Source organism: Bacillus sp. FJAT-49736, assembly GCF_018343615.1.
GTDB lineage: Bacteria > Bacillota > Bacilli > Bacillales > Bacillaceae_C > Margalitia.
In genome coordinates, this window is the sequence record NZ_JAGYPI010000003.1 from 230,687 (window position 1) to 346,029 (window position 115,343).

Sequence of the window (115,343 nt, forward strand, 5' to 3'; positions counted from 1 at the left end):
TTAGGGATGTTAAGATGGGAGCTCCAAATGTAACTCCAAGCGCATATAGTGAAACCGTTAATCCTGCAGTGGTCACGGATATCTTTAAATCGTGCGCTATCAACGGCAATAAACCAACACTGATAAACTCGGTGGTTCCAATTGCAAATGCACTTACTGCTAATGCTAGTAATGCGAATGTACTTCGTCTTTTATTTACGGACATTTTCCTCCTCCTCGAGAATGTATTTTTAGAATGGTGTAAATGGATAAGAATAAAAGTAAACTTTTTCGCCGGCAAATGCTATTATGGGATATATAAAACAGTATGAGAAGTACGTACTTTAAAGTTATATAGATACCTGTAGGTTATATAGGAACTAAAAAGTTCCTATAACAAAAGGAGGAGAAAATATGTCAAAAAAGAAGTACAACATCGGGGTTGAAGCGACCTTAGAAGTTATAGGCGGAAAATGGAAATGTGTTATTCTATGTCACTTAACACATGGAAAAAAACGAACGAGTGAATTAAAACGATTGATGCCGCATATTACTCAAAAAATGCTCACACAACAATTAAGAGAGCTAGAAGCAGATGGTGTCATTAATCGAATCATATATAATCAAATTCCTCCAAAAGTAGAATATGAATTAAGTGAGTATGGCTGGAGCTTGAAAAGCATCTTGGATTCGCTGTGTGCGTGGGGAGAAAATCATATTACAAAAGTATACGGTGATAAATTTGAAGTATTAGAAGAAAGTATTTTAAATGAAAATAAGGTGTCCCACCAATAAGTGGAACACCTTTATATTTAGTACTTTTTATACATTCCGACAGACGATGGAGCTGTATAATCAAATCCAAATTGCTTATATAAATTATCTGCCGGCGAATCTGCAATTAAACTAACGTAGGACTGAGCAGGTGCATGCTTATCCAAAAATTTTGTAATCTCCATCATAATTACTTTGCCCAGACCATTCCCCTGATAAGCAGGGTGGACTGCAATATCCACTATCTGATAGAAGCATCCTCCATCACCAATGATTCTTCCCATTCCGATTAAATTTTCATCTAATAGCAGCGTAACAACAAAAACGGAATTTTGTAAACCTGTTCTAGAAGCATCAATGTCTTTAGAACTTAGCCCAGCATTGATTCTCAGTACATTATATTCCTCTGGTGTAGGTGCTTCATACATTATTTTGTAATTTAACATTGGTGTAACCCCTTTTTGATTTTCATTTTAACCCATAAAAAAAATTCCGGCTATAAAAGCCGGAACAAGGATTAGGGTATTTAAATAAGGGGGTTACTTGATAATGGAGGGGACCATATCAAGTAGGAAAATTACTAGCTTGTCCTATTAACAATTACATCTTAACCCCCAATCCCTAAAAAAACATGAAAATTAAATGAGAATATCATGAGACACAAAATCGTCACATTTATATCATTTAAAAAGGCACTAAAAAGGTGCAGAGGTTAAAATATACCGGACCAGGGAGGCGGGGGTGGTTGAGTAACTCAGTAATCATAAGGATTTTTCTGTAAATCTTTATTTGCTTGCCTAGTTGTATTAGATGAAACCCTAAAGAAAATAAGGGGAAAGATAATGACAATCGCAAGAACTATATAAATCCACATATTGTTCCCACCTTAAGGTTATTACTATTAGTTAATGCAATTTCAAATACAGATGAAAGAAAAATCCATATACTTAAGAAAATTAAAGCCTAGGTACTTCACCTACTGTGTTAGTAACTACTATACTTACCCCGTTTTCCTCACTTTTTTTTAGTTGATCAATATGTGACATCCAATACAATGCAGTAAATAAGCCGCCTAAAATAAACAGAATGGAAATAAGAAAAAATATAATTTGCTTTTTATTTTTCTTCATTTGGAATCTCCTTTATAACGAATGCAATCTTTTATTAATATATGACATAATAGATGTTGGAATCAATAACCTCGCTAAAGGAGATTACAATCATGTACAATATCAAACAATATGTGAATGAAGGTTTAAAAGTGTATGAATTAAGTGATGAGGACTCCAAATCTTATATTAAAGTAGTTCCCGAACGAGGTGCAATAATCACGGAATTAGTAATAGACGGTAAAGACATCCTTTATCTCAATAAGGAAACATTAATTAATAGAGAGGCAAATATAAGAGGTGGAATCCCAATTTTATTCCCAATCAGCGGCCAACTGGAAAATGGTGAATATGAATTGAATAGCAGAAGATATCAAATGAAAAATCATGGATTTGCCAGAAATCTCCCATGGGAGGTAGTGGAAACAAATAAGGATAAGGAGCTTTCCATGAAACTATGCTTAAGGAGTAATGAGGAAACAAAAAAAGTTTATCCTTTTGAATTTGAAGTTATTTATAAATATATTCTAAAAAAGAATACATTAATTATCGAACAAGAATATAAAAATCTTTCGGATGAAGAAATGCCATTTTACTCTGGTTTTCATCCATATTTTAAGACATCTCAGAAAGCATTAACGATTGATTCGGATGCAAAAGCCTACTTAGACTATAACGATCTAGAAGAAAAACCATTTAGGGGAATAATCGATTTAACAGACAAAAAAGAATCCCTGATGCTTTTGGACACTAAAAAAACCGAAATAGCATTCAATCTTCAAGAGGCAGGCAAAAGGATTTCATTGGAATATGGCGATGAATTTAAGTATGTGGTTTGCTGGACAGAAGAAGGAAAGGAATTTGTTTGCGTCGAACCGTGGATGGCTAGATCAGGGGAATTGAACCGACAAGAGGAATTAGTATATTTAAAACCAGCTGAATCATTAACTACTTTTTTTCAAATTATGGCAGAATAAAAGACAAGGGAAACCCTTGTCTTTTATTCTTGAGGCTGTTTTCGTATATTTTTATAAATCCTAATATAGACTTAGACAGTTATTCATTCATAACCAAAGAAGGGTGGCTTTTTAAGATTTTCGTTTAAAAAAGCAGTAAAGCTTAAGAAAAGAGCCATTCTTAAAAAGGAAAAAAGTAAACCGGATAATGTTCCAATTTTTCAAAACCAAGTTTTTCTGCAATTGCAATGGAATCCCTGCGGAACGACTCTGTTGTCCAATGGGGATTTCCACCTATTGCTATACAGTCTTGAATAAAGGATGCAGCCATTAAAGTTGCAAGACCCTTCCCGCGATGTTCCGTTTGATAAGTATTAATACCGATTTCGTATTCATTTTCACTGACAAATACAGAAATGCAAGTTCCTATTACTTCATTATTGTTAAGAACACAATAACCAATCCCATTATCCAAAAAAGATTGTAGTGAATCCCAAAACTTTAGAATCTCATTTTTTATGATATTAGATAAGTCTTTTTGTATGACGGACAAATCAATTTTCCTCAAAGAATATCCAGATGGTGCTGTCTTTCTTAAAGAAAGTTTATGGAATTGGTCCTTATGAAAGGTAAATGGAACGCGTTCTCCCTGCTGCAAATTTGTTTTTTTGAAAATAGATGGTAATACAGGTGCCCACTCATTATGTGGGTAAAGCTCCAAATTGAAATAATCCTCTCCTAATTGAATGGCAGCAGGTATAATGATATCGATAATATACTTTTCTAATGAATGTTGAAAAATAATATCTTGACTATCTCCTGCTAAGTAAAACATTTCATTAATAGCCCAAACTAATACAGCTGTTGGATTTTCTATGTTATTTACAAAAATTCTTCCTCGGTTCATTCCATTTATCACACCATTAATAACAGGGTGATACTGTTCGTTTTGAAATATTCTCTTAACCTTATTAAAATCTTCGTACGATAATTCATATATCATATATTTTCCCTCTTTTCTGTATTTTGTTTGTTAGTGAGAACAATTAATACAGAAATGCTGATAAACAACGTAACAATATACAAGCTCCTTCATCGGTAAATAACAAAATTATAACAAATAGTAATGTAAATTAATAGTTTAAAAAATTCTGTTCATTTGTCGAAATATACGGGTTATTGGCGAAAAATATTGATATGAGTTATATAAAAATGATATGTTTATGAAAGGATTGATAGTTATGGAAGGGTTCGCAAAAAATGATATTAGACAGAAAATCAGAAAAATATAGTTATAATCAAATTAAAGAAAAATTAAAATCATATATATTTCCGGCAAATAGTTTAAACTTTATAGTAGACCGAAAGCTGCAAGTGAAGATGTCTGGAAATCAAATTGTAGAATACATTCTTGCCAATTTACAGAGAAGACAAATTCTTGAACTCATAGAAATGCTAGAAATTATAAAAAATCGCAATTCCAATATTATTAATTATCTTGAATATATTTTAAATGGAATCAACCAACATAAAGAAAGAAATTAAAATGTAATGGTTAACCTAAAAATTTGCGACTAGGAGGATCCATTAATAAATGAGTATGTCAAAAGGTTTTATTGAGTCGGAAATAAGTAAAGCAATTACTCAATGGGAAAAGGACTACCTTGGCCGCGGATCCATATCCGTTAAAACAGATATATTACGGGATATGATCATAATAAATTTACAAGGAATTTTAACACCAGCTGAATATTCCGTTTGTGAAACTAAAGATGGGATGTTGACTATTAAGAAAACACGCTCTGAGCTAGTGGAATCAGGGATAGAGGATCTTAAGGCAATTATTTTAAAGATTACTGGTGAGAAAGTAAAAGGATTCCATACGGATATAAGCTCCCGCACCGGAGAACGACTAATGGTATTTAAATTATTTAATGATTTTGAAAAAACGTTGTATATAAAACAGCAATAAAACCAAATTAAGTCTTAATTGTTGACAAATGTATATGATATGGAATACGCTTATAAGTAAGTAAATATTTCGCGGTATTTTTTTGAAATAGACTTTAGCATTCTCTTAATATATAATATTGATGGAATGAAAAAGTTTCTAATCTTAGAATAACATAAACTGGTAATTTTCCTAATATAAGTAATTAGATTAGGGATTATACCATTTTTTTCTTTAAATACAATAATTAATTCTTGTTCATAAAAGGTAGCTCTTCAAAAAACGTCTTGTTAGTTGAATGGAAACCGACAATTTGCAAAATACCAATGATTCTAATTATCATTGCTGTTTTGAAATTGTCGGTTTTTTTATTTAATAAGTATTATTTTATATATTAATGAACGTATTTAAAAGGGATTATATATGTAAAGGTTATTTTCACGGAGGAGTTTTTGATGTTTGTATCCTTAAGTATGTCATCATTTTTTATTATATATTTTAGTGTGCTAGCTATTTCTTGTTTAAGCGGATTAGTATTTCTGCTTTCTCGAGTGCCTTTAAATTTTGTTCGCATTCATATTGGAATTATTTCTTTACCTCCATTAGTTTCCTTATTTGCGCTAATTAACAATAAGTTTAATGGAGTTATTGGTCCATGGTACTTGGATTCTATATCTTGGTTAATGGCCTTTTTTGTTCTTTTTCTCGGTTTAATTATCCAACGTTTCTCTGTTCGTTATTTAATGGGAGATCAATCTTACCGAAAATATTTTATACTTTTTACATTCACTACTGGATCTGCTTCACTTGCTTGGCTAAGTGGTGATTTACGCCTAATGACGATATGTTGGGGACTTACTCTTATAGGATTAATTTTACTTATTAGGTTAAATCGAGGATGGAAAGTGGCTTGCCAAGCAGCTACATTATCTGTTCGATTATTTGCAATAAGTTGGGTTGCGATTGTATTAGCGATTATTTGGCTATTTTATGCAACTGGACAATGGCAGTTATCATCAGCCTTAACAAACGAAAGTTTAGCACATCTCGAATATTGGGAAAAAATAGGAATTAATTTATTGCTCGTTTTAGGTGTGATGATTCCGGCAGCACAATGGCCATTCGGACGATGGTTATTAGAGTCAGTTGTTGCTCCGACTCCCGTTTCTGCGATAATGCACGCTGGTTTAGTAAATGCGGGTGGAATTATACTAACTCGATTTTCACCTCTTTTTCATGACAATCCAGCTCAAATAGTATTACTTTTCCTTTCAAGTATATCCGTAGTAATTGGGACTGGAATTAGTTTAGTACAGGTAGACTATAAACGGCAGTTAGTTGGATCTACTATTGCGCAGATGGGGTTTATGCTTATTCAGTGCGCATTAGGTGCTTATTCAGCAGCTATTTTCCACCTTATTTTTCATGGGCTGTTTAAAGCGACATTGTTTTTGCAGGCGGGTTCATTAGGCACTCGTATTGAAAAGTCATCACATGTTATTAAAACGTCATCCTATTTATGGACTATGCTAGGACCTATTTTGGGTATTATTGTTGGAGTTTCTTTTTGGCTTAAGGGCATGGAAAATGGATATCAATTCATAAGTGCGCTAATCATTGGATGGACATTGTCCGTTTCTTGGAAACAACTTGTAGCTTTTGGTGAGGGAAGTATTGGTCGAATAGCGGGATTATTATTTTTGGTGGGATTTACAATTATTTATTTCATCATTCATAACTACTTCTATCATTGGTTGCCAACTCCTACTTATCAAAGTAATCAAATTCCAATGTGGATTCTAATTATTGTAGTATGTCTCCTGTTATTTGGTAGTACAGTGATGAGGATGGGTATGCGCAAACACTCTTCTGTTTTCTTCTCTATTCTGTATCTTTGGTTTGTACGATTAGGTGAAGCAAAACCAAAAGCAGTAGAAAGTCATCCGAACTACCTTAAATTTTTATCTCACGGAGGTAATAAATGATGAGTGGAACATCTGTAGATGAAAATGAAATAAAAAAGAAAAATGCTTATATAGATTTTCAGGAAAGTGGGATAAATGCTTTAGTTGAATCTGCAAGCCGAGTTATTGCACCACTTTGGCCTATTTCTACTTTTGCAGCACGCAGTCCGTGGATGGGACTCGAAAAACTATCTTTTGAACAAGTTGCAGGTTGGTTAAAGAATGCACGCGGTATCGATATATTTCCAAGTGCATCTATGATCCAATCTGCAAGAAGAAAAGGGGAGATTGACGAGGCTTTTGTAGAAAAGGCACTACAGCGTTGGTTAGATGCGCAATCCTTTCATATACCACGGAAGGTTATAGAACGTTATTGTCGTGCTGCTTTAGAATTAGATGAAATACCTTCTAATTTTCTATCATCACATGAGATAAAGAAGTTGAGTAAGAATATTGAGGAATGGAATAATGAGAGCTTGGAAAAGGTTTTTGTGCAGCCCTTAAGTATGATAATAGAACCACAGGGTGGGGAGAAACTGGGGGATATTCTTGATTATCACATCATCAAATGGTGTAAGTTATACCTGGATGAATCTCAGGCAACTTGGACTATGCCATTTCGTGAAAAGGGATTCTATCAGACGTGGAAACAGCTTATTTCATATGACCCTGCAATCAGTAAAGGTCAGCGCAAGAGTTTGAAGGAATGGCCAAAGGACGCGGGAGCGGCTTTAGAAGTAGCGCTATCGCTACTTGAAATTCCAAAATCAGACATTCAAAATTATCTTGAAGGGCATTTGCTTTCATTACCTGGATGGGCGGGAATGATATTATGGCGTTCACAGCAATCCAGTCATGAAAAGGAACTCTTAACAGAATATTTAGCTATTCGAATTTCAATGGAATGGGCTCTCATAAAACCATATTTACCTTTGTCTAATCAACGAATGAAAAAAAAGGTTTCCTCTGTTCACATGTTGGCATCCTGGATTCATTGGGGAAAACTTTCTATAGAAGAATGGAAAGGAATGTCTTCCGTTAATCAGGTTGAATATCTAAAATTCGCCCATCAATTTAATGAAATGACTAGCAGGAAAATATGGCTTGAAGCATGGGAACAGACCTACATGGATCAATTAAGCGAGAAGATCTTTTCTAACCGTCATCGCATGAATGTTAAAGAAGCTCCATTAGCTCAGTTAGCATTCTGTATTGATGGGCGATCAGAGCATTTTCGTCGTCACCTTGAAAAAGAAGGTCCATTGCAAACAATTGGAATTGCTGGATTCTTCGGGTTGCCAATTTCCACTAGTGAACTTGGCAGCAAACATAGCCATCCCTCGTTGCCGGTTATCCTTAAGCCAGAACATAAAATAAAAGAGATTGCAGCTGAAAAGGAACTTAAACCATACCAACAGCGTAAACTTGCGGCAAATTCGTTAAGTCATACATTTAAAAAGATGAAGCATAATTTACTTGCGAACTTAATCTTACCAGAAGTAAGCGGACCTTTGCTTAGTCTACAAATGTTAACACGCAGTTTTGTTCCTCGAACAACAGATCAGTTTATTCGTAATCTCCGTGAAAATTGGTTGCGTAAACCGGAAACAAAACTCACACTTAATCATGTTAATGAAAAAGAAGAGGGGTTGCCTGTTGGTTTTACGAATGGAGAGAAAGTTAAATATGCACGTCAAGCTCTAAAAATGATGGGATTAACAAAAAACTTCTCTCCACTAGTCGTTTTTTGTGGACATGGTAGCAGGAGCATTAATAATCCTTATGCTTCCTCGCTTGACTGTGGTGCTTGTGGCGGGGCATCAAGTGGTACTAATGCAAAGGTTTTAGCAATGTTATGCAACCTTCAGGAGGTCCGGGAAGTACTTTTTACAGAAGGAATTGAAATTCCAAAAGATACGGTTTTCGCTGCCGCTGAGCATATAACTTCTATGGATGAATTACAATGGATTTATGTTCCTGAACTTTCAACATCTGCTCAGGTTGCATTTGATCGAATCCAAGCTATTTTGCCGAAAGTAAGCTATAATGCAAATGCGGAGCGTTTATCCCAATTACCAAATTTTCAATCAAAACTTAAAAATCCAAAGTTTGAAGCAAAGCGATTTGCACATGATTGGAGTGAGGTACGTCCGGAATGGGGCTTAGCTCGTAATGCCGCTTTTATCATTGGACAACGTGAACTTACTTATCATTGTGATTTAGAAGGCAGGGCTTTCCTTCATAATTATGATTGGAAGCAAGATGAAAATGGTGAGATCTTAGGTAATATTATTGCTGGTGCTGGTACGGTTGCTCAATGGATTAATCTGCAATATTACGCTTCAACCGTAGCACCTCATTATTACGGTAGCGGAAATAAAACAACTCAAACTATCACTTCAGGTCTAGGTGTAATGCAAGGGAATGCAAGTGATTTATTAGCTGGATTGCCATGGCAATCCGTCATGCAATCAGATGATGATTATTTTCATTCTCCTCTTCGTTTATTAATTGTTATTCAAGCACCTAATGAATATGTAAAACGACTATTAGAGAATAACTCAGTCTTTAAAGAAAAAGTTCAAAATGGATGGGTTCGCCTCGCGAGTATTGATACAAAAGGTCTTTGGGAAGACTGGTAATGGTTGTTCAATTAATACTAAATGTAATACAAAAACACTCTAGAACACTAGAGTGTTTTTGTACTATCTCGTGTCAATTATTCATTATTGCACTTTTATAAAAACCATGCTAAAGTTAATCCTGAGTTAATTTATAGGAAATGAGGGAATTAAGATGGGTAGGGAATTCAATGAGCTTTTTGATGAATGGTCCCATTCTTATGATCAAACTGTTACCGGACATGACCCTGAATATGAAGAAGTTTTTATAGATTATGATAAAATCCTTAAGACCGTTGCTGAAAAATCCACCGGTACCGTGCTGGAGTTTGGAGTAGGTACAGGAAATTTAACAGCTATGTTAAATGAAAGAGGACTGAATGTTTTTGGCATCGAGCCATCAGAAGGTATGAGAACCATTGCCAAACAAAAATTGAAAAATATCACACTTTTGGATGGAGATTTTCTGGACTTTCCAAAAATAGATGCTGAGATTGATACGATTGTAAGCACCTATGCATTCCATCATTTAACAGATGCTGAAAAGGAAACGGCCATTCAAAAATATAGCGAATTATTGAAAAAAGATGGACGAATAGTTTTTGCAGATACAGTATTTTCAACAGAGGAAGCAAAACAGGAAAAAATTCGGGAATCCTTGAAAAGGAATTTTCATAGACTTGCAGAAGATTTACAGCGGGAATACTATACAACCATTCCTGTATTACAACATATATTTGAGAAATATGGTTTTGAAGTTTCTTTTATAAAATTAAATCCATTTGTTTGGTTGATGGATGCCCAGAAAAAGGGAGGAGAATGAATCATGACAACTCAAAAGAAAATGAATGTAGAAAGCTTTAATTTAGACCATACAAAGGTAAAAGCACCATTTGTACGCTTAGCAGGAGTGAAAGAAGGAGTAAATGGAGATGTCATTCATAAATATGATATTCGTTTCTGCCAGCCAAATAAGGAACATATGGAGATGCCGGCATTACATTCATTGGAGCATATGATGGCAGAGTTTAGCCGTAACCATACAGATAGGATTGTTGATATCAGCCCAATGGGATGCCAAACAGGCTTTTATTTATCATTAATTAATCATGATGATTATGAGGAAGTATTAAATATTTTGGAGAATACATTAAATGATGTTCTTTCCGCAACAGAAGTACCGGCATGCAATGAAGTGCAATGTGGATGGGCAGCCAGCCATAGCTTAGAAGGAGCACAAGGGATTGCACGTAAAATGCTATCTAAGAGAAATGAATGGACAGAAATCTTTGCATAAAAAGAGGTATTAATAATGAAATACGCGCGAAGAGTGCATGAATTAATAGGTAATACACCATTGGTAGAAATTACTAGTTTCCCATTACCAGAGGGTGTCCGTCTTTTTTCTAAGCTTGAATATTTTAACCCGGGTGGAAGTGTGAAGGACCGTTTAGGACAGTATTTGCTAAAGAGAGCATTTGCCGAAGGGAAGCTAAAAAAGGGCGGAACCATTATTGAGCCAACTGCGGGAAACACTGGGATAGGTCTTGCCCTTGCAGCGATTCAATTTGAGGTTCAGGCAATTTTTGTCGTTCCGAAAAAATTCAGCCTGGAAAAGCAAACCTTAATGAAAGCTTTGGGTGCCAAAGTGGTGAATACACCGACAGAATTAGGTATGGAAGGTGCGATTGCTAAGGCGAAGGAATTATTGGAAACAACACCAGATTCTTTTTACCCAGGCCAGTTTCAAAATTTTGCGAATCCAGATACGTATTACGAGAGCCTTGGTCCTGAAATATATGAGGCACTCGAAGGAAGCATTGATATTTTCGTTGCTGGTGCAGGTTCGGGTGGAACCTTCATGGGCACCTCCCGTTATTTGAAGGAAAGGCTTCCGAATGTGAAGACAGTCATTGTGGAGCCTGAAGGATCTATTATAAATGGTGGGAAGTCAGGTCCTCATCGAACGGAAGGAATCGGTATGGAATTCTTGCCACCATTTATGGATCGCAACTATTTCGATGCCATTCATACAATACCGGATGATATTGCGTTCACTCGCTTGGCAGAGCTGGCTAAGCAAGAAGGTCTATTAGTAGGAAGCTCTTCCGGTGCAGCAATGGAAGCAGCCTTGCGTGAAGCAGCACAAGCACAACCAGGAACCAATATCGTAACCATTTTTCCAGATAGCAGTGAGCGGTATATTAGCAGTAAAATCTATAAAGGCTGATTTTGTATAGATTGTTGTTTTTCGCAAATGTTATAAAAGTTTTTATTTACAAAACAGCATAGTTTAAGAAAAGAGCCTATATGAAAGTGGGAATGAACATGAGGAAAAAAACGAAATTTATTCATGGTGGAATTAGCCGTGATCCTTATACTGGAGCTGTTTCCACACCAATCTATCAAGTGAGTACTTACAAGCAAGATGGTGTAGGGAATTTTAAGTACGAATATTCCAGAACAGGAAATCCAACTCGTGAAGCGTTAGAGAAGCTTATTGCAGATATTGAAGAAGGTAGTCGTGGGTTTGCCTTCGGTTCAGGAATGGCAGCAATTACAGCTGTTATCCAGTTGTTTTCAGCAGGCGATCATATTATTGCAACGGATGATGTATACGGCGGGACATTCCGCGTGATGACAAAAGTATTAAATCGTTTTAATCTGGAAGTTACTTTTGTCGATACAAGCAATTTGGATGCAGTGAAAGAAGCAATTAAGCCAAATACGAAAGCGATTTATGTGGAAACTCCAACAAATCCGCTTCTAAAAATTACTGATATTAAAGCAGTAAGCGAAATTGCAAAAGAAAATAATCTAAAGCTTATTGTTGATAATACTTTTAGCACTCCGTACTGGCAAAATCCGCTTTCGCTTGGAGCAGATATCGTCCTTCACAGTGCGACGAAATACCTTGGTGGACACAGTGATGTCGTTGCAGGGCTAGTAGTAGTGAAGGATGACAAATTAGGGGAAGATGTTCATTTTATCCAAAACTCAACAGGCGGTATATTAGGACCTCAGGATAGCTGGCTATTGATTCGCGGGATTAAAACACTTGGAATTCGCATGGAAGAGATTGAAGAAAACACGAAAAAAGTTGTTCAATTTTTGCTGGAACATAAAAATGTTCAAAAAGTATATTTTCCTGGTTTAGTGGATCATCCTGGCCACGATATCCACACCAAACAAGCGGAAGGCTTCGGAGGTATGATTTCATTTACGGTAGATTCTGAGGCAAAAGCTTTGGATGTACTGAAAAAAGTAAATTACTTTACTTTGGCTGAAAGCCTTGGAGCAGTAGAAAGCTTGATATCTATTCCGTCTTTAATGACGCATGCATCTATTCCAAGAGAACGCCGACATGAATTAGGTATTGAAGATGGACTAATCCGTATTTCAGTTGGGATAGAGGATATAGAGGATCTTCTGGAAGATTTAGAGAACGCTCTTGCGTAATTTTCCAGTTGAAAAACTGTAAGAGATTTTTTGTCGAATAAATACTGGTACTTATTGAAAAAAAGCCATGTCCATAACGGACGCGGCTTTTTTTTATCTAAATTATATATAGAAAGATGCGCTTTTGTCTTTTCAGGACAAGGAATCCGTTATTTGCAATAAATGATTATGAGTTATTCCTTTGGAGGACACTGTAGACCATGTCTAGAAAAATGGAAATCACGACTTTTTGATAAAATAGCGAATCGAGCGTCAGGAATAAGCTCATTTAGTGACAGATAAAGGAGTGGGTCTTCACGGGCAAGCTCATAAGGGGAAATCCGTTTTTGTACCGATTATGGCCATGTAAATATTAGCGAATATTTCTCTTCCTCTGCGAATAATCATGTATTGATACATTTATACAAGATGGGGAGGGACCTCCTATGCAATACTATCAAGGCTACCCATATTATCCGTATCCTCCAGTCATGAGGCAGCAGCAACCTGCAGGGGATGAGGCGCTAAAATATAAACAACCAGGAATATATCCTCAAAGACAAATTCTTTCTTTTAATCCTCCGATAGAGGAGAATCCAAATGCAGAGTATCCAAAGGTTAGTGTAAATGCAGTGGTGGGACCGAATTCGTATATATTTGGTGATGTGCAAATCGAAGAAGATGTTATTGTTGGCTGGAATAACCTTATTCGTGCCGATTCTGCAGGACCATTTTTTATTGGAAAAAAGTCCAATATTCAAGATTATGTCGTTATCCATTGTCATCCGAACCAGCATGTTGATGTCAAAGGGAAAAAATATGGAGTATACATTGGAGAGGAAGTAAGTATTCTCCATCATGCCCAACCGCACGGTCCATTGTATATAGGCCGCAATACCTTCATTGGAGAGGGAGTTTCAATATATGGAGCCACAATAGGTAGGAACTGTGTGATTATGCATGGAGCAACGATTACTAACGATGTGAAAATATCCGACGGACGTTTTGTAGAGCCTGGTAAAGCTGTATGGAAACAGGAGCAGGCAGATGCTCTTCCGCCAGTACCAGAAAAATTTAAGGGGCTAAATCAGGAAATTGTGGATCATTATTATCGATTGGGAAAATCCTATCGGAAAAATACCCAGCTATTTATATAGTCTCCCTGCCTAACTAATAGGCAGAATTTTTTTTGAATTAATATGAAACTAAAGTTCTAGTAGTTCCGTAAGTATTAGTAAGAAAATATAGAAAGGAGAAATTTAATAAATAGGGAGTTATTGATGATTAAGTTTTTCTGAAGGAATGATGAGAATGACGATATTTGGAACACCAATTGAAACTATTTATTTAATCTTATTAATTGTATCAGGTGTCTTAACCATTCTTTACATTTTTTTTGGTGATGCCCTGCATGGTGTTGGGGAAGCAGTAAGTTATTTACATCCGACATTAGTACTATCCTTCATTACGTTTTTCTCAGCAAGTGGGTATATATTCGAGCTTGCTACTTCTATTTCAAGCGGCCTTATTATTGCAATTTCGGCCATCATTGCTCTCATCTTAGATTCACTGTTAAATATGTTTGTCCTCATTCCACTTTCCTCAGCTGAAGAGTCGCTTGCCTACACGGAAGAATCACTAAAAGGCAGAATTGGTAAGGTTATTATTTCAATCCCTGAGGATGGGTTTGGTGAAGTGGTGATTGAAAGCAACAGCGGAACCATAGCCAAACCGGCAACAGGCGTAAACAATAATCCAATAGAGGAAGGTAAGCAGGTGCTTGTCATTGAGGTGAAAAGTGGAGTACTTTATGTAGTTTCCTATGAAAATAATCATTTACATTATGAAGAATAAGAGATTGGGGGAAAAAAGATGTTTGAATCAGGTATGATCGGAATTTGGGTAGTCATAGCAATTGTCGTCTTTTTATTAATTGCATTAATCGGATTGTTTATTTCTAAGTACCGCACTGCAAGCCCAGATGAGGCATTAATCGTTACAGGAAGCTATCTTGGTGGAAAAAATGTTCATGTAGATGAAGCAGGAAATAAAATAAAAATTATTCGTGGTGGCGGTACATTCGTACTACCAGTCTTTCAACAATCACAGCCACTTAGCTTATTATCTAGCAAGCTTGAAGTAACGACACCAGAGGTATATACAGAACAAGGTGTTCCGGTCATGGCTGATGGAACAGCAATTATTAAGATTGGCGGGTCCATTGGTGAAATTGCCACTGCCGCTGAGCAATTTCTAGGAAAAACAAAGCAAGATCGTGAGAATGAGGCGAAAGAGGTTTTGGAAGGACATTTACGTTCGATTCTTGGGTCGATGACGGTAGAAGAAATCTATAAAAATCGTGATAAATTCTCCCAAGAAGTGCAGCGTGTTGCTTCGCAGGATTTAGCGAAAATGGGATTAGTAATCGTTTCGTTCACTATTAAGGAAGTAAGAGATAAGAATGGCTATTTAGAATCACTAGGTAAGCCACGAATTGCACAGGTTAAAAGAGATGCCGATATCGCAACGGCAGAGGCAGAGAAGGAAACGAGAATTAAGCGGGCTGAAGCTTCTAAGGAAGCGCAAAAGGCAGAATTGGAGAGAGCAACGGAAATTGCTGAAGCAGAAAAAGTTAATCAGCTAAAAATCGCAGAATTCCGTCGTGAACAGGATATTGCAAGAGCACGTGCAGACCAAGCCTATGACTTGGAAACAGCAAGAGCGAAGCAGGATGTAACGGAACAAGAGATGCAAATTAAAATTATTGAACGTCAAAAACAAATTGAACTAGAGGAAAAAGAAATCTTACGTCGTGAGCGTCAGTACGACTCTGAAGTGAAGAAGAAGGCAGATGCCGACCGTTATGCAGTGGAGCAAGCTGCGGTAGCTGATAAAGCGAAGCAAATAGCGGAAGCGGATGCTAATAAATATCGTATTGAATCGATGGCGAAGGCCGAAGCAGAAAAAGTTCGCATAGATGGTTTGGCGAAAGCAGAAGCGCAAAGGGCACAAGGGGAATCCGAAGCAGATATTATTCGCCTAAAAGGGCTTGCGGAAGCAGAAGCGAAGCGCAAAATTGCAGAAGCGTTCGAGCAATTCGGTCAGGCAGCAGTTATGGACATGATTTTAAAAATGCTTCCTGAATATGCAAAACAAGTGGCAAGTCCACTTAGCAATATTGATAAGATCACGGTTGTGGATACTGGCGGCTCTGGTGGTGAAGGCGGAGCAAATAAAGTTACAGGCTACGCTACAAGCTTAATGTCCAGTCTACAGGAATCGCTTAAGGCATCTTCCGGTATAGATGTAAAAGAGCTGTTAGAAAACTTATCTGGAAAATACAATGTTCGTGGTAGTATTGAGCATTTGGCGGATACTATTTCAGAATCGAATAAAGGAAAAACAGAACAACAATAAGGAAAAGGGAGCAGAGTATGCTCCCTTTTTTCATGAATATTATCCATATATTTTTTGAAACATCCAAAATAAATAGCGAAATTCATCAAATAATAATCGGTCATAATCTTGAAAATCAAAGGTATCAAAAAATTTTTCCAATGTATACTGATCAACATGATCTAAAAGACCGGATATTTCGATTGCTGTTTTGATGTTTTGATAATATTGATGGTATCCATAGACATCAAAAGTATTCTCAATTTCATGACTTAGCATGATTATCACCCAATATTATTATGTTCAATCGCTATTCATTTCAATCGTGCTAGTGTATTTTTGCTTGTAAAACATGTGAATTTAGCAATGGATAGCTAAACCTCACGAAACATGCGCGTAGTCTTGTGAAAAAGGATCTGTATCTCGCGAGGTGCATGGGTAATCTTTGATAAAATTAATCTTATTCTCATGAAATAAAGGGGTTTTCTAGCAAAAACTTAAGATTACCCCTCACAAAACCAATCATAATCTTGTAAATACCAGCCTTTTCTCGCGAAATAGACTGCTATTCTCGCGAAAATTGACTATATTCTCGTGAAATAGACTGCTATTCTCGCGAAAATCTAACTTATTCTCGCGAATCGGGCCTTATGAACTAGGAACGTAAAAATCTTATTTTGCCATAGGCTGCAATCGATTGATAAATTTCAATGATTTGCCGGTTCCTACCACAACAGATTCTAATGGGTTTGGTGCTAAATGGACTGGAACGATGATACTTTTAGATAACCAATCCTGCATACCGTTTAAGAGTGCACCTCCACCTGTTAAAATAACTCCGCGATCCACAATATCTCCACTAAGCTCTGCCGGGCAGTTTTCTAAAGTGGAACGGATTGTTTCTAGTATTTTTAAAAGAGATTCCCGAATCGAGTTTTGAATTTCTGAAGAGTAAAGTGTAATAGTTTTTGGTAAACCGGACACTAGATCTCGGCCACGTACCTCCATAGATATTTCATCATGATCCACTAACGCATATCCAATTTCCATTTTTATTTGCTCGGCAGTACGTTCACCAATTAATAGATTGTAAGTTTTTCGGACATGTTGAATAATATCCTCGTCCATTTTATCTCCGCCGACTTTTATCGTTTTACTAGTAACTACGCCGCCGTAGGATATAATCGCAACCTCAGTAGTTCCTCCACCTATATCTACAATTACATTGGCAACAGGCTCATCTACTGGCAAGTCAGCTCCAATAGCCGCAGCAACGGGTTCCTCAATTAAATGAACATTTTTGGCTCCGCTGTTTTTTACAGCATCTTGAATTGCTCTTCGCTCCACTGAGGTAGCCCCAGAAGGCGTACAAACAATGACATTTGGCTTTCTTACTGCCATGCCAAGCTGTTTGCTGATCCTTTTCATGATAATTCTTAGCATCTCTGTAGTAATGTCGAAATCAGCAATTACCCCATCCTTTAATGGGCGAATGGCTACTACCTTTTCAGGAGTTTTTCCGATCATGCTTTTGGCTTCCGTGCCTACAGCCATTATCTTTTTTGTATCTGTATTAATTGCCACTACGGATGGTTCGTTTAATATAATTCCTTTTGATTTACTATATACAAGTGTATTTGCGGTACCTAGATCAATTCCAATATCAACATTTGAAAACATTCCTTATTCACCTTTCCCTTATTAAATAAATGCTTTCTTTTCAATAAAGCATTGAGAGCAAACATTGACGAAAAACTACATAATTTGTCATTCATATAAATCTTCCATTAAGTATAGACGATTTATGAGGGTAAGAAAGTATACAATTTATACCAAGGTGTAATTATTACAAATGTAAAGAAAAGAAATAATTCCTGCTAAGACTGTTGCAAGAAGAATCAAGATAAAACATTAGCTTTCAGTAGCTATCACACTGTCATTCAATCTTAAACGTTTTGTAAAAATGTAATAGGGTATACATGATAGCTGTATACCCTATACTAAAATATATTAAGTTCTGCTAGAATTTAATCCTATTTTTTCGTTCAGTTTCATGTGAGATTGACACTTTTAAATTCACAAACGCCTACCGAAAAATATTCATTCCTAACAAAAAGGTCGTTGCTAACAGTTTTATCTGAAAAAGTAATAAATTTTATGGAAAGAGCATTTAATAATTTCGATACACATATTGATCCTTCGGTGCAGCTATTGATTCTACTTTATCTACCTTTAGGACAGGAATCGTTTTCTTAAATGGCTGGTAGTATTCCGAAGTCAAGGTACCTTTGACCTGGAGCCATTCATCATTATGATAATGAACATTCTTCGGAAATTCCACTAGCATGCCGAATACACCAGAATCTGCTACACAGTGAATAATACCAAATCGGAAAATAAACACTTGGTTTGCTGCCAAATTATCTTCGTTATATGCAAAGCCTCTGAACTGAATAGTTTTGCCCATGAAGTCCCCTGGGAATCGATAGATGGTTTCCATTCCTTGCAGCCAATCCTCATCACTAAGAATGAGCTCATTCCCTTGCTTGCTGAATTTTTTCTTGGACTTATCCATTAATTCATCATAGCCGTCCGTACCATAATATACACTGGAATCGGGCTGCAAAAATTCATGAATAGCTGATGTATCTTTGTCATTGTATACATTGAAATTAAATCCCTTTGCTTTTACAATGCTGGAATCGAGCGTAGCCACCGGCAGACATAAAACAGAAAAAATCGGAAAGATAAGTACCGGGAGCATAATATATTCTTTCCATGTTTTTGGATGGTGATGATGTTCACAACCGTGCTCACAAGGCTCTTCCGCTTCCTTATCTCCTTTTATATAAAAGAAGAGCTGGACAATGGTTAAGAAAAAGAGCACAAAAATAGTGATAAAGGAAATGTAAGAGTATTTCATATTAATGTATTTGCTAATGGATCCAGTCGCATGTAAATGTAAAAAGAGAAAAGAGAAACCAAGTAAAATAAAAAATCGTAGCATGCTTCACATTTTCCTTTCTAAAAGAAAAAACAAGTTTTTTATTTAAAAATAATATACGAGTTTAATCTCTGTCTGACTACAGCGCCTATCGGCTGGCGGATTTCTACTTCTCCTTCCTACGATAAGTCAACATCGACTCGTTCCTCGTCGTGTTTTCTTTATCTCAGTCGAAGACTCCAAAATCCGTACGCCAAAGCTGTGGCGCCTGCGCTTTTCTTATGAAAATTGTCCAATGACTAACGATCCTAAAAATACGAATAACGCAACATATATAAATAAGAACAAAATAAATTTAGGTTTAAACGCCTGTAGCATCATTAGGGTGTTTTTTATATCAAACATTGCACCAAATACTAAAAAAGCAACAATAGAGCTAAGACCAAATGTACTTTGGAACGAGGATGCTACAAATGCATCTGCTTCTGAACAGATTGATAGCACGTACCCAAGTCCCATCATTACAAGATGGGAAGAAATTGGACCATGGCCGATGGAAGTTAAAGTAGAAGTCTTCACATATGTTTGCATTGCTGCCGCTATTAAAGCTCCTATTATTAGAAATTTCCCTACAGAGAAAAATTCATCAATTGTATGTTGAATAGTACCTTTTAGTTTTCCTTTAAAGCCATGTCCGTGATGGTGGTGATCATGAACCATTGTTTCCCTTAGTTGAGAGGTTTTAAATTGATAAGAAATAATAAATCCAACAATTACAGAAACAACAAAGGAAAGACCTCCACGATACAAGACCATTCTCCAGCTATTTCCAAAGGCGATATAGGTAGAGAACAAAACAATTGGATTAATAATCGGCCCTGTCAACATAAAGCTGATCGCAGCATGTAGCGGAACACCTTTTGACATCAATCTTCTCGAAATTGGAACAATTCCACATTCACAGGCTGGAAATAGTGCACCCATAACTGTTGCAACAAGGACCGCCAAAAAACGATTCTTTGGCAGGATTTTAGAAATCATTTCTTCGGTTACAAACATTTGAATGATACCGGAGACAAGTACTCCAAGGAGTACAAATGGCAATGATTCTATGAGTATACTAATGAAGATAGTATTCATTTGTAAAAAGGATTGACTCGACATGAATTCGTCTCCTTTTAATCTATTAGGCTCTTTTCTTTGACCTTACTGCATTTGTAGGTAAAAATCTCATCCAAAGTTTTTAAGAAAAGTTGGCCGAAATAATAGCTTATTTATCTAATATATAGTAATAATCTAAGCGAAACAGCACTTATGAAAATGATATCCTGTATTATAGCTCACATTTAATCCTTTGCCAAACGAAATACCTAAAAAAGGGAAGAGGAAGATACTTGAAAAGTAACGATGAAATTTTAAAATTATTAGTATTTATTATCAAAATTTGCAAACAATAAAACCTCACTTCGAGGGTGAGGTTTTGAAATAGAATCTTTAATGTCCCTTTTGGAAAAATCGCGCTAAATCCTCGCTTTCCTTTTTTCTTTCCTTCCGATGCTCTGCTCTTTTAATGGCTGTTTCATTTAACCATTTTTCCTCTTCCGTTTCAGGGATAACAGATGGAATTTGTGTTGGTTTTCCATGCTCATCTAAGGCAACAAATGTTAAAAAGGACAGAGCTGCGACGGATCTCTCTTTTTTTAGAAGATTTTCTGAAGTGATTTTCAAAAAAATCTCCATGGAGCTTCTGCCCGTCCAAGAAACCATCGCCTCTATTGTAACCACATCGCCGACACGAATAGGCTTGATAAAATCGACTGAATCTGTTGAAGCTGTTACAACTGGACCTCTTGCTAATTTAGTTGCAGCAATAGCGGCAGTTTCGTCGATATAAGCCATTAATTTTCCACCAAATAAAGTTCCGTGGTGATTAGTATCGGGAGGGAAAACTTGTCTCATTTGAACCGTTAATGTTTCCCGCATGAAAATTGAATGTTTATCATTCATCAAAGTCACTCCAATAGTTTATTTAACGTTATTATATACAAATGCAGATACATTATAAATATTTGCACGTCTGCTTTCTTATACTAACACAGTAATATAATAACTTGTTAAAATATGGAACATTTTTAATTGACAAAATACTTTCCGCGAACGTATTCTGTAATTAGAAATGGTTTTTTTATAAAAAGGCATAATAGTGAGTTTATGAAAAAAGGTGAGTACCTATGAGAAGACACTTCCATGTAAAAATAGGTGTAATAAAGGCTTGATCACATGATACCAGTGGTCGAGCCTTTTTCTTTAGTGTGCTACTGTGTCAAAAGAAAAGGGGATGTAAACATGGAGCTTACAGGAAATACATTAACACTTAAATCAGTAAATGAAGTTTTATTTAACAAAGAATTTGTCGTTGCTTCTCCTGAAAGCATGGAGCGAGTGCAGAAAAGTCATGAAGCAGTGACGAAAATTGTTGAAGAAAAGAAAGTAGTTTATGGTATTACGACAGGGTTTGGAAAATTCAGCGATGTCTTTATCGATTCAGAGAATGTAGAGGAGCTTCAACTCAATCTTATTCATTCACATGCCTGTGGCGTAGGGGATCCATTCCCTGAGGTTGTTTCGCGAGCAATGTTATTATTGCGTGCCAATGCATTGCTTAAGGGATTTTCTGGAGTACGTCCAGTTGTAATCCATCGCCTACTAGATTTATTAAATGCTCATATCCATCCAGTGATCCCGCAACAAGGTTCATTGGGAGCAAGCGGCGATTTAGCTCCGTTATCCCATTTAGCTCTTGCATTAATGGGAGAAGGGGAAGTTTTCTATAAGGGTGAGCGTACAGGTGCATGGACAGCGTTAGAAAAAGAAGGTATTCCTCCTATTACACTTCAAGCAAAAGAAGGCCTTGCCTTAATAAATGGGACTCAAGCAATGACTGCAATGGGTATCGTAGCGTTCCTGGAGGCCGAGAAATTAGCAAAACAAAGTGAACTAATTGCCTCCATTACCATGGAAGCGCTACAGGGAATTATTGATGCGTTTGATGAGGATGTTCATCTTGCACGCGGTTATTACCAACAAGTAGAGGTAGCTAGAAGAATTCGTGAATATTTGACTGATAGCAAGCTTATAACCAGACAAGGGGAGTTACGAGTACAGGATGCCTACTCATTAAGATGTATTCCGCAAGTGCATGGAGCATCATGGCAAGCATTAGATTATGTAAGGGAAAAGCTCGAAATCGAAATGAATGCCGCAACGGATAATCCGCTTATCTTTAATGATGGTGAGAAAGTAATATCCGGAGGAAACTTCCACGGCCAACCAATTGCTCTTGCAATGGATTTTATGAAAATTGCAGTGGCGGAATTAGCTAATATTTCGGAAAGACGAATTGAAAGATTAGTCAATCCACAATTAAATGATTTACCTGGATTTTTAAGTCCTGAACCTGGTTTGCAATCCGGTGCAATGATCATGCAATATGCAGCGGCATCGTTAGTATCGGAAAATAAAACGCTTGCGCATCCAGCAAGTGTGGACTCCATTCCTTCATCGGCAAATCAAGAAGATCATGTAAGCATGGGAACGATTGCGGCGAGGCACGCCTATCAGATTTTGCAAAATACAAGAAGGGTACTGGCTATTGAAATGATCTGCGCAATGCAGGGCGCAGAGTATCGCGGAGTGGAAAAAATGGCAGGTGCAACAAAAAGCTATTATGAAAAAGGGCGCCAAATTGTACCTAGTATCATAAAGGATCGCATTTTCTCTACTGATATGGAAGCAATGGCAGCATGGCTAAAGGATTCGGATGAATCCATTGCATTGGATACAAAGCAAAGTTCGAAAGTTCAATAATAGAAAAACGCCATATAAGGTATAACCCTTATATGGCGTTATTTTATTCATCCTCATCCTCCACATACGGATCATGCTCGTATCTTGGTAAATCTCCAAAAGTCGTCATGATATTTTCCTCTTCCAGCACATCATTGTATTTTTTATATTGTTCATTTCGGAAAATATAATGATTTTTCCCTTCCATATCTGTTCCTACGAAATTTTCAAAATCCTCTACATAACCAACATTTTCATCAGAGTCAATATACATTTCATTATAGTGATCGGGAGGATTTACGAAATCAGAAGGGGATTCCGATGTACCCCATTTCGCAACATCCTGCCAAGAATCCTCCGCATCATAAGCTTCGGACTCATCTAGTTTGTTATCAAAGTTGAATTTTCCCCAAGGAGGCATTAATACACCTTCCTCGATTGGACGATTTGTTGAAACGGTCCGATCGGGGGTATGGTCAATGCAATAAAGTGTCTGTGGAATAGCTTCGAGCCTCTCAAGTGGAATTTCCTTTCCACATTCCTTACATTTGCCGTAGGCGCCATTTTCAATTGCATCTAGGGCACGTTCAATATTTTTTAATTCATACTCACTATGCTCATTTAGGGCAATATCCTTTTCCCGTTCGTACAATTCTGTTCCCTCGTCACCGGGATGATTGTCATAACTGGATAGTTCTCCAACAGCATCATGGGGATGTCCATCCTCTAAACCATAATTATCGTTTAACTGAAATTGATGCTCTAGCTCATCTTTAGCTTTTTGCAGCACAGATTGGAAGTGAGATAATTGCTGTGAAGTAAGAATAACAATCACTTCTTTCCTATAAATTCTTCATCTGTCTGTATTATTTAACAAAAACAATGAAAAAATGACTGTAAAAAAAAGCAAGCAAACCCTTTAAGCTTGCTTACTTCTTTGAATATCAAATTGTCGAAATACAAGACCATATAATCCGGCACTTATAATAGATATGAATGCCAATACGATAAACGTATTATAATACCCTAACATGGAGGCTAACGGTATGGAGATAGGAGCAATTGTTCTGCCAATCGTATATCGTAAGCTTGCTGCTGCAAAATATTGGCCGCGCATTTCTTCAGGGGCAAGCTTAGAAATAAAGCTTTGTTGTATTCCTGTTACCATTAACTCGGCAAAGGAGAAAATAGCCATCGAGATGATAAAGCCCCACACAAATGGGAATTGCCCGAAGAAGTAAATAGATAGCGCATATGTAATGGAAGATAGCATAAACACATATTTTTCCTTATATTTTGCCATCCAGCGCGTAACAATAACCGTAAATAATGCTACAAGAAAACCATTTTCGGAAAGTATAATTCCAAACAATTGCTCACCTGTAACGGAAATATGCTTAGTACCAAAGTCAAAAAGGGTTGCTTTTGTTACTGTTTCTTTTGTAAAAACTGGGAAGAGAAGATCCAGCTGCATGAAGGTTTGCGAAACTAAAATACCTGCTATGATAAATAGCAAGAAAATCCGGTCCTTTAAAATAATACTGTATGATTTAAACTGAGAAATAATAATCTCCAACCAATTATTCTCCGTATATGTATTTTTACCATTTAATAAAGCAGGTGAGGTTTCTCTTGTATATTTTAGTAAGAGCATTCCTAAACATATACAAACTGCTCCCGCAATTACTAATAGTTCAAAACGGTAATTAGTAAAAAAGATTCCTCCTAATATCGGGCCGATGACAACGGTGATATTTGTAGAGGTGTAAAAAATGGCAAATACGTCACTTCGATCTTTTTCCTTTACAACATCCGCAACCATTGCTTGACTAGCCGGATAATAAAGGGATCCGAACATACTTGCAATAGAAAAGCAAAAAAAGCTGATTAAATGTGATTCAAACCAAGGGGAGTTTGAAAAACCAAAAATTAAAAAACAAGTTCCTTGACCTATAGCTGCGATCACCATCATTTTCTTCCTGCCAAACCGGTCTGCGTAATATCCGCCCAGCAAATTGGCGATCACTGAAAAAACTTGTGAAACAATTAAAAGGACTCCCGCTGTATTTTTTCCGAATGCTTCTGTAAAATAAATCGTTAAAAACGGAAAGAACATCCAAAAGGTTAAATTCATCATCGATTCGCCAATTAAACGAATTTTTAAGTTTTGATCCCAATCGCGTATTCTCATAGTTGTTACCTCGAATTTATCTGTTAAGCCATTTTTGTATTATTTGGAGAAAACAGCCATTACAATATCATATACGAAAAATTTTCCGAAAACAATATAATGGAATAAAAATTACCTATTGTCAAAATAGGCGGAAAATTAAGTAAAAAAACCTCCTACTGTTATAAGTAAGAGGTTTCTTAATCCATAGTCTATGGAAAAAAGGAACTAAATTAAAATGCCCAATCTCCGTTACGGAAAATCGGTTCTGTTGTCCCATCTTCCTTGATGCCATCGATGTTCATTTCAGCAGAACCCACCATGAAGTCCACATGGGTAATACTTTGATTTAAGCCATGCTTTTCAAGCTCTTCTTTAGACATTTTCTTGCCGCCTTCAATACAGAAAGCATATGCGCTTCCAATTGCAAAATGATTGGATGCATTTTCATCAAATAATGTATTGAAGAAAAGAATATTGGATTGTGAAATAGGTGAATTATGTGGTACTAGGGCTACTTCACCTAAATAATGAGATCCTTCATCTGTTTCTACCAACTGCTTTAAAATCTCTTCGCCTTCTTTTGCTTTTACATCTACAATGCGTCCATTTTTAAATGTAATGGTAAATTCATCGATAATATTACCGCCATAGCTTAATGGCTTTGTACTGGAAACGTATCCATCCACTGCATCTTTCTGTGGAACAGTAAATACTTCTTCCGTAGGCATGTTAGCCATAAATTCATGACCTTGTTCGTTAATGCTGCCTGCTCCTACCCAAAGATGTCCTTCAGGAAGTCCAACCGTTAAATCTGTTCCTGGTGCTGTATAATGTAGTTTTTTGTATCCTTTTTCATTTAAATATTCTACTTTTTTATGTAATGTTACATCATGATCTTTCCATGCTTGAACTGGGTCTTTAACGTCTGAGCGAGTTGCTTTAAAAATAGCATCCCAAAGCTTTTCAACGCTTTCTTCCGCAGTAGTAGCCTGAGGAAATACTTTCTCTGCCCAAGCCTTTGATGGTGCTGCAACAACTGTCCAACTCACTTTATCGGATTGAATGAACTGACGATATTGTTCCAATGCTTGGCCGGCAGCTTTTTGGAAGTTAGCAATTCGTTCTGGCTTAACACCCTTTAAGAGATCAGGACTTGCAGAAACAACAGACATAAATGCAGCTCCGTTTTCCGCTAATTCAATTGTTTCTTGTGCACGCCATTTAGGATATACCTTGAATGTTTCATCAGGTGCCAGGTCGTATTTAAAACGGGAAACAGCATCATCGTTCCAGTTAACTACAACATCCTTTGCGCCAACTTCATATGCATTTTTTACAACAAGTCGTACAAACTCTGCTGCTTCAATGGATGCGTTCACTACTAAAGTCTGTCCCTGTTGGACATTAACACCGACTTTAACAGCTAATTCAGCATATTTCTCAAGATTTTCCTGGAATGTAGTCATATATGTAGTCTCCTCTTTTTTCAGAATGTTCTATTCTATTTTAACAATCCCTCAAGAGATTGCAAGCAAGTTGGGTTTATAGAAATATTGGGTTTCTGTATATTATATGTATGAGGATAGGAGGTCTATAAAATGTTTCATGTGAAAAGAATATATGAAGAACCGAGCCGTGATGATGGAATTAGAATTCTGGTGGACCGATTATGGCCAAGAGGTCTTTCAAAGGAAAAAGCCAAGCTAGATCATTGGTTTAAAAATGTAGCTCCTAGTGAAATTGGCACTTCAAATTTCACCAAGTAATGAGCTACGGAAATGGTTTCATCATGAATCTCAAAAATTTGATGACTTTATCATCAAATACAAGAACGAGCTGAAAGAAAATAATCCTGAAGAATTAGAAGAGCTTATTAGATTAGGCAAGGAGCAAACTGTCACATTATTATACTCTGCCAAGGATAATGAACATAATCAAGCACATGTATTAATCGAGTATTTAAAAGAAACTGCTTTCGAATAATTGATACTTTTCGTAAATAGTTGAAAATCCTTAAGCGGTGTAAGTATTGGGGTAGCTTCTAAAATTAATTAGTATTGGATAACTATTATATGGTATACGTCTATAAACTCAAAAAAGCTTAAGAATAGAGCCTTTAGAGACAAGTAATCTTAAGGGTTAAGATTTTTAAAGCAACACTACTGAAAAGAAAAAGAAGGCTCTATTTAGTGCCTTCTTCAAATAATTGTCGATAAAAGGTTGGGTTATGAACAATATCTGCTAATGTGTAGCCGTCAAGAACTTCAAAATAGGCAGAAAGGGCTTTGTGAAGCATATGCTTCAAACCACATATAGGGGTTAAAATGCATGCACCATTATCAAAACATTCCACTACCTTAAAATCATCCTCTGTTTTACGAATAATGGACCCAACATTAATTTCCTCAGGTGGAAGAGCTAGTTTGATTCCACCATTTCTCCCTCTAATCGTTTCAATAACACCCATTTTCCCAAGATCGTGGGTAACCTTCATTAAATGATTTTTAGATATTCCGTATATATCTGCAATTTCCTTAATATTAGAGAGCTTAGAAGATTCCTGAGCTGCCAAATATATTAAAACACGTAAAGAATAGTCTGTGTAATTGGTTAACCTCATATACATCACCTGTTGGCTTTATTGTAAGGCTCTTTTCTTATACTTCGTTATGTTGCAGATGCAAAATGTTTAACATCCATTGATTCTGGTTAGAAATGAATAAACTTTTTAAGAAAAGATTCCTCAAACCAAGGTCTACTATATGGTTTATAACCAGCTATGAAAAGCAACAATCTTTAGAAAACAGCCCGCTGTAAATATTATAACTTCATGTTCAATTACTGTCCAAAATTGTGACAACTTATTTAAAGATGTATTTAAAATATTGCTTTTGAATTCAGAACGAGTTACTTTATATACGTGAATTAAATATGTATTTTAAATATATCTTTTAAGGAGAGATAACCATGTTATCACAAAAAACAATTGATATTGTAAAATCCACTGTACCTGCATTAGAAGCACATGGAACTACTGTAACCTCTACTTTCTATAAAATGATGTTTGCAGCACATCCTGAGTTATTAAACATTTTTAATCATGTTAATCAAGCACAAGGTCGTCAACAAACTGCACTAGCAAATACTGTATTAGCTGCAGCTAAATATATAGATAAATTAGAAACTATCGTCCCAGTCGTAAATCAAATTGCACACAAACATCGTGGCTTAGGAATTAAGCCGGAGCACTATCCTATTGTTGGAGAGTTTTTATTAAAGGCAATTAAAGAAGTAATGGGCGATGCTGCAACGGACGAAGTTATTAATGCTTGGGGAGAAGCTTACGGTACGATTGCGCAAGTGTTTATCGACATTGAACATGGTATGTACGAAGAAGCAGATAAACAAGATAATGGTTGGATCGATTTCAAACAATTTGAAGTTGTGAAAAAGGTGAAGGAAAGCAACGTTATCACATCTTTCTATTTAAGACCAAGAGATGGTAAGGGTGTTCCCAGCTTTATACCGGGACAATACATCACAGTAAAAGTAAAAATTCCAGAAGAAACATATATATTAAATCGTCAATATAGCTTGTCTTGTGCTCCTGGTCATGATTACTACCGTATTTCTGTCAAAAAAGAAGCAGACTTCGATCCTAACGGCAAGGTGTCTAACTACCTACATGATTACATTAAAGAAGGAGACACACTTGAAATTAGTGCTCCAGCAGGTGTATTTACACTAGAGGAAAACGAAGACGCACCAATTGCCTTAATCAGTGGAGGTGTCGGTTTAACACCAATGATGAGTATGCTGGAAACTCTCGCTATTAAAGGATCTAGACGGGAAGTATCTTATATTCATGCAGCCCGTAATGAGGAATTCCATGCATTTAAAGATGCCGTTGTAGAGAATATTAATAAATTAGAAAATGGCCATGTATTCTTTGGCTATGAAAAACCGCTTAATAAAGATGGAAATCATCACTTTGAAGGATATATTACAAAAGCATTCCTGCAAAATATTGTAGATGCAAACACTGTATGCTATATTTGCGGACCTGTTCCATTCTTGACAAATATCGTAAAAATGCTGCAGGAAATAGGTGTAAAAGAAGAAAACATTCGTTATGAATTCTTCGGTCCTGCCATGGATCTTAGTGCACAACCAGCTGCTGCAAAATAGAAAATCGAAAAAAGCTTGAGCATCTGAAATATGGATGTTCAAGCTTTTTTATCTTTATAAAAATTGAGATTCTGTATAAGTTATTGGAAAAATTGTCTACGTCCTGCCACATCGCCTTCGGCTAGAGTATTTGTTCTTATTCTTCTTCTACACGATTTTTAAAAGCTTCTTGCGTTACAATAAATTCCTCGTCTTCAATTCTTTCTTTTTGATGCTTTTCAGCTATGCTGTTTTGCGGAAAATCACCGGGATGGCTTTTTTTCTTATGATGAAAGGCATTGCCGCGAGCCATACTTCTCCTCCTTTGAAAATTCATTCATGTTTAGATTTCCCCTATTAAGGTCAAATATCCAAACGAAATAGATGGTGGAAGTGTTGGAATATTGTCAATTATTTTTTAATACGAAGTGATTCATAGCTTTTTTTTTCGATATAATAATGATATACCTGTCGGAAGGGGGAAACCTTATGGACTTTTTTAGAATAACGGAGCATCGAATTAAAGAAGGCTACAAAAATGGTGATTTCGATAATCTTCCTGGAATGGGGAAGCCTTTGCCTGAAGATGAATTTGCAAATCTACCGGAAGATTTGAGAATGGCATATCGAATTATGAAAAATGCTGGGTTTACACAAGAAGAGACTTCATTGAAAAAAGAAATGATGTCCATTCAAGATTTAATCCGACAATGTGGGGATAATGAGCAACAAGAGGAACTAACGAAAGAGCTAAATGAAAAGCTTTTGAAATATAATAGTGTGCTATCTAAACGAGGCGTAAAAACAAATTCGTCCATTTTTAAAAACTATGAAAGAAAAATTGAAAATAAATTATTATAGAGGACCACAGGTTGGGTCCTTTTTTTATTGTTATTAATCCTAATATAGTATAGCTCGGGGCATCTTTTCTTAGGAGGGATATGGTTCTATTAGGAAAAGTAAGGTCGCTACAAGGATATTTGTCTAAAAAAGCAACGAAAACTTCTATGTATTACAATGCGAAGAATTTATATAGAAAGAAAAATCACTTTTTGTCGAACTTTCCATATAAAGTCCCTTAACAAATTGCATAGTTAGCCGATATAAAAAGAGAAGTGATATAAACAAGGGTGAATACTATGGATAAAACATCGATTATAGGAATTATACTAGGCTTTATTGCAATTGGAGTCGGAATGGTATTAAAAGGAGTTAACCCTTCCGTACTAATGAACCCGGCAGCGATCTTAGTCATTATTGCAGGAACAATTGCATCTGTTACCATTGCTTTTCCAATGAGTGAAATTAAGAAGGTACCGAAATTAATTAAAATTATTTTTACAGAGCAGAAATTATTGGAGGCTAAATCCATTATTACTTTATTCTCCGATTTGGCTCAATTAGCACGAAAAGAAGGATTGTTGGCACTGGAAGGAAGACTGTTAGAATTGGAAGATCCATTTCTGAAAAATGGTCTAAGTCTAGCTGTTGATGGGCAAAGTGCTGAATATATTCGTGATGTACTGAGTGAAGAAATCGATGCAATGGAGGAGCGCCATCAATCAGGAGCCGCGATATTTTCTCAAGCTGGAACATACGCTCCTACACTAGGAGTATTAGGTGCGGTACTAGGATTGATTGCTGCTTTAACACATATGGATGATACCGCTGAATTGGGACATGCCATATCCGCAGCCTTTGTTGCAACATTGTTGGGTATTTTTACTGGATATGTACTGTGGAATCCTTTTGCTAACAAGTTGAAACAAAAATCGAAAAAAGAAGTAAAGATTAAAGAAATGATGCTGGAAGGTATTCTATCCATTCTCGAAGGAGAAGCACCAAGGGTAATTGAACAAAAGCTTGCTTCTTATTTACCAGCCGAAGAACGTAAAAAGATTCTTTCAGAAGGCAGTGAAGTAGTAAATGAGTAGAAGAAAAAAGAAGCACGATGATTCCCATATTGATGAAGCATGGCTGCTGCCATATGCAGATATTTTAACCTTATTATTGGCGCTATTCATTGTTCTTTTTTCCATTAGTTCTGTTGATGCACAAAAGCTTCAAGAGTTATCCAAGGTATTTAATGGAATCTTTGCTAGTGGTAATGGTGTATTAAATTATACGAAGCCTGCTCCACAGGACAGTACCAAAACAAATGAGGGAATGAAAGATCAGGTAACTGCCCCAGATACAAAGGTTAATAATGAGGAATTAAAAAAATTGCAGGATCAAGATAAAGAGGAGTTAAAGGAGCTTCAAGCAAGGGTTAATGCTTATATCAAGGAAAAAAAGCTTGAAGGTAAATTTGCTACTTCCTTAACAGATGAAGGTTTACTATTAACTATTAGGGATAACGTTCTCTTTGGATCGGGTCGAGCAGATATTCGACATAAAGATGTGAATACTGCAAAAGAACTGTCCAACTTACTTGTAATGGATCCCCCTCGAAATATAATGATTAGCGGACATACGGATAATGTACCAATTCATAACGCCAATTTTCAATCTAACTGGGAGCTAAGCGTGATGAGGGCCATGAACTTTATGAAGCTTATTTTAGAAAATAAAAGCTTAGATCCGAAATTCTTTAGCATCAAAGGTTATGGAGAATTTAAGCCGATAGCTAGCAACGGTACTGCTGAAGGAAGAGCAAAAAACAGACGTGTTGAAGTGTTAATTATGCCAAGGGTAAATTTGTCCAAGCAATAATAGAGGCTTTTTGTACAATGGTACAGAAAGCTTTTTTCTTTTTGCCTTGCAAACCTACTTTTTTTTCATTCAGTCCTTATAGAATCGACATAAAACTTTAATTCGCGGAATTATCTAACATTTTTTTGATTTCTCGGGAAATAAATAGATTTTTGTCATTTTAGATGAATTTTTTTGTCATTGAGTAGTAATAGGGTTATGATAATTAGAGGGAGTTCACAACAAGGTAAGAAGCACATACATATAGGTATATAATCAGCTATATGCTGATACACCTGGATAAGGTAAACAGAGGTATTAATCAATTTACTAAGAAGTACCCTGAGACTGTAAGGTATAAGTGCTAATGAAATAGACTGTGAAATTACGGACCAGGGAATAGTGTGAAAGGAAGATTGAGATGATTACTTTAAAATCACAACGTGAAATAGATATGATGAAAAAAGCAGGAGAATTATTAGCAAGAACTCATAAAGAAATTTCAAAGATGATTAAGCCTGGTGTAACAACTTGGGAAATCGATGAGTTTGTAGATCAATTTTTAGTAGAAAATGGAGCCACAGCGGAGCAAAAGGGATACAAGGGATACGAATACGCGACATGTGCCAGCATAAATGATGAAATATGTCATGGATTTCCGAGAAAGGAACCGCTCAAGGAAGGCGATATCGTGACCATTGATATGGTAGTCAACCTTAATGGAGCATTGGCAGATTCCGCATGGAGTTATCCGGTAGGTAATATAAGCCCGATAGCCAAAAAACTGCTGGAAGTTACGAAAGAGTCTTTATATAAGGGAATGGAACAAGTACAAGTAGGGAATCGTATTGGTGATATCGGTCACGCTATTCAAACATATGTCGAGGCGCAAGGATTTTCCGTTGTCCGTAATTTTATCGGCCATGGAATTGGACCAACTATTCATGAAAAGCCAGAGGTTCCTCATTTTGGACTTCCAGGTAAAGGACCTCGCATTAAAGAAGGAATGGTTTTTACAATAGAACCGATGGTTAACATTGGTGGATACGAAACGAAAATGGATAACAATGGCTGGACTGCACGCACAAGAGATGGTTCTCTTTCCGCGCAATATGAGCATACCATTGCAGTAACAAATAATGGGCTTATTATTATTACTGATCAAGAGGATTAAAAGAAAACGGCATCTTTCTGTAGATGCCGTTTTTCTATTTCCGTTGATTATTTTCTTAAGCTTCCTAATTCTTCTACAATCGCTTGCATTTCATTCGGACTGAAAGTATTTTTTTTCATCACCATTTGATAAATGTCATGTAGGTCATCATACATTTCCTCATTATAATTTGTCGCTTTAATGGCATCAGCATTCACCATTCTTAATTTAGTCGTAATTTGCGTAATCATATACTCAATATTTTCAAATGTTTTTTCGGTAAGGTTCATGAAAAACATCCTCTCTTTGTTAGATTATATTAGTGCTTTTCTCCGTGCCTATATTTTTTATGTAATGTATTTTTAACCGTAATTACAATAGGCGCTGGTTACGTTCTTTTATGGCTATTTCTATATTTTCACGAAACGATAAAGGTGTCAAATGGAAATTACTAAGATTATTTATCTATATGATGTTTTTTATAGCTCTAACAAGGGAAAATAAAAATAAGCTTGGTCCAAAATGTTGAGGTGAAAAAATGGGAAAGGCTGTTTTTACCTTTAAAAATGGAATACAGTTCATAAAAATGCTATGGAAAAGAATCGACGAAAATGACTTAAGCGGAATGGCAGCCCAGTTAGCGTATTTTTTTCTGCTATCTTTGTTTCCGCTTTTACTATTTATGGTATCACTGCTTTCATACCTCCCATTAACGACAGATGATTTATTAAATGTTATTCGCGATTTCGCTCCGAAACAAACACTAGCTATGATTAGAGAAAATATCCAAGAAATATTAAGTAATCGAAATGGGGGATTATTATCCTTTGGGATTATTGCAACTATTTGGTCTGCATCGCTAGGAATGAATGCGATAATCGGAGCGATGAATAGAGCATATGAAGTAAAAGAAACGAGATCCTTTTTCATTACAAGAGGATTGTCTATTCTGCTTACCATCGCAATGATTTTTGTCTTGTTAATAGCATTAATTGTACCGATATTTGGAGAGGTTTTTGGTATCTATATCTTTTCCTATTTAGGTATTTCTGATCAATTTGCACATTTTTGGAACGGACTTAGGTGGCTCATTAGCATGGTCATTTTATTCGTCGTATTTATGTGCCTTTACTATATGACGCCTAATAAGAAAATAAGATGCTTAACGGTCATTCCCGGAGCTGTGATTGCAACAGTAGGTTGGGCTTTTGTTTCCTTTGCTTTTTCCTTTTATGTCGGAAACTTTGGGCATTATTCTACCACATATGGCAGCCTTGGAGGTATTATTGTATTGATTTTATGGTTTTATCTGACAGGTTTTATATTAATGATTGGCGGAGAAGTAAATGCGATTTTAACCAATAACAAAAAAAGTTGTTAAACAATCCTCCGTTGTCCAAAAGATACCATGAAAGCTTTTCAAACAGATGATGAAACTATAAAATGCAAGTCCAAAATAATTGAAAAGAGGGGATACGAATGGGTAAAACAAAGCAGAACAAAAATCAAAAGCCGAAGGGTAAAACATCCGGTTCAGCAAATGGGCAAAACGGATATCATTAAATAGAACAAAGGGTGGCGATTGGCCACCCTTTTCATTTTTCACGTACAGCAACTAGAGATTTCTGCCCAAAAGTGAATATGATAACAAACACAATAAATAATAATGAACTAATTATATGGAAGAAGCTGACTCCATGGAAAAATTGGATAAATAGTCCCCCAATAAATGGTCCGCCAAGGCTTCCTATGCTATAAAAAATCCCACACATTAAATTACCGGTAGGTAGTAGATTTTTTGGCATCAAATCAGCCATATAAGATATTCCTAACGAGAAGGTGGAGCCTACCAGCATACCTGCTATAAAAATACAGAACAGAAGTCCTGTATGAGAGTCCTCTAAAAAACTAGCGGTTGTAAAACAAACACTACCTAATAAAAGAATGGAGATGAGAATATTACGACGTCCATACTTATCACTCAACATTCCAAGAGGCAGTTGAAATACAATAGCTCCAATAGCAAAAGCAGCTAATAAAAACGAAACATTCTTAACATCGATTCCATTTCTCAGCGCATAAACGGGAAAGCTTCCATTTAAGGAAGATTCAAGAAAGCCATAGCCTAATGGTGGTAAAAAGGCAATCCAGCCATATTTAAGAGCCGACGAAAACCTTTTGATCGTTTTAAAAAAGGAGTTGACCCCAATATCTTGATCCGGATATTCATTTTTTAAGGAAAAGATAAATAACCAGCCAATTAAACAAAGTAATGAAGATACGATAAATGGCAATGCTTGATTCACCTTAACAAGGGGAGTCATTAATGGACCAACCGCAAATCCAATTCCAAAAAATAATCCATACAATGAAATATTGCGCCCCAGTCTCTTTGGTGACGAAAATGACGTAATCCATGTTTGAGTGGCAAAATGCAAAGCGTGATCGCCAATTCCGATAAGAAGACGTAAAAAAAACCAAAACCAAAATGATTTCCATAACGGAAAAGATATTAATGAAATTATGACGGCTAATCCCCCAAATAGGATGATTGGTTTGTAGCCGAATTTTCTTAGTGGCTGCTCCATGAATGGGGACGCAATTAATGTTCCAATATATAACGCAGTTGCATTGATCCCATTTAAGGAGGAGGACAAACCGCCTTTTTCAAAAATGACAGATATTAAAGGGAGTAGCATTCCTTGTGAAAATCCTGAAATTGCAACAATACTAACTAATATCCAAAATCTAAAATTATTTTTCCCCATATGTATTCCCTCGGTGTTTTCTTTATTTATTCCCTATGGCTCTTTTCGAATTGATTAGAAACCTTGTATAGAAAAAATGCTATAAGGTTGGTTTAGAATGTATAGCCAATTACGAAAAGCAGCAAGCTCTAAATAACATAATAACAAAAAATGTATAGCCTTTGAAATGAAAATTCAGCAAAATTCTTACTATTACATTTAATTTCCATAATTTTTTTTTACTTTTTTCATATCTTTTAAAGTAGACATGCTGGGGAAGGAGAATATCTTTCCTGTGTTTTCAATCTGACTAGAGGTTAACATAATAGTAATAATGCTCTTATAAGGAGGCACTCATGAATAAAATCTTTGCGTTAATGGTTTTTATCGGAGTACCGATTTCGGTTTTGGGGGCAATTCTTCACTGGCCAAGTGTTATAATGTTTATCATTTATTGCTTAACGATCATTGCATTGGCAAGTTTTATGGGGAGAGCGACGGAAAGTCTTGCTATTGTAGCTGGCCCTAGAATTGGTGGACTTCTAAATGCGACATTTGGCAATGCTGTGGAATTAATTATTTCGATTTTTTCCATTCAAGCTGGATTAAATGAAGTTGTACTTGCCTCCTTAACCGGGTCTGTATTAGGCAATTTGCTTTTGGTAGCTGGAATGGCCTTCTTAGTTGGCGGAATAAAATTTAAACGGCAAAAATTTAATGTATATGATGCAAGGCATAATTCAGGACTGCTCATTTTTGCGGTTATTGTAGCATTTGTCATCCCGGAAGTATTTTCAATGAACCTAAATTTAACAAACACCATTCATTTGAGTGTAGGTGTTGCGATTATTTTAATTTTGCTATATCTGGCTGCCCTATTCTTTAAATTAGTTACCCATAGGGGAATATATCAAGATCCGCAAGCAGCGGAATTGGAGGAAGGGGAAGAACCGGAATGGAAAAAAGGAAAAGCCATTACCATTTTATTTCTTTCAACCATTGCGGTTGCCTATATCTCAGAAAATCTAGTGCATACCTTTGAATCTGTAGCAAAGAGCTTTGGATGGAGCGAGTTATTTATCGGTATCGTCATTGTCGCTATTGTTGGAAATGCTGCGGAACATGCTTCAGCCATTTTAATGGCATATAAAAATAAGATGGATGTAGCGGTGGAAATTGCCTTTGGTTCGACGTTGCAAATAGCTATGTTTGTAGCTCCTGCATTGGTGATTGTATCGTTGTTTTTCAACCCTATGCCGTTAGTATTTACGATGCCGGAGCTAGTAGCAATGGTGACCGCCGTGCTATTATCCATTATATTAGCAAATGACGGGGAGACGAATTGGTTCGAAGGGGCGACCCTTTTGGCAGCATATATTATTATGGGAATAGGGTTTTATTTGCTGTAATGTGCGTGACCACTTAGTTTATATTGCTAGGTGGTTTTTTAAAAAATTAATTAACGATGGATAAGAAATATATGGTCTGGAAAGATTAAAAACAAATGAAAACTCATCATTATGAAGGGAGTATCTCACAATGAAATGGAAAAGGTTTTTACTTATGTTTTTATTAATATTCCTAACCGCTTCGCCTAGCGCATTAGCCAATAAAGCAAGTCAACCATCTAAAGGATTAAAGAAAATCGCGGTTCCACCTTCCGTATTAGATATTACGAAGGAAAATACGTACCCTAATGCGACACAGGATCTTCCTTATTTACAGCCAAGTGAGTTTACCAAAAAGGTTTTAAAAACGTCAAAGGTGAAGATTGAAAATCCTAACTTAATCAGAATGTTAAATGAATCATCCGTAAATAATTCACCATTATCCATCGGTCTAAGAGCAACGATCTATTTAGGAGAATGGCCATTAAATTACGAATCCATGGAAACATCACCTAATTGGCAATACCAAAAAATAAATACAAATTACTTTGACAATCGAGGCGGGAGATCCAACTATCAAATTCACTACGTTCAAGAAGCGCAAAAGATTGTGAAGGGTGGACTTACTGCGAAAGTAGCCAAAGCAGATGATGTTAAAAAAATGATGCTCCTGAAGGCAATGAACACTACACAACTTCCACTTGCTTTTGAAACGATCATTGGAGGGGGAACGAAGAAAGACCGAGTATATAACATTCCTCCAAAAAGGCTTGGATATCTGTATGGATATGCCCCGGCTATCAATGAAAAAGGGAAGGTAACTTATGGTGAGGTATATCTAGTTATAAAAGGAAAACAAAAGAAGATTATGATTAAAAATGTGACCTCACAAGGAATAGGTGCCTGGATTCCGGTTCAAGACCATGTTTCTTTCGGTTTCATGGCATCGGATCACCCAAGGTAAGTCGAGGATCTAGAAGACCAATTCGTTGGTCTTTTTTACTTAATGGATAGATCTAAAACATCTAGTTTGTTTTCTCTTTAGGTAGGTCTAAAGATACAATTCGTGCCATTCTTAGAGAATTTCGGGCTATATGACAACAATTTCATGACGTTAAGAGCACAAATCGGGCCATTTAAATCAAAATTCGGGCCGTGTTTTTCACCAGAACCGATTAAAAACGCCTCCAAAGTCAAAATATTGATTAATAATTGCACATTTATATTTCTCTGTTATGATAAAAGAAGGTTTTCGAAAGGAGAGACAGCATGGGAAACGCCGTACATGATAAAGAATCTCAGGTAGAATATTTGAAGCATCGTCTTAATATGTTTCTTGAGGTAATAGATTCCATGGATCCGGAACAAACGGATTTGGAAGACATTGATCGTCTTATCCAGATGATTGACGATTTGGAATTGAAATGCGAACAATTTAACAAATAAGGTCAATCCACAAATGGTTTGGCCTTTTTTCGTTTTGAAAGTCTTTAATTCATCTATTGATAGGAGTATAATGGTAGGCGAATATCGAATATAGACATATAAAGAAACAGGCACGAGAGGGAGAGAAGAAAATGAACCTAGAAAAGTTTCAGGAAAGCATGTACCAGCTTATAGTGGAAACGTCTACAAATTTACCTAAAGACGTTCGCCGTGCGGTCAAAAAGGCGAAGGAAAGTGAAAGCGCTGGCACTCGCGCAGCATTAAGCTTAGGAACGATTACAAATAACATCCAAATGGCGGATGAAAATATTTCTCCAATCTGCCAGGATACAGGATTACCAACTTTCAAAATTAAAACGCCAGTTGGGGTTAACCAAATTAAAATCAAAGAAGCAATCTATCAAGCGATAGCACAAGCAACAAAGGATTCCAAATTACGTCCAAACTCTGTTGACTCTTTAACAGGAAAAAACAGCGGAGATAATCTTGGCGGTGGCACACCAGTTATCAAATTTGACCAATGGGAAAATGATTATATTGATGTGCGCTTAATTCTAAAAGGTGGCGGTTGTGAAAACAAAAACATTCAATACAGCTTGCCATGTGAATTAGAAGGCTTAGGACGTGCAGGACGCGACTTAGATGGCATCCGCAAATGTATTCTACACTCTGTATATCAAGCACAAGGTCAAGGCTGCAGCGCCGGCTTTATCGGAGTTGGAATCGGAGGTGACCGTTCCTCTGGGTACGATCTTGCGAAGGAACAATTATTCCGTTCGGTTGAGGATGTTAATCCAAACGAAGATCTTCGTAAATTAGAAGATTACATTATGCAAAATGCTAATAAACTTGGAATAGGTACAATGGGATTCGGCGGTGAAACAACCCTGTTAGGCTGTAAAATTGGGGTAATGAACCGTATTCCTGCCAGCTTCTTCGTATCGGTTGCATATAACTGCTGGGCATTCCGCCGTCTTGGTGTAAAAGTGAATCCTGAAACTGGAGAAATCCAAGATTGGTTATATCAAGAAGGAGAAAAAATTGAGTTTGGCAATGGAGCAGACCAAGAAGTAGCAGCATCCTCTGAAGAGCAAGCTCAAACAAAAGTAGTTACTTTAAAAGCTCCTATTACAGAAGAACAAATCCGTGAATTAAAAGTGGGCGATGTTGTTCGCATTGATGGTCGTATGTATACTGGCCGCGACGCTATCCACAAATATTTAACAGACCATGATGCGCCTGTTGATCTTAACGGTCATGTCATTTACCATTGCGGACCAGTCATGGCCAAGGATGAAGAAGGCAACTGGACAGTGAAAGCAGCTGGCCCTACAACCTCTATTCGTGAGGAGCCTTATCAAGGAGATATCATGAAGAAATTCGGCATTCGCGCTGTCATTGGTAAAGGCGGTATGGGACCAAAAACACTTGCTGCTCTTCAAGAACATGGTGGAGTATATTTAAATGCTATTGGCGGGGCTGCTCAATATTATGCAGACTGTATTAAAAAAGTCGACGGCGTTGATTTAACGGAATTCGGTATTCCGGAAGCAATGTGGCATCTAAATGTTGAAGGCTTTACAGCAGTTGTTACAATGGACTCCCACGGCAACAGCTTACATGCGGATGTAGATAAATCATCATTAGAAAAATTAGCTCAGTTTAAAGAACCTGTTTTTAAATAAGAAATGAAGGAAACGCTTGGATACACTAACTAGTTAATCACAGTGTAGATCCAAGCGTTTTTTTTTGAATTTTTTTACTCTGATGCCTCCGGTTCATAATCGAGCATTTCTAAGAGAGTATCTGTTTCCCCTTCGATATTGAATAAATGGGGTCTATGTCTTTTATCCATAACTAAATAAAAGGGGTGTTCGTTAGGCGGAAAAATAAGAATAACTTGATCCACTTTTCCACGCAGCCATTGATTTTGAATATGAACAGCTGGATGCAACGGAACTTTTATCATAAAACCCTTATTGGGTATTGGCTTTATTTTCGGATATACACTTGTCGTTCTCTCGATCAATTGTTTTACCTCTTCTCGAATATCAGGAGTTACTGGCACCTTTTTAACAACCCTCTCCTGCTCAATATCGAAAATTTCAACTTGTTTATGGGTTTGAGCCGATACCGTTGATGTCAGACAAAACAGAAGTAGAAAACTTAAAAAAATCTTTTTCACCATTGGAATTCACCTCATTTTTAGTGATTCCCTAAGCATGCCAAATGTATTTTGCAACATATTCTCCATTTACGATAATTTTATCCACAAAAATCAAACTATCCACAGCTATGTTTTGAAAATTTCGTTAAGTTCTATTAGTTTTCCACCTTTTTATCCATAGTCATCCACAATTTCTGAATAACTGAAGCAATATCCACAGGGAGAATAGATTTGGAAATTATTAACCGGCATAGTTCTATTTCCAATGAAAAAAATAGTAAAAAAGAGAGGTGCCAAAATGAAAAAGTGGTGGTTGCTATCTTTAACCGTTTTTCTTATTTTAGCTTCAGCTTATCCTACATATGCATTTCCAAATAAACCTGTTCATTGGGGATTTACCAAAGGGAAAAATGAGCAGCAGGCAGATGCCGGCAAGGAGTATGATGATCTCTTAAAGAAACATAATGCCTTTTATAAAGGAAATCCCAGTGATAAAATATTGTATTTGACCTTTGATAATGGCTATGAAAATGGGTATACGGAAAAGATTTTAGACGTGCTGAAGAAAGAAAAAGTACCGGCTGCATTCTTTGTAACAGGGCATTATTTAAAATCACAGCCTAAATTAGTAAAAAGAATGGTGAAAGAAGGACATATAATCGGAAACCATTCCTGGAGCCATCCTGATATGACGCAAATTTCGGATGATAAGATAAGGGAGGAATTAAGAAAGGTAAAAGAGGAAACAGCACGCATTACAAAGCAAAAGGAAATGCATTATCTACGTCCCCCAAGAGGGATATTAAGTGAACGGACAATGGATGTCGCCTATCAAGAAGGTTATACGCATGTCATGTGGTCCCTTGCCTTTTTGGATTGGAGAATTAACCAACAGCAAGGCTGGGAATATTCCTACAATAGTATTATGAAACAGATTCACCCCGGAGCTGTAATGCTTCTGCACACTGTATCAAAGGATAACGCAGATGCATTGGAAAAGGTAATCAAGGATTTAAAGGAACGCGGTTACCGGTTTGAAAGCCTTGATTATTATATGATGAAGGAAAAGATCAAGAATCCGCTGCTCGGTTCCTAAATACCAAAAAAGGCCTGTTTAAGGGACAGGTCTTTTCTTTAATGCTCTGTATAATGTTTAATATCTTCTTCTGTTGCAATACGAAAAATCATGTCTAAACTTATCTCGCTCTCTGTAACACCATATTTATTACAAATACTGTCCCTGAACTTTTTGTTGAACTTAATCATCATTATAAGGTCACTTTCACATGCTACCCCAAAGACCTCTTTAATAATGTCTTCATATCGCAATTGCGTTTCGGTTATTATTGTGGTGATATCTCTCTCAGGATTATTTAAATAGTATAAAGTCTCAATAGCTGTTGCCAACCATATCACCCTTTCGTTTTTTATAAATGCTGTTTTTGTATAGATTTTTGTTTCTCGTGTATTTAGCCATAGCTCGGGACATCTTTTCTTAAGAAAAGAGCCTCTATAATAATTGTGGATTAGAATAATGAATGATCATATTAAATTCGCATGTTTCATCCATTGTATTTCGATACTCTTGATGAATATCGGAAGAAAAGGAAATAGCATCGCCTTTTTCTAAGGAATATTGTTCCTCGCCGATTTTAATTAACAGGCAACCGGTATAGACTGTGACAATTTTGGTAACACCTATTCCCTTTGCCTCAGAATGATGAGTACATCCAGGCTGTATTCTGATACGGTAATTCTCAAAAGGTATACCGGGAGAAGCGAAAGTATTAAATGTCTCAAATAAATCATTGTCTTCTTTTATAAATGGTTGATCCTCCATCCGAAGATATTTTATGGAAGGGTTTTGCATTAAGAAGGAGGCAATCGGTACCTGTAAGCCAGCGGCAATTTTCCAAAGCACCGCAACCGTAGGATTCGATGTACCTCGTTCGATTTGTCCGAGCATTGGTTTACTGACTCCCGTTAGCTCTGCAACCTCATCTAAAGAGAGCTTTCGCTGCCTGCGATAAAAGCGTAATTGCTGACCTATTTGTTCAGATAAGAAATTTTTATCCATAAGGCTCCTTTGTTTGTATGTTATATTATTCTTGTATTTATATTATAACATATTTGTCTTCCAAATTGGGGAGATGGTGCATATTGGTAAGTATTGTGCGCCGTTGAACATTCAAAAGGATGATATGATATAATACAAAAAAACTAAGGAACGAAAAAGTATACATAAGCATTGAAACAGGCGGAGTGATGATAGTTGAAAAACGAGAAAACTTTATTGATAAAAGAAAAACAGCAATTCCCTTTAACCATTAAACGTTTGGGAATTAACGGAGAGGGAGTCGGCTACTTCAAAAAGCAAGTAGTCTTCGTACCCGGCGCACTTCCAGGTGAAGAGGTAGTAGTAGAAGTTACGAAGGCCCATCCGAAATATGCAGAGGCTATTGTGAAAAAAGTGCGGAAGCGTTCGAAACACAGGGTAAAAGCGCCATGCATCGTCTATGAACAATGCGGTGGATGCCAGCTTCAGCATTTAGAATATGGACAGCAGCTGAAAGAAAAGCGCGACATTTTGATTCAAGCACTAGAAAGACACACTCGATTTAATATAGAAGAAATGGATATTCGTGAAACAATTGGGATGGACAATCCTTGGCACTACCGCAACAAAAGCCAATTCCAGCTTGGAGAAGATCATGGAAAAGTCATCGCCGGAATGTACAGCATCGATTCCCACAGACTTATCAACATTCCAGAATGCATAGTCCAACAGCCCGTTACGAATAAGGTGACGAATGTAGTTAAACAAATATTAGCGGATTTCAAAGTCCCTATTTATAATGAAAAAACAAGAAAAGGCATTGTGAGAACCATTGTAACCCGAGTCGGTGTTGAAACAGGACAAGTTCAGGTCATGCTTGTCACTGCAAAAAAGGACTTGCCGCGCAAGGAGGCCATTATTTCGGAAATCAAGAATCGCCTGCCGGAAGTAGTCTCCATCATGCAAAATGTTAATCCGAAACGGACCTCCATCGTATTAGGCGATGAAACGATTCACTTATCCGGTGAAAAAATAGTGGAGGAGCGTTTAGAAGAATTCACTTACGAGTTATCGGCACGTGCATTCTTCCAGCTTAATCCGGTTCAAACCGTTAAGCTATATAATGAAGTGAAAAGAGCGGCTGGTTTAACAGGAAAAGAAAAAATAGTAGATGCTTATTGCGGAGTTGGAACAATCGGCCTTTGGTTGGCAAATGGAGCGGGAGAAATTCGCGGTATGGATGTAATCCCTGAGGGAATTGAAGATGCTAAGAAAAATGCAAAGAAGCACGGATACGAAAATGCATCTTATTTTACCGGAAAAGCGGAAGAACTCATGCCAAGATGGGTGAAAGAAGGATGGCGACCAGATGTTGTAGTGGTCGATCCGCCACGTACCGGGTGCGACTCGAAATTTTTAGACACTATTTTGAAGGTGAAGCCGAAGACGTTTGTATATGTTTCGTGTAATCCATCTACTTTGGCAAAGGACTTACAGGTGTTGAGTTCGAAGTATAAGGTAGAGTATTTGCAGCCGGTAGATATGTTTCCGCAGACGGCGCATGTGGAGTGTGTAGCAAAAATAACAACAAATTTGTAACAATAAATCTTCTATTTTCTAAGCAGAATCCAATAAAATACCGGGTTTCGATAAGAACTCGGTATTTGGCATTTTAGGTAGGGACAGGTATATGACGTGCACCCATCTTTTGGGAGAGAGCTTCCAATAATATGTAGTAGAACCTAGACAATCCAACTGCCCTCAGAACGCATTAACCTCCACCTACTCAATTTTCTTTGCACTTTTTATTGGTTTATATTAAAGTGTATAAAGAAAAAAAACTAGGCTTTGATAAAAAAGTGCTTAGGCATAATATAAGTGTAAAAGGAACAGAGACATCTTTGCTTTTTATTTTTGGGGACAAGGGTATGTCCTTAAGTACCATAATGAGAGGTTTTGAATATGAAAGATAATTTTTGGCGCGAATTACCACGGCCGTTTTTTGTACTAGCACCAATGGAAGAGGTGACGGATGTTGTTTTCCGCCACGTAATAAGTGAAGCAGCTAGACCTGATGTGTTTTTTACAGAGTTTACAAACACGGAGAGTTATTGTCACCCAGAGGGCAACCAAAGTGTGCGTGGACGATTGACTTTTACAGAAGATGAACAACCAATTGTGGCACATATATGGGGGGATAAGCCCGAATATTTTCGGCAAATGAGCATTGGTGTGGCGAAACTTGGATTTAGGGGTGTGGATATCAATATGGGCTGTCCTGTACCTAATGTGGCATCCAAAGGGAAGGGAAGCGGCCTTATCCTTCGACCAGAAGTCGCTGCAGAGCTAATACAAGCGTCAAAAGCGGGAGGATTGCCTGTAAGTGTGAAGACAAGGCTTGGCTACACGGAGGTAGACGAGTGGTGGGACTGGCTAACCCATGTATTGAAACAAGACATCGCTAATCTTTCCATACATCTGCGTACCAGAAAAGAAATGAGCCAAGTAGATGCTCATTGGGAGTTGATTCCAGAGATCAAGAAACTTCGTGATCGGGTTTCACCAGATACACTTTTGACGATCAATGGGGATATTCCTGACCGTCAAACTGGCTTGAAGCTCGCTAATCAATATGGTGTTGATGGAGTTATGATTGGGCGTGGTGTTTTTAAAAATCCATTTGCCTTTGAAAAAGAGCCCAAGGATCATAGCAGTAAGGAATTGCTTGATCTTTTAAGACTGCATCTTGATCTACATGATAAATATTCAAATGAATTAGAGACACGTCCATTCAGTGCTCTTCATAGATTTTTTAAGATATATGTAAAAGGATTTCGAGGGGCGAGTGAATTAAGAAATCATTTGATGAGCACAAAGTCAACAGATGAAGTGCGTGCAATGCTCGATAACTTTGAGTGAGGGACAGGGGAAGTAGGAGTGTCCTAATGTAAGGTAAAGTGATATGAGTGTTTCACTGCGAATGATTCGTTTAAAGGAAATCAATCGTAATTCTCCATAATCCAAATGAAGAAATAAATAAGGTTGTCAAAGATAAGAGCTCTTTGACAACCTTATTTTTTATCTATTTAACAATTAGCTGTTTAAAGTCTTGTAATGTAGTGTTAAAACTTACTCTCACTCTTTGTAATTCATAATGACTATCATTTGTATTTGCAATTCCTTGTTTCGTTGTGACAGCAAAATCATAATATTTTTTCACTTCATTAATAACAGTGTTGTTATAACTGCCATATGGATAAGCAATTGCAGTAACCTTCTTCCCGGTAATGTCCTCCAGTAAAAATTTGTTATCCTTAATCTCTTTTAATAAATCGATGTTACCGGCGGTCTCGCTATCATTAAAAAATGGATGTGTCATTGTATGTGCTTGAATGGAAATAATTCCAGAATCGCTTATTTCTTTTATTTGCTCTAAAGAAAGAAAATCATTTTCATCAATTTCAGAGCCTATGATGAAAAATGTTGCTTTAGGTTTAAAAGTTTCATCTCTTAAATCTTTTAAAATATAGTATGCAACAATATTATTTTCAAATCCATCATCAAAAGTTATTATAATTGGTTTTTTAATATTTTTTATGTTTTGGACTTCATCGAAATTAATAGGTGTATATCCTGCTGCTTTTAAATATTCCATTTGTTCCTCGAAATCTTTGGGAGTAACAAACCTACCATATTCATCAGGCTGAGGATCTTCTCCAATTTGGTGATACATTAAAATGGGAATATTATATCCAGGATCCCTTTTAACAGGAATTGTCCCTACATCCTTTACATGTATATAGCCAGTTTTTTTCTTTCCTTTGATATAAGCTATAGCTTGATACCATTTATCATCATAATGTGTTAGCTTTAGTTGGTCCCCTTTTTTATAACTCTTCAATTTTAAGGACTTTCTAGATGTTTGACTATATAAATATGTTGGGCTTTTTAAGGCAGAAGACTGTATACTCGGAGCGAATGGACTCACATCGCTAGTAAGAATATAGCCGGTTTGATTCTCCCCATTTACATTAACCGTTACAGTGAACCAATTTGAGTTATATGGCCGATATTTAAGAGATTTTCCTTTCTCGTAAATTTCTAATATATTGGAGTTCTTTGAAGTGTCACTATACACTTTAGCTTGGTTCTTAACGGCATATCCTTCTAGAACTTTATTTACATCTTTTTTTAAAATATATCCGGTTTGTGCCTTCCCATTTATATAGCTGGTTACTTCATACCAATTTTTTGAAAATGTACGATAACGCAGAAGTTTTCCCACTTGATAGCTTTTGATTATATTGGCATCTATAGATGGTTTTGAGTAAACCTTTGTAGACTTTATTACCCCTATACTACCTACGATTGGGTTATTAACAATGGTTTCAACATTATTTATTGGAATATATCCTGTATATTCTTCTTCATTGATATTAACTGTAACCATATACCAATCTTGATCGTAGCTCCGATATTCGATGATACTTCCTTTGTCATAACTATTTATGATGCTGGAATCGATACTGTTAGAACTGTAAACATTTGTTGTACATACTGTTACACCTTTAACACTTTGTGATTCACTAATATCTCCGGCATCATCTTTATTTATATAGCCTTTATACATAATTCCATTAATACTTACGACTGCTACATACCAATGACTTGAATAAGGATGATATACAAGAGGATGGTTATAATCATAGCTTTTTAGAATGGGAGCCTCTCTTGAGGTGCCAGCATAAACATTTACAGGTTGAACTAAGGAATAACCATGGATTATCTCGTCATTTCCTTCATATCCTTCATTATCATCAGCTATTATAGTTGACTGAAGAAAAAATGAGATAGTGAATATTGTTGCTAGTATAATTAATAGTTTTTTAGATCGAAACATTATATTTTCCCCTCAATATGTATGTAATTTTAATCTTGTTTACAATTTAGGAAACCACAGTGATACTAAAAATCCAAAGCTAAGGACCACTATAATAGCTTTTTTAATGAAGACACTGTAGCTCCATTGTAATAATGAATAATACCTATTATTCTAACAAAATTATACAAAATTAGCTATAAATTTGAAAAAAATTCAAATTTATTCCCGCTTTTGACTAATGAATAATGTATCAATAGCGGGATTCGAGATATTTAATTATGATGTTCCGTAAAGATCAATCCTTTGGCATTGCAATAAAAACATTTCAAAATACCTATTTTAGTCCTATGCATAAATATTAACTGTATTTGTGAGAACTTTATTAAAATTACAGAACAAGAATAATTAATGAACGAAATTTTAAATTAAATAATGAAAAAGTATACTTTCGTATTAAATTGTAATGGAGTTTGCAATAAAAAAACTAACAAAGAAAGGCTCAAGACATGGTCCGTTTACGGAAATGAAAGAATTGATTGCCGGGTTCATTCTGCTGGATGTGAAGTCAAGGGAAGAAGCCATCGAGCTGGTCATGCGGATGCGGGAACCGAACCGCAAGGACATGGGGAAAGTCAGATTGAATTGTGTAAAGAATTTTTAAACACCTTAGCTAACCCAGGATCCGGAAATATTGGCCAAGGAATAGGAATTTATAAAAAATCTAAAAAGGGAGCCGAGCGTGACCCCCTTTAGACAAATTGTATCAATGAATAGCTGACTAATGGCATCTCAAAAGAGGTGCCTTTTTAGGTTGGAGAATATTTCTTTGGTTTCGTAGAACGAATTACAGCAAGATTTGGAAAGTGTTATTAAGTACATAATGTTATCTTTTTATCAAGGATCTTTTCGTAAACTTTGTTACTCTTGGACCTTAACAAGTGGCATTTACTAAGTTTGTAATAAGATAGGAGGAGTTTGAAAGTGGAAATATCCCACTAAACATCTGAATCTATAGGTAGTTTTTGTATTGGAACGTATATGTGATAGTCAGAATCAAGGGCGTGAATATTATTAAAAACTTGAATAAGCTCAATATGTTAATTCTCGGGTTCTTGTTTGGAGATTTTTAAAAATCTTGCATAGTCAGTGGCGAGTACATCTCCTATTTCGAGTAAATCACCAAGATATTTGAATCTAGCGCAAAAGAGTTGGGGTACATCAATGTTAAAGTAATAGGGCTTATCAATCTGCAAATCATGTGGAATACCAAATAAAACTTTGAAACGAGTTGAATTTGGTTGGCAATTAGAATAGATAACATAACATGGACCACTGATGGTTTCATCGATGTTGTTTAACAGCATTTTGGAGTGAGAGCGAATTTTTGTCTTGTAATCATCTGTTGCTAGATCCACTTCAAAGGCAATGCCGCAAACTTGAATGGCTTCGAATGGTGTAAGGGTGAAATCAGTAACAATATCACCATTGATGTTTTTTATAGGTCTTTTCACTACTAATGGTATTGGCGCAATAGGTACCACTACATCTTTTTCCCTGAGTGAACTTGGAGCTATACCGTATTTGCGTTTAAACGCGCGGGTGAAGGATGATGGGGTTCCGAAGTTTAGTTGATACGCAATATCTGTTAGTGATAGATTTTCGTTTTGAATTAATTTTACGGATGAATTTAATCTCCTGGATAATATGTACTGGTTTAATGAACAACCCATCATAGCAGAAAAAAGTCTATGAAAATAGTATTTAGAGATGTTGAAGCTATTGGCAACTGAATCCAGTGATAGCGGGAGTTCTAAATTATTTTCAATATGAATTAAAGCCTTTGCAATAATTTCATAATGTTCCATTGTATCACCTGTAATTTTTTTTTTTTTTTTTTTTTTTTTTTTTTTGTATTTTCTAATTAGTCTAACATATGGGCTTTTAAAAGTAATTATTTCAAGGAGGTAAAAAAATGACACGAGACCGAATGAATGGGATGATTATAGGAGTATTTTATATTGTTGCGGCTATTACTTCTATAATAGCGGTTGTCTTATATCAACCAGTTTTGTCAGAACAATGGTATATGACGGTTGCAAATGGACATGAAACGAAAGTTTTGGTTGGTGCGATCAATGACCTATTACTCGTAGTAACAGCAATTGGAACAGCAGTGATGTTTTTCCCTTATCTTCGTGGTTGGAATGAACACATAGCATTAGGGTATCTTTGTTTACGATTTATGGAGGCTGTTTTTATTGCAATAGGAATTGTGAGTATATTAGGTTTATGGAGTATTAGTATACAATATGAAGCAGGAAACTTTACAAATGTAGATAATCTTTCATCTATAGGTTTCATGTTACAGTCTCTTTATCGTTGGACTACACTGTTAGGTCCGAATTTTATGTTAGGTTTAAATACAGTTTTATATAGTTATTTACTTTTTCGAACAGCTATCGTGCCAAAGCCGTTAGCACTATTCGGTATGATTACTGCTTTAATGGTATTCCTAGCGGGTTTACTAGAAATGTTTGGTCTAGTTGAACCATATTCAACTGTAAAAGGACTAATTGCATTACCTGTTGGAGTCTATGAAATAAGTTTGGCATTTTGGTTAATTGTGAAGGGGTTCTATAAGGAGAAACTTAGGGCATTAAAAGCGAAATAATGGTTTTAATTAGTAACTGTGAATGTAAAGGGGCAAAAGCAGGTCTTATCCTAACCATAGGAACCTGCTTTTTTCTCTGAAGATAAATTTTACATAGTTAATATGTCAATGAAAGATAAATTATATTTTTTTCGTTTTTTATGTCAAAATATATGGAAAGTATTCAAGTCATTAATTTCTAAATGGCACAAGTAAATGGAATTTTTAATAAATAGGAGGTCTACTAATGGATAATAACGATATATTAATTCGATTAAGATATGCATTGGAATTAAAAAATAAAGAGATGGCAGAGATTTTTAAACTTGGTGGCGTAGAGGTATCTGTACCAGAAGTGGTCAAGATACTTACAAAGACATACGATGAAGATGATTATGAGAATGAGGATCAAATCAAATGTACACACAGTATGTTAGACTCGTTTTTAAATGGTCTAATTATTTATAAAAGAGGAAAACAAGAGTCGAAGCCTGGACAGTCTAATCCACAAGAAACTCCATTAAAGACGAGTGAAAACGTGAATAATCTTCTGTTAAAGAAAGTTAAAATAGCATTGACTTTAACGACTGATGATATATTGGATATTTTCAAAAATGCTGGACTGAGGGTATCAAAAGGAGAACTTGGGGCTTTATTTAGAAAAGAAGGACATAAGAATTATAAAGAATGCGGAGATAATTTCGCTAGAAACTTTTTAAAAGGATTAGCAATTAAATACAGGAGATAACTCTCTTTAGTATTCTAGGTACATACCAGGTACCGCCATTGGTTGAAAAGAGGCATAAAAACAGAATCTTCTTAGAAGTTACTATCGATAGCTGCAGTTCAAGTTCTGAAAAAATCACCGTGTTGCACTTATTAGAAACGAATTAGGAGCTAATTTAGGGGGCTCTTCTCTAACTTTTTAGGAGAGCTATATTGTTTTATTTATAAAAAACAGCAGAAAATAGATAAGTAGTAACTAAATAACTTACGCATTTTTCTGCTGTTAAATTTATTCTCATATTGGTTAAGCGCTCATTCAAATAAGGTAAATATCAAGCTTGATTAAAATTTTCCTGTAAAACATTTCGCAAAAATGGGCTTGGATCTCCAACACTATACAGCTGCAAATAATGCATAGCCCTAGTACAGGCGGTATAGAAAACTCTGCGCAGCCCCTCATCGCTATATACTTGGTTTGACGCATCATAAATTAACACGGCATCGAATTCTATGCCCTTGGACAAATAAGATGGTATGACTACAACGCCTTGCTCATATTCAATGGAGTTGTTCTTCATAAGCTTAATTTCATCGATGTTGGACAAGGCTTCATATGCATTAGAACTTTCCTCAGCTGATTTACATATTATTGCAATAGTATTATAGCCAAGACTTCGTAAATTTGCGACTTTGGATATAATGGATTGGTGGAGTTCAGCGTGATGGGACAATTGTGTCAGCACAGGCTTTTCTCCTTCGCGTTCGAAAGGGATAATCCGCTCGCAGTCTGGGACGAGCCTACGTGTAAATTCGATGATTGGTTTAGTTGATCGATAGCTCCTTGCCAGGTTGATTACCTCCGTTTTATCTGGGCCATATAAGTTGGTAAGTGTACGGAAATCAACCATTCCGCTGGCATGGGTGAATATTGCCTGATTAAAGTCGCCGAGCACAGTCATTCTTGCAGAAGGAAATAAACGCTTTAAAAACTCAAATTGAAAAGGGGAATAGTCCTGTGCCTCATCCACAACTATATGTTTAATGGAACTGTTCGTCTGAAATCCTAGAATGAGCTCTTTCAAAAGCAAAAATGGGGTGGCATCTTCATAAAATAATTTGTCTGCGTCTAGCATTTCCAGGGTCAATCGACAAATATCCGTCCACTCAGTGAGTGTTTCCTCCCCCAACCACTTTTGGATATACCCTGGGTCGGCAAAAATTTGCTTATATATTCCCTTTATGTCAACAAATCGAAAAGCTCGAATTCGTTTTCGCAACGGCTTTAGCTTCCGGCGAACAATCAATCGAGCAAGAGCTTTTGGCTCCATCTCATAATCGGCAATGGCATCCCCTTTATAGCCGCGTTTTTTCGCTAAGTAGGTGTGCGCCTTATGGTAATCCTCGTTACTTAGCAGCTCGATTTCCTCCTGTACCCATGGTTTAATCCATTCTACCTTTTCGGCTTCGTCTATTTGTTTAATTAGCCAATCCTTCAACATTTCAAGTCTGTTATGGAAGCGAAGAGAGGTGTCGCTATAAAACTTTTTTGCAATTTGTTGTGCGCCAATTATTGTCTTACCTCTAAAGGTAATTTCTTTGAATCGCATTCCAGATAATTCTAATGACTGCCTGTATGATTGGATTGCCTCAAAGAAACGGTTAGATGCCTTAAAGCGAATCGCAGCTATCCTTGACCTATAAGGAGGAGTATTTGCTGCAGTTAGCACATATTCCAATTGCTCGTATGGATTTTCAACATGAAACTCTTTACCTAAACGATGCGCTAAATATTCCTGGAATGTGACCTGCTGCATATTTTCTTCGCCAAGCTCGGGCAACACATTGGATACGTAGCTGTTAAACATTGTATTTGGGGAAAAAAGAATAATTTGATCAGCGTTCAAACTATCACGATATTTGTATAGCAAATAAGCTATGCGCTGCAAGGCAGCCGATGTCTTTCCGCTCCCAGCTACACCGTGCACAATAAGCAGTCTTCCGCGATCATGACGAATAATCCTGTTTTGCTCCTGTTGAATGGTAGCTACTATATTGTGCATATGTTTGTCTGTACCATTGCCCAGTACATTCTGCAAAATTTCGTCTCCGATGGTCAGACTCGTATCAAACATAGATTGGAGAACGCCGCCGCGGATAAGATATTGCCACTTTTTCTTCAATACGCCTTGGATTACACCCCCAGGGGTTGCGTACTTAGCTGGACCGGGCTGGTAATCATAGTAGACACTCGAAATCGGCGCCCTCCAGTCGTATATAAGGAAATTATCGCCACTTGTATCTGTAAGTGTCGAGATTCCAATATAAATCTGTTCCTCGGGAGAAGTTCCTTCTTCTAGAAAATCGATTCGACCAAAGTAGGGAACCTCCTCCATACGACGGAGTACAGATAATCTCTTCGATGCATGTCTATGGGTGCTTTGACTTACGGAAAGAGCCTGAGCCTCTTGTCTTAAGCCAATGATGGTCTCTAGAAAGTCATCGAAAGTATCAATATTCACCTTGATTTCATCCCAGAAGTGCTTTCGGATGTGTATTACTTCATTTCGACGCTGGTCCGTTTCTTCCTCTAATCTACTGATTTGCTCCTTAATTGTTTGCATTACACTGTCGACTTGTTTTTGCTCTTGCTCCAATTCTAATTTCATAGCAAACACTCCTTTTTTTAGATATAAGGGGTTGACTACCGACAAATTATGATATATAATTAAAATAAGGGATACTATACATTTATTTTAATTATATAGTGTCTATCTATATAAATTTACCACGGAATCTCCTTTTTTTCAATGGATTGGACATGATTATTTTGCTTGTCTTTTCATAATTTAACGACTATAAACTTTTATAAATAAAGAACCCTTCATACAAATTGTTATGAAGGGTTTCCTTTTTTTATCATGATACTCAATAATAACCTATATGTACCATCACAATTCGGAGCATATTGTAAATAATTTTAAAGTTAAATAAGTGCTTGTAACTTTTAAATATTTCTCTGTCGGTAACAGGCTCTTTTTTTAATGATAAGGGGAATCAAATGACAACAACTAAAACATATATCAAAGAATGGCAGCAAGCTCTGCAACAAGAAATTAATCACTTAAAAAAATATGGTGGAAGTCGCTATTCTGTTACAAATGGAAGGTTGTTATCAAATGATGGTCCCTATAGCTATTATTTTGATACTGCAATCTCCTTAAAGATACCAGTTGGTTCATCTATAAAATTGGAATGGGGAACGATGAAAACTAGTGGGAAAGTGCTTTCCTCTGAAGGTCGGGGAATTATTCTTGCATTAGAACGGAACTTTGGCGCTCTGATCCCGGATGCTTATTTGCTGCATGACCCATGGGAATTACTTGAACAATTAATGGAGCGCTTGGATGAAATCAAGAAAAGCAAACAAAAGCGGCTGCGAGTGAAGAGATTGATGAGTCCTTCCATGGAAGTCAAGCATCCTAAGGAAAAAATCAAGAGTAATGTCCATGAATTAATTTTGAGGTCAAAGTACAATCATACCACCTTCGTCTGGGGGCCACCGGGAACTGGTAAGACATACATCTTGGCTAGAACTGCAGCAAATAAATATTTTCAGAAGAAAAGAGTTTTGATTTTGTCGCATAGCAATCAAGCTGTCGATGTATTAATGAGGGAATTGACTGATTTTATTAAAAGGAAGAAAAGATTCCGAGAAGGGGATGTGCTTCGCTATGGGGGGAACAACGGGGAAACGTTATCGGCCCATCACGAAATTACCACCAATCTTCTTATTGAAAAGCAAGACCCACTCCTTGCGCAGGATAGGCACAGACTAGTGGAGGAAAGACGCCACTTAAAGCAAGACTTGGCTAATTCTTTTAGCAAACGAGATTCAGACCATTTACTGGAACTAGAAACGAAGTTTTCTAGGCTACTGGAAAAAATCCGGAAGAAAGAAATTCAATTAGTTAAAGAGGCATTCATTGTAGGCACGACACTGGCAAAGGCGGCAAGTGACAGTGCGGTATATGAATCAGATTATGACATCGTTATTCTTGATGAGGCAAGTATGGCATATGTACCACAGGCAGCTTTAGCTGCAAGCCTAGGAAAACGAGTGATTATTTGCGGTGACTTCAAGCAATTACCACCGATTGCTTCCAGTCGGCATCCGCTTGTGGAAAAATGGCTAAAAGAGGATGTGTTCCATAAGGCTGGAGTCGTGGAATGGCTGAAAGAAGGCAAGCTTCATCCACAGCTCTTTTTATTAAAGGAACAGCGCAGGATGCACCCGGATATTTCGGCATTTACTAATCGGTACATCTATCATTCACTGGTTGGAGATCATGAAAGTGTATATAAAAGCAGAAATAACATCACTTGCCTTGCACCTTTTAAAGACGAAGCTTCGGTGCTCTTGGATACAAGTTTCACGGGCTTGCATTGTGTAAATGATAGAACAACCAATTCCAGATTTAATCTGTGGCAGCTGTTGCTATCTTTTCAATTGATTCATGAAGCTTATAAGGGAGGAGTTGCATCCATCGGGTATGTCACCCCATATCGTGCTCAGGCGAATCTTATGGAAATGCTTCTTGAAGAAATATATGACAAAGAGCGTAGCGAGACGGATATTATCGCAGCCACCGTCCACCGATTTCAGGGGAGTGAACGAGATGTGATGATATTTGACACAGTCGATAGTGCCCCGCAAAATCGTGCTGGTATGCTAATCACTGGAAAGGACAGCGAACGATTAATCAATGTAGCTATTACGAGGACGAAAGGGAAATTTATTCACATCAGTAACAGAAATTTTATCGAAAGACATCTCTATAAGGGAAAAACATTGCGACAACTGGTTGACCATCAGGTCCAGAACAATCAAACGGTCACAACGGAAGATATTGGTTCATGGATTCGAAACCAACATTCAAAATTAAAATGGATGCATGCTCGTAAAGTGGAAGCTGTTTTTCAAGACCTGAGGTCGGCAAAGTATTCGATTACCATCTCCTTGCCAGAGGGAACTATGTTAACAGAAGAATGGGAAAAGCAGTTAATAAATAGAGGAAGACGAGTAAAACTAACCGTTATTTCTAAACAAAAGTGCAGTAACTGCGATGTATGGCTGGACGAAGGTTTTCCATTTCCGTTTGTGATGATTGACGAGAAAGTCTTGTGGCTAGGCATTCCGCTTGAAGGTTCCAGAGGAGTCCACCCCCCTTTTGTAGCGGTTAGACTTAGTTCCAGCAAAATATGTGATTATTTGTTAAAACAGATGTAGTTGTTAAGCTTATTTGTGATTAAGAATTTTAATATGTTATTTGCACATTCCATCATTCGGGAGACATACATTGGTAGAAAGTGATTAATTTGTTTCTCATAAAGGAAAGGGTTATTCTGCCCTATTTAATAGATGATATTTAAAAGGACCTTCCTTTAGCAGGAGAAGTCCTTTTTTTATGGAATATTATCAGATAGCCAATTTACAATTATTACACTATCAAACCATGACTAACAATTATGTTTACACAGGAGATTTACTATGGAATTCTTATTAAATAATGAATGCTTGTTTTATGATATTAAGGGAAAAGGTCAGCCCTTAATTATTTTACATGCGATGGGAACAGATCATCGATCTATGGCAGCGTGGATCGAACCGCTATTTGATTCCATTGATGGGTGGCAGCGTGTCTATATCGATATTCCTGCTCATGGCAATAGCAATAAAGTAAATGATATAAAATCTACCCAAGATATGCTAAATCTTATCCTGGCATTTATTAGTTCTACCTTTCATAACCGTTCTTTCGCCTTGCTTGGACATTCCTTCGGTGGATACTTGGCTCAAGGAATTATGAGTGAGAGACTTAATCTTGTTAAGGGAATTTGCCTATTAGCCCCAGCTCTCCATTTGATAGAAAGAAGACTTCCTCACAAGGAGATATTAGAGAGAGACAATCATTTAATAGAAGCCCTCGATTCAGATATCCAACAGTCAATTCATACTTTGTTGGTAAATCAGACAGAGGATTACATAGATTTATTTTTAAAAGAAATACAACCGGGACGCTTATTGGCTAATCGTGAATTTCTACAATCCAATTGGAGAGAACAAGGATATTTTTTGAAACAAGCACCTCTACAAAATAAAGAAGAAATTACGCAACCATCTTTAATGATTTTAGGAAAACAGGATGCCATCTGTGGGTATATGGATCATTTATCTCTTCTAAAAAGGTTCAAATATTTAACTTTCTCGATCCTAAACAATACAGGTCATTTGATGCAAATTGAAAAAAGAAACCTGGTTCAAGAGTTAGTACGAGATTGGATCCGCACACTCAAATAATGCAAAGATGCAAATACAATTTACTTAAAAGAGGGTTTCATCTATTAACCCTTTTTTTCTATAAAACACCAAATCAAGGGGACGGCTCTCTTGTTTCTTTTTAAGAAACGGGAGAACTGTCCCTATTGTTTTAGAAATAATGCGGTTAATAATACCTATCTCAACCTATTAAATAGGAATTTCTTTCTATTAATTTAAAAATTTAAATAATTCCAATTATTCATGCGAATTATTGTTCTATTATTTATAATAATGGTGAGTAAAAAATAAGGGGGTAATAGTGTTGAAGAAAAAGTTCATTGTACCTGTAGCTCTGTCCTCAGTGATTTTGGTAGGTTCTATCCCGTTAAGTAATGTATTGGCGAAGCCCGTTGATACAGAGATGGTAAGTAGTGTACAAGCTGCTAAAAAATGGAATGATAAAGCCAGTGTTCCTTTATTTGTAAAGGAGCGATTTGCAGAGAAATTCTCTTCTAGTACTCCTTCTAATGCATTAAATTACTTGAAGAAAAACGAAGGTAAAACCGGAATAAACAATCCAGATAAGAATCTAAAAGTAAAAAGTACAGAAAAAGATAAGCTTGGTATGACTCATGTACGTTTTAATCAGACAATAAATGGACTTTACGTAGAAGGATCAGAAGTCATTGTACATTTTAATAAGAATAATGAAGTAGTATCCATCAATGGACGAATTAATCAGACGATTGATGATGATGCTGTGGACACTACCACTTCTTTAAGTAGTGATGATGCACTAAAGGCCGCATTAACTTCTGTCGATGCTCCTGATGAGCTGACATATGATCCAACAACTGAGCTTGTGGTATATCCTTTTGATGGGGAAAATCATACAGCTTATAAGGTGAATGTTAACTTTATGGGGGATGAACCTGGAAATTGGTTTGTCTTTGTGGATGCAAAAACGGGAGAAGTTATTGACAAGTATAACGGTATAATGGATCTTGATGAATTCAAACCACAAAATGGTGTTGGAAAAGGTGTGCATGGTGCTCACAGGGATTTACATATCTCCCAAGTGAAGGAACCCAAATCAGGAACAAGGTTTGCGTTAGCAGATGTCGTACATGAGAATTTGGGAGGCATATTTACCTATGATTCAAAAAATGATACGAATACTAAAAATGATACCCTATATGTTGGGAATTCTGCTGCTTTTATTGGGGATTATGATAGAGCCGCGGTAGATGCACATTATAATTCCGAGAAGGTGTATGAATACTATCTGAAGGAACATGGCCGAAATTCCCTGGATGGGAAAGGGATGGCTATTAACTCCTATGTACACTATGATAAAAATTATAATAATGCCTTCTGGAATGGTGCTTGGATGACCTATGGTGATGGAGATGGTGAGTTCTTTATTTCACTATCTGCAGGTCTTGACGTTGCTGCCCACGAGATGACACATGGTGTTATCACTCATACAGCAAATCTAGTATACCGCAATCAACCTGGAGCACTTAATGAATCATTTGCCGATGTCTTTGGTGCACTCGTGGATGATAAAGATTGGGAAATAGGCGAGGATATTATGGCGCCGGCAGCTAAAGCAAATGGTGTTACGAGATTGCGTAGCATGAGTGATCCGAATAGTGTTGTTGTTAGTAATGCACAACGAGCTGCGTATGGCAGCGGAGTTTATCCGGCACATATGAGTCAATATTACAATATGCCGCAATCTGTAGATAATGGCGGTGTCCATGTGAACTCCTCCATTACGAACCATGCCGCATACTTAATTGGTCAAGAGATTGGAAGAAAGAAATTAGGACAAATTTATTATCGAGCAATATCTGTTTATTTAACTCCAAATTCCAATTTTAGTGACGCACGAAGAGCAATTGTTCAATCTGCAATTGATCTATATGGGGAAGGAAGCGCGGAAGAAGCTGCCGCAAATTCTGGATTTGATGCAGTGGGAATTTACTAAGCTTTACTAGGGAAAATATTTTTTACAGGGGGGACGGTTCCCATGTTTCGTTAGGAAACATGAGAGAACCGTCCCCATTGTTTAAAAATGAAAAATGGAAATAGAGTAAAATTATATACTATTTTGAATAATTTCCTATATAATAGATGAGAACAGGAGCACAATAATGCATTATTGGTGCTCCATTTTTCTTAGATATGAAAATAAGGGGGGATTTTCGATGTCTATTGATAATGAAGTTTTAATGGATAAGAAAAAACAAAATGAACCTAGAGTGAAAACAGAAAGAAAAGATGGAGAACCGACTCCAGCGTTTAAAGGCGCCTCTTGGGCAGCGCTGTTAGTAGGTGTTGCGGCTTACCTCATAGGTTTGTTTAATGCAACGATGGAACTGAACGAGAAAGGATATTACTTTGCTGTCCTAGTATTCGGACTTTATTCAGCTGTATCCTTACAAAAAGCGGTTAGAGATAAAGATGAGGGAATACCTGTTACAAATATTTATTATGGTATTAGTTGGATTGCACTTATTGTATCTATTTTATTAATGTCCATCGGTTTATACAATGCGGGAAGTATTGTTTTAAGCGAAAAGGGTTTTTATGGTATGGCATATGTTCTTAGTATTTTTGCAGCTATAACCGTTCAAAAAAATATTAGAGATACACAGAGGGCAAGAGAAAGAGATTAATTAACACAATTCACTTATTTTATCTTTCTTGATTCTTAGATAGCTTTAATTCAATTATATAAATGATTCCTTAAAATCATCTATCCTTTATGTTTTGTTAAAGGAAGGATGATTTTTTCTGTAGGATATTGATGTTCGTTGAACTAAAATAAAAGTAGGACGTTTTAATTAGAAAAGATTTAGCATAACACTACCTGTATAGATAAAGGGGTATGCCATTGTATACGAAGAAATCGATTATTCAAAGTGTTATCAGTACAATATTACTTAATGGAGTTTTACCGTTTGTTGTTTATATTATATTGAAATCATATTATTCTAATTTGTTTTCTTTGATTATAGCGACCATTATACCACTACTTGATATTATCTATGGATTTTGCAAAAATCGTAAGATTGATGTATTTAATTGCTTTATGTTAGTTGGATTTTTACTGGGAATAATAGCACTTTTATTTGGTGGCAATGAAAAAATTATCTTACTACGAGAATCGTTTGTTACTGGAATTATGGGTATGCTTTTTCTCTTATCTTTGTTCTTGCAAAAACCATTAATCTATTATTTTGCAAAACGATTCACTACGAATGATTATGAAAGGTTTTGGGATTACGACTATTTTCGTTTTGTGATTCGATTTATTACTATAGTATGGGGAATATCATTGCTTTTAGAAGCAATGATTAAAGCTTATTTAGTTTTTTCTTTATCTACAACCGCGTTCCTTGCGGTTTCACCAATCATCTTTTATGGAATACTAGCTGTAGTAATTCTATGGACTATTTATTATCGTAGATATTCAAAGCATAAACTTGATCAGATAATACATTGATGAAGCAGTACTTAAATAAAGTCTTTGGCAAAAAATGAACAGTGCTATTTACTGTTTATTTTTTTTTTTTTTTTGAGAAAATGAAAAAAACATTTGACAAACCGACGGTCGGTACTTATGATAAGAATATAAATAAACCGACTGGCGGTCTGGAAATAAAGGAGAAGATAAATAATGACACAATATCAATGGGATTTAATTGGTTATGGAGTTTGGGGTTTAATTATTTGGGTGACATTAAAACAATTTTTTCAAACGAGAAGAGATGTAACTGGTTCTGGTTTAAAGCTTTTACTAGGGGATTGGCTTATGTTTGCGCCTGTTCCGTGGATTGTCTACTGTTTGACGAGAGCATCGAAGGAAGAAATAATTTGGATGGTCATTTTAGGTATTGCAGCGGCTCTTCCTTATATTTTTACTACAACCTTTGTGAAACGAAGTGATGGTACTATTCGCTTTAAACCAAATCTTTTCTTTTACATTTTTTTGTTTGGTTTTCCGTATGTAAGATATTTAGTTCGCACAAATATTTTTCAAACGCATCCAATTTTTGTAGGTCATACGTATCAGCCGGACATTGAATTAATGCTTGCATTGTATATTGGAATTCTTGTTGTTTACACATTTTTATGGAGAACAGCAATGTATGTTAAATATCGGGCACTATTAAAAACAGGTACAACAACGATTTCTAATAAATCATTTTTTGTGAAATCGTACCGACGGTTGGTTTATACTAGAAAGGGGATAGAGTAATGTCTAATTTTTATATTGCTATTCTTATTTTGCTTGTCATAGTTAGGAGTCAATTAAGGATTAAGCCTTTGAGAAGGAGTATGTTTACTTTTCCAATCCTGTTACTTTTATATGCCCTATATAGTTGTTCTAAAGCAGGTGTTGATATAGGAGAAGGGATAGGAATGGTCATCGTTTTCTCCCTTGGAGCGATAGTTGGATTATTCCAAGGAAAATTTGTAAACGTTTATTGTGAAAAGAATGAATGGGTGGTTGCAGGCTCATGGGTAACATTAGCTATTTGGCTGGTATCCGTTCCTATTAGGTATCTCATTAAATTTTCCTATATAGAATTATTGGATATCCCGGTTCACTTAAATGGAAATTATGCATATGTACCTTTCCTTATTTCTATCGCTGGAATATTAATTGGAAAAGTCATTATGCTAACCATACGCTTTCCACAACCGATACTATCAGCTGCAAATCATGATTGATCCAGTAATTAAAATAGAAAGGAGAAACAAAATTGGTAGAATCTTTCAGCAAAAATCCTAGCTTTGAATTAATATTATCAACGACCGAAAAGCTTATTCAAGAGAAAGGCTGCAAAAATACTACTTTAAAGGATATTATTGAGCATACGGGGCTATCGAAAGGAGCCATTTATCATTATGTATCTAGTAAAGATGAATTACTTGGCCTGATTCTGCAAGCAAAAGTTGAAGAAACAAATGAAGCATTTCAACATGCTGTGAGAGAGGCAATGAGCAATGGAGAATCTGATATTCCCCCATTTCAAGTCATTGCGAAATCTTTATTAAACAATAGTGGTGATGAAAGTGTTTCTAATACCATTTTCATTTATTTATTAAGCCAAACAGATAATCCTTCGATAGAGAAGATTTTAAATGATTTATATGTGTATTCTTTTCAAACAGGGAAACGCTGGATTGAAGTTGGGCAAGAAAGAGGAGTTATTCCTTTAACGATCGATGCAGAGAAGTTTGCGAAGATGTTTATGATTCTTTCTTACGGGATGAGGGTGCAAAAAATTGTTTCACCTTCTGAGTCGGGATTTGATGGAAATGACTTATTGATGTTTATGTTTAATTCTTTAAGTAGAAACAGCAATATCTAACTATTTTCGGGTGGTGGGAGTATACCACCCGGATTTAAGAGGTGATCATGATGAAAAAAATACGAATCGTAACTATTTCTATATTTGCAGTACTAGCGGCTGCATATGCTATCATACAATATGGTTTTTATAGTCCGAAATTAGCTGGCCTGGTTCAATATAAACTTAAAAGTCCGAATTTTCATTTAACTCCATGGGTCTATGTTTTGTATATGCATATTATTACTGCGTGTCTTGCTCTCGTCATTGGACCATTTCAACTATTTGCTAATAAAAATGGAAAAAGAGTTCGTATACATCGGCTGCTGGGAAAAGTTTATGTAGCATCTATTTTTATCAGCGGGATGGTAAATATATACCTATCTATTTTTGCATCCGGGAGATGGGTCGCAAGCTTTGGTTTTTTCTTTTTGGATTTATTTTGGTTGTATTCTACTGGAATGGCAGTAATGTGGATAATCCGCGGAAATGTAATACAGCATAAACACTGGATGTGGAGAAGTTACTCGTTAACATTTGCCGGTGTTATGTTAAGGATATATCTGGGACCATTACTTGCATTATTTCATGGTGATTTTATCCATGCGTATCAAATTCTTGCATGGATTGCTTGGGTACCGAATTTATTCCTTATTGAATATTGCATCCAAAGAGCAAGGATCAAAAGTACAAAAGCAACAACCATCCATTAAGATAATAAAAAACGAATGCATAATGTAGTTTGTTAATGCATCGCTTTCTTTGTTCTTTTTTAGCTCAGGCTGTTCGTATATAGATTGTTGCTTTTTGTATATTGTAATAAATCCTAATTAAGTCTTAGCTCATGCCACTCTTCAGAAGCAACAAATTTTAAGAAAAGAACCTTAGATTATTTATATTATGAAGAATCGGCCTGACAAAAGATAGTGTAACAAAGCAGAATTTCAGAGTTGCTAGGGCAGCTCTTTTTTTTGTATCTATTTGTATAATTGAGGTTTCCGCTATGTTTTGAGAACCTAAGCTATAATGAACTAATGGTTATCAGCAGCGGTAATGATGAAAAGGTGAGTACATATAAAGAGAAAATCTGGTTATTTTAACATAGAAGGGATGAGAGTACAGGAGAAAAGGATGTTCTTGCCATGTCAATAAAATTGCAAAAGTTCCTTAATGTTATGATGGTCCTGTTTTCATGGTCAACATTGCCTTTTTTAGGGCTGCAAAATATAAAAAGATTTTTCCCCGTTTCCATTCTAATAGGAATTATAGAAGCTTTAAATGTGATAATCGCCGAAAAAAGAAAATGGTGGGTCTTTTATAAAAAACCCAACTCTTACCTATTTAATGAGTTCCCTTTTAATATTGGACCGTTTTTGATTGGGTCCATGTGGATATTAAAATGGACATATGGAAAATTTACCTATTTCGTTTTAATCAATGCGATTGTGAATGCTTTTTTTGCCTTTCCATTTACTTATGTTTCAAAGAAAATAAAGTATTATACATTGGTCCGTTTTAGCCACACACAATTCTTCCTCTATTTCTTTTGTAAATCATTTTTATTTTATTTGCTACAATATCTTTTTGAAAAGATAAAAAACCTACCTCTGAATAATTGCGTCGTAAAAGAGGACTCATCTGATAACACAAGGTGAGTCCTCTTTGTTATTAAACGCTATATTCCGGATACTTGGTACTAGTACCTCTTCCTACATTTTGTAACATAAAGATATAAAAATAATGTTGTGCTGAATAATGAATAGATTAGGTAAGTTATGACCAACATAATATTGACTGGACACCAATAAGTGTCATATAATTGAGACACTAATTGGTGTCTTATTAATAGGGGCGGTGAATTTGAGCGAGAAACAAAACGAGCGTGACGTTTATATAGCCATCGCTGACCCGACAAGACGTAAATTACTGCGTTTGTTGGCAGATGTAGAGGAGCTACCTCTTCACGAATTAACTTCTCAATTTCAAATGGGTCGTACTGCTGTTTCTAAGCATTTGGCTATTCTTAAAGAGGTTGGTCTAGTTGCAGATCGTAAGGTTGGAAGAGAAACAAGGTATCGATTAAATGCAGCTCCCTTAAAGGAAATTAAAGATTGGGTGTCCTTTTACGAAAAGTTTTGGAACGATAGAATAGTACTTTTAAAAAAACTATTAGAGGAGGAAAAATAATGGCAGAATTTTCGTTGGATTTTCAGATTAATAGTTCAATTAATAAGGTATGGAACGCACTAACAAATTCGGATAATCTTGCAAAATGGATAATGGAAAATAACTTTAAACCTATTGTAGGAGAAAAATATCAATTCCGAAATGACCAATGGAATTTAATTGTGGATTGTGAAGTATTAGTTGTAGAAGAACCTTATAAGTTATCATACACATGGGTAGGAGGCCCGATTAATACTGTAGTCACATGGACTTTGAAGGAAGAGGATGGAACAACCTACTTACATCTAGAACATACAGGATTTGAAGAAGAGGACCAAGCGTTCAATGGTGCTAAATATGGTTGGGTGAATATGGTGGAACAACTTAAAACAATGTTAAACGAAATGTAAGAACAGACCTGTGAAATGAACATACAAGAAAAGCAACGGCTCAGTATAGGACTGGGCCGTTTATTTAGAAAGATAAAATTTTCTAATTTAAGAGGATAACAATATGAAAATAAATCAATTAATTGCCAATAATATTAACCGTTTAGACGCTGTTTTGCCGGAAGATCAATCGTTAGGAATCGCGGGTTTGTCTGGATCAGGCAAAACCACTTTCTGTCAGGCAATTGGGGAAGAATCCAAGAAGCGACTCGTTTCCTTATTACCTAAAGCTGATTATCAGTATATGTTTTCTAATATAATGGAAACGAATTTTAGTGCCATTAAGATGGAAGATATGCCTTTAGTTCTTTTTCTAGGAAAATCATCGATTTCTTCTAATCCACGTTCAACTATTGGTACCCATACAGGCGTTTTTAGGGAGATTCGGGAGAGGTTTGCGGAAGAGTTTCATCTTTCTCCAGAAAGTTTCTCCTTTAATAATGAATTAGGCTGGTGTCCCGCTTGTAAAGGACGCGGAACTACCAAAAATGTTGAATGTCCAAAGTGTAAGGGACAGCGCTTTAATCAAGAAGTGGAGCAAAAACAAATTCAATTATTAGAGAAATCATATAGTATTTCCGATATTAACGAGTGGAGCATTGAAAAGATTCTTTCACAATCAGAGGATTTACAGATAAGTGAAGCGAAGCAACTTATTCTCCAAAATATCATTAATATGAATATTGGTTACTTAACCTTGAATCGCATTATGGGTACACTGTCCGGTGGCGAGTTAACACGTCTTTATTTGGCAGAATTTATGGCTGCCAGTGAAAATACCGTGATTATCATTGATGAAGTCTCTGTTGGTCTGGATCACGAGACATTAGTGAAAATTTTAGAGCAAATAAAAAAATTAGGCTATAAGAATCAAATTTGGCTCATAGATCATTCTGATACAGTGCTGGAATCAACGGATGACTCATTGTACTTTGGACCTGGCAGCGGTAAGTATGGCGGTAAAATTGTGGAGGAATCACCACGTCCAAAACCAATCTATGGGGAACGAAATCTGAAAATGCCAACTGAATACTATCAATTTAAGGAACTCTATTGCCGTAATATTCAAATGGCTGAAATCCAGATTCCCAAAAATAGACTTGTAACTGTCACAGGTGAGTCTGGATGCGGAAAATCAACTCTTGTCAATGAGTGTATCACCAAAGATTTTCAAAAGCGGTATCCAAAGGATAAACTGGTCATGGTTGGGCAGGATCGAAATCAATCGATTACGAGTCGCTCAACCGTCGCGACGTTTCTTGATATTAAAAAGAAACTTACAAAATATAGTGAAGATATTGATGATATTTTTGAACGATCTATTGAAGATATTATTGATGAACTTCCAAATGAAGACATTGCTCATAAACGCTTGAGCATGTTGATTAAACTTGGACTTGGCTATTTGACATTGGAACGAAAAACACAGTCCTTATCAACTGGTGAATTTCAGTGTGTCCATTTAGTTTCGGAGCTATTTGCCAACTCAAGAAACCCACATACACTTTTTATTTTTGATGAGCCTTCAAAAGGCCTTTCACAAAATATTTTAAATCAATTCATTGATAGCATTAGAGAGATTCTACAGGATGAATCTGTCAGCATCATGATGATTGAGCATAATGCCTATATGATGGAAAGCTCTGATTTTATCATTGATTTTGGCAAAAGACAGCTGGAACCAGTCGAGCAACTTGATGTAGTTAGTCATGATGATTATTTTAGTCAACAAAAGAGTACAAATGGTGTTGCATCAGTACATATTTCTTCCACACTAGAGCCAAAAAATGGAGTTAACTATTTAGAAGAAAATAACATTGGCTATTTCAAAGATGCTGAAAATATTTATAAAGGTGGTATCTTGAAAAGCTTATCATCCATGGCCAGATTGATTTATGGGGAATTTGAATCAGATACAATAGCACCTGTCATTGCCATCGATCTTGAAAGGCACTTGTATAGTCAATATAGTTTTCTCTATGAAATCGGTGGATTGATCAACCATATTGTGGCTGCGCATCCAACCAATAAAGATACTAGAAGCTTCGACTTCTATAATCAAGAAAATCATTGCCCATCTTGCTCTGGTCGTCGAGTAATTGGGAAATTTGATATGGATGTGGTCATTCAAGATAAAAATGTACCATTCTGGGATGGACTACTACATCCAGATGTAATGGAAGTATTAAAATATTACCAATATCCTAAACTGCAATTCCTTTTTGATGAGATCAAAAAGGAACTAGGTCAAGATATTAGTAAAAGCTATGATGAGATGACAGAGGCGGAAAAGCATACCTTTTTATATGGTTACTGGGAAAAGTCCTTTTATGATAAAGCAGGCAAGACGAGGAGAAAATGGGAAGGCTTTAATAAGATCATAGGAATGTATATGGCCATTTCAAAGTCCACTATTAAAGAACAGATAAAAGAATCCAAAGAGACAATTACCTGCCCGGTCTGTCAAGGAACTGTGCTTAACCATCATAAAAAGCTTACTTTTGGTGACACTGATATTCGGGAAATTATTAATCAACCAATTGATCAGGTCATAAAAACAGTAGGAAATCTGCCAGAACTAGAAAAAGTAAGATCCATTGTTGGTGGTGATATGGTACTGACGGAGGATGTCTCCTTATTACCTAGGGAAACGCAAGTAGCCCTAAAAATGCTTGAAATAGAACTAGCAAGCTTTGCTGACTATGAGGTGGTTTTACAAAATGCCCTGCCATTCTGGAACATAATCAAAGACAATATTGAATCTATTAGCAGCAAAAATCAAATAACCATCTGTGATTTTCCTAATGTCCATGAAACAAGAGAAACGATCATAGACAAGTATTTCACCAATGGAAAATATAAAAAACTTACCTATGTCTTTGAAGTATTTGGTTATCAAAAATTAGTTACCCCAATTAATAAAATTAAAAAAAGCCATCCATGTCCATTCTGTAAAGGAAAGAAAGTCATATCAGAGGATAATTTGCATGATGGTGTGTTTAAATTAACCATTCCGTGTGTAAGTTGTTATGCAAGTGGTATCAATGAAGAAGGACGAAAGGAAATCGTTGATGGTGTAGATGTGCAAACATGGCTGACAGGAAAAGTAAGGGATGTTGTAGATGAAGGCTTATATACGGAAGCTGTTGCAGATATTCCGATCTTCCATCGTATTCGTGAATTGAATAAACAAGAATTGATGGCAGTGTATCAAAACCTTGAGAGAAATAAATAAATATTTACTGAATCTAACTATATTTCAGAACAAAGCTAACTAGAAAACTCATATGCCATTGCATATGAGTTTTTATATATTCTGCACATATAGGGGTATTATGAAAAAGTTTATTTGGGATATTAATTTTACTCAATTCATGCCGCTTTTTTATTTTTTTGGTGGAACTGGGGTAAATACATTGGCTAAGCTATTGTATACAGGTAATGTCGGGGCAATAATGACTTTCCCAGTGCCTCTAAATGTTTGAAGTAATCCTTCACCAGAAGCAACAGAACCGAAGATACTTTTTGTCGACTTTTCAACGGTAAAATCAATATTGCCCACTCGGAAAAGTGTGAAGTTCCCATCAACTTGAACCATTTCATTTTGAATTTCAAATTCCACAAGTTCCTCTTCTGGAACAGGTATTTCAAAAACACAAAAACCACTGCCGGATACCTTTGTTTGAAAGAGTCCTTCCCCTCCAACTAAGGCGGAGGAGATATTTTTCATTGCCTGAACAGAAACAGAAACACTAGATTCACAGCAATAAAAAAGACCTTTATCCGCAATGATTTCCTCATTATCTAGTTCAAAAATCATATAGTGTTTGAAACTAGGTTCCAGATAAATAACCCCGCTGCCTTGGTATTGAGGTTTAATGGCCGATTCATTTGTTAACACACTGGAGGCGAGTCCTTTTAAAAATCCTTTGGCGCCAGCTCCCCCTAAGCTTTTTAATGTAATATTCCCTTTCATAATCTGAAGAGCACCAGCTTCTGCAGTTAATGAGCTGTTTTTTAATGTAATCCTGACCTGTCTTAATTTGATATTGGACTTTTGAGCAAAATATAATTTTTCAGCAACAGAGAAGTTATCATTTCCGCCTAAACTTTGATATTCTAATATTTCAATTTTTATATTTTCATTTTCAACAAAACTAATAACTTGAAATGATTCTGACATTTCCCTTTCTCCCTTTTTTTCCATTTTTTATATTATATCAAATTTTTGTCTAATAAAGCCGGAAATGTGAAATACAATTTAGATGTGGGAAAAAGGATTTACAGGTAATAAATTCTACTAACCAATAGTTTTTAAAAATAAAGATTACATTATAGATAGAAATGGGCTAGTTGGAACATTCCACTGCTAGTGCAACCATTATTACAGAGTAAGATGAAATAAGTTAGGTGAAAAAATGAATATTTGGGGGAATAATGGAGGACTGCTCATATTAAAGGGCTTATTTATAAATAAAGCTGGATGCTTTAAATAAGTCATCCAACTTCTTGATTATTGACAAAGCTGATCGCTATTCCCCATCACAGGATTTTGATAGTTAGTCATGTATTGTTGAAATTGGGCTGAATCTTCTAGAACAATTTGATACATGGATCCAATTTTGCTGATGTGTGCCTGACTTGCAATTTCAACAGGATAATAGCCTTTTGTCGCCATATATTGCCACATGTCATAGGCATGAGAGCAACTCATCATGAAGGCTGAAAAATTCCATTGGGAAAATGCTAAAAAGCTTGATTCAAAGATGATTCATTTCTAACATCCATTAAAAGTATATATAGGAAAAAACTTAATTAACTGAATATGGGCGCGGTTATTGACTAAAAAAAATATCCTTGTTACTATTTTCTTTATTAATTTTATAATGATTTACCTTGTATATGTTCAAGAATATGGCTTGAACGTTTCTACCGGGCTGCCGTAAATAGCCTGTCTACAAGGGGCAATGATAAAGTGTTTTAAAGACTTTTATTGACCTTTGTAGCATCCTCCGGCAGTATACCGGGGGATTTTTTCATTCTTTAGGGAATTATAAAATTGGCGCTTGCGCATTTGATCGTTTACTTAATTCGGAGGTCACATCATGAAAAACTACTTTCAATTTTCCGAACGAAACACTTCTTATAAACAGGAAATGGTAGCAGGAATTACAACATTTCTTTCAATGGCCTATATCCTCGTTGTCAACCCGGTCATCTTAAGTCAAACCGGAATGGATAAAGGAGCGTTATTCACGGCAACTGCTTTATCTGCTATTATTGGATCTCTTTTAATTGGTTTAATTGCAAATTATCCAATTGGCATTGCTCCAAGTATGGGGATAAATGCTTTTTTCACCTTTACTGTATGCATTGGTATGAAAATACCATGGGGAACGGCGCTTGCGGGCGTTTTTATTGCTGGAATAATCTTTATGATTTTAAGCGTATTAAAAATCCGTGAAAAAATTATTAATGTGATACCCCAGGATTTAAAACATGCCATTGCTGGAGGAATTGGCTTCTTCGTCGCATTTATCGGTTTAAAAAATGCCGGAATTGTTACTGCAAATGATTCGACATTTGTGGCGATTGGAAATCTTAAGTCTGCCCCAACATTACTCGCGATTGCTGGATTTATTATAACGATTATTCTATTAAATAGAGGAGTAAGGGGTGGTATTTTTTACGGGATGGTGCTGTCAACCATCCTTGGTATTGCATTTGGCATTATTCACCCACCTCAAGCAATCATAGGGAAAATACCAAGTCTGAAACCCACATTCGGTGTGGTTTTCGAAAACCTGGATGACATTTTTTCTCCAAAAGTACTTGCTGTTATATTTACTTTTTTGTTTGTTGCCTTTTTTGATACAGCAGGTGCATTAATTGCTATTGCGAGCCAAGCAGGGTTAATGAAGAATAACCAGATTCCTAATGCAGGAAAAGCGCTCCTTGCTGACTCTATGTCTACTGTTATTGGAGCAGTATTGGGGACATCTACAACTGCATCAATGGTGGAGTCCTCTTCTGGAATTGCAGTTGGGGGGCGTACAGGCTTTACTTCCATTATAATTTCAGCATGCTTTATTATTTCATTATTTTTCTCGCCTGTCCTGTCCATTGTCACTCCCGAAGTTACAGCTCCAGCCCTTATCATTGTCGGGGCAATGATGGCAACTGAAATTAGCAAGATTAACTGGAATAATTTAGCCATCGTTATTCCAAGCTTCATTACGATTATTATGATGCCTTTGAGTTATAGTGTTGCAACAGGGATTGCCCTTGGTTTCATTCTTTATCCAATTAGCATGATTGCCATGAAGAAAACAAGGGAAATTCATCCGATTATGTATGTGCTTTGTATAATATTTATCGGATATTTTGTTTATGTTATTTAAATAGACTATCATTAGTAGCAAAACCACCCTGTTGGTTTGCTACTATTTTTTTAATACCATTCGGCATCTTATTTATAGAGACATCACTATTATAAAGTTATCCCTATCAAAAATTAACTAGCTAGTTGCAAGGAGTGTTTATTTTGGCACGAGTTTTATTTATTAATGGCGGTTCGGAAGGACATGTCAATCCAACCATTGGAGTGGTCGAAGAGTTGATCAGGCGCGGCGAAGAGGTTGTTTATTTCACTATAGAGGATTTTCGCGAGCGTATGGAGAACACAGGGGCAACAGTAAAAACCTTTGATGTTCAAAAATTTATTAATGCCTTTATCTCAGGCGGAAGAAATAATGTACTTGAGAGAATCAATGGTCTCATACATACCGCGGATATTATGATACCTAGTGTTCTGGAACAAATTCAAGGAGAGAGCTTTGACTACATCATCCACGATTCCATGTTTGGCTGTGGGCAATTGCTTGCACAAATTCTTAAGCTTCCAGCAATCAATTCTTGTACTACTTTTGCAGAGACAGAAGATTCATTCGGAACAATGTTCAAACAGCTTGCTGAAAATATTCCATCGGAAACATTTGCAGAATTTCAAAGGCTAACAGCATTGTTGAAAGTGAAATATGAAGTGGAAATCCATTCGCCTTATGAAGTCTATTGTAATCCAGCTCCACTTACTATCGTCTATACTACCAGGGAGTTCCAACCCTTTGAGGAAACATTCGATCAAACATATAAATTTGTAGGTCCATCCATCCCTTCCAGACGCAAACATGAAAACTTTAATTTTGCTAATATCGAAGGAAAGTGGCCGATTTACATATCCCTAGGTACTATCCTTAATCAAGCAAGTGATTTCTATAAGCTATGTTTCGAGGCATTCGGCAACTCAGAACATACGGTGGTCATGTCCATTGGAGAAAAAACTCGACCTTCTGACTTGGGAGATATACCGGAAAACTTCATTGTAAAAAATTACGTTCCCCAAACGGAGGTGCTGAAATACACGAAATTATTCATTACTCATGGCGGAATGAACAGTGTTCACGAAGGTCTTTATTATGGGGTTCCTCTAATTGTCCTCCCGCAAAGTGCGGATCAACCAGTCATAGCGGGTCAGGTTGTTAAGAAAGGAGCAGGTATACAATTGCAGATGCAAACTCTGACGGCCAATCAATTGCGTGAATCTGCAGATTATGTGTTGAAACGGCAGTCTTTCCATAATGCTGCGACAAAAATGAAAAAATCCTTTCAAAAATCGGTTGGGTTTCAGAAGGCTGTGGATGAGATTTTTGAATTTAAAAGACTATACAACATCTAAAAGAGTGTTTTGATCAGTTCCCATAACGGACCATGATTTCGTAGTATAAATTTTTCTGCGATTTCGCGGTCTGTTTTTTCTATTGTGTAGTAATAACAAAATGGATATTGGATTACAAAAATAAATCTAATAACTTGACATAACTTAATTATTTATTTATACTAACTTACATAAAGTAACTAAAAAAGATACAAAAAATTACTTTAGGAGGGTTATCTATGGGATATCACTCGAAACCAATTACATTTGTTGGGCATGTAAAAGTTAAAGTGGAAAATTTACAACGTTCATTAGAATTTTATAAAGATGTCCTAGGATTCGATATTTTAGAACAAACCACTTCAACAGTAAAACTCACAACGGATGGAAAAACAAGTTTTTTATCACTGGAACAACCTGAAAATGTTATACCAAAACAAGAAAGAACTACTGGTTTATATCATTTTGCGATTCTATTACCAGATCAATCGGCCTTAGCCAATATTGTCGTTCATTTAATAGATAAAGGAATTCGCTTTGGGTCTTCAGATCATCTTGTTAGTGAAGCATTGTACTTACACGATCCAGACGGAAATGAGATTGAAATTTATCGTGATCGGGCACCTTCTGAATGGAATTGGAATAGAGAAGAAGTGGACATGGCTGTTGATCCATTAGATTTTGAAAACTTGCTAAAATTTGCTACGCCGGATAAGCCTTGGCAAGGAATGCCTGTTGAAACGGTAATGGGGCACATTCACTTACACGTTTCAGAGCTCCATAAGACAGAAGAATTTTATGTAAGAGGACTTGGAATGGATGTAGTCAATCGCTTTGGAGAGCAGGCCTTATTCCTTTCCTATGGAAAGTATCACCATCATGTAGGGGTTAACACATGGAATGGTGTAGGGGCAAAAGCTCCTGCAAAAAATAGTGTAGGTCTCGAATCGTTTACACTCATTTTTGATAATGAAGAAGCCCGGAACCAAGCAGTAACGAATTTGAAGCAAATTGGTGCGGAGGTATTAGAAGAAAACAATCATTATATTACCTCTGATCCTTCCGGAAATCGTATCGAATTAGCTGTATAAGATGGGAGGGATCCGATTGGCTAATAGGGATGGTGCTGGAATGGAAATTGGTATTTACACTCTTGCGGATATTGGTCCAAACCCCTTTACTTCCAAGACGATAACCGCAAAGGAACGAGTTAAAGAAATCATTCAAGCAGCAAAACTTGCTGATGAGGCAGGACTAGATGTATTTGGAGTAGGGGAACATCATCGACTGGATTATGCTTCTTCTTCTCCCGCGGTTCTATTAGCTGCTATTGCACAAGCAACTAATAGAATTAGATTAACAAGTACAACAAGTGTCTTAAGTACGCTTGACCCTGTTCGTCTATTTGAAGATTTTGCTACATTGGATTTACTATCAGATGGCCGAGCTGAGATCCTGGCAGGCAGGGGAGCGTTTATAGAATCATTTCCTCTTTTCGGTTATAGTACAAATGATTATGATGAACTGTTTGAAGAACATATGGACTTACTATTAAAACTGACTCAACATGAGACTGTCACTTGGACGGGTAAGTTTCGTTCTTCTCTAAGGAATGCGGAAATTTCACCAAGACCAGTGCAAGAAAAACTACCAATTTGGATTGGAGTAGGTGGTACACCAGAGAGTGCAGTACGTGCAGGGAGATTTGGGGTGGGAATGGCTTTAGCTATCCTTGGCGGTAATCCGAGACGTTTTAAACCACTTGTCGATCTTTATCGCCAAGCTGCTCTGGATGCGGGACACTCACTTGAAGCATTGAAGGTAGGGGTAACCGGACATGCTTATATTGCTAAGACAACCCAACAAGCAAAGGACGAGTTTTATCCTTTTTACTCTAATTATTGGAGCTATGTAAACCGTCAGCGTGGAATGGGGACAAGAATGTCAAGGGATGACTTCGAACAAATGGCTAGTCCGGAGACTGCATTGTTTGTCGGGAGTCCACAACAAATCGTAGAGAAGATCCTACAACAATACGAACTCTTTGGGCACCACCGTTTCTTGGCGCAATTAGATATAGGTGGTCAACCTTTTAAGAGTGTAGCAGAAGGTATTGAATTGCTAGCAACGGAAATTGCTCCAATCGTTCGAAGAGAAACAAGTAAATAAACTTTTAATAGGCGGTGTGTAAATTGGGTTTTATTGAAAAATTATTTGGTAAACAAACTAAGGAGGAAGGAACTATGACAACAGAAAAATTAAACATTGGGATTATCTTAGGAAGCACTCGTCAAGGACGAGTAAGCCCACAAGTAGGAGAATGGGTAAAAGAAATAGCGGACAAACGTGAAGATGCAAATTATGAAATTGTAGATATAGCGGACTTTAATCTACCGTTTTTGGGAACCACAGATGGAACAGAGCCTGGTATTGCTGCTTGGAATGAAAAATTGGCAAGCCTTGATGGGTTTGTATTCATTGTTCAAGAATACAATCACAGTATTACAGGTTCATTAAAAAACGCCATTGATTTTGCTCGTGAGGTTTGGTATAACAAAGCAGCAGGTATCGTAAGTTATGGTTCAACTGGCGGGGCACGTGCTGCTGAGCATTTACGAGGTATTCTTGCAGAACAGAAAGTTGCGGATGTTCGCACTCATCCAACTTTGAGTTTATTTACGGATTTTGTGAATGGTTCAGAGTTTAAACCACAAGAATTACATCTTGATAATGTAAATACGATGCTTGATGAAGTTGTTGCGTGGAGCGGTGCATTAAAAACCTTACGTTAATGTTAATAGAATATTCGACGCCATTTAAGTGTCTAATATTCTATTAGAGTACAAGAGAAATATATAATAAAAGATGAAGAAACCGACATTCCTTTCTTGAATGTCGGTTTCTAATTGTTGATCATTTTATCATTCTGTTTTTCTTTATCCATGATATCCTTTACTACATCCTCAATGGTAACATGTCCAAGAGCTTTTTCTAATGCTGTTTGGGCAATTTCTAGCAGAGGAGCAATGGTATTTTGAATATTTCTGCCAACAGGACATTGAGGATTGGGATTTTCGTGTATGCTAAACAATTCTTTTTCCTGGACAACATTTACTGCTTTATAAACATCAAGCAAGGTAATGTCAGATAAGTTCTTTGCTAATTCAGCACCGGCTATGCCAGGACGAACTTTTACCAATCCTGCATTTTTCAGCATCCCTATAATTTTCCTAATAACAGCTGGGTTTGTATTTACGCTGCCAGCTATGAATTCGGAAGTGCTAACCCCGTCTTTATTTATTTCAATTAGAGTCAATATATGAATCCCTACAGCAAAACGACTGCTTATTGACATCTTGTTTCACCTACTTCAATTAATTATATCCTTATAGTACACCTGTAATTAGTTTTATTACAAATGAATTTCCCTTTTAAAAGTGCACAAATTATTTTTGTGAGGGCTAAATTTTTTGGTATTGACAAACGTTTTAGTTGTAACTATTATAGTTACAGGTAATCATTTTGGTTACAACGATAAAACAAAATGATTGGAGGATTCTAAAATGAAAATAGGAATTATTGGAGCAAGTGGTAAAGCGGGAAGTCATATTTTGAAAGAGGCAGTTAAAAAGGGACATGATGTAATTGCTATTGTCAGGGATGCATCAAAACTTAGCGATAAAAGAGTTAGGGTAATCGAAAAAAGTATATTTGACCTCACAGCTGATGATGTAAAAATGCTAGATGTAGTGGTGAATGCCTTCGGTGCTCCTCTTGGGGAAGAGCAGGCACATGTTAATGCTGGGCATGCTTTGATTGAGGCACTAAAAGGAACGAATACAAGAGCAATTATTGTAGGTGGAGCGGGTAGTCTCTATGTAGATGAAAATAAAACCGTTAAGGTAATGGATACACCTGATTTTCCAGACATTTTTGCTCCAACAGCTAAGGGACAAGGTCGAAACTTACAAGAATTACAAGAAACATCTAATATTACATGGACATTTATCAGCCCCTCTGCAGTATTTGATCCGGAAGGAAAGAGAACAGGGTCTTATCAATCCGGAAAGGACCAGCTTCTCGTTAATTCAAAAGGTGAAAGTTATATCAGCTATGCAGACTATGCTATTGCAGTATTAGATGAAATTGAAAATCCACAACATATAAATGAACGTTTCACAGTTGTTGGCGAATCAGAATAAGTTTTTACAGCTAATTCAAAATAACCTACAGAAAAAGTTGCGGATATTCTAATTCTCTATCGTATTCGAGAGTTGAATAAACGAGTCTTAGTCTTAATCATAATAGTTATAAAAGTTATTAAAACAAACCATGCAAAAAACTCATTTGCAATAATTGCAAATGAGTTTTTGTTAATGAATCATGAATTTAAATGGTTGAATCAAATAATCGTTTCGGGCAATCTTTTTAAAAATCAAAGATTTCTAAAAGAATATAATAAAGTTAATAAACGATTTGTTTCAACTAGCTCAATTAAAGAAAAATATGTAAGTAGTGGCTTTATAAATTTTTTAAACCAAACTAGGAAAACAAAATGATAGTGCGAGACTATTAGTATCCGACTTCCACCGATGCAACAACAATATACATCTTATCATTTTTATCGCCTTTTTCCTCGATGACAATGCCACTCGTAGTCAGCATCCCTCCATCCATTACCTCTACTGTTACTTTTCCAAAAGGAATGGCCTTTTTTACAGCATCATAATCCAGTTTATCCTTATCACAAGGAACGGCTAACTTTACATTTACGACCATATTGTCTAAGTTATTCCCTGGCAGAACGGAACGGATACCAGGCATCGAGTTAAAGTGAATGGCATTCTTTATAGCTCGCACAGCTGCCTTCGTAATATCCTGGCCGTGAACATCAATCCCCATCCCCGTTTCAATGAACATTAGCTTTTCCATCATTTATACACCTCACAGTTGATATTGATACTATTTTAACAAAAATCCTGCCTTAAAGCTCCGAAGTGGGACTAGTTTTTATTAGTATGTCATGAAACCTAAAACAATTTTTTATAAAGGCTAATATTATTGCTTTTTGTATATTGCTCTCTACCCTTAGATAGACTTGGTTTCGAAGCATCTTTTTCTATGAATATACTCGTTAAGTAAAGAAAGGGATAATATATCGTTTTCTTCACCACAAGTAACAAAGCCTGAGAAAACAGCCTTTATAAATTTTTTCTTCAAAGTCTTGAATGATATGAATGAATCACCATTCATATCATGATACAATGTAAAAAAGGAATGGCTAAAGGGGAAGAGTCTATGTTATTCAAAAAGGATTTCATCCAGCAAACAGTGAATGGTGTACGGCTGGGCAATGGAACGATTGCATTCAGAGGTTTTAAATTAAATGTACATTGCTTTTTCGTGGATGGTATTTTAATTGATACAGGTGCAAAGTCGTTAGAAAAGTATTTTAAGGAATTCTTTAAGCAACTTGTAATTGATAAAGTGGTGATAACCCACTTTCACGAGGATCATACGGGGTGTGCAGCATATTTACAGAAGAAGCTTCAGCTACCCATTTTCATGAATGATATCATGATTGAATATTGCACGAAAATGGCGGATTACCCCATTTATCGCCAATTGTTTTGGGGAAGGAGAAAACCATTTAGAGCAGAACCTATTAGTAATACATTCCAATCCCCAAATGCAACATGGAGAGTAATCCACTCACCCGGCCATGCTATTGATCATATCGCCTTTTTAAATGAAGAAACAGGACAGCTTTTTACAGGTGACCTCTATTGTCAAGAAAGAACAAAGGTTGTTCTCCGAGAGGAAAGCATCCCTATGATAATCGCATCATTAAATAAAATTTTAACGTATGATTTTGAAGATGTGTTTTGCAGTCATGCAGGCTACTTGATAAATGGACGTACTGCTTTAAAACAAAAATTAGATTATTTGTTGGATCTCCAGGGCAACGTTCTAAGTATGTATGAAGAGGGAATGACATCGGAAGAAATTAATGCAATCTTGTTTCCAAAAAAATACCCAATTACAAATTTCTCGTCTGGGGAATGGGGCTCCACTCATATTATTCATTCTATAATTAAACACCATAATAAAATAACTAATTAAATCTTTATATGTATTATGGGTAGAAGCATATTGGATTGTTAATCCGTGCTAAATTCTGTTACCGTTTATTCCCGTAAATAATGGGGAAATGTATGAACAGTTTAATATGAAAGCAGAAAATGGAGTAATTAGATCAAAATTATTAGGATCTAGTGCAGACTTGAAAGATATTTTTTTGCTTAATGTTCATATACAAGGGACTATATTGCTAATCCTGCTATCCTTAAAAAACCCACGATGCGATATAAACCTTCGACTCATCATGGGTCTGCAACTAATAACTATTCAGTATTTTTAATCTCATTCATTATATCTATCAAATTTTACACAAACAACATCTTTGCAACATCCAGATGAATACATAAGTTTGCTATCACTTGAGGCATAGCTATGCATTCATGCTCCTCATTACAATTATCTTCTACTATATAAAACTTACTTCAAATTAACAACAAGCGGATACCAAAACTGTGTTTCATGTATGGTGAAAAGAAATGTCATTCTTAGTATCATACGGAATTGGTCTCTCCAAGGCATCTAGATAGGAGACAGATTGTATTAGGTTATTCAAAAAGATGTTAGCTAGCTCCATTGTAAATCCATTTCGAATGACAACTCGCATAATTGTTACGTTTTCCAAATCAGGGGGGAGAGGATATGCCGGGACTTGCCATCCAAATTCTCGTAATTGACGAGACAAATCGTAAAGGTCCCATTTTGAGGTATATCCTTCTTTCATACGCCATGTAAATACGGGAATATCTAAGCGTTCTGTAAACAGTTCGAAAGCATCTAATCTCTGAATCGACATGCTGAGGAAATTGGCTATCGATAATGATTCCTCTTGTACTAAATAGAATCCTTCTTTTCCTAGCCGGAGAAAATTGTAGTATTGAAGGAGCACTTGGGCGCAGGGACGGGAGAAACTGAAGCCAATTGTAGGGATATTTCCTCCTAAATAGGCTACCCGGAAGATGAGGTCCTCTGGGAGGTCCTCCGCCTCACGCCAAACAATCCATCCAATACCAGGATAGACTAATCCGTATTTATGGCCGGAAACATTGATGGATTTTACTCTTGCCAACTGAAAGTCCCAAATTAAGTCCGGCTGAAGGAATGGGGCAATAAACCCGCCTGAGGCAGCATCTACATGGACGGGAATATCGAGTCCCGTTCTTGCTTCAAGTTCGTCTAAAGCATTCGCTATGGCTTCGACTGGTTCGTAATAGCCTGTATAAGTCACCCCCAGAGTCGTAACCACCCCTATAGTATTTTCGTCTACAGCAGCGATTACCCCTTTCGGATCCATAGTACGACAATCTTGCGATATGTTAACATACCTTGGTTCAACATCCCAATAGTTCGCAAATTTTTTCCAAACAACCTGTACAGCAGAACTAAATATGATATTCGGCCGGTCAATCGGTTTTCCCTCTTTCTTCCGAGCGTTTTGCCAGCGTTTCTTGAATGCAAGCCCTCCGAGCATACATGCTTCTGAGGAACCTGTTGTCGAGACCCCCATCGTTTTATATGGGCTTGGTGAATGCCACAAATCAGCTAAAATTCGAATACACCGCTCCTCTATTTCTGCAGTCTTCGGGTATTCATCCTTATCTATCAAATTTTTGTTGAATGACTCAGCATATAAACGATCGGCTATAGGTTCCATCCAAGTGGTAACGAAGGTTGCAAGATTAAGATAAACATTGCCATCTAGAGCAATTTCATCATGGATTGTTTTGTACGCGTTTTTTGGCAACATACCGTGATTTGGCATACGATATTGCTGAACAGGCCATTCTTCATTGTAATCATTATTACTCATCAAGATCCTCCTTCTACAGCCATTAGTTAATAATTATGAGGAGCAGCTTTCTTCTAGAAGTTTAATAAATAGGAAAATCATTCTAATAAAGAAATATATATTGTTTATTATGTAAAACCGACTTTTATTGATGGATTTCGGAAAATTCAAAAAAAGTAGGAGACTAGAAATTGCTTGAACTCAAGTGTGGATAGTTTACATGCATCTTCTCCTAAAATGTAGAATGATATTAAAGGATTTTTTAACATCTCCTCGAATAACTATCTATCGAATTATTATAGGAGATGATTTAATGGATTTGAAACAGTGAAAGGCTTGGAATGCAAATCATAAGTTGTTAACTAGTATCATTAGTAATCCTAATGATCATCTTCAAGCTGTGAAACTATTTCTCAAGAACCATGCGTTGGTGCATTCCACTAAGCTGGTGAATGGGGATAATCATTCTCTAGAGAATTTTCTTCTGGATGAACTGGATGAGGATATATTTAGATGGTATCCAGTTTATGCTAAAGATACAAAGAACTCCATTGCATGGCATTTTTGGCATATTGCCAGAATTGAAGACATGACCATGAATATCCTAGTTGCTGATCGTTCACAGGTACTACATGAGGATAACTGGCTCGAAAAATTGAATATATCATTCCCCCATAGCGGGAATGAAATGACAGATAATGATATTGAAGAACTAAGTTTATGTATCAACATAGATGCATTGTTGGAATATAGAATAGCTGTTGGGAAACAAACACGGAAATTAATAATGTCATTGCAATCAGGTGATTTCAAAGAAAAAGTACAAACTAAAAGAGTCAAAAGATTATTTGATGAAAATGCTCTTCTTTATAAAGCGCAAGGAATAGCAGAATATTGGAGCAAAAAGACTATTGGTGGACTTGTGTTAATGCCAGCAACGAGACATAACTTTTTGCATTTAAACAAGTGTATTCGAATAAAAAATAATTTATTAAAGAAAAAGGGAAATTATAGAAGTGATATCAGTTATTGATGACTATTAAAGATAGGAATACTTTATATGATAATGTAATAGTAAGAAAGAAATGGATCTCGTGCTTTTAGAAAAACCAGACAACTATCGCTTGTTTTTTACAGAATATTTTGCTGAAAGTTACTAGTATTTACAAAATGTTATTATTAATATAATTATAAGGTAATAATACTAGTGAGTATTGATTTGAAAAAAGTATGTCGCATAAATTGAGGTATAGATGTGGAATAAAAATGAAACATTACAGTCTTAGTAGCCATTTTTATATGAAAACGCAAAGGCTAAATCCCGCACTCAAAATAATAAAGATTGAGTTTTTATAACCATTCACGTAAAATAAACTGCATATTCAGTTTTTTGCAGAGTCGTTATTCTGAAAAGTAATTTATTATTATCGATTTTTATTTATGTTTTCACGTGGGGGCGGTTTATAGTGAAAAAAGGAAATATTATCTTTTTAAATGGAACATCCAGTGCTGGTAAAACTAGTTTAACCAGAAAGCTACAGGAAACCTTTGCGGAACCATATTTTCATATATCTATAGATACATATGAGGGGATGGTACCGGAGAAACATTTGGATAGTGACTTCTGGAAGTACCTTGGCCAAAGTGCTTCAGCTATGCATCATAGTATTAAATTATTTAGTGATTTAGGACTAAATGTAATTGTTGATACGGTGATCTTGGATATCCCGGAAGAAAAGGAATGGCTACCCGAATGTGTCAGCCTACTTCATGAATATCCTGTTGTATTTGTAGGAGTTCATTGCCCAATTCATGAGCTGGAGCGAAGAGAAAAGGAAAGAGGAGACCGAGATATCGGACAGGCAAAATGGCAATTAGAACGCATTCATGGTCATAAAATATATGATATTGAAATTAATACATTTGAATCCTCTATAGAAGACTGTGCATTCCAAATTAGAGACAAAGTATTAAACATGAAAGATAATGATGCGTTTAAAAGACTTTATAAAAATAGTAACTAAGAGAACTTGGGATATGGGTTATTTAAAAAAAATGGATGGCGCTTTTATAAAGAAGCGTCATTTTTGATACACCAATTTGCTATTAGGTTCTATTGCAGCAATACATACAATATTTTTTTACATAGACATAAATTTTTTCTGCTAAGTAAAACACCGTAAATAACTTAATGGTTTATAATGTTAATAATCGAAAATTCATCTTTTTGGATAGCGGAGGAGCGAAACGAAGATGATGAAAAATGTATTTTTAGTTTTACTTGGTTTGGCCATAGCTGTGTTACTGTACTTTATAGTATTGCGTCCTGAAACTACCTCTAAACAAAAATCAACTACTTCTGAAAAATTTACTGCCACTTCCGAAGTAAGTACTGATGCTTTAGATAATAAAATTTGTGCACAGTTGTCTAATCAATCAGATGTTCCTGCTAAAATCGATTTTATTGATGTCAAGTCTACCTTAGTTTTTTGTGAGAATGATATAGGAGTCATGCCGGTGCTTGTCAATAAAGATTTCACGGAAGTAAAGAAAGCCTTTCATGCTTTGGATTTTGGTGAGTTTAAAGAGGAATTAGCAGATAGAGGATATATTGCTTGGCAAGCGGATAGTGAGCCGAAAGGAAAATTTTCGCTGATAAGCGGATTTGCTACTGACAAGGTAAGGACGATCATCATTAATAGTGAAAATGATACTGTACCAAACCGATTGTACATCCGGGATAACCTGTGGTTTTGGTACTATCCTTTTGCTAAAGAGAAAGTCAATATGCCTGTTAAAGTTACTGCTTATGATGCAGATGGTAACGATACTACCGAAGGATTCGAATAAATGAATTATTGGTGCCTGTCCTTCAGTTACGTTTTAAAGTAACGGGGGTCAGGCACCTTTCTGTATATTTTTCTATTTTATTATCGATAATAGAGAGGAATTTGAAGGAAAAAACAGAATGACTTTGAAGTATGAATAATTTATGGAAATGGGAGGACGTTATGGGGAGATTAGTTCATTTTGAAATTCATGTAAATGATATGGATCGTGCAAAGAAGTTTTATGGAGAGGTATTCGGCTGGTCATTTCAAGATTGGAGTGAGTATGCAGGAATGCCTTATTTTGGAGCTGTGACTGGCGATGAAAAGGAACTTGGAATCAATGGTGCATTAATGCAACGACAAGGTGCATCTCCGGAAACAAACCAGGCTATAAATGGATATGCATGTACAATGGGAGTGGAAAATTACGATTTAACGGAAGCTAAAATTTTGGAGAATGGCGGAAAAGTCGCCTTGCCTAAATATGCTTTGCCGGGAATGGCATGGCAGGGATACTATATTGATACGGAAGGCAATACTTTCGGGATTCATCAGCCAGACGAGAATGCAAAATAGGAATAATAATAATATGGTACAAAAAAATCTCCATGAGGGAATGCTAAAAAATTTACGGAATATCTGTCTAGCTTTACCAGAAGCTATTGAGCACATTGACGGTTTCGGGCATAATACCTTTAAAATAAATGGAAAATCATTCGTTATTTCAGGAGAAGGCGACAAAGGATTCCGCTTATCGTTTAAGTCAGACCGGGAAACCCAAGAAATATTGCTACAGAAAGATCATTTTTTCAAAACACCATATATCGGACATCATGGTTGGGTATCTATCCAAAATCCGCATGGAGAAGTCTGGGAGGAATTGATTGATCTAATTCAAGAAGCATATTTACGAGCAGCACCAAAGCGTTTGGTTAAGAAATGGAAAGAAGATTTCTATAAAAAGTGAAGAAAGGCGGAATGACTGCCTTTCTTTCGCCTTTTCTATTTTATATATGTGCAATAGGATTCCCCGAGTATTTCCTTCACTTGATAACTACCAGGTGAAAGCTCTTTTTCAATAAAAGTGTTCATATCCGATTTTTCAACATCGTACATCACTTCAATTTCCTTTGAAAATAGAAGTTTTTCTTTTTCAAGTAAGCGTGAAAGAGACGGTTGTTGCTTAGGACATAGTTCTTCTGCATTTAGAACTTGTTTTAATCCGTCAACATAGTATTCAAACGGGCGGCCACCAACAATTTTTACACCTTTATTTTCCTCATTGATCATGATAATAGTAGGAAAACCTCTGACACCTAAGCGTTTGGCAAGACCAAAATCTTCATTCAATAATTGTTGTCCAATTGGTTGTTCGGCTTCATTTATAATTGCATCTCCATTAAGACCTAGGGATTTTACAATTTCTATTAGAACGGATTTATCTCCAATATTTTGATTAAATGCGAAAAGTGCTTCTCTTGCACGGCGCAAATATTCATATGCTTTTGCATCATTATGGTTTTTCTGAATAACCTTAAATACTTGAGAGGGTGGGTAAGAGGATTGAACAGGATTATCTATCATTAAAGTCCCATCAATTGGCATTCTGGAATATTCCCCAACTTCTCTCCAGTGACCAGCAACATCGGCTGGTTTATAAATTCCGTTTGCAGGATCGATTGGACCATCATGCCATTTTTCCAGTAAACCGCCCATCACTGTATGAAAGTTAAAATAATCGCCATATTGCTGTATAAAACGGCGAAGAACTGGTTCGAGTGCCCAGCAATGAGAACAAATAGGGTCTGACACATAATAAAGATCAATTGTTTTCTTCGGTTGATTAAAGTCAATGAACTCCATTTCCTCCTCTCCAGCAACTCCGCATACACCTGTTTCTAAATCACAAATCATATTATTAGTGTTCGACAATTTATTTTTCCTCCTTAAATGTGTTTATAGTAATTTCCACTTTTAAAAAAATATTTGAAAAGGAATCCATTTATTTGCCTTGCAATTGTATTTTAATTCATAATTAAAACCATCAATACCAATAGTTAATTGGATTTGTTGTTTATACAACAGATTGAAGAAATTGTTTAAAAAGTAGGAGGGACTTTTAATTGACACAATCAAAGATTGATCCCCGAATTCTACGTACTCGAAAATTAATCATGGATTCTTTTATTGAACTTTCAGCTAAAAAAGAATTCAAGGATATTACCGTTAAGGATATATCTACAGAGGCAATGATTAATCGTGCAACATTCTATTATCATTTTGAGGATATATATGACTTATTGGAAAAGGTATTATCTGAAGTTCTACTGATTAATTTAAATGGTAACCTCGAGCAAAAAGAACTCAATGAAGAATCGATTGTTAGTATTTTCATAGCTATCACGAACTTTCAAAAATCTTTATCTAATCGTTGTCATAGAGGTTATGAAGACACCATTGCACGTATTATTAGGGAACAGCTCGAAATCACTTTTTACAAAATGCTGCTAAAACAAAATGCAACAGAAGAGGATGAGGCTCTGAAACTAACTGCTGTTATACTAAGCTGGGGAATATACGGAGCTTCTGTAGAATGGAGAAGAAATGAAAAGAAGGTTCCCCCCGAAGAATTTATCCAATCAGCGATACCTTATATAATGTCTGGGTTTGAATAAACAGAGGGGCGATTCTTGTATTCATAAAAGAAACACAGGAATCGTCCTCTCATCCCTGAATTTGACATGAAAAGTATAAACATGTAACATAGAATATGTTGTTTTAGAAATTCACCAAATTCCCCTTTTCAAGTGCAGATAGCTTTGTTCACTTGTTTTTTTTTTAGATGAATCCAATTTGAATCATTTTCAGATAACAGACTCCTTTTTTATCCATTCGTGTCACACAAAACCATCATCGGTAATTATTACCAGGAAAGCATTTCCACGTTTGTTTTTATACATCTTACCAAATGAAGATTAATTAATTCGTGAATTTGGGACATCTCCTTAACACATTAGGTTGAGGTGCTGGACCATCATTTTTCCCCTTTTCTCAATTGGATTTTTTATAACATCCTTTAAGCAGTCTTACACCTGATTAATGTTGGTAAGGCGCGGCTAATCCGTAAGGAATACTTAGCAGAGCAAACACTCCTGTGCTTTATTTTGCTTTGCTTAGAAGGAAACACTTTTCTTGCATAATTAAATGCAATATACATTGCCAGCCGGCATGGAAAAGGATAAGCATGGAACGTGTGCGACGCGCCATTTTATATTTTCTAGCAGGTGCGCGGCAAGGCATGCTCATTCTTTTTCCAATCGTCAACATACAATGAATCGAAAATATTTGTAGGTTTTATAGTGATGAACATGTTGATTTAGTAGCTATATCAGATAATAAAGCTGATTATTAATTTGGCCGGTTTCCAATGAAATTACTTTTGGAAAGAGGTTGAGTTGATGAATGCAAAAAGTATGAAGAAAAATAGAATAGGTTTAGGACTAGGGGCTACTTCAGCGGTTGCTTGGGGAATAGATACGGTAATAATTGGTATTATAATAGCGAGTACACCTTTTAAACAGGGGATTGTACTTGCTCCAATAATAGCCGCTTTCATGCATGACTTTTTTTCTGCGCTATGGATAACTTTATCTATGATAGTACAAGGTGAATTTATTAATGTATTGAAGTTGTTAAAAACAAAGAGCGGAGCGATTTTAGTTTTAGGAGCCTTATCCGGTGGCCCATTGGCCATGACTTTTTATTTTCTCGGCATTCAATATGCGGGAGTAACTTATGCGGCAAGTATTTCTTCTATATTTCCTGGGATAGGTGCTTTGCTTGCTTTTACATTTTTGAAGGAAAAAATGACTGGAAGAACTTGGATAGGTGTTGCTTGTAGTATCGTCGGAGTGATTATACTTGCCTATACACCATCAAAAGTCCACGTCGATAGTCATTTTTACATCGGAATATTGTTCTCATTTGGTGCTGCTATATTTTGGGGGCTGGAAGGTGTAATCGGTGCTTGGGGTATGAAAGGAAATAAGGTTGCTCCTCTATATGCAATTAATATAAGACAGATGACCTCTGCACTCTGTTATGCCATATTCATTGTTCCATTCATTTATGGTTATCCTTTGGCTTTTCAAGCAGCTTCTTCTCATATAGTATGGTTAATCGTGATTGCAGGTTTACTAGGAGCTGCTAATTATTCCTTATATTACACATCCATTAAACTAATCGGTGCGGCTAGAGGTCAATCTCTTAACAATACCTATGTATTCTGGGCGATTGTAACCGAAATAATTTTTATAGGAACTCCTATTAGCCTTGAATTTGTCATAGGAACGGGAATCGTCCTTTTAGGTTCCATCCTTGTTTCAGGAACAGGAAACGTAAAAAAATCAAAAGATATAACGATTAATAGTGCTAAAGCAACCGAGGCTTAGGATTAGGAAACAGCAATATTCATACAGAAGTTTGTAAAAATAGTGAGTGGAAGAATGATCCTCTTTTGCTTTCATAAAAAGGTAAGTAACCCTAAGGAAGTCATTTCTTAGGGTTATTTTTTATACCTTTCTATATCGCTATGAAGATGCTTTCACCAGGAATACGCTAAATTTTTTTGAAACAATTGACAAATAAAATGGTAAAATTTATTATATCAATTAATGATATATCTAAAATGGATATACCACATCAGAATAGAAGGTGTTTTTTTGTCCAGATCTAAAATGATGGATATGAACCAGTTAACCGATCCAGCTTATTATATTCTGCTATCTGTACTTGAAGCCAAGCATGGCTATGCCATTATGAAATATATAGAAGAAATAACAAATGGTAATTTTAATATTGGACCTGCGACACTATACACCTTACTGAAGAAACTGCAAAGCGCCGGTTTTATTGCCCAGGATGATACGAACGATCATCGACGGAAAACCTATATTGCAACATCAATGGGGAAGGCGGTTTTGTGGAATGAAATGACACGAAGAAGGCAAATGGTGGAGCATGGTATGGAAGCATTCAAGTTATTGGATGGGGAAACAGAATACGAAGTGGAGAAATAGGGAGTATATCATTGGGAGAGGATAAGTTTTCCCTGAAGAATAATAATACAATAATGACGTAGCTTGCAGAAGAAGGATGGTTGCTTTTCTATTAAAATAGTAAAACAAATACAATATTCTTAAACATAAAGGGAGGGGTCATTATGGGTTTAGAGATAAGAAATTTAAGTAAAAGTTTTGGAGATACGAAAGCGGTTCAAAATTTATGCTTTTCATTGGGGAAAGGCGAGGTGCTAGGTCTTCTCGGAAGAAATGGTGCAGGCAAAACGACGACCATTAAAATGCTGCTTGGCTTGTTAACACCGGATCAAGGGGAAATTACATGGGATGGAGGGGAACTGGATCGTTCAAAGGTCTCTGTAGGATATCTTCCAGAAGAGCGCGGGTTGTATTTGAAAAGCAAGATTATGGATCAACTTCGTTATTTTGGAGAGCTGGAAGGCATGAGCCGTTCCCAAGCGGATGAGGCAATTGATTATTGGCTTGAAAAACTTGAAATAACCGAATATAAAACTAAAAAGGCAAGTGAATTATCAAAGGGGAACCAGCAAAAAATTCAATTAATTGCAACATTATTGCATAATCCGGAATTGATTATCCTCGACGAACCATTTAGCGGTTTGGATCCTGTGAATGCTAATATGCTAGCTTCTATCATTGAAGAACAGATTAATGCTGGAAAAACAGTCATCCTCTCTAGTCATCGCATGGAGCAAATTGAAAGCTTCTGTGAATATATCTGTCTAATGAAGAAAGGCGAAGCAGTTGTAAAAGGGCGCTTGGATGATATTAAACAAAATTATGGATATCGCAATTTGACCATTTCTAGCAATAAGGATATCGAAGCTGCTTTGAACGAGTGGAACATTCCATTTGAAATAAAACAAGCGGATATTGTCATTAAAGTTACGAATGATAAAGAAGCAATTGAACTCCTAAATCGATTCGAGGAACACTCCATTTCTCTTCGTAACTTCAAAATGCTGGAGCCGACGTTAAATGAAATCTTTATTGAGAGGGTAGGATAATATGGGGAAATTTATGACGGTTTTTACGTTTCATTTAAAAGAGGCATTAACTTCAAAGTCATTTGTCATTGGTAATTTGATTACGTTGATTATAATTGTTGGTGTCTTCGGCTTTAATCATCTCTCATCTAAAGAATCTAAGGATAAAGTAGCTTTAATAAATACTACTTCTTATGAAACGGATATTAATTTGCTGAATAATGGTCTGAAATCAGTGAAGCTTTATCCCGAGGAAAAAAATAATCTGGGGAAATTAAAGCAGCAAGTAAAACAAGGGGATCTGGACGGTATTATTGAAATAACAGAAAAGAATGGGTTACCGGCTCTTACTTACCAATATAAATCGTTTGCTGATCAAGAACTAGTGGCAATTTTATCGCAAAAAATCCAACAAGTTGGTATTGATAAAACCATTAAGGATTCAAGGGTCGATCCGAATGTTGCAGCAAAACTACTAGCACCTATTTCAGTTGAAAATATAGCCTTAAAAGATACGAGCGGTACATCTGGGATTGTGTATATTTTTGTTTTCTTAATGTATATATTAATCCTTGGGCGTGGGCAAATGATTGCAAATACCATTACTGCCGAGAAGTCGTCACGTGTTATGGAAATTATGATTCCGAAGGTAAAACCAATCTTTATGATGTATGGAAAAATTCTAGTACAGCTCGTTATTGGATTAGCTGACATAGTGGTGATGATACTAGGATTTCTTGTTAGCTATGCTTTAGGCTGGTTTAATGGACAACAATTTTCCTTGTTTGGGTTTCATATTGATTTAAGTAATTTAACACCATTCATTATTATATGTTTTATTATTTATTTTACATTAGGATTTTTACTGTACGCGATTGGGTATGCCGCGGTTGGTGCGGTTGTAAGTCGAACAGAAGACTTAAGCTCTGTATCCTTTCCGATTATTTTATGTATTATGGCTGCTTTCTTTATTGGCATTAATTCCATTTTTGCGCCAGCTTCAACACTTGTTACAGTTTGTTCATATATCCCTGTTACTTCTCCAATTGTAACGTTTTCAAGAATTTTAGCAGGAGAAGCTGGCTATTTGGAGATGGGGATTACCATCGTCATTCTTCTTGCAAGCATTACAATCCTAAACCATCTAGCAAATCGAATTTACTTAAATGGTGTTATGAATTATAGTGGGAAAGTTAAGTTTAAAGATGTTGTTCAAATGGCGAAAAAGCATTAATAACTTTGTATATGTAATTTAAATTAAAAGCTGGGAGGAATCTCGGCTTTTATTATTTTATTACGGAATATACGTCATATAAAACTTTTCAAACATTCAGTATTCTTGTACAATAAAACTAATCGTTTCGGAAGACGAAATATTTCGTAATGCCCAATTTGTTGTTTGAAAGGAGAATTTTTAATGGACTCAATAAAGAACAAGACATTAACCCGTTCAGAGGTTCCAGTTGAAGAAACATGGGATTTGAGTGATTTATTTAAAACGGATGAGGATTGGCGCAAAGAATTAGAAGCGATAGAGAATGATATTCAGACGGTAACGAAATTTAAAGGTCAGCTTGCAAATGCTCAAAATTTATTGGATTGTTTACATGCTAGAGATTTATTAATAGAACGAATGGTTCGTGTGATGACATTTGCCAGCCTTCGTCAATCAGCTGATGGAACAAATGCTATTAATCAAGCAAATTCCGCGCTTGCGGCATCTTTGGCTTCTAATGTTAGTGCGAGTTTATCATTTATTAATTCTGAAATTCTTGCTCTTCCAGAGGAAAAGATAAAACAGTATTTAGAACAGGAAAAAGGGTTAAAGGATTTTTCAAAAACCCTAACGGATTTACTAGAATTAAAGGACCACAGATTATCCCCTGAAACAGAGGAAGTGCTAGCTGCTTTCGGGGAAGTGCTGGATTCCCCATATATGATTTACGAAAGAAGCAAAACATCTGATATGAGGTTCTCCTCCTTTTCTACCGAAAATGGAGAGGAATACCCGTTAACGTTTAACTCATATGCAAAATTGGAGGAATCGCCTGATACAGAGCTGCGCAGAAAGTCATATAACTCTTTTGTGAGCACACTTGATCAATATAAAAATACTTATGCTGCGACCTATGCGACAGAAGTGAAGAAACAGGTCATCGAGGCAAGATTACGAAAATATGATTCTGTTACTGATATGCTTTTACATGATCAGCAAGTAACAAAAGAAATGTATTACAATCAATTAGATACGATTTTAAAAGAATTGGCACCACATATGCGGCGTTTTGCAAAGTTAAAAAAGCGTGTATTAGGCCTAGAGGAATTTTATTATAGCGATTTGAAAGCTCCTCTTGATCCGGGGTATAATCCTGAAATCTCTTATGAAGAGGCTTCTAAGCTTATTCTAGAAGCTCTTAATGTTATGGGACCGGAATATATGGAGATTATAGAGCAAGGTTTGCATAATCGCTGGGTAGATAGAGCAGATAATATTGGAAAGAGATCCGGGGCATTCTGTTCCAGTCCTTATGGGGCTCATCCTTATATTATGATGACATGGAATAATTCTATGAGAAATGTTTTTACACTGGCTCATGAATTAGGTCATGCCGGTCACTTTGTACTTGCCGGACGTAATCAAATACTTTCGAACACACGTCCTTCCCGATATTTTGTGGAGGCACCATCGACCATGAATGAATTATTATTAAGCAAATACATTTTAAATCAGTCTACCGATGTGAGAATGCGCAGATGGGTAATCCTCCAATCATTAAGTACGTATTATCATAATTTTGTTACTCATATATTAGAAGGGCAGCTTCAGCGTCGCGTATATGACTTAGCTGAAAAAGGTACACCGATTACAGCCAAAGTTTTATGCGAACAAAATATGGAGCTTCTAGCAGATTTCTGGGGAGACAGCGTTGAACTGGACGAAGGTGCTGGTTTAACTTGGATGCGACAGCCTCATTATTACATGGGCCTTTATCCATATACGTATTCGGCAGGACTTACTGCTTCCACTGCGGCTGCACAAATGATAGAAGAGGAAGGTGCACCAGCAGTAGAGCGCTGGCTGGCCGTATTAAAAGCAGGTGGAACACTAAAACCACTAGATCTGATGAAACTGGCTAATGTGGATATGTCTACATCTGCACCGATTAGCAAAGCTGTTGCATATGTTGGGCCCTTAATAGACGAGTTGGAAAGCGGGTTTTAGTTGTTACTAGCTGGGAAAATGAGTGAACAGTTGGTTGTTTGCTCATTTTTTCTGTTTACTATTACTAGGGGTTGAAAGAAAATTTTTAGGTAAAAAGTCCTGATTTACGAGAATAGCATGGAAATTCGCGAGATTAAGTATCATTTTCGCGAGAATAGAGCTGAAATTCGCGTGATTAGACACCTTTTTCGAGAGAAAAAGGATGAAAATTCACGGGAGTAAACTCCATTTCACAAGAATAGGGTAATATTCGCGTGATCATGTTCCATTTTTGCGAGAAAATACATAATCTTTCATCATAAGGCATAAGATTTCGAGCGTAATGGACAGTAATATCTTTATAAGAACAAATTTTGGAGGAATTATGGAAACAAATTTGTATTTTGTTCGTCACGCACATTCTACTTTTACACCAGAAGAGCTAAAAAGACCATTATCTGAGAAAGGACTCAAGGATGCAACAAGAGTAACAGAGCTTTTAAAGGATAAAAAAATCCATCATGTAGTATCCAGTCCATATTTAAGAGCAGTTCAGACAGTACAAGGAATAGCTTCTGTAGCTGGTAAGGAGATTCATATTTTAGATGGTTTAAAAGAAAGGAAATTAGCTGCTGGAGTAGTGGAGGATTTTGAAACTGCGATAAGAAAGGTTTGGGGAAATCCTGATTTTGCATGGGAGGGCGGGGAATCAAACAATACCGCGCAGCAAAGGGGAGTCCAAGCTACTAAAAAGATATTAAAGAACTTTGCAGGAACCAACATCGCTATTGGAACTCATGGCAATATAATGGTCTTAATTATGAATTACTTTGATCGACAATATGGATTTGAATTTTGGGAGCAATTAGCCATGCCTGATATATATAAGCTTTCTTTCGAAAATGATGAGTTCCTCGGCTGCTCTAGGATATGGGAATAAAATGCTTGAGTTTATAAATCTATTGTTCACATAAAAAGGATTTATTAAATAAGTATCAAACCACAAAAGCCAACCAAATTGACATCAAATACCTGGTTTTGTATAGTAGTGGCGAAGAAGATGATTGGAGTGAATCGGTTTGATACCAAACTCTGAAATACAAAATTTAGATCTTATAGATTTATTGAGTGAACGTCATACTTTGGTCCGTAAAATATCAGAAAAGGCGTGGAACGATAGCAGTGAAATTTATATTTCCAATTCTGAATGGTATATTATGGCCAGGATATATAAGAAGCGTCCAACTATCTCGTATGTTACCAAAAATGTTGAAATATCCCGTCAGGCCATACATAAATTTATCCAAAATCTTGCTGCAAAAGGATTAGTGGAAATTAGTAATGCAGAAAATAGTAAGAAAGAAAAGTGCATACAGTTAACTGCATTGGGAAATGAATGCTATGAAAAAAACGAAGCTCTTAAATCACAGCTTGAGAATAAAATTGCAGAAAAAATAGGAGTTGAGCAAGTAAAGCAGCTTAAAAATCTATTGAAGCTAGATTGGGGACTAGAATAATAATGTGCTCAAATGGTGGATGGACCTTCTCTTGTCAATTGAATGACATTGAGGAGGTTTTTCTTTTTTAAATAAATATTGTCAACTAAGTTGACAATATGAAAATTTATTTGTTATTATTTATTAGTTCGCAAGTGTGTGGGGGTGTACTGCGGAAACAGGATAAGTGCTGAAAATAGAAATCTAGATCTATTTCAGGAGATAGCACTTAATTGTTTGAAATAAAATATCTCGGACAAATAAGGAATGAACCTAAAATGATATTTCGAAGGAGTTTGCTAAGTGAATACACAAATCAATTCAGACATAGCAGCGAAACAACAAGTCAAAACTGGTCCGATTATGGCTTCCCTCTTAGTTGCTGGCTTCGTCGGGCTTTTTAGTGAAACAGCATTAAATATAGCCTTGGGAGATTTAAGTAAAGTATTTCATGCCAGTGCTACAACGATACAATGGCTTGCAACAGCGTATTTTCTAACCTTAGGTATTTTAGTGCCGGTTACAGGGATATTGATGCAAAAATATACTACACGTCAAATGTTCTTAACAGCTATACTTTTAACGATTATTGGCACTATATTAGCAGCAGTAGCTCCTGCATTTGGATTTTTATTGGCTGGCCGAATTATTCAGGCTGCTGGTCTAGCGATTAATTTACCTTTAACACAAAACGTTATTTTTACCATTTTTCCTCCCCATAAACGAGGCGGAGCAATGGGAATCATGGGCTTAGTCATGTTAGCAGGTCCTGCATTAGGCCCAACATTGGCAGGACTGATTATAGATACGTTATCTTGGCATTGGATTTTCTGGGTTACTATTCCATTCTTATTATTCTCTCTTATGTTTGGGCTTCTCTACTTACCTAATGTCAATGAGGTACGTCAGGTTTCCATAGATGGACTATCTGTGATTCTTTCCACTATTGGTTTTGGTGGGATTGTATATGGAGTAAGTATAGCTGGTGATCTTGGATGGACAAGTACAACTGTAATTGGAACAATCATTATTGGTTTAGCAGCACTTCTATTATTTGGACTTCGTCAAACAAAAATGGAGATTCCAATGATGAACCTGAACGCATTTCGTTATCCGCTGTTTGTACTCGGTGTTGTCATGGGCTTTATAACGTTTTTTAATATGTTATCGATGCTCGTTATTTTGCCTATGTATATGCAAATAGCCTTATTAATTGCTGCTTTCACTACTGGGCTAATTCTTCTGCCAGGCAGCTTGCTTAACTGTATACTAGCCCCATCTATTGGCCGTTTATTTGACAAATATGGTCCAAAGGCAGTCATTACACCAGGTACTATTTTAGTAGCTATTGGATATTTTATATATGCACAATTTGGGACAAATACGGCACTATGGATGATGGTTGTGACCCATATTGTTATGATGTTAGGAGTTGGAGCAGTACTAGCAAATGTACAAACGAATACTTTGAATTCACTTCCGAAACAATATTATCCGGATGGAATCGCTTTAACTCAAACTATTCAACAAGTGGCTGGTGCAATTGGGATTGCGGTGATGGTATCCATCTTTTCAGCAAAAGAGCATAGTTACTTAGCTGTTGTAACGGATGAACCTGCTCGGGCGGCAGCATCAGGGTCTTCTCTTGTTTTCACTATTAGTTTAATACTTGCATTGTTAAATGTTGTATTGTCATTGTTTATTAGGATGCCTCAATAATATTCGGGGACGATGCAGAAGGTGCAGTTTTCATACCTTTTACGGAGAACGCACTTTTTAATGGTATAAATGAAATGTGAAGTACTTTGATGGAAAGAAAGCCTGAATATAAAAATACATTAATAGATATGGATAATACTATATTTTGGATTAAGACACCTCCCTTATATGAAATAACTTAGCGAGGTGTCTTGTAAAAATTACTCAAACTTCTTTAAAATTATGGCTGAGTTATGGCCACCAAACCCAAATGAATTCGATAAACCGATTGAAAGCGGCACTTTTCGAGCTCCCTCTGAAACATAGTCTAGATCACATTCAGGATCTGGAGACTCTAAATTAATAGTTGGAGGAATAATTCCTTCTTGTAAACTTTTCACTAACGCAATGGCTTCAACGCCTCCAGCTGCACCAAGCATATGACCAAGCATTGATTTATTTGCTGTAACAGGTATTTGATAGGCAAGATCTCCAAATAACTTTTTGATTGCATGTGTTTCAGAAAGATCCCCAACTAGGGTACTCGTAGCATGGGCACTGATAATATCTACCTCTTTTGCAGATATCCCTGCCTTTAATAGTGCATTTTTCATAGCTAAATAAGCACCTTTCCCATCAGGATGTGAAGCAACCATATGATAAGCATCGGAACTCGCTCCATATCCAATCACCTCACATAAAATAGGAGCATTTCTTTGCAGGGCATGCTCTAAAGATTCAAGGACTAAAATTCCTGCGCCTTCACTCATCACAAATCCATCTCTTTCAGCATCAAAAGGTCTACTTGCCCGTTCAGGATCTTCATTTCGGTTAGATAGCGCTTTGGCATTACCGAAACTGGCTAAGGATAAATTGGTAATTGCTGCTTCGGAGCCGCCAGCAAATATAATATCTGCATCCCCATTGCGAATGGTATTGAAAGCTTCACCGATGGAAGTATTGCCGATAGAACATGCGGTTACTGGGGATAAGGAAGGACCTTGTGCACCAAATTTAATGCTTATTTGCGCCGCCGCTGCATTCGATATCATCATGGGCACTAAATTAGGGCTCACTCTACCTGGACCTCGGTCGTTTAATGTATTTACGCTGTCTATTAAAGTTTGGATTCCTCCAATTCCCGAACCAACATATACTCCAAAACGTTCACGATCTATATTTTCTAGCTGTAATTTAGAAGATTCCAATGCTTCCTCAGCAGCAGCAAGAGAAAACTGAACAAATCGGTCTAATTTCCTTGCTTCCTTTGCACCCCAACGTTCTACTGGATCAAAGTTTCGAACTAGACCTGCAATCCTTGTTTTCAAATTGGATACATCGAAGGTATCGATGGAAGATATACCTGAATTTCCGTTTTTTAGATTGTCCCAGAAGGTATTAACATCATTCCCGAGTGGTGAGATAATCCCCATTCCAGTTACAACAACTTTTTTCATTCTTATGCCTCCAATACTTGTTTTTCTTTATTCTAGCTAAAATATATCCTATTACAAGTTGTTGTTTATCATAGTATAATTAGTACCATGATAAGTAGTAAGAAAGGAGAATAACATGAATCCTGAAACACGATTACAAGCACTATCGGAATTTCTAAAAGCAAAGCGTGCAAAATTGAATCCGCAAATGGTTGGACTTCCATCGGGTACAAGAAGAAGAACTCCTGGACTTCGCAGAGAGGAAGTAGCACAATTGGCTGGAGTAAGTACAACCTGGTACACATGGTTGGAGCAAGGGAGAGATATTAAAGTGTCTGCTTCTGTATTAGATGCAATTTCAGATGCACTGCATTTAAATAGAGATGAACGAAAATATTTATATGCATTAGCAATAGAGGATGGAATTCATCCAGAGTTCACCGATCCGACGGAAAGCGAAATTAACCCGGCTTTAAAAAAGATTCTTCGCGAACTAAAATATTGCCCGACGATTATAACAGATAGAAAGTTGTTCATTGTAGGATGGAATAAAGCGGCAGCAAATGTTTTTATAGATTTTGAGCAAATTCCTACAGAACAGAGAAATCTAGTCCAATTATTATTTTCCAGAAAGGAATTTAGAAGCTTAGCCGTAAATTGGGAGCATTTCGTAAAAGGGTTTATTGCCATTTTTCGTACATATTATGGTCAATATCTGGCTGATAGCTGGTACAAACAATTTATTGAGAATTTGGAAGCAAGTTATCCAGAATTCCATCAATTGTGGAATGAAAGCGAAGTGAGCTCTGCTCCTGAAATTCAGATCGAATTTCGGCATGCAAAGGCTGGTAAAATGATTTTTAATTTAACGTCCATGCAAATACAAGGAAATGAAGATTTAAGATGCAGTATCTACACTCCGGTTGAAAATACTGCAACGGAATCGAAACTTAGACATTTGATGGAAAAATAAATCAGCTATGTAGGAGGAAGTAATTATTTATTCAAAAATGAAACAGTCATTTCCTATCTAATACCGAGCCTTAACCCTTTGCATCCTACCAGTATCTTATCGAAGGCTTTTGGAAATGGGAATCGAAAATGCGGCTTTTTATATACTACTCGATTCCCTTCATTTATACTATTTCGAATCCACAGTGATAGCTGCTTCATCCGGCCTGGCACCCTTCTGCAAATCATTAATCGACAAGCCAAAGTCCATTTGCAGGTGCGGATAGTCTTGGAACCCTAACCAATCGCCACCCCAAGTAAAGCCTAATTTTTTGGCAATATCTACAACCTCGTACCAATCTTGTTTTCCGTTTTTATTTCCATCGTATTCCGTGTCCCAAATTATTTTTCCGGAAGTTGTCTTTAACGCAAAATCCACGGCAAGCCCGTAATTGTGATAAGATTCTCCTCCTTTTGCGTTAGTTACAATACTACCGCTGGTGGTCCTGCCTTTTTTATAAAGCTGATTTTGTTCGTCCGTACTTCGAAACCCGTCTGTGATGACAACATTAATGCCCTTTTTAGCAGCTTTTTGAACTAGCTGCTGTGTTCTTTCCTTTACAATCGGATGGAGACCAGTTGGGAGTGAATGTGGAAGGGACTTCTGATTTTTGTTCGCTTGAAAATATATGATTACTAATAACACAAGCGGAATGATAAATAAAAAATTTCTGGATTTTTTTTTCAAAACTATTATCCTTTCAAAACCTTGGTATATAACTATAGCTGTTTTATTATAGGTTGTTATATTTATTATAATCTTAATGAGGTTCATGGTATTTTTTTAAAACCAAATTAATGACGAAAATAATAGTCTAATTGTTTCATAAACAATTGAGTATTTTGGATAGTTGAAGAGTTTTTTCATCATTTTATATAAAAGGATGCTCCATTAATGATTTCCACATTTGGCCATACTTTAACTTGTTTCATTAATCGGAACAACGCTTTATCTTTTTGCTTTGCTTCAATCATACAATCAATTTGTGGAACGCTTCCTTTGATTTCTTGAAGAAATGTAAAAAACATTTCTGGGTCTACATAATCGGAGTGGTGTCGAAACTCCTTTTCACTTTTTGGACTGGAAATATGCATTTTAATGGGCAGAGGGGATTCCTCCCATGTTTTGACTATGCGGTCCCAGTGTTGTACCCAATGTATATTCTGATGATGAGCCAGATGATGATGATAATCGAACACTAAAGGAATTCCGATTTTTTCACAAAGATAAAGAGTATCTTCAACGGTAAAAGAAGTATCATCGTTTTCAAGCATTATCATTTTTTGAATAGATCTTGGCACAAGCCCCCAATTGTCCACAAATCTTTCAAGTGATTTCTCTGTATCTTTGTAATTACCTCCAACATGCATGACGCAGCGATGCGTTGTATCAATGCCCATATTTTTCAAAAGTAAATAATGGAGCCTTAATGTCATGATGGAATTCTGAAAAATGTTTTTCTTCGGTGAATTAATCAATACAAAATGATCAGGATGAAAGTCCATTCTCATCTTGTGTTCCTTTGCATAGTTTCCTACCTCCCGCAAGGAAGGTAACAGTGGTTTCATATAGTCCCAATCTAGTAGTTCTTCGTGATTGGCAAGTGGAATGAGACGGGAGGTTAGACGGTAAAAGTGGATATCGGATGCGGCATTATGCCTGAGCAATCTAAGTGTATTGCTTAAATTTACTTGGGCAATTCTTTCTAGTTTTCGAAGGGCAGCTTCCCGGTCCCTTATTTTTTGGAATTGGGAAAAAGTCATTGTTTTCGATGGGGATGCATTTTTTAATTCCATGCTCATTGCGACATAACCTAAACGTACCAAAGTCATGACTTTACCTCTTTCATTGGTTTTCTTCCTTATCATTTCAAAAATTCTAGATTATATGTACGTAATGATGTTAAAACACCATTTTCCCTGTCCTTTTATATTGTTATATAGGTTAAGGGAGGCAGCTTCCAAATTTATTAGAAGGAGCTAGCTTAGTACCAGTGGTGGCGAGCTTTTTCGCCTTTCATACTATTCTTTTCTTTTTTGCGATACTATTTGGAATGGCTGCTTGTATTTTTTCCTTAAAGAAATAGACTTCAATGAAAAATCACCCATGGTAAAAGGGTGACTTTTTATGTTAGTGATTTAGTTGATTAAGTTCTTCTATACATTCTTGAACGAGCGTAACCGCTTGACTCATGGAAGCCCCTCCGCCGAAAGCAGCTGTGACTCCTATCGCTTCAAAAATTTCCTCTTCTGTGCATCCCTGATCTAAACAGCCCTTTGTATGATAGATGATGCAATATTCGTCCTGTGAGTATAGGCTGATTCCTAAAGCAATCAATTGCTTTTGCTTTTGGGATAAAACGCCCTCTTTAAAGCACTCTTGTGTAAATGCATTATACTGTTCCGCCAGTTTTGGCATTTTTTTTGTGAAATTTCCTAATCCAATCTTATATTGATATAATGCTTCTTCTGTTGAATTTCTTGCCTCGAACTCCATTAACATAATCATCTCCCGTTTTATAGTCATCCAGGATTTATTATGTGCCCAAAAATTTGTTTCATCCCCTAATAAAAGATTTGATTGTGGAATATTTTGCAAATTTTCTACACACTATACTATTAAATATTGTTGTGTTTGGGGAAGGGTGGTTCGGTACATGAGGTTTCTGATTATTTTGCTGAGTATTATAATTCCAATAGCAATGTATGCTCTCCAATTAAAATGGGCAGCCCTACGATTCCTTTATAATATATTGGCGCTTATTTGTTCACTTGTATTTGGAAATATCTCTGCCCTAGCAATTCTTGAAGTGATTAGAAATAATACGGTATTCATGACTACCATTCATGGGATATTCTTAAATGTCCCTTTTATTATTACTGGCGCTTATTTAGGAGTTTATGTACTTTACCAGTTATTGAATGTAACAAATGCACAAAGAAAATAGGCTCTGAGAAAGAGGCATTTTTAGTGGAATCATGATTTATTAATGTATCTAGGGCGGCTGTTGATCGCAAAGTTTCTTGGTAGATAACTCGTTTGTGGAATGAGGATTTTTTGGAGGGATGTAAGAATCAAACAAGAAAGAAAAGAAGGGCAAGAAATTTACTTTTCTTGCCCAATCATATTATTTTGAAAACTAGATTGCCCAATCTCCATTTCGGAAAATCGGAACTATGGTGCCATCTTGTTTAATGCCGTCAATATCCATTTTGTTAGAGCCAATCATAAAATCCACATGAACAGTTGAAGTGTTCATGCCATTTTTCAATAGTTCTTCCTCACTCATTTTTGTTCCGCCTTGAATGGTAGTCGGATATGCTGCACCAATAGCTAAGTGATTCGAAGCGTTCTCGTCAAATAAAGTATTGAAGAAAATAATATTCGATTGGGAAATTGGTGATGGGTCCGGTACTAAAGCAACTTCTCCCAAACCGGTACCGCCTTCGTTGTCAAAAACCAATTTCTTAATAGCGTCATTGCCTTTTTCTGCTGAAATATCTACGATTTTCCCATCCTTAAAGTGGACTTCAATGCCTTCGATTAATGTACCTGCATAACTTAACGGTTTTGTACTGCGGACTACGCCATCCATGCGGTGGGTATCAGGAGCAGTGAATACTTCCTCCGTTGGCATGTTTGCAATAAACTCTTCTCCCTTTGGATTATAGCTTTCCGCACTTGCCCAAATATGGTTTTTAGGTAAACCTAGGGTTAAATCAGTTCCCGGTGCTGTATAGTGTAGTGCATCAAATTGAATTTCATTTAATATTGCTGCTTTTTCATTCAATGTCTTTTTATGCTCATCCCAGACAGCAACAGGGTCATCTTCATAAACACGGCATACTCTGAAGATTTGATCCCATAGAGCATCCACTTGTTTTTCAGATGTTGAAAGATGAGGGAATACATGTGCAGCCCATCCAGCGCCGGCAGCAGCTGCTACTGTCCATTTCAAATCATCATTTTGAGTAGCAACTCTTTGGGCTTTAAAAGCTTTTCCAGCCACATTTTGATAGGCAGCTACCTTAGCAGGATCCGCTTCATTTAGCAATCCAGGATCACTTGAAACAATGGAAAGGCGGCTTACACGATGATTCAGTACATGGTCTTCTGATTCCTCAATTTCATATTTAGGGATATTTGTTAAAACTTCTGTTGGTTGATGTAAATAATGTAATTTGCTAATTTCATCATCTGACCATTTTACAATAACCTTTTCTGCGCCTAAGCTATAGGCTTCCTTTGTGATTAACCTTGCTAATGGAGCCTGATCAACCGTTATCGTCATTTTTACCCAATCTCCGGGCTGCACATTAATGCCTTTTGCAACTAAAAGCCTTGCATACTTTTGTAAATTTTCTTCAAAATTAGGTAGAACCATTTTTTACCCTCCAATTGGAGGCACATCGACTGCCTCACTTTAATCAGAATATCATGCTCGTTAGTTTAACCGTGATATCAGTTTGATATTATACTCTATCTTGGTGTTTGATTGTACTAATTTGTTTGAGAATTTTCTCTTTTCGTTCAGTAAACGCTTTTTTTCATTTCATGAGAATGACTAATATTTTTGAGTTGGTTAATTATACTACTTGATTAATATGCTTTAGAATCTTTTATCTTTACCGAAAAGAGGTCAAATATATGGAAAAAGATTTAACAAAAAATCAAACAAATATGAAAGACGATGGCACGCTTACGAATCTGCAGGGACATGTGATGATAACAGACATTTTCCTATGTTTTCTGGAGTAATTTGTCTTTCATCGGTCTTATGAAAGACATTTTTTAAAGTTTCTGGAGTAAAAAGTCTTTCATCGGCTTTATGAAAGACATTTTTTCATTTTTGCGGAGTATTTTGTCTTTCATTGGTCTTATGAAAGACATTTTTTCATGTTTCCGGTGTATTTTGTCTTTCATCGGTCTTATGAAAGACATTTTTTAAAGTTTCCGGAGTAAAATGTCTTTCATCGGTCTTATGAAAGACATTTTTTTATGTTTGCGGAGTAAAAAGTCTTTCATCGGCTTTATGAAAGACATTTTTTCATTTTTGCGGAGTATTTTGTCTTTCATTGGTCTTATGAAAGACATTTTTTCATGTTTCCTGAGTATTTTGTCTTTCATCGGTCTTATGAAAGACATTTTTTTATGTTTGCGGAGTAAAAAGTCTTTCATCGGCTTTATGAAAGACATTTTTTTATGTTTGCGGAGTAAAATGTCTTTCATCGGTCTTATGAAAGACATTTTCTCATGGTTTGCGGAGTATTTTGTCTTTCATCGGCTTTATGAAAGACATTTTCTCATGGTTTGCGGAGTATTTTGTCTTTCATCCGCCTTATGAAAGACATTTTCTCATGTTTGCGGAGTATTTTGTCTTTCATTGGTCTTATGAAAGACATTTTTTTATGTTTGCGGAGTAAAATGTCTTTCATCGGCTTTATGAAAGACATTTTCTCATGGTTTGCGGAGTATTTTGTCTTTCATCCGCCTTATGAAAGACATTTTCTCATGGTTTGCGGAGTATTTTGTCTTTCATCCGCCTTATGAAAGACATTTTTTTATGTTTTCCAAAGGATTTTGTTTTTCATTCAATAGAACCTTAAGTAAAACAAAAAGTTTAGATAAGAGTTATTCATTTATGCTATAACTTAAGTAATACTTATATTTTTATAAATATTCACGCAAAATGCTTTTGAAAGGTAGGTATTGTATGTTTAAAACCATTTACCTAGTACGGCATTGCAAGGCAGAGGGACAGTCCTCTGATGTACCGTTGACCGCTCTAGGGTTTCAACAGGCAAAGATGTTGGCTGAATTTTTTCAAGATAAGCAAATAGATTTGATTATATCCAGCCCTTTCACAAGAGCGATCCAATCTATTGAACCTTTGGCAAATAGTTCGGACCTGCAAATAAAGGAAGATGAACGCCTTTCGGAAAGGGTGTTGAGCTCCGAAGATTGTGAAAACTGGATGGAAATGCTAGAAGACTCCTTTCATGACTTGGATATATGTTATGAGGGAGGAGAATCCAGCAGGATAGCGATGAATCGAGCTACCCAGGTAATTGAAGATGTTTTGATAGATTCTGCAAGTAATATTTTGATCGTTACTCATGGGAATTTGATGTCTTTAATGTTAAAGCATTATGATCAATCCTTCGGGTTTGAAGAGTGGAAGGCGCTTTCCAATCCTGACGTATATTGTTTAAAGTTTGATGGAGCAGCTCCTCAAATAAGTAGAATTTGGGCTTAAGATACACTAGCGTTAAAAAAACTCAAGAAAAATTAGTAAATGGAATTGAAACTAGAAAATAATTTGAATAATATGAGAGAGGCTTGCCCCCATCTGCTTATAAAGTAGTAGGGGCAAGCTTTTTTTGTTCCGCTTTTTATTATGCAAAATAAGTATTATATTCAAACCTTATCAAAAACATTTTCCTTAACATTGTAAATATTACTAAAATACGAAAAAATACCTATAAATTCTTCCTTACATTTCTGGTATTATATAGCTATTCTATTATTTCCCTATTTATGAAATGGGAGGAAATTGTTACGGACGGATAGTTTATCCACTTGAAAGGAGAATATGAATGAAAAATATAAAACGTTTTTCCATTTTAATTTTGTCCATGCTGGTTTGTTTATTAGTTTCTTTTAACAGTAGTAATGCTGCTTCTGCGATGACATCCGTGAGTATTGCGAAAGGAAAAAGCTACGAGTTCTCGAATATAAGTAAGAAGTCAGGGGACATAAAGGTAGTAGGCGGAACAGATGTCAGCTATGACTATGTCGTGTACGATAAGAGTGGAAATGTAGTAGATACAAGAATTGCAGAGTGGATATATACAACCATTAAAGTGCCGTCAGGCGGAAAATTAATCATGACAGGGCAGAGTAAGAAAGCGGTAAAAGCAGGTGGCGCAAGTAAGCAGTTTAAAGGAAAAACAAGCAAATCACCTGCTTTAACAAGGTCCACGATAGTTAAAGGAAAAAGCTATGAGTTCTCCAATACAAGTAAGAAGTCAGGAAAGCTAAAGGTAGTAGGCGGAATAGATGTAGACTATGACTATGTCGTATACGATAAGAGTGGAAATGTAATGGATACACGAATTGCGGAGTGGATAAATACAACTGTTACTGTGCCAGCAGGTGGGAAAGTCACAATGACTGGGCAGAGTAAGAAAGCAGTAATAGCGGGTGGTGCAAATAAGCAATTTAAAGGAAAAGCAAGTAAATTGCGAGCACTAACAAGGTCGACAATAGTGAAAGGAAAAAGCTACGAGTTCTCCAATACAAGTAAGAAGTTAGGGAAGCTGAAGGTAATAGGTGGAATAGATGTAGACTACGACTATGTGGTATACGATAAAAATGGAAATGTAGTAGATACACGAATAGCAGAGTGGATAAATACGACAGTTATTGTGCCGGCAAGCGGAAAATTAATAATGACGGTGCAGAGTAAGAAATCTGTGATAGCAGGCGGCTCTAGCAAAATATTCAAAGGAAATACAGGCAAAACACCAGCTTTGACAAGATCTACGATGGTAAAAGGAAAAAGCTATGAGTTTTTTAATAAAAGCAATAAAGAGGGAAAAGTAAAGGTAGTAGGCGGAATAGATGTAGACTACGACTATGTGGTGTACGATAAAAATGGAAATGTATTAGATACGCGAATTGCCGAGTGGATTAATACAACCGTTACCGTTCCTGCGGGTGGAAAATTAATAATAACAGGGCAGAGTAAGAAAGCAGTTATAACTGGGGGATCTAGTAAAATATTCAAAGGAAATACAGGGAACTCTCCAGCATTGACTAGAGCCACAATTGCAAATGGAAAAAGTTATGAGTTTTCGAATAAAAGTAATCTAGTAGGCAATGTAAAAGTCGTAGGCGGAATAAATGTCAGTTATGACTATGTTGTATATAATGTTGCAGGAGATGTGGTCAAAAGCGATTTAGCACAATGGATAAATAAAACCATTGAAGTGCCAGCAAATGGAACGCTAGTGATTACAGTACAAGGAAAAAATCCGGCAATTGCAGGCGGTTCCTATATAGTATTTGCAGGTAAAGCAATCTAAATAAAATTTGCTCGTCAAATATTAAAGCTTATCCCTAGATATAAGAAGTGGGGATAAGCTTTTTCAATTAGTTCGCTCTTTTTTCCAAATTACGTGCTGTTTCACTTTTTTCCACTTCATGTTGATTCTTATATGTCCCAAAGACTTTATCGAAAGTAGGGCTTGTAACACCATACCAGTAGTTTTCATTTTTATAATGATGCCATAGATGTATTTTTTTCATGCGTTTTCCCCAAGGTGTTTTCGGAATGTACTCTTTGTGTGCTATATAATGTGTCCATTCATAATACAGAAGGAAGATGGAAATGCCTATAGCAAAAGCAATCGTTAAGGTTATATTTTGAATGATGAGAAAAACAATCAGTGAAAATATAATGATGTTTGGCAGACTATACCATACAGGTAAAAACAATAATTTTAGATTTCGTGGGTCGACATGATGATCATAATGGATTCGTTTAATGAACTTCAGCATTAATTCGCTTTTTGGTGGCTTCATGTGAAAAAGGAAGCGGTGCGTCAAATACTCGCCTAATGTATAGGATGCCATGCCAATTACAATTGCCAGCCAAGTTTCCCATGCATTCAAATCTCTAAAAATAAATACAATTCCCACCAAAACAAGCACACTCATAATCCGAACATGGATATCCCTAAAAAATTCCATTAAATATTTTTTCATGCTATGCCCCCTTATTTTACGACAGTATTGAATATTCTGACTAAATTATACAAAACGTTTTTTTACAAAGCAATAATCGTTGCGAACCGAAATAACTTTCGTTGTGACTGAATTATGGAGAGAACTGACCGAATTAATTGGAGTTGCGCCTGAATTAATTTGAGATATGCCTGAATTATAGAGAGAACTGACTGAATTATCGTGTTTCCTGATAGATTGTTAACAAACGCTAGGATAGATCTACCATGCCTATTTCCTGCGATGATGCTATAATTAAGGAACAGAAATTGTGAAGGGAAAGTCTGCAATGAAGGTACAGGAAGATTTTTTTACTGGTAAAAAGCATCAGTTAGGGGTGTCATTAAATGAGGTTCAACAGAAAGCCGTGCTGCAAACAGAAGGACCACTGCTTTTATTGGCATCACCTGGTTCGGGGAAAACAACAACAATTATTATGCGAATTGGTTATTTAATTGAAGAAAAAGGGGTAAATCCCGCAAGGATCAAGGCGGTCACATTCAGCAAAGCTTCGGCAAATGATATGAAGGACCGCTTTAAACGTTTTTTTCCTAAACTTCCCCCAGTTCATTTTTCTACCATACATAGCTTTGCATATGAAGTAGTACGAAGACATTTTCAAAATGAAGGGATATCCTTTCAAATAATTGAAGGTAATTTAGACTCCGAGGAAGATGCGATGAATAACGGGCAAGATCTGCCGCTGCATAAAAAGCTTATTCTTCGTAATATCTTTAAGTCAATCGTGGATGAAAATATAACGGATGATCAATTAGACGAGTTGACCACATATATAAGCTATATCAAAAACAAAATGATCCCACTTGAAAAGTGGAAGACGGTTAAAGTGGACGTACCTGAAGCGGAGAGGATTTTTCGAGAGTATGAAGCATTTAAGCAATCAGGGCATCAAAAGCTGCTGCTTGATTATGATGATATGCTTACCTACGGGGAAAAGATTTTAGAGAATAATGCTTCCCTGTTACGGTACTATCAGGATAAATATGATTATATTCTTACAGATGAGAGTCAGGATACTTCAATGGTGCAACATGCAATCATTGAAAAATTGGTGCGGAAATCTGGAAATCTCTGTGTTGTTGCAGATGATGACCAATCGATCTATAGCTGGCGAGGAGCGGAACCATCATACTTATTAAATTTCAAGCAAGTATATCCAAATGCCGTTACTTTATTTATGGAGCAGAATTATCGTTCCTCTCAGGAGATTGTGGATACAGCTAACCAATTCATTAAGCGAAATAAAAATCGCTATGACAAGAATATGTTTACGGAAAATTCCTCTTTTCAACCGATTAATATGAAATGCCTCCCTAATTACTTGAATCAAGCTAAGTATTTGGTAAAGGAAATTCAGGGACTGGATGATCACGGGGAAGTAGCTGTTTTATATCGTAATAACTCGTCCTCTATTGCATTAATGAATGAATTTGACCGTGCTGGGATCCCATTTTATATGAAGGATGCGGACAATCGTTTCTTCTCACACTGGGTAGTGGAGGATATTTTGAATTTCATGCGAATGACTTTTACAGATAAGCGCTCGGATATTCTAGAGAAAATTCACTTGAAATTAAACGGATATATCAGTAAAAAGCAGATGGAAGCATTGAAACAAATCCATAATAATGATTCGGTCTTTGATAATCTATTAAAGAATGTTCCACTAAAGGATTATCAAGTCAAGCCTTTAACAGAAAGCAAAGAAACCTTTCAGGAAATGAGGGGAATGGCCCCATTACATGCCATTCGTGTTATAAGAGAACGCTTAGGTTATGAGAAATCGCTTGAAAAGATGTGTGAGCGGCTTGGATTTCGAAAAGAATATCTGCTTGGAATTCTGAACACATTGGAGGAAATAGCCGTCGGATTATCGACAATGGAGGAGTTCGCCAGCCGTCTTAAATATTTGGACTCGGTTCTTAAAAGTGCAAAATATAGAAAAGGCCAAAACGCAGTGACATTCTCGACCTTTCATAGTGCCAAGGGACTGGAATTTGAAAGGGTTTATATGATTGATTTGGTGGAAGGAATTATCCCTTCTAAGGAGGAAACAAGAAGCGTGGCAACAGATGAAAGTGCTTTGGAGGAGGCTACCCGATTATTCTATGTTGGAATGACGAGGGCGAAAAAGCATCTGGAACTCATCTCTTATAAGGAAAGAGACGGAGAAACAGTTCAGGAATCTTCTTTTGTTTCGCATGTAAGGAAAATTATCGATCCAGAAATTGAAGCTACGAATAATGAACAGCCTTCCAGAAACATTAAAGTAGGAAAAACAGTCATTCCATATAATCCGAAGGCTATTCGGAAACAAAAGGACTTAGCAGCAGGGATAGAGATTAGACACCGGGTATTCGGAAGAGGCGAAATTATAGCTTATGATGGAGAAACAGTCGCGGTTCGATTTCAAGCAGGAGAAAAAATACTTGCAGTGAAGACTTGCCTCGAACTGGGACTGTTAGAGCCGATTTAAAAAGATTGAATGTCCCGAATTGACGGCAGTATTTCCTGATTTTCAAAAGAAACGTCACGAATCATTGGGAGAATGTCCTGAAAATAGTTAGAAATGTCCCGAAATAGCACTTTATACCTATAAAAGATGCTACAAAAAATCCCAGTCAACGAATGGCTGGGATTTTGATTTTCACCGTAAATTCCTGTTCTTTAAATACAAAGTCTAAGAAGCCTTGGTGAGCTTGAACGACATCGAGAATTATTTTAGTTCCAAGTCCTTCGTGTCCATCTCCTTTTGTTGTTTTACCAAAGGAGTGAAATAAATCATCGAGTATTTCCAATGGGATTGGCATACTATTATTTTTACAAATTAATATGTATAAGCCGCTTCTTTTATACATTTGCAAAGATAGTTGTGCCTGCTTATGTTGTGTTTTTTGCCATTCTTCACAGGCATCAATACTATTAGATAATAGATTACCGAGTAATGTGACCATATCTTGATCGGCAATGGGTATAGTTGAAAGGGGTAAGTCTAAATCATAAATGATATCAATCCCAACAGCTTTTGCCCGCCGATACATTTGATGCAGGATAGCTGCAACTACTCCGCGTTCTCCTTTAATGGAAAGGTTTGTTTCTTTATATCCATCTACTAATTCATCGAGATAGGCTTTTGCTTCTTGACTCTTTTCATTTTCCAGCATGAAATGGAGTGCAGATACATGCTTAAGAAAATCATGACGCTCACTGCGGACAATGCGAAAGGTTTCATTAATATGCTCTCGCTGTGCTTCAAACTCCATCACGGAATGTTCTAGCATGGAGATTTTTTTGCCTAAATACTCCCGAACTATTTCCATGCCGATAAAGACAAGAAATGGTACAATGTGTACCCAAGAAGGAGGGAGAAATCCATACAAGACTACCAAACAAATCTGTAGGACAAACAGGAATCCGTTCCATCTTACACCCATGGCGGAATACCTCAACAACAATCTTTTATATAAGAAAAAATTAATTAGGATAACTACAAGACAAATTAAATAGATTGGAATCTTCAGAGGTATAAGCATCAGTAAGGCTTGGAGATGAAAGATTCCTAAAATAGTGATAAGACCCCAATAGATCATGTTCTGCTTCAAGACTTCTCCACCTTTTTGTAAGACTTTTTTTATGTATAGAATGTTGTTTTTTCATATATGGATAATAAATCCTAATATTGTCTTAGCTCGGGGCATCTTTTCTTAAGATGGATAATCTTCCATTACCAAAAGGCTTGGTCGTTAGGAAGATTTTTGATTCATAAAGCAACTAGGATTAAGAAAAGAGCCTTTAAAAATAATGATTCTGTAAAAAATTCACTTTTTCTTTTGTAATCATGGCTTGTTCTTCTATTCCATCGAAGGTAACTATATAAGAATTCTTCGCGTAGAGAGAAAAGTTTTTTACATAATGAATATTGATAATGAAAGACCTGTGAGAGCGAAGAAAATCCCTTTCTCTTAACTCACCTTCCAATTCATTAAGAGTTTGATAGGTTTTAATGGGACCGGTCTTTGTATAAATAGTCGTGGATCTCCCAGACCGCTCTATAAAAATAATATCCTTCTTTTGAATAATATGAATATCATTTTTTTGCTTTATATAAAGTCGCCCAATAATGCCTGCTGTTTTGGTTTTCTCTAAGAGTCGTTCGATAGATTTCACTAACCGATCTCTAGAATAGGGCTTCATGATATAATCATGGACATTTAATTCAAAGGCATGAACGGCATACCCACTATTGGCCGTTACGAAAATAACAGCAATATCAAGTGCATGGGAATGAATAATATCAGCAAGCTCGTATCCCGATAAATTTGGCATTTCAATATCGGCAATTAATAAGTCAACGTTTTCCTTTTTGATATGCTCATAAGCTTCTTCCGCAGATAAAGTGGAAAATACCACCTCAACTTCTGGTATTCCTGCTACAATTCCATTTAATTTATCCAAATCAATGTACCGGTCATCTACAAGTCCCACTTTCAGCATACTGCATCCCCCACTATGTCTTTGTTTACACACTTTTAACTAAAGATGGAAAAATTGTGTTGGAACTTTCCATCTATTTTACCATTGTTAAGAGGGAAATGGACCTTTTTGCGACATGATATGGAACTTTTACGACATAAGTGCAGATTTCATCTCTGAAAGTTTGTATGATAAAAACAAGATATCGAAATAGGGGTGAGAGAGATGATTGAAATTCATGGAGTAACAAAGAAGTTTAAAGATAAAAAAGAATATGTTACGGCATTAAAGCAAGTAACCTTCACAGTAAAGAAAGGCCAGGTGGTAGGACTCTTGGGGGAGAATGGTGCCGGGAAAACAACCTTGCTGCGTACCATTGCAACATTACTGACTCCAACAGAAGGGCAAGTCTTGGTAGATGGTAATGACACAGTTAAAAATGAGTCTGAAATAAAAAAAAGAATCGGAGTGCTTTTCGGAGGAGAAACCGGATTGTATGACCGATTAACCGCCTATGAGAACCTTAAATATTTTGCCACCTTATATGGTTTAAGTAAACATGAAACGAAAGTTCGAATTAATGATCTTGCCATCATGTTTGGGATGAAAGATTATTTAAATCGCAAAGTAGGCGGTTTTTCAAAAGGAATGCGCCAAAAGGTAGCAATAGCTCGAACCATTATTCATAATCCAGATATCATTTTGTTTGATGAGCCGACAACTGGCCTCGATATTACCGCCTCAAATGTGTTCCGCCAGCTCGTGCATCAGCTTAAACGGGAGGGAAAGACGATTGTATTTTCCAGTCATATTATGGAAGAAGTCTCCATGCTTTGTGAAAGTGTGGCAATGATGCATAAAGGAGAGCTAGTGTACCACGGAGACCTAGAGGCACTTTATAAATCTGAAGGAAGCCGCGATTTGAATTATATATTTATGAGTAAGCTTGTAAGGGGGAATGAAACCTATGCTTCGTAATATTTATTTAAAAGAAATGATCGATTGCTTTCGTGATCGAAGAACTCTATTTTTAACCGTTTTAATGCCAATCGTGATGATGACAGCACTTACTCTGTTTTACGATAAAATGCTTTCTGGCGGAAAAGGGGAAACTTATAATTTAGCTGTTAATTCTACTATAACGAAAGACGCGGAGGATATCTTCTCCAAAAATAAAAATATTAATCTGGTTAAATACGCAGATCCTGAAGAAGCTATAAAGGATGGGAAAGCACAAGCTGCATTAATTATTGCACCTGATTTTGTAGAAAGCATTCAAAAAGGGGAAGAGGTATCCGTGAAACTTCTTGGAGATTCCTTCAGTCAGAAATCCTCTGACCTCATGAATGTAGTAAAAAATAGCTTATCTATTTATGAAAAATCCATCATTACCGAGAGATTGAATGCAAAAGGAATGGATTCAAAGTTGATTCAACCTTTTAAATTAGAGAAGAAGGAAATCTCCGAGGATAACCCTGGACTTAATTTGATGGCTATGTTAATTCCGCTTATATTAGCTGTTGCGATTGGTGCGGGAGCAAACCCAGCTGCCGCGGATTTATTTGCGGGAGAAAAAGAGAGAAAGACGATGGAAGCATTATTAATGACACCAGTAAAACGATCCGTCTTATTGCTCTCAAAGTGGCTGACTATTTCTTCGGTTGCTGCAACTACAGGATTCATTACCTTAATCGTGGTAGCACTAGAAATTACTTATTTAACTGATAACATAAAAAAGGCAGTTTCATTCGGGGATAATGTCTACCAAGTGATTGGGATAGCTATATTCATAGCGATAATATATGCGATGTTTGTTGCTTCATTCCTCATGCTTACCAGTATCATCGGTAAAACAGTGAAGGAAGCGCAAAGCTATAGTACCCCAATTTTAATGATAGCTGCATTCCCTGGGATGATTACCTCCTCCGTTGGTATAAATGAGATGACAATTAAGCATTTTGCGATTCCAATTTTGAATTTATTCAGCATAATGAAGGAATTGATATTCGGCATCATTAATGTGGAGCATATTCTGATTATGATCGGAAGTAATATTATTTGCATTGCTGTTCTCTTTATTATCGGACGTATATTATTCTTGAAAGATAAATGGGTTATGAATTAATGGATTAGGTTGAGTTCTCAGAGTTTATGGAAGTTAAACATAGATTAATATCATCGCACAAAAGAATATGCTTCCTGAGCGTGGACTTCATTTAATGTAAACAAACACAGATTTATTCCTTTAAGTCGTTCCTTCATTTTTCTCTAAGAAAGTGGAAAAATATCATTTGTTAAATATTAGGAATAATATTCTTGGGAATGAACAAAATATTAATAGCTACAATTTCTTATTTTATAAGAGTGTAGCTTTACTATGAATGAAGGATAAAGGAGAGAAACAATGACAAATCGTAACAACAATCGCAACCAACCCCACACTGGTGGGAGTAAATCTTCAGATACGGAATTTGGATCAGAGATGAATCAAAGCAAAAAAGCTAGAAAAAAGGCAGCAAGAGAAAGAAAAAATAATAGCTGATTGTATTTGTTGAAAAGGGCCGGTTCAGGTCCTTTTCTTTTTAAACTAAGTTGGGATGGCGAGGCACAATGAACTTGAAAGCAAAATGAAACTTTATCCTTAAAAATACGTACATAGCATAAATGATATTTTGGGGGTACAGATGAACCAACATTTAAACGTGATAAGCAGTTTCTTCTTAATTTGTACTTGGCTCTTTATTGGATACATAGTTTTCCGTATATATAGAAAGCAGCTTGAAAAGCCAAAGGTTTGGAAAGTAATATTAGTTTTTCTTTTTGGCTTATTTACATTTTCTATAAATATAAATGGATTTGAAACCTTAATAAAGCTTCCAATTTTACCGCTGGGTGTCTGGATTTTATATTTTATACTAAGGGACAAGAATAATAGCTGGAAAAAGTATCGTCGTTATGCATGGTTTGCTTTTTTTGCTAATTTTATTTTCTTATTGGTGACTTTAATAGAAATACCTATTCAACACTTTGTATATCCACCTAACAAGCCATCGACATATCTTGCCAATGTAAATAGTGCAACCATCATTATGACGCATCCTTCAGGAAAGAAGATGAGACTTAATCGAGACAGT

Annotated in this window: 110 protein-coding genes and 1 riboswitch (2 of these 111 running past the window's edge); of the genes, 74 read left to right on the forward strand and 36 right to left on the reverse strand. The window is 36.3% G+C overall.

Going from position 1 to position 115,343, the window contains the following annotated elements:
• Window positions 1–205 carry the start of an MFS transporter gene (locus tag KHA87_RS17200; protein WP_213095413.1) on the reverse strand. 998 nt of this gene lie to the left of the window's left edge, so the window shows 205 of its 1,203 coding nt (coding positions 1–205); its start codon is at window positions 203–205; its stop codon lies off the left edge, out of view.
• 188 nt (window positions 206–393) lie between these two features.
• Here KHA87_RS17200 and KHA87_RS17205 point away from each other — a divergent pair, with 188 nt between their 5' ends.
• On the forward strand, window positions 394–774 hold the full coding sequence (locus KHA87_RS17205) for a winged helix-turn-helix transcriptional regulator (protein ID WP_213095414.1): 381 nt from the start codon (window positions 394–396) through the stop codon (window positions 772–774).
• A 17-nt stretch (window positions 775–791) separates the two neighbouring features.
• On the opposite strand, the gene KHA87_RS17210 is transcribed toward KHA87_RS17205, so the two are convergent.
• Together KHA87_RS17210 and KHA87_RS17215 are read right to left on the reverse strand one after the other, a co-directional pair.
• Window positions 792–1,199: a GNAT family N-acetyltransferase gene (locus KHA87_RS17210; RefSeq protein ID WP_213095415.1), complete on the reverse strand. Its 408-nt coding sequence runs from the start codon at window positions 1,197–1,199 to the stop codon at window positions 792–794.
• Window positions 1,200–1,709: 510 nt separating this feature from the next.
• Window positions 1,710–1,883: a hypothetical protein gene (locus KHA87_RS17215; RefSeq protein WP_213095416.1), complete on the reverse strand. Its 174-nt coding sequence runs from the start codon at window positions 1,881–1,883 to the stop codon at window positions 1,710–1,712.
• 92 nt (window positions 1,884–1,975) lie between these two features.
• Here KHA87_RS17215 and KHA87_RS17220 point away from each other — a divergent pair, with 92 nt between their 5' ends.
• Window positions 1,976–2,839 (forward strand): aldose epimerase family protein, encoded by an 864-nt coding sequence (locus KHA87_RS17220; RefSeq protein ID WP_213095417.1) that lies wholly within the window; start codon window positions 1,976–1,978, stop codon window positions 2,837–2,839.
• Between the two features lie 160 nt (window positions 2,840–2,999).
• On the opposite strand, the gene KHA87_RS17225 is transcribed toward KHA87_RS17220, so the two are convergent.
• Window positions 3,000–3,821: a GNAT family N-acetyltransferase gene (locus tag KHA87_RS17225; RefSeq protein ID WP_213095418.1), complete on the reverse strand. Its 822-nt coding sequence runs from the start codon at window positions 3,819–3,821 to the stop codon at window positions 3,000–3,002.
• A 257-nt stretch (window positions 3,822–4,078) separates the two neighbouring features.
• On the opposite strand from KHA87_RS17225, the gene KHA87_RS17230 reads away from it, so the two are divergent.
• The 11 genes from KHA87_RS17230 to KHA87_RS17280 all read left to right on the forward strand — a co-directional run bounded on the left by KHA87_RS17230 (window position 4,079) and on the right by KHA87_RS17280 (window position 16,209).
• Window positions 4,079–4,363 (forward strand): hypothetical protein, encoded by a 285-nt coding sequence (locus KHA87_RS17230; RefSeq protein ID WP_213095419.1) that lies wholly within the window; start codon window positions 4,079–4,081, stop codon window positions 4,361–4,363.
• 49 nt (window positions 4,364–4,412) lie between these two features.
• The gene (locus KHA87_RS17235) at window positions 4,413–4,790 is read left to right on the forward strand and encodes a Na-translocating system protein MpsC family protein (RefSeq protein ID WP_213095420.1); all 378 of its coding nucleotides are present in this window, start codon (window positions 4,413–4,415) and stop codon (window positions 4,788–4,790) included.
• Window positions 4,791–5,224: 434 nt separating this feature from the next.
• Window positions 5,225–6,754: an NADH dehydrogenase subunit 5 gene (locus tag KHA87_RS17240; protein ID WP_213095421.1), complete on the forward strand. Its 1,530-nt coding sequence runs from the start codon at window positions 5,225–5,227 to the stop codon at window positions 6,752–6,754.
• Complete coding sequence (locus KHA87_RS17245) at window positions 6,754–9,375, forward strand: DUF2309 domain-containing protein (protein ID WP_213095589.1); 2,622 nt, start codon at window positions 6,754–6,756, stop codon at window positions 9,373–9,375. Before KHA87_RS17240 ends, KHA87_RS17245 begins: the two co-directional genes overlap by 1 nt.
• Window positions 9,376–9,529: 154 nt before the next feature.
• Window positions 9,530–10,177, forward strand: a complete 648-nt coding sequence (locus KHA87_RS17250; RefSeq protein ID WP_213095422.1) for a class I SAM-dependent methyltransferase — start codon at window positions 9,530–9,532, stop codon at window positions 10,175–10,177.
• A gap of 3 nt (window positions 10,178–10,180) precedes the next feature.
• The gene (locus KHA87_RS17255; protein ID WP_213095423.1) at window positions 10,181–10,651 is read left to right on the forward strand and encodes an S-ribosylhomocysteine lyase; all 471 of its coding nucleotides are present in this window, start codon (window positions 10,181–10,183) and stop codon (window positions 10,649–10,651) included.
• A gap of 15 nt (window positions 10,652–10,666) precedes the next feature.
• Window positions 10,667–11,584, forward strand: a complete 918-nt coding sequence (locus tag KHA87_RS17260) for a PLP-dependent cysteine synthase family protein (RefSeq protein WP_213095424.1) — start codon at window positions 10,667–10,669, stop codon at window positions 11,582–11,584.
• 98 nt (window positions 11,585–11,682) lie between these two features.
• A complete protein-coding gene (locus KHA87_RS17265) occupies window positions 11,683–12,813 on the forward strand; it encodes a bifunctional cystathionine gamma-lyase/homocysteine desulfhydrase (RefSeq protein WP_213095425.1) in 1,131 nt (376 codons plus the stop codon).
• A gap of 425 nt (window positions 12,814–13,238) precedes the next feature.
• Window positions 13,239–13,949: an LbetaH domain-containing protein gene (locus KHA87_RS17270; RefSeq protein WP_213095426.1), complete on the forward strand. Its 711-nt coding sequence runs from the start codon at window positions 13,239–13,241 to the stop codon at window positions 13,947–13,949.
• 154 nt (window positions 13,950–14,103) lie between these two features.
• Window positions 14,104–14,646 carry an NfeD family membrane protein gene (locus KHA87_RS17275; protein ID WP_213095427.1) on the forward strand — a complete coding sequence of 181 codons (543 nt, stop codon included), beginning with the start codon at window positions 14,104–14,106 and terminating at the stop codon, window positions 14,644–14,646.
• Between the two features lie 33 nt (window positions 14,647–14,679).
• Window positions 14,680–16,209 (forward strand): flotillin family protein, encoded by a 1,530-nt coding sequence (locus KHA87_RS17280; protein ID WP_249310591.1) that lies wholly within the window; start codon window positions 14,680–14,682, stop codon window positions 16,207–16,209.
• Between the two features lie 39 nt (window positions 16,210–16,248).
• Here KHA87_RS17280 and KHA87_RS17285 read toward each other — a convergent pair whose 3' ends face one another.
• The 5 genes from KHA87_RS17285 to KHA87_RS17305 all read right to left on the reverse strand — a co-directional run bounded on the left by KHA87_RS17285 (window position 16,249) and on the right by KHA87_RS17305 (window position 21,139).
• A complete protein-coding gene (locus tag KHA87_RS17285; RefSeq protein WP_213095429.1) occupies window positions 16,249–16,467 on the reverse strand; it encodes a hypothetical protein in 219 nt (72 codons plus the stop codon).
• Between the two features lie 393 nt (window positions 16,468–16,860).
• Window positions 16,861–17,868, reverse strand: coding sequence for a rod-share determining protein MreBH (gene mreBH / locus KHA87_RS17290; RefSeq protein ID WP_213095430.1), 1,008 nt, complete (start codon window positions 17,866–17,868; stop codon window positions 16,861–16,863).
• A gap of 490 nt (window positions 17,869–18,358) precedes the next feature.
• Complete coding sequence (locus tag KHA87_RS17295) at window positions 18,359–19,195, reverse strand: TIGR03943 family putative permease subunit (protein ID WP_213095431.1); 837 nt, start codon at window positions 19,193–19,195, stop codon at window positions 18,359–18,361.
• A 216-nt stretch (window positions 19,196–19,411) separates the two neighbouring features.
• Complete coding sequence (locus KHA87_RS17300; protein ID WP_213095432.1) at window positions 19,412–20,296, reverse strand: permease; 885 nt, start codon at window positions 20,294–20,296, stop codon at window positions 19,412–19,414.
• A gap of 330 nt (window positions 20,297–20,626) precedes the next feature.
• Window positions 20,627–21,139: an acyl-CoA thioesterase gene (locus KHA87_RS17305; protein WP_213095433.1), complete on the reverse strand. Its 513-nt coding sequence runs from the start codon at window positions 21,137–21,139 to the stop codon at window positions 20,627–20,629.
• Between the two features lie 339 nt (window positions 21,140–21,478).
• Between KHA87_RS17305 and hutH the strand changes: the two genes are divergently transcribed.
• Window positions 21,479–22,999: a histidine ammonia-lyase gene (gene hutH / locus KHA87_RS17310; RefSeq protein WP_213095434.1), complete on the forward strand. Its 1,521-nt coding sequence runs from the start codon at window positions 21,479–21,481 to the stop codon at window positions 22,997–22,999.
• A gap of 43 nt (window positions 23,000–23,042) precedes the next feature.
• Here the strand turns inward: hutH and KHA87_RS17315 are convergent, their stop codons facing one another.
• The 3 genes from KHA87_RS17315 to KHA87_RS17325 form a co-directional block, all read right to left on the reverse strand.
• Window positions 23,043–23,804: a TraR/DksA C4-type zinc finger protein gene (locus KHA87_RS17315; protein WP_213095590.1), complete on the reverse strand. Its 762-nt coding sequence runs from the start codon at window positions 23,802–23,804 to the stop codon at window positions 23,043–23,045.
• A gap of 93 nt (window positions 23,805–23,897) precedes the next feature.
• The gene (locus tag KHA87_RS17320; RefSeq protein WP_213095435.1) at window positions 23,898–25,169 is read right to left on the reverse strand and encodes an MDR family MFS transporter; all 1,272 of its coding nucleotides are present in this window, start codon (window positions 25,167–25,169) and stop codon (window positions 23,898–23,900) included.
• A 212-nt stretch (window positions 25,170–25,381) separates the two neighbouring features.
• Window positions 25,382–26,617 (reverse strand): aminopeptidase, encoded by a 1,236-nt coding sequence (locus tag KHA87_RS17325; RefSeq protein ID WP_213095436.1) that lies wholly within the window; start codon window positions 26,615–26,617, stop codon window positions 25,382–25,384.
• A 132-nt stretch (window positions 26,618–26,749) separates the two neighbouring features.
• Here KHA87_RS17325 and KHA87_RS22695 point away from each other — a divergent pair, with 132 nt between their 5' ends.
• Window positions 26,750–26,917: a DUF488 domain-containing protein gene (locus KHA87_RS22695; RefSeq protein ID WP_481748377.1), complete on the forward strand. Its 168-nt coding sequence runs from the start codon at window positions 26,750–26,752 to the stop codon at window positions 26,915–26,917.
• Entirely contained in the window at window positions 26,886–27,134 is a 249-nt protein-coding gene (locus tag KHA87_RS22700; protein ID WP_481748378.1) for a DUF488 domain-containing protein, read from the forward strand. Before KHA87_RS22695 ends, KHA87_RS22700 begins: the two co-directional genes overlap by 32 nt.
• Before the next feature lie 199 nt (window positions 27,135–27,333).
• Here the strand turns inward: KHA87_RS22700 and KHA87_RS17335 are convergent, their stop codons facing one another.
• Complete coding sequence (locus KHA87_RS17335; RefSeq protein ID WP_213095437.1) at window positions 27,334–27,771, reverse strand: RrF2 family transcriptional regulator; 438 nt, start codon at window positions 27,769–27,771, stop codon at window positions 27,334–27,336.
• 347 nt (window positions 27,772–28,118) lie between these two features.
• Here KHA87_RS17335 and hmpA point away from each other — a divergent pair, with 347 nt between their 5' ends.
• Window positions 28,119–29,339, forward strand: coding sequence for an NO-inducible flavohemoprotein (gene hmpA, locus KHA87_RS17340; protein WP_213095438.1), 1,221 nt, complete (start codon window positions 28,119–28,121; stop codon window positions 29,337–29,339).
• Between the two features lie 136 nt (window positions 29,340–29,475).
• Here hmpA and KHA87_RS17345 read toward each other — a convergent pair whose 3' ends face one another.
• On the reverse strand, window positions 29,476–29,631 hold the full coding sequence (locus KHA87_RS17345; RefSeq protein ID WP_213095439.1) for a hypothetical protein: 156 nt from the start codon (window positions 29,629–29,631) through the stop codon (window positions 29,476–29,478).
• A gap of 176 nt (window positions 29,632–29,807) precedes the next feature.
• On the opposite strand from KHA87_RS17345, the gene KHA87_RS17350 reads away from it, so the two are divergent.
• From KHA87_RS17350 to map, 4 genes are all read left to right on the forward strand, one after another.
• A complete protein-coding gene (locus KHA87_RS17350; RefSeq protein WP_213095440.1) occupies window positions 29,808–30,179 on the forward strand; it encodes a DnaJ family domain-containing protein in 372 nt (123 codons plus the stop codon).
• Between the two features lie 278 nt (window positions 30,180–30,457).
• Entirely contained in the window at window positions 30,458–31,252 is a 795-nt protein-coding gene (gene motA, locus KHA87_RS17355) for a flagellar motor stator protein MotA (protein WP_213095441.1), read from the forward strand.
• Window positions 31,245–32,030, forward strand: coding sequence for a flagellar motor protein MotB (gene motB / locus KHA87_RS17360; protein ID WP_213095442.1), 786 nt, complete (start codon window positions 31,245–31,247; stop codon window positions 32,028–32,030). Before motA ends, motB begins: the two co-directional genes overlap by 8 nt.
• A gap of 400 nt (window positions 32,031–32,430) precedes the next feature.
• A complete protein-coding gene (map, locus tag KHA87_RS17365) occupies window positions 32,431–33,183 on the forward strand; it encodes a type I methionyl aminopeptidase (RefSeq protein WP_213095443.1) in 753 nt (250 codons plus the stop codon).
• A gap of 47 nt (window positions 33,184–33,230) precedes the next feature.
• Here map and KHA87_RS17370 read toward each other — a convergent pair whose 3' ends face one another.
• Window positions 33,231–33,452 (reverse strand): DUF1128 domain-containing protein, encoded by a 222-nt coding sequence (locus KHA87_RS17370; protein WP_213095444.1) that lies wholly within the window; start codon window positions 33,450–33,452, stop codon window positions 33,231–33,233.
• 248 nt (window positions 33,453–33,700) lie between these two features.
• On the opposite strand from KHA87_RS17370, the gene KHA87_RS17375 reads away from it, so the two are divergent.
• Window positions 33,701–34,543 carry a YihY/virulence factor BrkB family protein gene (locus tag KHA87_RS17375; RefSeq protein WP_213095445.1) on the forward strand — a complete coding sequence of 281 codons (843 nt, stop codon included), beginning with the start codon at window positions 33,701–33,703 and terminating at the stop codon, window positions 34,541–34,543.
• A gap of 214 nt (window positions 34,544–34,757) precedes the next feature.
• Here KHA87_RS17375 and KHA87_RS17380 read toward each other — a convergent pair whose 3' ends face one another.
• Window positions 34,758–35,930, reverse strand: a complete 1,173-nt coding sequence (locus KHA87_RS17380; protein WP_213095446.1) for an MFS transporter — start codon at window positions 35,928–35,930, stop codon at window positions 34,758–34,760.
• Between the two features lie 335 nt (window positions 35,931–36,265).
• Between KHA87_RS17380 and cax the strand changes: the two genes are divergently transcribed.
• The 4 genes from cax (at window position 36,266) to KHA87_RS17400 (ending at window position 40,428) form a co-directional block, all read left to right on the forward strand.
• Window positions 36,266–37,318 carry a calcium/proton exchanger gene (gene cax / locus KHA87_RS17385; RefSeq protein ID WP_213095447.1) on the forward strand — a complete coding sequence of 351 codons (1,053 nt, stop codon included), beginning with the start codon at window positions 36,266–36,268 and terminating at the stop codon, window positions 37,316–37,318.
• 130 nt (window positions 37,319–37,448) lie between these two features.
• Window positions 37,449–38,261 (forward strand): YfkD famly protein, encoded by an 813-nt coding sequence (locus tag KHA87_RS17390; protein ID WP_213095448.1) that lies wholly within the window; start codon window positions 37,449–37,451, stop codon window positions 38,259–38,261.
• Between the two features lie 305 nt (window positions 38,262–38,566).
• Complete coding sequence (locus KHA87_RS17395; protein WP_213095449.1) at window positions 38,567–38,743, forward strand: SE1561 family protein; 177 nt, start codon at window positions 38,567–38,569, stop codon at window positions 38,741–38,743.
• A 131-nt stretch (window positions 38,744–38,874) separates the two neighbouring features.
• The gene (locus tag KHA87_RS17400) at window positions 38,875–40,428 is read left to right on the forward strand and encodes a fumarate hydratase (RefSeq protein ID WP_213095450.1); all 1,554 of its coding nucleotides are present in this window, start codon (window positions 38,875–38,877) and stop codon (window positions 40,426–40,428) included.
• A 74-nt stretch (window positions 40,429–40,502) separates the two neighbouring features.
• Here KHA87_RS17400 and KHA87_RS17405 read toward each other — a convergent pair whose 3' ends face one another.
• Entirely contained in the window at window positions 40,503–40,931 is a 429-nt protein-coding gene (locus KHA87_RS17405) for a hypothetical protein (RefSeq protein WP_213095451.1), read from the reverse strand.
• Between the two features lie 277 nt (window positions 40,932–41,208).
• Between KHA87_RS17405 and pdaA the strand changes: the two genes are divergently transcribed.
• Window positions 41,209–42,006, forward strand: coding sequence for a delta-lactam-biosynthetic de-N-acetylase (gene pdaA, locus KHA87_RS17410; protein ID WP_213095452.1), 798 nt, complete (start codon window positions 41,209–41,211; stop codon window positions 42,004–42,006).
• Window positions 42,007–42,044: 38 nt separating this feature from the next.
• On the opposite strand, the gene KHA87_RS17415 is transcribed toward pdaA, so the two are convergent.
• Together KHA87_RS17415 and KHA87_RS17420 are read right to left on the reverse strand one after the other, a co-directional pair.
• Entirely contained in the window at window positions 42,045–42,317 is a 273-nt protein-coding gene (locus KHA87_RS17415) for a hypothetical protein (protein WP_213095453.1), read from the reverse strand.
• 103 nt (window positions 42,318–42,420) lie between these two features.
• Window positions 42,421–42,987: a helix-turn-helix domain-containing protein gene (locus KHA87_RS17420; protein WP_213095454.1), complete on the reverse strand. Its 567-nt coding sequence runs from the start codon at window positions 42,985–42,987 to the stop codon at window positions 42,421–42,423.
• A 195-nt stretch (window positions 42,988–43,182) separates the two neighbouring features.
• On the opposite strand from KHA87_RS17420, the gene rlmD reads away from it, so the two are divergent.
• Together rlmD and KHA87_RS17430 are read left to right on the forward strand one after the other, a co-directional pair.
• Window positions 43,183–44,565: a 23S rRNA (uracil(1939)-C(5))-methyltransferase RlmD gene (gene rlmD, locus KHA87_RS17425; protein WP_213095455.1), complete on the forward strand. Its 1,383-nt coding sequence runs from the start codon at window positions 43,183–43,185 to the stop codon at window positions 44,563–44,565.
• Between the two features lie 363 nt (window positions 44,566–44,928).
• Window positions 44,929–45,885, forward strand: coding sequence for a tRNA dihydrouridine synthase (locus tag KHA87_RS17430; RefSeq protein WP_213095456.1), 957 nt, complete (start codon window positions 44,929–44,931; stop codon window positions 45,883–45,885).
• A 163-nt stretch (window positions 45,886–46,048) separates the two neighbouring features.
• Here the strand turns inward: KHA87_RS17430 and KHA87_RS17435 are convergent, their stop codons facing one another.
• Window positions 46,049–47,866: a polysaccharide deacetylase family protein gene (locus KHA87_RS17435; protein WP_213095457.1), complete on the reverse strand. Its 1,818-nt coding sequence runs from the start codon at window positions 47,864–47,866 to the stop codon at window positions 46,049–46,051.
• A 505-nt stretch (window positions 47,867–48,371) separates the two neighbouring features.
• Between KHA87_RS17435 and KHA87_RS17440 the strand changes: the two genes are divergently transcribed.
• Window positions 48,372–48,509: a YciI family protein gene (locus KHA87_RS17440; protein ID WP_249310595.1), complete on the forward strand. Its 138-nt coding sequence runs from the start codon at window positions 48,372–48,374 to the stop codon at window positions 48,507–48,509.
• A 436-nt stretch (window positions 48,510–48,945) separates the two neighbouring features.
• Here the strand turns inward: KHA87_RS17440 and KHA87_RS17445 are convergent, their stop codons facing one another.
• Window positions 48,946–49,713, reverse strand: a complete 768-nt coding sequence (locus tag KHA87_RS17445; RefSeq protein WP_249310558.1) for a helix-turn-helix transcriptional regulator — start codon at window positions 49,711–49,713, stop codon at window positions 48,946–48,948.
• Between the two features lie 107 nt (window positions 49,714–49,820).
• On the opposite strand from KHA87_RS17445, the gene KHA87_RS17450 reads away from it, so the two are divergent.
• Entirely contained in the window at window positions 49,821–50,519 is a 699-nt protein-coding gene (locus KHA87_RS17450; RefSeq protein WP_213095458.1) for a DUF4386 domain-containing protein, read from the forward strand.
• 226 nt (window positions 50,520–50,745) lie between these two features.
• Window positions 50,746–51,246, forward strand: a complete 501-nt coding sequence (locus tag KHA87_RS17455) for a YehS family protein (RefSeq protein WP_213095459.1) — start codon at window positions 50,746–50,748, stop codon at window positions 51,244–51,246.
• A gap of 310 nt (window positions 51,247–51,556) precedes the next feature.
• On the opposite strand, the gene helD is transcribed toward KHA87_RS17455, so the two are convergent.
• Entirely contained in the window at window positions 51,557–53,890 is a 2,334-nt protein-coding gene (gene helD, locus KHA87_RS17460; protein WP_213095460.1) for an RNA polymerase recycling motor HelD, read from the reverse strand.
• 392 nt (window positions 53,891–54,282) lie between these two features.
• On the opposite strand from helD, the gene KHA87_RS17465 reads away from it, so the two are divergent.
• From KHA87_RS17465 to KHA87_RS17520, 12 genes are all read left to right on the forward strand, one after another.
• Window positions 54,283–56,511 carry an AAA domain-containing protein gene (locus KHA87_RS17465; RefSeq protein WP_213095461.1) on the forward strand — a complete coding sequence of 743 codons (2,229 nt, stop codon included), beginning with the start codon at window positions 54,283–54,285 and terminating at the stop codon, window positions 56,509–56,511.
• 261 nt (window positions 56,512–56,772) lie between these two features.
• Window positions 56,773–57,582, forward strand: a complete 810-nt coding sequence (locus tag KHA87_RS17470; RefSeq protein ID WP_213095462.1) for an alpha/beta fold hydrolase — start codon at window positions 56,773–56,775, stop codon at window positions 57,580–57,582.
• Window positions 57,583–57,865: 283 nt separating this feature from the next.
• Window positions 57,866–59,536: a M4 family metallopeptidase gene (locus tag KHA87_RS17475; RefSeq protein ID WP_213095463.1), complete on the forward strand. Its 1,671-nt coding sequence runs from the start codon at window positions 57,866–57,868 to the stop codon at window positions 59,534–59,536.
• 220 nt (window positions 59,537–59,756) lie between these two features.
• Complete coding sequence (yiaA, locus tag KHA87_RS17480) at window positions 59,757–60,227, forward strand: inner membrane protein YiaA (protein WP_213095464.1); 471 nt, start codon at window positions 59,757–59,759, stop codon at window positions 60,225–60,227.
• Between the two features lie 218 nt (window positions 60,228–60,445).
• Window positions 60,446–61,057: a VC0807 family protein gene (locus tag KHA87_RS17485; protein WP_213095465.1), complete on the forward strand. Its 612-nt coding sequence runs from the start codon at window positions 60,446–60,448 to the stop codon at window positions 61,055–61,057.
• Between the two features lie 174 nt (window positions 61,058–61,231).
• Complete coding sequence (locus KHA87_RS17490; RefSeq protein ID WP_213095466.1) at window positions 61,232–61,813, forward strand: CcdC protein domain-containing protein; 582 nt, start codon at window positions 61,232–61,234, stop codon at window positions 61,811–61,813.
• Window positions 61,813–62,289 carry a hypothetical protein gene (locus KHA87_RS17495; RefSeq protein ID WP_213095467.1) on the forward strand — a complete coding sequence of 159 codons (477 nt, stop codon included), beginning with the start codon at window positions 61,813–61,815 and terminating at the stop codon, window positions 62,287–62,289. Before KHA87_RS17490 ends, KHA87_RS17495 begins: the two co-directional genes overlap by 1 nt.
• A gap of 32 nt (window positions 62,290–62,321) precedes the next feature.
• The gene (locus KHA87_RS17500) at window positions 62,322–62,933 is read left to right on the forward strand and encodes a TetR/AcrR family transcriptional regulator (protein WP_213095468.1); all 612 of its coding nucleotides are present in this window, start codon (window positions 62,322–62,324) and stop codon (window positions 62,931–62,933) included.
• A 47-nt stretch (window positions 62,934–62,980) separates the two neighbouring features.
• Complete coding sequence (locus tag KHA87_RS17505) at window positions 62,981–63,625, forward strand: DUF2306 domain-containing protein (protein WP_249310560.1); 645 nt, start codon at window positions 62,981–62,983, stop codon at window positions 63,623–63,625.
• A gap of 1,147 nt (window positions 63,626–64,772) precedes the next feature.
• On the forward strand, window positions 64,773–65,099 hold the full coding sequence (locus KHA87_RS17510; protein WP_213095469.1) for an ArsR/SmtB family transcription factor: 327 nt from the start codon (window positions 64,773–64,775) through the stop codon (window positions 65,097–65,099).
• Complete coding sequence (locus KHA87_RS17515) at window positions 65,099–65,488, forward strand: SRPBCC family protein (RefSeq protein WP_213095470.1); 390 nt, start codon at window positions 65,099–65,101, stop codon at window positions 65,486–65,488. The genes KHA87_RS17510 and KHA87_RS17515 overlap by 1 nt, the downstream gene beginning before the upstream one ends.
• A gap of 103 nt (window positions 65,489–65,591) precedes the next feature.
• Window positions 65,592–68,762 carry an ATP-binding cassette domain-containing protein gene (locus KHA87_RS17520; RefSeq protein ID WP_213095471.1) on the forward strand — a complete coding sequence of 1,057 codons (3,171 nt, stop codon included), beginning with the start codon at window positions 65,592–65,594 and terminating at the stop codon, window positions 68,760–68,762.
• Between the two features lie 150 nt (window positions 68,763–68,912).
• Here KHA87_RS17520 and KHA87_RS17525 read toward each other — a convergent pair whose 3' ends face one another.
• Both KHA87_RS17525 and KHA87_RS17530 read right to left on the reverse strand, forming a co-directional pair.
• Window positions 68,913–69,710: an AIM24 family protein gene (locus KHA87_RS17525; RefSeq protein ID WP_213095472.1), complete on the reverse strand. Its 798-nt coding sequence runs from the start codon at window positions 69,708–69,710 to the stop codon at window positions 68,913–68,915.
• A 330-nt stretch (window positions 69,711–70,040) separates the two neighbouring features.
• On the reverse strand, window positions 70,041–70,205 hold the full coding sequence (locus tag KHA87_RS17530; RefSeq protein ID WP_213095473.1) for a hypothetical protein: 165 nt from the start codon (window positions 70,203–70,205) through the stop codon (window positions 70,041–70,043).
• 198 nt (window positions 70,206–70,403) lie between these two features.
• Window positions 70,404–70,505, forward strand: a riboswitch (purine riboswitch).
• Between the two features lie 127 nt (window positions 70,506–70,632).
• On the opposite strand from KHA87_RS17530, the gene KHA87_RS17535 reads away from it, so the two are divergent.
• The 5 genes from KHA87_RS17535 to KHA87_RS17555 all read left to right on the forward strand — a co-directional run bounded on the left by KHA87_RS17535 (window position 70,633) and on the right by KHA87_RS17555 (window position 76,033).
• Window positions 70,633–71,928, forward strand: a complete 1,296-nt coding sequence (locus tag KHA87_RS17535; protein WP_213095474.1) for an NCS2 family permease — start codon at window positions 70,633–70,635, stop codon at window positions 71,926–71,928.
• A gap of 143 nt (window positions 71,929–72,071) precedes the next feature.
• Complete coding sequence (locus tag KHA87_RS17540; RefSeq protein ID WP_213095475.1) at window positions 72,072–73,262, forward strand: macrolide family glycosyltransferase; 1,191 nt, start codon at window positions 72,072–72,074, stop codon at window positions 73,260–73,262.
• Between the two features lie 218 nt (window positions 73,263–73,480).
• Entirely contained in the window at window positions 73,481–74,332 is an 852-nt protein-coding gene (locus KHA87_RS17545) for a VOC family protein (RefSeq protein ID WP_213095476.1), read from the forward strand.
• Between the two features lie 10 nt (window positions 74,333–74,342).
• Window positions 74,343–75,410 (forward strand): LLM class flavin-dependent oxidoreductase, encoded by a 1,068-nt coding sequence (locus KHA87_RS17550; RefSeq protein ID WP_213095592.1) that lies wholly within the window; start codon window positions 74,343–74,345, stop codon window positions 75,408–75,410.
• A gap of 23 nt (window positions 75,411–75,433) precedes the next feature.
• Window positions 75,434–76,033, forward strand: a complete 600-nt coding sequence (locus KHA87_RS17555) for an NADPH-dependent FMN reductase (RefSeq protein ID WP_213095477.1) — start codon at window positions 75,434–75,436, stop codon at window positions 76,031–76,033.
• A 110-nt stretch (window positions 76,034–76,143) separates the two neighbouring features.
• On the opposite strand, the gene KHA87_RS17560 is transcribed toward KHA87_RS17555, so the two are convergent.
• Entirely contained in the window at window positions 76,144–76,596 is a 453-nt protein-coding gene (locus tag KHA87_RS17560) for an Rrf2 family transcriptional regulator (RefSeq protein WP_213095478.1), read from the reverse strand.
• 208 nt (window positions 76,597–76,804) lie between these two features.
• On the opposite strand from KHA87_RS17560, the gene KHA87_RS17565 reads away from it, so the two are divergent.
• Window positions 76,805–77,443, forward strand: a complete 639-nt coding sequence (locus KHA87_RS17565) for an NAD(P)-dependent oxidoreductase (protein ID WP_213095479.1) — start codon at window positions 76,805–76,807, stop codon at window positions 77,441–77,443.
• A 370-nt stretch (window positions 77,444–77,813) separates the two neighbouring features.
• Here the strand turns inward: KHA87_RS17565 and KHA87_RS17570 are convergent, their stop codons facing one another.
• Window positions 77,814–78,173 (reverse strand): Lin0512 family protein, encoded by a 360-nt coding sequence (locus tag KHA87_RS17570; RefSeq protein ID WP_213095593.1) that lies wholly within the window; start codon window positions 78,171–78,173, stop codon window positions 77,814–77,816.
• Between the two features lie 366 nt (window positions 78,174–78,539).
• Here KHA87_RS17570 and KHA87_RS17575 point away from each other — a divergent pair, with 366 nt between their 5' ends.
• Window positions 78,540–79,364, forward strand: coding sequence for an MBL fold metallo-hydrolase (locus tag KHA87_RS17575; protein ID WP_213095480.1), 825 nt, complete (start codon window positions 78,540–78,542; stop codon window positions 79,362–79,364).
• A 475-nt stretch (window positions 79,365–79,839) separates the two neighbouring features.
• On the opposite strand, the gene gad is transcribed toward KHA87_RS17575, so the two are convergent.
• The gene (gene gad / locus KHA87_RS17580) at window positions 79,840–81,189 is read right to left on the reverse strand and encodes a glutamate decarboxylase (RefSeq protein WP_213095481.1); all 1,350 of its coding nucleotides are present in this window, start codon (window positions 81,187–81,189) and stop codon (window positions 79,840–79,842) included.
• Window positions 81,190–81,523: 334 nt separating this feature from the next.
• On the opposite strand from gad, the gene KHA87_RS17585 reads away from it, so the two are divergent.
• From KHA87_RS17585 to KHA87_RS17605, 5 genes are all read left to right on the forward strand, one after another.
• A complete protein-coding gene (locus tag KHA87_RS17585) occupies window positions 81,524–82,201 on the forward strand; it encodes a DinB family protein (RefSeq protein ID WP_249310564.1) in 678 nt (225 codons plus the stop codon).
• A gap of 433 nt (window positions 82,202–82,634) precedes the next feature.
• A complete protein-coding gene (locus tag KHA87_RS17590; RefSeq protein WP_213095482.1) occupies window positions 82,635–83,192 on the forward strand; it encodes a chloramphenicol phosphotransferase CPT family protein in 558 nt (185 codons plus the stop codon).
• A 229-nt stretch (window positions 83,193–83,421) separates the two neighbouring features.
• On the forward strand, window positions 83,422–84,018 hold the full coding sequence (locus KHA87_RS17595; protein WP_213095483.1) for a hypothetical protein: 597 nt from the start codon (window positions 83,422–83,424) through the stop codon (window positions 84,016–84,018).
• 161 nt (window positions 84,019–84,179) lie between these two features.
• Entirely contained in the window at window positions 84,180–84,575 is a 396-nt protein-coding gene (locus tag KHA87_RS17600; RefSeq protein ID WP_213095484.1) for a VOC family protein, read from the forward strand.
• Between the two features lie 13 nt (window positions 84,576–84,588).
• A complete protein-coding gene (locus KHA87_RS17605; RefSeq protein WP_213095485.1) occupies window positions 84,589–84,966 on the forward strand; it encodes an MmcQ/YjbR family DNA-binding protein in 378 nt (125 codons plus the stop codon).
• Window positions 84,967–85,001: 35 nt separating this feature from the next.
• Here the strand turns inward: KHA87_RS17605 and KHA87_RS17610 are convergent, their stop codons facing one another.
• The gene (locus KHA87_RS17610) at window positions 85,002–85,913 is read right to left on the reverse strand and encodes a DsbA family protein (RefSeq protein WP_213095594.1); all 912 of its coding nucleotides are present in this window, start codon (window positions 85,911–85,913) and stop codon (window positions 85,002–85,004) included.
• A gap of 209 nt (window positions 85,914–86,122) precedes the next feature.
• Here KHA87_RS17610 and KHA87_RS17615 point away from each other — a divergent pair, with 209 nt between their 5' ends.
• The 9 genes from KHA87_RS17615 (at window position 86,123) to KHA87_RS17655 (ending at window position 96,501) form a co-directional block, all read left to right on the forward strand.
• On the forward strand, window positions 86,123–86,674 hold the full coding sequence (locus KHA87_RS17615; RefSeq protein WP_213095486.1) for a TetR/AcrR family transcriptional regulator: 552 nt from the start codon (window positions 86,123–86,125) through the stop codon (window positions 86,672–86,674).
• Between the two features lie 783 nt (window positions 86,675–87,457).
• Window positions 87,458–88,450, forward strand: coding sequence for a DMT family transporter (locus KHA87_RS17620; RefSeq protein ID WP_213095487.1), 993 nt, complete (start codon window positions 87,458–87,460; stop codon window positions 88,448–88,450).
• A 270-nt stretch (window positions 88,451–88,720) separates the two neighbouring features.
• Complete coding sequence (locus KHA87_RS17625) at window positions 88,721–89,077, forward strand: PadR family transcriptional regulator (RefSeq protein ID WP_249310566.1); 357 nt, start codon at window positions 88,721–88,723, stop codon at window positions 89,075–89,077.
• Between the two features lie 143 nt (window positions 89,078–89,220).
• Entirely contained in the window at window positions 89,221–90,105 is an 885-nt protein-coding gene (locus tag KHA87_RS17630; protein WP_213095488.1) for an ABC transporter ATP-binding protein, read from the forward strand.
• Window position 90,106: 1 nt separating this feature from the next.
• Window positions 90,107–91,318, forward strand: a complete 1,212-nt coding sequence (locus tag KHA87_RS17635) for an ABC transporter permease (RefSeq protein ID WP_213095489.1) — start codon at window positions 90,107–90,109, stop codon at window positions 91,316–91,318.
• 183 nt (window positions 91,319–91,501) lie between these two features.
• Window positions 91,502–93,307, forward strand: a complete 1,806-nt coding sequence (gene pepF, locus KHA87_RS17640; RefSeq protein ID WP_213095490.1) for an oligoendopeptidase F — start codon at window positions 91,502–91,504, stop codon at window positions 93,305–93,307.
• Window positions 93,308–93,671: 364 nt separating this feature from the next.
• Entirely contained in the window at window positions 93,672–94,226 is a 555-nt protein-coding gene (locus KHA87_RS17645) for a histidine phosphatase family protein (RefSeq protein ID WP_213095491.1), read from the forward strand.
• A 139-nt stretch (window positions 94,227–94,365) separates the two neighbouring features.
• The gene (locus tag KHA87_RS17650) at window positions 94,366–94,803 is read left to right on the forward strand and encodes a MarR family winged helix-turn-helix transcriptional regulator (protein WP_213095492.1); all 438 of its coding nucleotides are present in this window, start codon (window positions 94,366–94,368) and stop codon (window positions 94,801–94,803) included.
• A 342-nt stretch (window positions 94,804–95,145) separates the two neighbouring features.
• Window positions 95,146–96,501, forward strand: a complete 1,356-nt coding sequence (locus tag KHA87_RS17655) for a DHA2 family efflux MFS transporter permease subunit (protein ID WP_213095596.1) — start codon at window positions 95,146–95,148, stop codon at window positions 96,499–96,501.
• Between the two features lie 200 nt (window positions 96,502–96,701).
• On the opposite strand, the gene fabF is transcribed toward KHA87_RS17655, so the two are convergent.
• The gene (gene fabF / locus KHA87_RS17660) at window positions 96,702–97,937 is read right to left on the reverse strand and encodes a beta-ketoacyl-ACP synthase II (protein ID WP_213095493.1); all 1,236 of its coding nucleotides are present in this window, start codon (window positions 97,935–97,937) and stop codon (window positions 96,702–96,704) included.
• Window positions 97,938–98,052: 115 nt separating this feature from the next.
• On the opposite strand from fabF, the gene KHA87_RS17665 reads away from it, so the two are divergent.
• Window positions 98,053–98,889, forward strand: coding sequence for a helix-turn-helix transcriptional regulator (locus tag KHA87_RS17665; protein WP_213095494.1), 837 nt, complete (start codon window positions 98,053–98,055; stop codon window positions 98,887–98,889).
• Between the two features lie 168 nt (window positions 98,890–99,057).
• On the opposite strand, the gene KHA87_RS17670 is transcribed toward KHA87_RS17665, so the two are convergent.
• The 3 genes from KHA87_RS17670 to KHA87_RS17680 form a co-directional block, all read right to left on the reverse strand.
• The gene (locus KHA87_RS17670; protein WP_249310568.1) at window positions 99,058–99,615 is read right to left on the reverse strand and encodes a M15 family metallopeptidase; all 558 of its coding nucleotides are present in this window, start codon (window positions 99,613–99,615) and stop codon (window positions 99,058–99,060) included.
• A gap of 179 nt (window positions 99,616–99,794) precedes the next feature.
• Window positions 99,795–100,760: a UV DNA damage repair endonuclease UvsE gene (gene uvsE / locus KHA87_RS17675; RefSeq protein ID WP_213095496.1), complete on the reverse strand. Its 966-nt coding sequence runs from the start codon at window positions 100,758–100,760 to the stop codon at window positions 99,795–99,797.
• 298 nt (window positions 100,761–101,058) lie between these two features.
• Window positions 101,059–101,424, reverse strand: coding sequence for a carboxymuconolactone decarboxylase family protein (locus KHA87_RS17680; RefSeq protein WP_213095597.1), 366 nt, complete (start codon window positions 101,422–101,424; stop codon window positions 101,059–101,061).
• Between the two features lie 160 nt (window positions 101,425–101,584).
• Between KHA87_RS17680 and KHA87_RS17685 the strand changes: the two genes are divergently transcribed.
• A complete protein-coding gene (locus tag KHA87_RS17685) occupies window positions 101,585–101,875 on the forward strand; it encodes a transposase (protein WP_213095497.1) in 291 nt (96 codons plus the stop codon).
• A gap of 192 nt (window positions 101,876–102,067) precedes the next feature.
• Here KHA87_RS17685 and KHA87_RS17690 read toward each other — a convergent pair whose 3' ends face one another.
• A complete protein-coding gene (locus KHA87_RS17690) occupies window positions 102,068–103,312 on the reverse strand; it encodes an aminopeptidase (RefSeq protein ID WP_213095498.1) in 1,245 nt (414 codons plus the stop codon).
• Window positions 103,313–104,641: 1,329 nt separating this feature from the next.
• Here KHA87_RS17690 and KHA87_RS17695 point away from each other — a divergent pair.
• Window positions 104,642–105,184, forward strand: a complete 543-nt coding sequence (locus KHA87_RS17695; RefSeq protein ID WP_213095499.1) for a histidine phosphatase family protein — start codon at window positions 104,642–104,644, stop codon at window positions 105,182–105,184.
• Window positions 105,185–105,524: 340 nt separating this feature from the next.
• Window positions 105,525–107,015 carry a hypothetical protein gene (locus KHA87_RS17700; RefSeq protein ID WP_213095500.1) on the forward strand — a complete coding sequence of 497 codons (1,491 nt, stop codon included), beginning with the start codon at window positions 105,525–105,527 and terminating at the stop codon, window positions 107,013–107,015.
• Window positions 107,016–107,082: 67 nt separating this feature from the next.
• On the opposite strand, the gene KHA87_RS17705 is transcribed toward KHA87_RS17700, so the two are convergent.
• Window positions 107,083–107,697 carry a sterol desaturase family protein gene (locus KHA87_RS17705; protein ID WP_213095501.1) on the reverse strand — a complete coding sequence of 205 codons (615 nt, stop codon included), beginning with the start codon at window positions 107,695–107,697 and terminating at the stop codon, window positions 107,083–107,085.
• 307 nt (window positions 107,698–108,004) lie between these two features.
• Here KHA87_RS17705 and KHA87_RS17710 point away from each other — a divergent pair, with 307 nt between their 5' ends.
• Window positions 108,005–110,212 carry an ATP-dependent helicase gene (locus tag KHA87_RS17710; RefSeq protein ID WP_213095502.1) on the forward strand — a complete coding sequence of 736 codons (2,208 nt, stop codon included), beginning with the start codon at window positions 108,005–108,007 and terminating at the stop codon, window positions 110,210–110,212.
• 145 nt (window positions 110,213–110,357) lie between these two features.
• On the opposite strand, the gene KHA87_RS17715 is transcribed toward KHA87_RS17710, so the two are convergent.
• Both KHA87_RS17715 and KHA87_RS17720 read right to left on the reverse strand, forming a co-directional pair.
• Window positions 110,358–111,338: a sensor histidine kinase gene (locus tag KHA87_RS17715; protein ID WP_249310569.1), complete on the reverse strand. Its 981-nt coding sequence runs from the start codon at window positions 111,336–111,338 to the stop codon at window positions 110,358–110,360.
• A gap of 190 nt (window positions 111,339–111,528) precedes the next feature.
• Window positions 111,529–112,230: a LytR/AlgR family response regulator transcription factor gene (locus tag KHA87_RS17720; protein WP_213095503.1), complete on the reverse strand. Its 702-nt coding sequence runs from the start codon at window positions 112,228–112,230 to the stop codon at window positions 111,529–111,531.
• Window positions 112,231–112,434: 204 nt separating this feature from the next.
• Between KHA87_RS17720 and KHA87_RS17725 the strand changes: the two genes are divergently transcribed.
• The 4 genes from KHA87_RS17725 to KHA87_RS17740 all read left to right on the forward strand — a co-directional run.
• Window positions 112,435–113,187 (forward strand): ABC transporter ATP-binding protein, encoded by a 753-nt coding sequence (locus KHA87_RS17725; RefSeq protein ID WP_213095504.1) that lies wholly within the window; start codon window positions 112,435–112,437, stop codon window positions 113,185–113,187.
• Complete coding sequence (locus KHA87_RS17730) at window positions 113,177–114,334, forward strand: ABC transporter permease (protein WP_213095505.1); 1,158 nt, start codon at window positions 113,177–113,179, stop codon at window positions 114,332–114,334. The genes KHA87_RS17725 and KHA87_RS17730 overlap by 11 nt, the downstream gene beginning before the upstream one ends.
• A gap of 279 nt (window positions 114,335–114,613) precedes the next feature.
• A complete protein-coding gene (locus KHA87_RS17735) occupies window positions 114,614–114,751 on the forward strand; it encodes a hypothetical protein (RefSeq protein ID WP_213095506.1) in 138 nt (45 codons plus the stop codon).
• Between the two features lie 142 nt (window positions 114,752–114,893).
• Window positions 114,894–115,343: the 5' portion of a hypothetical protein gene (locus KHA87_RS17740; RefSeq protein WP_213095507.1), read on the forward strand. Its footprint extends 252 nt past the window's final position; the window shows 450 of its 702 coding nt (coding positions 1–450); the start codon lies at window positions 114,894–114,896; its stop codon lies off the right edge, out of view.

Excerpts from the sequence above, each read along its gene's own strand:
- KHA87_RS17215 (WP_213095416.1), bottom strand. The coding sequence starts at position 1,883 with ATGAAGAAAAATAAAAAGCAAATTATATTTTTTCTTATTTCCATTCTG.
- KHA87_RS17400 (WP_213095450.1), top strand. The coding sequence starts at position 38,875 with ATGAACCTAGAAAAGTTTCAGGAAAGCATGTACCAGCTTATAGTGGAA.
- KHA87_RS17325 (WP_213095436.1), bottom strand. The coding sequence starts at position 26,617 with ATGACTACATTCCAGGAAAATCTTGAGAAATATGCTGAATTAGCTGTT.
- KHA87_RS17565 (WP_213095479.1), top strand. The coding sequence starts at position 76,805 with ATGAAAATAGGAATTATTGGAGCAAGTGGTAAAGCGGGAAGTCATATT.
- cax (WP_213095447.1), top strand. The coding sequence starts at position 36,266 with ATGAATAAAATCTTTGCGTTAATGGTTTTTATCGGAGTACCGATTTCG.
- KHA87_RS17220 (WP_213095417.1), top strand. The coding sequence starts at position 1,976 with ATGTACAATATCAAACAATATGTGAATGAAGGTTTAAAAGTGTATGAA.
- KHA87_RS17575 (WP_213095480.1), top strand. The coding sequence starts at position 78,540 with ATGTTATTCAAAAAGGATTTCATCCAGCAAACAGTGAATGGTGTACGG.
- KHA87_RS17285 (WP_213095429.1), bottom strand. The coding sequence starts at position 16,467 with ATGCTAAGTCATGAAATTGAGAATACTTTTGATGTCTATGGATACCAT.
- KHA87_RS17595 (WP_213095483.1), top strand. The coding sequence starts at position 83,422 with ATGATGAAAAATGTATTTTTAGTTTTACTTGGTTTGGCCATAGCTGTG.
- KHA87_RS17300 (WP_213095432.1), bottom strand. The coding sequence starts at position 20,296 with ATGTCGAGTCAATCCTTTTTACAAATGAATACTATCTTCATTAGTATA.
- KHA87_RS17570 (WP_213095593.1), bottom strand. The coding sequence starts at position 78,173 with ATGGAAAAGCTAATGTTCATTGAAACGGGGATGGGGATTGATGTTCAC.
- KHA87_RS17235 (WP_213095420.1), top strand. The coding sequence starts at position 4,413 with ATGAGTATGTCAAAAGGTTTTATTGAGTCGGAAATAAGTAAAGCAATT.
- KHA87_RS17390 (WP_213095448.1), top strand. The coding sequence starts at position 37,449 with ATGAAATGGAAAAGGTTTTTACTTATGTTTTTATTAATATTCCTAACC.
- hmpA (WP_213095438.1), top strand. The coding sequence starts at position 28,119 with ATGTTATCACAAAAAACAATTGATATTGTAAAATCCACTGTACCTGCA.
- KHA87_RS17605 (WP_213095485.1), top strand. The coding sequence starts at position 84,589 with ATGGTACAAAAAAATCTCCATGAGGGAATGCTAAAAAATTTACGGAAT.
- KHA87_RS17345 (WP_213095439.1), bottom strand. The coding sequence starts at position 29,631 with ATGGCTCGCGGCAATGCCTTTCATCATAAGAAAAAAAGCCATCCCGGT.
- KHA87_RS17730 (WP_213095505.1), top strand. The coding sequence starts at position 113,177 with ATGCTTCGTAATATTTATTTAAAAGAAATGATCGATTGCTTTCGTGAT.
- KHA87_RS17530 (WP_213095473.1), bottom strand. The coding sequence starts at position 70,205 with ATGGCGACAAAAGGCTATTATCCTGTTGAAATTGCAAGTCAGGCACAC.
- KHA87_RS17265 (WP_213095425.1), top strand. The coding sequence starts at position 11,683 with ATGAGGAAAAAAACGAAATTTATTCATGGTGGAATTAGCCGTGATCCT.
- KHA87_RS17320 (WP_213095435.1), bottom strand. The coding sequence starts at position 25,169 with ATGAGAATACGCGATTGGGATCAAAACTTAAAAATTCGTTTAATTGGC.
- KHA87_RS17635 (WP_213095489.1), top strand. The coding sequence starts at position 90,107 with ATGGGGAAATTTATGACGGTTTTTACGTTTCATTTAAAAGAGGCATTA.
- KHA87_RS17395 (WP_213095449.1), top strand. The coding sequence starts at position 38,567 with ATGGGAAACGCCGTACATGATAAAGAATCTCAGGTAGAATATTTGAAG.
- KHA87_RS17735 (WP_213095506.1), top strand. The coding sequence starts at position 114,614 with ATGACAAATCGTAACAACAATCGCAACCAACCCCACACTGGTGGGAGT.
- KHA87_RS17685 (WP_213095497.1), top strand. The coding sequence starts at position 101,585 with ATGAGGTTTCTGATTATTTTGCTGAGTATTATAATTCCAATAGCAATG.
- KHA87_RS17225 (WP_213095418.1), bottom strand. The coding sequence starts at position 3,821 with ATGATATATGAATTATCGTACGAAGATTTTAATAAGGTTAAGAGAATA.
- KHA87_RS17470 (WP_213095462.1), top strand. The coding sequence starts at position 56,773 with ATGGAATTCTTATTAAATAATGAATGCTTGTTTTATGATATTAAGGGA.
- KHA87_RS17440 (WP_249310595.1), top strand. The coding sequence starts at position 48,372 with ATGAAAGAATTGATTGCCGGGTTCATTCTGCTGGATGTGAAGTCAAGG.
- KHA87_RS17515 (WP_213095470.1), top strand. The coding sequence starts at position 65,099 with ATGGCAGAATTTTCGTTGGATTTTCAGATTAATAGTTCAATTAATAAG.
- KHA87_RS17620 (WP_213095487.1), top strand. The coding sequence starts at position 87,458 with ATGAATGCAAAAAGTATGAAGAAAAATAGAATAGGTTTAGGACTAGGG.
- hutH (WP_213095434.1), top strand. The coding sequence starts at position 21,479 with ATGGAGCTTACAGGAAATACATTAACACTTAAATCAGTAAATGAAGTT.
- KHA87_RS17690 (WP_213095498.1), bottom strand. The coding sequence starts at position 103,312 with ATGGTTCTACCTAATTTTGAAGAAAATTTACAAAAGTATGCAAGGCTT.
- fabF (WP_213095493.1), bottom strand. The coding sequence starts at position 97,937 with ATGAAAAAAGTTGTTGTAACTGGAATGGGGATTATCTCACCACTCGGG.
- KHA87_RS17630 (WP_213095488.1), top strand. The coding sequence starts at position 89,221 with ATGGGTTTAGAGATAAGAAATTTAAGTAAAAGTTTTGGAGATACGAAA.
- KHA87_RS17275 (WP_213095427.1), top strand. The coding sequence starts at position 14,104 with ATGACGATATTTGGAACACCAATTGAAACTATTTATTTAATCTTATTA.
- KHA87_RS17255 (WP_213095423.1), top strand. The coding sequence starts at position 10,181 with ATGACAACTCAAAAGAAAATGAATGTAGAAAGCTTTAATTTAGACCAT.
- KHA87_RS17210 (WP_213095415.1), bottom strand. The coding sequence starts at position 1,199 with ATGTTAAATTACAAAATAATGTATGAAGCACCTACACCAGAGGAATAT.
- KHA87_RS17520 (WP_213095471.1), top strand. The coding sequence starts at position 65,592 with ATGAAAATAAATCAATTAATTGCCAATAATATTAACCGTTTAGACGCT.
- KHA87_RS17720 (WP_213095503.1), bottom strand. The coding sequence starts at position 112,230 with ATGCTGAAAGTGGGACTTGTAGATGACCGGTACATTGATTTGGATAAA.
- KHA87_RS17230 (WP_213095419.1), top strand. The coding sequence starts at position 4,079 with ATGATATTAGACAGAAAATCAGAAAAATATAGTTATAATCAAATTAAA.
- KHA87_RS17680 (WP_213095597.1), bottom strand. The coding sequence starts at position 101,424 with ATGGAGTTCGAGGCAAGAAATTCAACAGAAGAAGCATTATATCAATAT.
- KHA87_RS17505 (WP_249310560.1), top strand. The coding sequence starts at position 62,981 with ATGATGAAAAAAATACGAATCGTAACTATTTCTATATTTGCAGTACTA.
- KHA87_RS17245 (WP_213095589.1), top strand. The coding sequence starts at position 6,754 with ATGAGTGGAACATCTGTAGATGAAAATGAAATAAAAAAGAAAAATGCT.
- KHA87_RS17450 (WP_213095458.1), top strand. The coding sequence starts at position 49,821 with ATGACACGAGACCGAATGAATGGGATGATTATAGGAGTATTTTATATT.
- KHA87_RS17240 (WP_213095421.1), top strand. The coding sequence starts at position 5,225 with ATGTTTGTATCCTTAAGTATGTCATCATTTTTTATTATATATTTTAGT.
- KHA87_RS17610 (WP_213095594.1), bottom strand. The coding sequence starts at position 85,913 with ATGATTTGTGATTTAGAAACAGGTGTATGCGGAGTTGCTGGAGAGGAG.
- KHA87_RS17430 (WP_213095456.1), top strand. The coding sequence starts at position 44,929 with ATGAAAGATAATTTTTGGCGCGAATTACCACGGCCGTTTTTTGTACTA.
- KHA87_RS17560 (WP_213095478.1), bottom strand. The coding sequence starts at position 76,596 with ATGTCAATAAGCAGTCGTTTTGCTGTAGGGATTCATATATTGACTCTA.
- KHA87_RS22695 (WP_481748377.1), top strand. The coding sequence starts at position 26,750 with ATGTTTCATGTGAAAAGAATATATGAAGAACCGAGCCGTGATGATGGA.
- KHA87_RS17405 (WP_213095451.1), bottom strand. The coding sequence starts at position 40,931 with ATGGTGAAAAAGATTTTTTTAAGTTTTCTACTTCTGTTTTGTCTGACA.
- KHA87_RS17525 (WP_213095472.1), bottom strand. The coding sequence starts at position 69,710 with ATGTCAGAATCATTTCAAGTTATTAGTTTTGTTGAAAATGAAAATATA.
- KHA87_RS17445 (WP_249310558.1), bottom strand. The coding sequence starts at position 49,713 with ATGGAACATTATGAAATTATTGCAAAGGCTTTAATTCATATTGAAAAT.
- pepF (WP_213095490.1), top strand. The coding sequence starts at position 91,502 with ATGGACTCAATAAAGAACAAGACATTAACCCGTTCAGAGGTTCCAGTT.
- motA (WP_213095441.1), top strand. The coding sequence starts at position 30,458 with ATGGATAAAACATCGATTATAGGAATTATACTAGGCTTTATTGCAATT.
- pdaA (WP_213095452.1), top strand. The coding sequence starts at position 41,209 with ATGAAAAAGTGGTGGTTGCTATCTTTAACCGTTTTTCTTATTTTAGCT.
- map (WP_213095443.1), top strand. The coding sequence starts at position 32,431 with ATGATTACTTTAAAATCACAACGTGAAATAGATATGATGAAAAAAGCA.
- KHA87_RS17295 (WP_213095431.1), bottom strand. The coding sequence starts at position 19,195 with ATGCTACGATTTTTTATTTTACTTGGTTTCTCTTTTCTCTTTTTACAT.
- uvsE (WP_213095496.1), bottom strand. The coding sequence starts at position 100,760 with ATGACTTTGGTACGTTTAGGTTATGTCGCAATGAGCATGGAATTAAAA.
- KHA87_RS17645 (WP_213095491.1), top strand. The coding sequence starts at position 93,672 with ATGGAAACAAATTTGTATTTTGTTCGTCACGCACATTCTACTTTTACA.
- mreBH (WP_213095430.1), bottom strand. The coding sequence starts at position 17,868 with ATGTTTTCAAATGTTGATATTGGAATTGATCTAGGTACCGCAAATACA.
- KHA87_RS17270 (WP_213095426.1), top strand. The coding sequence starts at position 13,239 with ATGCAATACTATCAAGGCTACCCATATTATCCGTATCCTCCAGTCATG.
- KHA87_RS17420 (WP_213095454.1), bottom strand. The coding sequence starts at position 42,987 with ATGGATAAAAATTTCTTATCTGAACAAATAGGTCAGCAATTACGCTTT.
- KHA87_RS17260 (WP_213095424.1), top strand. The coding sequence starts at position 10,667 with ATGAAATACGCGCGAAGAGTGCATGAATTAATAGGTAATACACCATTG.
- KHA87_RS17600 (WP_213095484.1), top strand. The coding sequence starts at position 84,180 with ATGGGGAGATTAGTTCATTTTGAAATTCATGTAAATGATATGGATCGT.
- KHA87_RS17490 (WP_213095466.1), top strand. The coding sequence starts at position 61,232 with ATGACACAATATCAATGGGATTTAATTGGTTATGGAGTTTGGGGTTTA.
- motB (WP_213095442.1), top strand. The coding sequence starts at position 31,245 with ATGAGTAGAAGAAAAAAGAAGCACGATGATTCCCATATTGATGAAGCA.
- KHA87_RS17705 (WP_213095501.1), bottom strand. The coding sequence starts at position 107,697 with ATGAAAAAATATTTAATGGAATTTTTTAGGGATATCCATGTTCGGATT.
- KHA87_RS17495 (WP_213095467.1), top strand. The coding sequence starts at position 61,813 with ATGTCTAATTTTTATATTGCTATTCTTATTTTGCTTGTCATAGTTAGG.
- KHA87_RS17545 (WP_213095476.1), top strand. The coding sequence starts at position 73,481 with ATGGGATATCACTCGAAACCAATTACATTTGTTGGGCATGTAAAAGTT.
- KHA87_RS17465 (WP_213095461.1), top strand. The coding sequence starts at position 54,283 with ATGACAACAACTAAAACATATATCAAAGAATGGCAGCAAGCTCTGCAA.
- KHA87_RS17280 (WP_249310591.1), top strand. The coding sequence starts at position 14,680 with ATGATCGGAATTTGGGTAGTCATAGCAATTGTCGTCTTTTTATTAATT.
- KHA87_RS17725 (WP_213095504.1), top strand. The coding sequence starts at position 112,435 with ATGATTGAAATTCATGGAGTAACAAAGAAGTTTAAAGATAAAAAAGAA.
- KHA87_RS17655 (WP_213095596.1), top strand. The coding sequence starts at position 95,146 with ATGGCTTCCCTCTTAGTTGCTGGCTTCGTCGGGCTTTTTAGTGAAACA.
- KHA87_RS17665 (WP_213095494.1), top strand. The coding sequence starts at position 98,053 with ATGAATCCTGAAACACGATTACAAGCACTATCGGAATTTCTAAAAGCA.
- KHA87_RS17455 (WP_213095459.1), top strand. The coding sequence starts at position 50,746 with ATGGATAATAACGATATATTAATTCGATTAAGATATGCATTGGAATTA.
- yiaA (WP_213095464.1), top strand. The coding sequence starts at position 59,757 with ATGTCTATTGATAATGAAGTTTTAATGGATAAGAAAAAACAAAATGAA.
- KHA87_RS17375 (WP_213095445.1), top strand. The coding sequence starts at position 33,701 with ATGGGAAAGGCTGTTTTTACCTTTAAAAATGGAATACAGTTCATAAAA.
- helD (WP_213095460.1), bottom strand. The coding sequence starts at position 53,890 with ATGAAATTAGAATTGGAGCAAGAGCAAAAACAAGTCGACAGTGTAATG.
- KHA87_RS17350 (WP_213095440.1), top strand. The coding sequence starts at position 29,808 with ATGGACTTTTTTAGAATAACGGAGCATCGAATTAAAGAAGGCTACAAA.
- KHA87_RS17370 (WP_213095444.1), bottom strand. The coding sequence starts at position 33,452 with ATGAACCTTACCGAAAAAACATTTGAAAATATTGAGTATATGATTACG.
- KHA87_RS17700 (WP_213095500.1), top strand. The coding sequence starts at position 105,525 with ATGAAAAATATAAAACGTTTTTCCATTTTAATTTTGTCCATGCTGGTT.
- KHA87_RS17250 (WP_213095422.1), top strand. The coding sequence starts at position 9,530 with ATGGGTAGGGAATTCAATGAGCTTTTTGATGAATGGTCCCATTCTTAT.
- gad (WP_213095481.1), bottom strand. The coding sequence starts at position 81,189 with ATGAGTAATAATGATTACAATGAAGAATGGCCTGTTCAGCAATATCGT.
- KHA87_RS17380 (WP_213095446.1), bottom strand. The coding sequence starts at position 35,930 with ATGGGGAAAAATAATTTTAGATTTTGGATATTAGTTAGTATTGTTGCA.
- KHA87_RS17205 (WP_213095414.1), top strand. The coding sequence starts at position 394 with ATGTCAAAAAAGAAGTACAACATCGGGGTTGAAGCGACCTTAGAAGTT.
- KHA87_RS17710 (WP_213095502.1), top strand. The coding sequence starts at position 108,005 with ATGAAGGTACAGGAAGATTTTTTTACTGGTAAAAAGCATCAGTTAGGG.
- KHA87_RS17695 (WP_213095499.1), top strand. The coding sequence starts at position 104,642 with ATGTTTAAAACCATTTACCTAGTACGGCATTGCAAGGCAGAGGGACAG.
- KHA87_RS17435 (WP_213095457.1), bottom strand. The coding sequence starts at position 47,866 with ATGTTTCGATCTAAAAAACTATTAATTATACTAGCAACAATATTCACT.
- KHA87_RS17335 (WP_213095437.1), bottom strand. The coding sequence starts at position 27,771 with ATGAGGTTAACCAATTACACAGACTATTCTTTACGTGTTTTAATATAT.
- KHA87_RS17305 (WP_213095433.1), bottom strand. The coding sequence starts at position 21,139 with ATGAATGATAAACATTCAATTTTCATGCGGGAAACATTAACGGTTCAA.
- KHA87_RS17535 (WP_213095474.1), top strand. The coding sequence starts at position 70,633 with ATGAAAAACTACTTTCAATTTTCCGAACGAAACACTTCTTATAAACAG.